This is a genomic window from Spiroplasma ixodetis, assembly GCF_059729505.1.
In genome coordinates this window covers 1-115,343 of the sequence record NZ_AP038353.1, presented here as the reverse complement: position 1 = coordinate 115,343, position 115,343 = coordinate 1, and the positions used below count along the sequence as shown (strand labels likewise).

146 protein-coding genes, 1 other RNA gene and 3 pseudogenes (1 of these 150 running past the window's edge) are annotated in these 115,343 nt (G+C 23.9%); 33 read left to right on the top strand and 117 right to left on the bottom strand.

Translation table 4 applies throughout. The features are described 5' to 3' along the window. The 10 genes from AC6I4F_RS00750 to AC6I4F_RS00705 all read right to left on the bottom strand — a co-directional run. Positions 1–293, bottom strand: the 5' portion of a protein-coding gene (locus AC6I4F_RS00750) for a hypothetical protein (RefSeq protein WP_497873929.1). It extends 181 nt beyond the left edge of the window; the window shows 293 of its 474 coding nt (coding positions 1–293); the start codon lies at positions 291–293; its stop codon lies beyond the left edge, outside the window. A 43-nt stretch (positions 294–336) separates the two neighbouring features. After that, entirely contained in the window at positions 337–678 is a 342-nt protein-coding gene (locus AC6I4F_RS00745) for a hypothetical protein (protein WP_497873928.1), read from the bottom strand. Positions 679–681: 3 nt separating this feature from the next. Next, positions 682–1,194 carry a hypothetical protein gene (locus AC6I4F_RS00740; protein WP_497873927.1) on the bottom strand — a complete coding sequence of 171 codons (513 nt, stop codon included), beginning with the start codon at positions 1,192–1,194 and terminating at the stop codon, positions 682–684. Between the two features lie 8 nt (positions 1,195–1,202). Further along, entirely contained in the window at positions 1,203–2,114 is a 912-nt protein-coding gene (locus AC6I4F_RS00735) for a hypothetical protein (RefSeq protein ID WP_497873926.1), read from the bottom strand. Positions 2,115–2,140: 26 nt separating this feature from the next. Beyond that, on the bottom strand, positions 2,141–2,962 hold the full coding sequence (locus AC6I4F_RS00730) for a hypothetical protein (RefSeq protein WP_497873925.1): 822 nt from the start codon (positions 2,960–2,962) through the stop codon (positions 2,141–2,143). Continuing rightward, positions 2,931–3,221 (bottom strand): hypothetical protein, encoded by a 291-nt coding sequence (locus AC6I4F_RS00725; RefSeq protein ID WP_497873924.1) that lies wholly within the window; start codon positions 3,219–3,221, stop codon positions 2,931–2,933. The genes AC6I4F_RS00730 and AC6I4F_RS00725 overlap by 32 nt, the downstream gene beginning before the upstream one ends. A 2-nt stretch (positions 3,222–3,223) precedes the next feature. After that, entirely contained in the window at positions 3,224–3,553 is a 330-nt protein-coding gene (locus tag AC6I4F_RS00720) for a hypothetical protein (RefSeq protein ID WP_497873923.1), read from the bottom strand. Between the two features lie 53 nt (positions 3,554–3,606). Continuing rightward, entirely contained in the window at positions 3,607–3,993 is a 387-nt protein-coding gene (locus AC6I4F_RS00715) for a hypothetical protein (RefSeq protein WP_497873922.1), read from the bottom strand. A gap of 383 nt (positions 3,994–4,376) precedes the next feature. Further along, positions 4,377–4,811 carry a hypothetical protein gene (locus tag AC6I4F_RS00710; RefSeq protein WP_497873921.1) on the bottom strand — a complete coding sequence of 145 codons (435 nt, stop codon included), beginning with the start codon at positions 4,809–4,811 and terminating at the stop codon, positions 4,377–4,379. A gap of 11 nt (positions 4,812–4,822) precedes the next feature. Beyond that, positions 4,823–5,350, bottom strand: a complete 528-nt coding sequence (locus tag AC6I4F_RS00705) for a hypothetical protein (RefSeq protein ID WP_497873920.1) — start codon at positions 5,348–5,350, stop codon at positions 4,823–4,825. Between the two features lie 169 nt (positions 5,351–5,519). On the opposite strand from AC6I4F_RS00705, the gene AC6I4F_RS00700 reads away from it, so the two are divergent. Beyond that, positions 5,520–6,176 carry a UPF0236 family transposase-like protein gene (locus AC6I4F_RS00700; protein ID WP_497873919.1) on the top strand — a complete coding sequence of 219 codons (657 nt, stop codon included), beginning with the start codon at positions 5,520–5,522 and terminating at the stop codon, positions 6,174–6,176. Between the two features lie 693 nt (positions 6,177–6,869). On the opposite strand, the gene AC6I4F_RS00695 is transcribed toward AC6I4F_RS00700, so the two are convergent. From AC6I4F_RS00695 to AC6I4F_RS00675, 5 genes are all read right to left on the bottom strand, one after another. After that, a complete protein-coding gene (locus tag AC6I4F_RS00695) occupies positions 6,870–7,277 on the bottom strand; it encodes a UPF0236 family transposase-like protein (protein ID WP_497873918.1) in 408 nt (135 codons plus the stop codon). A 222-nt stretch (positions 7,278–7,499) separates the two neighbouring features. Further along, positions 7,500–8,057 carry an IS1595 family transposase gene (locus tag AC6I4F_RS00690; protein WP_497873917.1) on the bottom strand — a complete coding sequence of 186 codons (558 nt, stop codon included), beginning with the start codon at positions 8,055–8,057 and terminating at the stop codon, positions 7,500–7,502. After that, complete coding sequence (locus AC6I4F_RS00685) at positions 7,990–8,322, bottom strand: hypothetical protein (protein WP_497873916.1); 333 nt, start codon at positions 8,320–8,322, stop codon at positions 7,990–7,992. Before AC6I4F_RS00685 ends, AC6I4F_RS00690 begins: the two co-directional genes overlap by 68 nt. A 126-nt stretch (positions 8,323–8,448) precedes the next feature. After that, positions 8,449–9,297, bottom strand: a complete 849-nt coding sequence (locus tag AC6I4F_RS00680) for a hypothetical protein (protein ID WP_497873915.1) — start codon at positions 9,295–9,297, stop codon at positions 8,449–8,451. A 184-nt stretch (positions 9,298–9,481) separates the two neighbouring features. Beyond that, on the bottom strand, positions 9,482–10,438 hold the full coding sequence (locus AC6I4F_RS00675) for a hypothetical protein (RefSeq protein WP_497873914.1): 957 nt from the start codon (positions 10,436–10,438) through the stop codon (positions 9,482–9,484). Between the two features lie 307 nt (positions 10,439–10,745). Between AC6I4F_RS00675 and AC6I4F_RS00670 the strand changes: the two genes are divergently transcribed. The 10 genes and pseudogenes from AC6I4F_RS00670 to AC6I4F_RS00625 all read left to right on the top strand — a co-directional run bounded on the left by AC6I4F_RS00670 (position 10,746) and on the right by AC6I4F_RS00625 (position 16,827). Beyond that, a complete protein-coding gene (locus AC6I4F_RS00670) occupies positions 10,746–11,057 on the top strand; it encodes an HU family DNA-binding protein (RefSeq protein WP_497873913.1) in 312 nt (103 codons plus the stop codon). Between the two features lie 30 nt (positions 11,058–11,087). Further along, positions 11,088–12,101 (top strand): alpha/beta hydrolase, encoded by a 1,014-nt coding sequence (locus tag AC6I4F_RS00665; RefSeq protein ID WP_497873912.1) that lies wholly within the window; start codon positions 11,088–11,090, stop codon positions 12,099–12,101. Positions 12,102–12,171: 70 nt separating this feature from the next. After that, entirely contained in the window at positions 12,172–12,402 is a 231-nt protein-coding gene (locus AC6I4F_RS00660) for a hypothetical protein (protein WP_497873911.1), read from the top strand. Next, on the top strand, positions 12,338–13,387 hold the full coding sequence (locus tag AC6I4F_RS00655) for an FAD-dependent oxidoreductase (protein WP_497873910.1): 1,050 nt from the start codon (positions 12,338–12,340) through the stop codon (positions 13,385–13,387). Before AC6I4F_RS00660 ends, AC6I4F_RS00655 begins: the two co-directional genes overlap by 65 nt. 33 nt (positions 13,388–13,420) lie before the next feature. Next, on the top strand, positions 13,421–13,708 hold the full coding sequence (locus tag AC6I4F_RS00650; RefSeq protein WP_497873909.1) for a hypothetical protein: 288 nt from the start codon (positions 13,421–13,423) through the stop codon (positions 13,706–13,708). Positions 13,709–13,717: 9 nt separating this feature from the next. Then, a pseudogene (locus tag AC6I4F_RS00645) lies at positions 13,718–14,899 on the top strand (cation:dicarboxylate symporter family transporter). Between the two features lie 37 nt (positions 14,900–14,936). Further along, on the top strand, positions 14,937–15,104 hold the full coding sequence (locus tag AC6I4F_RS00640) for a hypothetical protein (RefSeq protein ID WP_497873908.1): 168 nt from the start codon (positions 14,937–14,939) through the stop codon (positions 15,102–15,104). A 577-nt stretch (positions 15,105–15,681) separates the two neighbouring features. After that, positions 15,682–15,849, top strand: coding sequence for a hypothetical protein (locus AC6I4F_RS00635; protein ID WP_497873907.1), 168 nt, complete (start codon positions 15,682–15,684; stop codon positions 15,847–15,849). Between the two features lie 195 nt (positions 15,850–16,044). Continuing rightward, the gene (locus AC6I4F_RS00630) at positions 16,045–16,443 is read left to right on the top strand and encodes a hypothetical protein (protein ID WP_497873906.1); all 399 of its coding nucleotides are present in this window, start codon (positions 16,045–16,047) and stop codon (positions 16,441–16,443) included. A gap of 258 nt (positions 16,444–16,701) precedes the next feature. Continuing rightward, a complete protein-coding gene (locus AC6I4F_RS00625) occupies positions 16,702–16,827 on the top strand; it encodes a hypothetical protein (protein ID WP_497873905.1) in 126 nt (41 codons plus the stop codon). On the opposite strand, the gene AC6I4F_RS00620 is transcribed toward AC6I4F_RS00625, so the two are convergent. Genes AC6I4F_RS00620 through AC6I4F_RS00600 form a run of 5 tightly spaced genes read right to left on the bottom strand, consistent with a single transcriptional unit; the run spans position 16,805 to position 22,195 of the window. Then, positions 16,805–17,938 carry an IS1595 family transposase gene (locus tag AC6I4F_RS00620; protein WP_497873904.1) on the bottom strand — a complete coding sequence of 378 codons (1,134 nt, stop codon included), beginning with the start codon at positions 17,936–17,938 and terminating at the stop codon, positions 16,805–16,807. The two genes, AC6I4F_RS00625 and AC6I4F_RS00620, sit on opposite strands and share 23 nt — an antisense overlap. Before the next feature lie 20 nt (positions 17,939–17,958). After that, on the bottom strand, positions 17,959–20,616 hold the full coding sequence (locus tag AC6I4F_RS00615) for a cation-translocating P-type ATPase (RefSeq protein ID WP_497873903.1): 2,658 nt from the start codon (positions 20,614–20,616) through the stop codon (positions 17,959–17,961). 24 nt (positions 20,617–20,640) lie between these two features. Next, entirely contained in the window at positions 20,641–20,817 is a 177-nt protein-coding gene (locus AC6I4F_RS00610; protein ID WP_497873902.1) for a hypothetical protein, read from the bottom strand. 57 nt (positions 20,818–20,874) lie between these two features. Further along, a complete protein-coding gene (locus AC6I4F_RS00605; RefSeq protein WP_497873901.1) occupies positions 20,875–21,516 on the bottom strand; it encodes an aldo/keto reductase in 642 nt (213 codons plus the stop codon). Between the two features lie 31 nt (positions 21,517–21,547). After that, the gene (locus tag AC6I4F_RS00600) at positions 21,548–22,195 is read right to left on the bottom strand and encodes an NAD(P)-dependent oxidoreductase (RefSeq protein ID WP_497873900.1); all 648 of its coding nucleotides are present in this window, start codon (positions 22,193–22,195) and stop codon (positions 21,548–21,550) included. 403 nt (positions 22,196–22,598) lie between these two features. Between AC6I4F_RS00600 and AC6I4F_RS00595 the strand changes: the two genes are divergently transcribed. The 5 genes from AC6I4F_RS00595 to AC6I4F_RS00575 all read left to right on the top strand — a co-directional run bounded on the left by AC6I4F_RS00595 (position 22,599) and on the right by AC6I4F_RS00575 (position 24,167). Beyond that, positions 22,599–22,835: a hypothetical protein gene (locus AC6I4F_RS00595; RefSeq protein ID WP_497873899.1), complete on the top strand. Its 237-nt coding sequence runs from the start codon at positions 22,599–22,601 to the stop codon at positions 22,833–22,835. A gap of 185 nt (positions 22,836–23,020) precedes the next feature. Next, positions 23,021–23,239 (top strand): hypothetical protein, encoded by a 219-nt coding sequence (locus AC6I4F_RS00590; protein ID WP_497873898.1) that lies wholly within the window; start codon positions 23,021–23,023, stop codon positions 23,237–23,239. A 44-nt stretch (positions 23,240–23,283) separates the two neighbouring features. Then, a complete protein-coding gene (locus AC6I4F_RS00585) occupies positions 23,284–23,445 on the top strand; it encodes a hypothetical protein (protein ID WP_497873897.1) in 162 nt (53 codons plus the stop codon). Beyond that, positions 23,367–23,534, top strand: a complete 168-nt coding sequence (locus AC6I4F_RS00580; RefSeq protein ID WP_497873529.1) for a hypothetical protein — start codon at positions 23,367–23,369, stop codon at positions 23,532–23,534. Before AC6I4F_RS00585 ends, AC6I4F_RS00580 begins: the two co-directional genes overlap by 79 nt. Positions 23,535–23,606: 72 nt before the next feature. Next, positions 23,607–24,167, top strand: coding sequence for an IS1595 family transposase (locus AC6I4F_RS00575; protein ID WP_497873896.1), 561 nt, complete (start codon positions 23,607–23,609; stop codon positions 24,165–24,167). A gap of 16 nt (positions 24,168–24,183) precedes the next feature. On the opposite strand, the gene AC6I4F_RS00570 is transcribed toward AC6I4F_RS00575, so the two are convergent. From AC6I4F_RS00570 to AC6I4F_RS00530, 9 genes are all read right to left on the bottom strand, one after another. Next, positions 24,184–24,615 (bottom strand): hypothetical protein, encoded by a 432-nt coding sequence (locus tag AC6I4F_RS00570; protein ID WP_497874803.1) that lies wholly within the window; start codon positions 24,613–24,615, stop codon positions 24,184–24,186. 266 nt (positions 24,616–24,881) lie between these two features. Further along, positions 24,882–25,988, bottom strand: a complete 1,107-nt coding sequence (locus tag AC6I4F_RS00565) for an IS1595 family transposase (protein WP_497873894.1) — start codon at positions 25,986–25,988, stop codon at positions 24,882–24,884. After that, a complete protein-coding gene (locus AC6I4F_RS00560; protein ID WP_497873893.1) occupies positions 25,954–26,601 on the bottom strand; it encodes a nitroreductase family protein in 648 nt (215 codons plus the stop codon). The genes AC6I4F_RS00565 and AC6I4F_RS00560 overlap by 35 nt, the downstream gene beginning before the upstream one ends. Positions 26,602–26,703: 102 nt before the next feature. Continuing rightward, complete coding sequence (gene tuf / locus AC6I4F_RS00555; protein ID WP_497873892.1) at positions 26,704–27,960, bottom strand: elongation factor Tu; 1,257 nt, start codon at positions 27,958–27,960, stop codon at positions 26,704–26,706. 103 nt (positions 27,961–28,063) lie between these two features. Continuing rightward, positions 28,064–30,166, bottom strand: coding sequence for an elongation factor G (gene fusA / locus AC6I4F_RS00550; protein WP_497873891.1), 2,103 nt, complete (start codon positions 30,164–30,166; stop codon positions 28,064–28,066). A gap of 15 nt (positions 30,167–30,181) precedes the next feature. Then, complete coding sequence (rpsG, locus tag AC6I4F_RS00545) at positions 30,182–30,649, bottom strand: 30S ribosomal protein S7 (RefSeq protein WP_497873890.1); 468 nt, start codon at positions 30,647–30,649, stop codon at positions 30,182–30,184. 14 nt (positions 30,650–30,663) lie between these two features. Continuing rightward, positions 30,664–31,083, bottom strand: a complete 420-nt coding sequence (gene rpsL, locus AC6I4F_RS00540; RefSeq protein WP_353306234.1) for a 30S ribosomal protein S12 — start codon at positions 31,081–31,083, stop codon at positions 30,664–30,666. A 186-nt stretch (positions 31,084–31,269) separates the two neighbouring features. Continuing rightward, on the bottom strand, positions 31,270–31,446 hold the full coding sequence (locus AC6I4F_RS00535) for a hypothetical protein (RefSeq protein WP_497873889.1): 177 nt from the start codon (positions 31,444–31,446) through the stop codon (positions 31,270–31,272). Beyond that, entirely contained in the window at positions 31,418–31,615 is a 198-nt protein-coding gene (locus tag AC6I4F_RS00530) for a hypothetical protein (RefSeq protein WP_497873888.1), read from the bottom strand. Before AC6I4F_RS00530 ends, AC6I4F_RS00535 begins: the two co-directional genes overlap by 29 nt. A 282-nt stretch (positions 31,616–31,897) precedes the next feature. On the opposite strand from AC6I4F_RS00530, the gene AC6I4F_RS00525 reads away from it, so the two are divergent. Beyond that, positions 31,898–32,179, top strand: coding sequence for an HU family DNA-binding protein (locus AC6I4F_RS00525; RefSeq protein ID WP_497874802.1), 282 nt, complete (start codon positions 31,898–31,900; stop codon positions 32,177–32,179). Positions 32,180–32,330: 151 nt separating this feature from the next. Here AC6I4F_RS00525 and AC6I4F_RS00520 read toward each other — a convergent pair whose 3' ends face one another. From AC6I4F_RS00520 to rplK, 11 genes are all read right to left on the bottom strand, one after another. Beyond that, the gene (locus AC6I4F_RS00520) at positions 32,331–33,950 is read right to left on the bottom strand and encodes an MATE family efflux transporter (RefSeq protein ID WP_497873886.1); all 1,620 of its coding nucleotides are present in this window, start codon (positions 33,948–33,950) and stop codon (positions 32,331–32,333) included. Positions 33,951–34,169: 219 nt separating this feature from the next. Beyond that, positions 34,170–34,991 (bottom strand): IS1595 family transposase, encoded by an 822-nt coding sequence (locus AC6I4F_RS00515; protein WP_497873885.1) that lies wholly within the window; start codon positions 34,989–34,991, stop codon positions 34,170–34,172. Positions 34,992–35,202: 211 nt separating this feature from the next. Continuing rightward, complete coding sequence (locus AC6I4F_RS00510; RefSeq protein ID WP_497873884.1) at positions 35,203–35,760, bottom strand: IS1595 family transposase; 558 nt, start codon at positions 35,758–35,760, stop codon at positions 35,203–35,205. Beyond that, on the bottom strand, positions 35,693–36,025 hold the full coding sequence (locus AC6I4F_RS00505) for a transposase (RefSeq protein WP_497873883.1): 333 nt from the start codon (positions 36,023–36,025) through the stop codon (positions 35,693–35,695). Before AC6I4F_RS00505 ends, AC6I4F_RS00510 begins: the two co-directional genes overlap by 68 nt. A 46-nt stretch (positions 36,026–36,071) precedes the next feature. Then, positions 36,072–36,269, bottom strand: a complete 198-nt coding sequence (locus AC6I4F_RS00500) for a hypothetical protein (RefSeq protein ID WP_497873882.1) — start codon at positions 36,267–36,269, stop codon at positions 36,072–36,074. Between the two features lie 442 nt (positions 36,270–36,711). Continuing rightward, the gene (locus tag AC6I4F_RS00495) at positions 36,712–37,794 is read right to left on the bottom strand and encodes a hypothetical protein (RefSeq protein ID WP_497873881.1); all 1,083 of its coding nucleotides are present in this window, start codon (positions 37,792–37,794) and stop codon (positions 36,712–36,714) included. After that, positions 37,794–38,570 carry an alkaline phosphatase family protein gene (locus tag AC6I4F_RS00490; RefSeq protein ID WP_497873880.1) on the bottom strand — a complete coding sequence of 259 codons (777 nt, stop codon included), beginning with the start codon at positions 38,568–38,570 and terminating at the stop codon, positions 37,794–37,796. Before AC6I4F_RS00490 ends, AC6I4F_RS00495 begins: the two co-directional genes overlap by 1 nt. Before the next feature lie 282 nt (positions 38,571–38,852). Next, a complete protein-coding gene (locus AC6I4F_RS00485) occupies positions 38,853–39,218 on the bottom strand; it encodes a hypothetical protein (RefSeq protein WP_497873879.1) in 366 nt (121 codons plus the stop codon). Between the two features lie 19 nt (positions 39,219–39,237). Beyond that, entirely contained in the window at positions 39,238–39,618 is a 381-nt protein-coding gene (locus tag AC6I4F_RS00480) for a hypothetical protein (protein WP_497873878.1), read from the bottom strand. A gap of 178 nt (positions 39,619–39,796) precedes the next feature. After that, positions 39,797–40,477 (bottom strand): 50S ribosomal protein L1, encoded by a 681-nt coding sequence (gene rplA / locus AC6I4F_RS00475; RefSeq protein WP_497873877.1) that lies wholly within the window; start codon positions 40,475–40,477, stop codon positions 39,797–39,799. A gap of 1 nt (position 40,478) precedes the next feature. Continuing rightward, positions 40,479–40,925, bottom strand: a complete 447-nt coding sequence (rplK, locus tag AC6I4F_RS00470) for a 50S ribosomal protein L11 (RefSeq protein ID WP_497873876.1) — start codon at positions 40,923–40,925, stop codon at positions 40,479–40,481. A gap of 152 nt (positions 40,926–41,077) precedes the next feature. On the opposite strand from rplK, the gene AC6I4F_RS00465 reads away from it, so the two are divergent. Together AC6I4F_RS00465 and AC6I4F_RS00460 are read left to right on the top strand one after the other, a co-directional pair. Next, positions 41,078–41,449 (top strand): transposase, encoded by a 372-nt coding sequence (locus tag AC6I4F_RS00465; protein ID WP_497873875.1) that lies wholly within the window; start codon positions 41,078–41,080, stop codon positions 41,447–41,449. After that, positions 41,382–41,939, top strand: a complete 558-nt coding sequence (locus tag AC6I4F_RS00460) for an IS1595 family transposase (protein WP_497873874.1) — start codon at positions 41,382–41,384, stop codon at positions 41,937–41,939. Before AC6I4F_RS00465 ends, AC6I4F_RS00460 begins: the two co-directional genes overlap by 68 nt. A 119-nt stretch (positions 41,940–42,058) precedes the next feature. Here the strand turns inward: AC6I4F_RS00460 and nusG are convergent, their stop codons facing one another. The 18 genes from nusG to AC6I4F_RS00370 form a co-directional block, all read right to left on the bottom strand. Beyond that, positions 42,059–42,691 carry a transcription termination/antitermination protein NusG gene (gene nusG / locus AC6I4F_RS00455; protein ID WP_497873873.1) on the bottom strand — a complete coding sequence of 211 codons (633 nt, stop codon included), beginning with the start codon at positions 42,689–42,691 and terminating at the stop codon, positions 42,059–42,061. A 19-nt stretch (positions 42,692–42,710) separates the two neighbouring features. After that, complete coding sequence (gene secE, locus AC6I4F_RS00450) at positions 42,711–43,142, bottom strand: preprotein translocase subunit SecE (protein WP_174481440.1); 432 nt, start codon at positions 43,140–43,142, stop codon at positions 42,711–42,713. Positions 43,143–43,153: 11 nt separating this feature from the next. Beyond that, on the bottom strand, positions 43,154–43,303 hold the full coding sequence (gene rpmG / locus AC6I4F_RS00445; RefSeq protein ID WP_286641767.1) for a 50S ribosomal protein L33: 150 nt from the start codon (positions 43,301–43,303) through the stop codon (positions 43,154–43,156). A 357-nt stretch (positions 43,304–43,660) separates the two neighbouring features. Continuing rightward, complete coding sequence (locus tag AC6I4F_RS00440; protein WP_497873872.1) at positions 43,661–44,596, bottom strand: hypothetical protein; 936 nt, start codon at positions 44,594–44,596, stop codon at positions 43,661–43,663. Positions 44,597–44,650: 54 nt separating this feature from the next. Beyond that, a complete protein-coding gene (locus tag AC6I4F_RS00435) occupies positions 44,651–45,112 on the bottom strand; it encodes a hypothetical protein (RefSeq protein ID WP_497873871.1) in 462 nt (153 codons plus the stop codon). A gap of 168 nt (positions 45,113–45,280) precedes the next feature. Then, positions 45,281–45,556 (bottom strand): hypothetical protein, encoded by a 276-nt coding sequence (locus tag AC6I4F_RS00430; RefSeq protein WP_497873870.1) that lies wholly within the window; start codon positions 45,554–45,556, stop codon positions 45,281–45,283. A 207-nt stretch (positions 45,557–45,763) separates the two neighbouring features. After that, positions 45,764–46,585, bottom strand: coding sequence for an IS1595 family transposase (locus tag AC6I4F_RS00425; protein ID WP_497873869.1), 822 nt, complete (start codon positions 46,583–46,585; stop codon positions 45,764–45,766). Continuing rightward, positions 46,525–47,109 carry a hypothetical protein gene (locus AC6I4F_RS00420; RefSeq protein ID WP_497873868.1) on the bottom strand — a complete coding sequence of 195 codons (585 nt, stop codon included), beginning with the start codon at positions 47,107–47,109 and terminating at the stop codon, positions 46,525–46,527. Before AC6I4F_RS00420 ends, AC6I4F_RS00425 begins: the two co-directional genes overlap by 61 nt. 81 nt (positions 47,110–47,190) lie before the next feature. Beyond that, positions 47,191–47,670 (bottom strand): hypothetical protein, encoded by a 480-nt coding sequence (locus tag AC6I4F_RS00415; protein WP_497873867.1) that lies wholly within the window; start codon positions 47,668–47,670, stop codon positions 47,191–47,193. A 358-nt stretch (positions 47,671–48,028) separates the two neighbouring features. Continuing rightward, a complete protein-coding gene (locus AC6I4F_RS00410) occupies positions 48,029–48,850 on the bottom strand; it encodes an IS1595 family transposase (protein ID WP_497873866.1) in 822 nt (273 codons plus the stop codon). Further along, entirely contained in the window at positions 48,790–49,152 is a 363-nt protein-coding gene (locus tag AC6I4F_RS00405; RefSeq protein WP_497873865.1) for a hypothetical protein, read from the bottom strand. Before AC6I4F_RS00405 ends, AC6I4F_RS00410 begins: the two co-directional genes overlap by 61 nt. A gap of 597 nt (positions 49,153–49,749) precedes the next feature. After that, positions 49,750–49,902 carry a hypothetical protein gene (locus AC6I4F_RS00400; protein WP_497873864.1) on the bottom strand — a complete coding sequence of 51 codons (153 nt, stop codon included), beginning with the start codon at positions 49,900–49,902 and terminating at the stop codon, positions 49,750–49,752. A 107-nt stretch (positions 49,903–50,009) separates the two neighbouring features. Next, complete coding sequence (locus AC6I4F_RS00395) at positions 50,010–50,156, bottom strand: hypothetical protein (protein ID WP_497873863.1); 147 nt, start codon at positions 50,154–50,156, stop codon at positions 50,010–50,012. 36 nt (positions 50,157–50,192) lie between these two features. Continuing rightward, entirely contained in the window at positions 50,193–50,576 is a 384-nt protein-coding gene (locus tag AC6I4F_RS00390; protein WP_497873862.1) for a hypothetical protein, read from the bottom strand. A gap of 164 nt (positions 50,577–50,740) precedes the next feature. Continuing rightward, positions 50,741–50,893: an ankyrin repeat domain-containing protein gene (locus AC6I4F_RS00385; RefSeq protein WP_497874633.1), complete on the bottom strand. Its 153-nt coding sequence runs from the start codon at positions 50,891–50,893 to the stop codon at positions 50,741–50,743. 838 nt (positions 50,894–51,731) lie between these two features. Further along, positions 51,732–52,472: a 23S rRNA (guanosine(2251)-2'-O)-methyltransferase RlmB gene (rlmB, locus tag AC6I4F_RS00380; RefSeq protein WP_497873861.1), complete on the bottom strand. Its 741-nt coding sequence runs from the start codon at positions 52,470–52,472 to the stop codon at positions 51,732–51,734. Positions 52,473–52,484: 12 nt separating this feature from the next. Then, the gene (cysS, locus tag AC6I4F_RS00375; protein WP_497873860.1) at positions 52,485–53,816 is read right to left on the bottom strand and encodes a cysteine--tRNA ligase; all 1,332 of its coding nucleotides are present in this window, start codon (positions 53,814–53,816) and stop codon (positions 52,485–52,487) included. 184 nt (positions 53,817–54,000) lie between these two features. Continuing rightward, positions 54,001–54,324: a hypothetical protein gene (locus tag AC6I4F_RS00370; protein ID WP_497873859.1), complete on the bottom strand. Its 324-nt coding sequence runs from the start codon at positions 54,322–54,324 to the stop codon at positions 54,001–54,003. A gap of 353 nt (positions 54,325–54,677) precedes the next feature. On the opposite strand from AC6I4F_RS00370, the pseudogene AC6I4F_RS00365 reads away from it, so the two are divergent. Then, positions 54,678–55,800, top strand: a pseudogene (locus AC6I4F_RS00365) (IS3 family transposase). On the opposite strand, the gene AC6I4F_RS00360 reads toward AC6I4F_RS00365, so the two are convergent. The 10 genes from AC6I4F_RS00360 to AC6I4F_RS00315 all read right to left on the bottom strand — a co-directional run bounded on the left by AC6I4F_RS00360 (position 55,781) and on the right by AC6I4F_RS00315 (position 66,058). After that, positions 55,781–56,248: a hypothetical protein gene (locus AC6I4F_RS00360; protein WP_497873858.1), complete on the bottom strand. Its 468-nt coding sequence runs from the start codon at positions 56,246–56,248 to the stop codon at positions 55,781–55,783. The pseudogene AC6I4F_RS00365 and the gene AC6I4F_RS00360 overlap by 20 nt on opposite strands. 166 nt (positions 56,249–56,414) lie before the next feature. Further along, positions 56,415–57,125 (bottom strand): ECF transporter S component family protein, encoded by a 711-nt coding sequence (locus AC6I4F_RS00355; RefSeq protein WP_497873857.1) that lies wholly within the window; start codon positions 57,123–57,125, stop codon positions 56,415–56,417. Then, the gene (locus AC6I4F_RS00350; protein WP_497873856.1) at positions 57,126–58,250 is read right to left on the bottom strand and encodes a Mur ligase family protein; all 1,125 of its coding nucleotides are present in this window, start codon (positions 58,248–58,250) and stop codon (positions 57,126–57,128) included. It abuts the gene before it with no gap. A gap of 18 nt (positions 58,251–58,268) precedes the next feature. Further along, a complete protein-coding gene (locus tag AC6I4F_RS00345; RefSeq protein ID WP_497873855.1) occupies positions 58,269–59,216 on the bottom strand; it encodes a hypothetical protein in 948 nt (315 codons plus the stop codon). Positions 59,217–59,326: 110 nt separating this feature from the next. Then, positions 59,327–59,998, bottom strand: a complete 672-nt coding sequence (locus AC6I4F_RS00340) for a uracil-DNA glycosylase (RefSeq protein WP_497873854.1) — start codon at positions 59,996–59,998, stop codon at positions 59,327–59,329. 12 nt (positions 59,999–60,010) lie between these two features. Continuing rightward, entirely contained in the window at positions 60,011–60,484 is a 474-nt protein-coding gene (locus tag AC6I4F_RS00335) for a 23S rRNA (pseudouridine(1915)-N(3))-methyltransferase RlmH (RefSeq protein WP_497873853.1), read from the bottom strand. Then, positions 60,484–61,296: a hypothetical protein gene (locus AC6I4F_RS00330; RefSeq protein WP_497873852.1), complete on the bottom strand. Its 813-nt coding sequence runs from the start codon at positions 61,294–61,296 to the stop codon at positions 60,484–60,486. Before AC6I4F_RS00330 ends, AC6I4F_RS00335 begins: the two co-directional genes overlap by 1 nt. Before the next feature lie 406 nt (positions 61,297–61,702). Then, positions 61,703–61,864, bottom strand: a complete 162-nt coding sequence (locus AC6I4F_RS00325) for an ankyrin repeat domain-containing protein (protein ID WP_497873851.1) — start codon at positions 61,862–61,864, stop codon at positions 61,703–61,705. A gap of 116 nt (positions 61,865–61,980) precedes the next feature. Beyond that, positions 61,981–64,215: a hypothetical protein gene (locus AC6I4F_RS00320; protein ID WP_497873850.1), complete on the bottom strand. Its 2,235-nt coding sequence runs from the start codon at positions 64,213–64,215 to the stop codon at positions 61,981–61,983. A gap of 223 nt (positions 64,216–64,438) precedes the next feature. Next, positions 64,439–66,058 (bottom strand): lysine--tRNA ligase, encoded by a 1,620-nt coding sequence (locus AC6I4F_RS00315; protein ID WP_497873849.1) that lies wholly within the window; start codon positions 66,056–66,058, stop codon positions 64,439–64,441. A gap of 596 nt (positions 66,059–66,654) precedes the next feature. Between AC6I4F_RS00315 and AC6I4F_RS00310 the strand changes: the two genes are divergently transcribed. From AC6I4F_RS00310 to AC6I4F_RS00270, 9 genes are all read left to right on the top strand, one after another. Then, the gene (locus AC6I4F_RS00310; protein ID WP_497873848.1) at positions 66,655–67,515 is read left to right on the top strand and encodes an IS1595 family transposase; all 861 of its coding nucleotides are present in this window, start codon (positions 66,655–66,657) and stop codon (positions 67,513–67,515) included. Between the two features lie 680 nt (positions 67,516–68,195). Then, entirely contained in the window at positions 68,196–68,648 is a 453-nt protein-coding gene (locus AC6I4F_RS00305; protein WP_497873847.1) for a hypothetical protein, read from the top strand. Between the two features lie 281 nt (positions 68,649–68,929). Next, positions 68,930–69,112, top strand: a complete 183-nt coding sequence (locus AC6I4F_RS00300) for a hypothetical protein (protein ID WP_497873846.1) — start codon at positions 68,930–68,932, stop codon at positions 69,110–69,112. A gap of 229 nt (positions 69,113–69,341) precedes the next feature. Beyond that, positions 69,342–69,512: a hypothetical protein gene (locus AC6I4F_RS00295; RefSeq protein ID WP_497873845.1), complete on the top strand. Its 171-nt coding sequence runs from the start codon at positions 69,342–69,344 to the stop codon at positions 69,510–69,512. Between the two features lie 66 nt (positions 69,513–69,578). Beyond that, complete coding sequence (locus tag AC6I4F_RS00290; RefSeq protein ID WP_497874632.1) at positions 69,579–70,265, top strand: ERF family protein; 687 nt, start codon at positions 69,579–69,581, stop codon at positions 70,263–70,265. Then, entirely contained in the window at positions 70,258–70,746 is a 489-nt protein-coding gene (locus AC6I4F_RS00285) for a hypothetical protein (protein WP_497873844.1), read from the top strand. Before AC6I4F_RS00290 ends, AC6I4F_RS00285 begins: the two co-directional genes overlap by 8 nt. Before the next feature lie 127 nt (positions 70,747–70,873). Then, positions 70,874–71,065 (top strand): hypothetical protein, encoded by a 192-nt coding sequence (locus AC6I4F_RS00280; protein ID WP_497873843.1) that lies wholly within the window; start codon positions 70,874–70,876, stop codon positions 71,063–71,065. Positions 71,066–71,190: 125 nt separating this feature from the next. Then, positions 71,191–71,523, top strand: coding sequence for a hypothetical protein (locus AC6I4F_RS00275; protein WP_497873842.1), 333 nt, complete (start codon positions 71,191–71,193; stop codon positions 71,521–71,523). Between the two features lie 168 nt (positions 71,524–71,691). Continuing rightward, positions 71,692–73,623, top strand: a complete 1,932-nt coding sequence (locus AC6I4F_RS00270) for a hypothetical protein (protein WP_497873841.1) — start codon at positions 71,692–71,694, stop codon at positions 73,621–73,623. A gap of 418 nt (positions 73,624–74,041) precedes the next feature. Here AC6I4F_RS00270 and AC6I4F_RS00265 read toward each other — a convergent pair whose 3' ends face one another. The 14 genes from AC6I4F_RS00265 to AC6I4F_RS00200 all read right to left on the bottom strand — a co-directional run bounded on the left by AC6I4F_RS00265 (position 74,042) and on the right by AC6I4F_RS00200 (position 81,543). Next, on the bottom strand, positions 74,042–75,697 hold the full coding sequence (locus AC6I4F_RS00265; protein ID WP_497873840.1) for a hypothetical protein: 1,656 nt from the start codon (positions 75,695–75,697) through the stop codon (positions 74,042–74,044). Between the two features lie 129 nt (positions 75,698–75,826). Then, positions 75,827–75,979: a hypothetical protein gene (locus AC6I4F_RS00260; protein WP_497873839.1), complete on the bottom strand. Its 153-nt coding sequence runs from the start codon at positions 75,977–75,979 to the stop codon at positions 75,827–75,829. 17 nt (positions 75,980–75,996) lie between these two features. Further along, positions 75,997–76,215 carry a hypothetical protein gene (locus tag AC6I4F_RS00255; protein WP_497873838.1) on the bottom strand — a complete coding sequence of 73 codons (219 nt, stop codon included), beginning with the start codon at positions 76,213–76,215 and terminating at the stop codon, positions 75,997–75,999. Next, on the bottom strand, positions 76,199–76,681 hold the full coding sequence (locus AC6I4F_RS00250; protein ID WP_497873837.1) for a hypothetical protein: 483 nt from the start codon (positions 76,679–76,681) through the stop codon (positions 76,199–76,201). The genes AC6I4F_RS00255 and AC6I4F_RS00250 overlap by 17 nt, the downstream gene beginning before the upstream one ends. Further along, entirely contained in the window at positions 76,662–76,808 is a 147-nt protein-coding gene (locus AC6I4F_RS00245) for a hypothetical protein (protein WP_497873836.1), read from the bottom strand. The genes AC6I4F_RS00250 and AC6I4F_RS00245 overlap by 20 nt, the downstream gene beginning before the upstream one ends. 33 nt (positions 76,809–76,841) lie before the next feature. Continuing rightward, entirely contained in the window at positions 76,842–77,852 is a 1,011-nt protein-coding gene (locus AC6I4F_RS00240; RefSeq protein ID WP_497873835.1) for a hypothetical protein, read from the bottom strand. Positions 77,853–78,008: 156 nt separating this feature from the next. Continuing rightward, on the bottom strand, positions 78,009–78,185 hold the full coding sequence (locus AC6I4F_RS00235) for a hypothetical protein (protein WP_497873834.1): 177 nt from the start codon (positions 78,183–78,185) through the stop codon (positions 78,009–78,011). Then, entirely contained in the window at positions 78,185–78,607 is a 423-nt protein-coding gene (locus AC6I4F_RS00230; protein ID WP_497873833.1) for a hypothetical protein, read from the bottom strand. Before AC6I4F_RS00230 ends, AC6I4F_RS00235 begins: the two co-directional genes overlap by 1 nt. A gap of 62 nt (positions 78,608–78,669) precedes the next feature. Next, positions 78,670–78,882, bottom strand: a complete 213-nt coding sequence (locus AC6I4F_RS00225; protein WP_497873832.1) for a hypothetical protein — start codon at positions 78,880–78,882, stop codon at positions 78,670–78,672. 212 nt (positions 78,883–79,094) lie between these two features. Next, positions 79,095–79,475: a hypothetical protein gene (locus AC6I4F_RS00220; protein ID WP_497873831.1), complete on the bottom strand. Its 381-nt coding sequence runs from the start codon at positions 79,473–79,475 to the stop codon at positions 79,095–79,097. A gap of 4 nt (positions 79,476–79,479) precedes the next feature. Next, a complete protein-coding gene (locus AC6I4F_RS00215; RefSeq protein ID WP_497873576.1) occupies positions 79,480–79,605 on the bottom strand; it encodes a hypothetical protein in 126 nt (41 codons plus the stop codon). 291 nt (positions 79,606–79,896) lie between these two features. After that, complete coding sequence (locus tag AC6I4F_RS00210; RefSeq protein WP_497874801.1) at positions 79,897–80,817, bottom strand: hypothetical protein; 921 nt, start codon at positions 80,815–80,817, stop codon at positions 79,897–79,899. Positions 80,818–80,916: 99 nt separating this feature from the next. Continuing rightward, entirely contained in the window at positions 80,917–81,213 is a 297-nt protein-coding gene (locus AC6I4F_RS00205; protein WP_497873829.1) for a hypothetical protein, read from the bottom strand. 72 nt (positions 81,214–81,285) lie between these two features. Continuing rightward, complete coding sequence (locus AC6I4F_RS00200; RefSeq protein ID WP_497873828.1) at positions 81,286–81,543, bottom strand: hypothetical protein; 258 nt, start codon at positions 81,541–81,543, stop codon at positions 81,286–81,288. Positions 81,544–81,647: 104 nt separating this feature from the next. On the opposite strand from AC6I4F_RS00200, the pseudogene AC6I4F_RS00195 reads away from it, so the two are divergent. Then, a pseudogene (locus tag AC6I4F_RS00195) lies at positions 81,648–82,887 on the top strand (IS256 family transposase). On the opposite strand, the gene AC6I4F_RS00190 reads toward AC6I4F_RS00195, so the two are convergent. From AC6I4F_RS00190 to AC6I4F_RS00165, 6 genes are all read right to left on the bottom strand, one after another. After that, positions 82,874–83,119, bottom strand: coding sequence for a hypothetical protein (locus AC6I4F_RS00190; protein WP_497873827.1), 246 nt, complete (start codon positions 83,117–83,119; stop codon positions 82,874–82,876). The pseudogene AC6I4F_RS00195 and the gene AC6I4F_RS00190 sit on opposite strands and share 14 nt — an antisense overlap. After that, entirely contained in the window at positions 83,120–83,749 is a 630-nt protein-coding gene (locus tag AC6I4F_RS00185) for a hypothetical protein (protein WP_497873826.1), read from the bottom strand. Between the two features lie 422 nt (positions 83,750–84,171). After that, complete coding sequence (locus AC6I4F_RS00180) at positions 84,172–84,774, bottom strand: hypothetical protein (RefSeq protein WP_497873825.1); 603 nt, start codon at positions 84,772–84,774, stop codon at positions 84,172–84,174. Beyond that, the gene (locus AC6I4F_RS00175) at positions 84,740–85,030 is read right to left on the bottom strand and encodes a hypothetical protein (protein WP_497873824.1); all 291 of its coding nucleotides are present in this window, start codon (positions 85,028–85,030) and stop codon (positions 84,740–84,742) included. The genes AC6I4F_RS00180 and AC6I4F_RS00175 overlap by 35 nt, the downstream gene beginning before the upstream one ends. A 2-nt stretch (positions 85,031–85,032) precedes the next feature. Continuing rightward, positions 85,033–85,566 carry a hypothetical protein gene (locus AC6I4F_RS00170; protein ID WP_497873823.1) on the bottom strand — a complete coding sequence of 178 codons (534 nt, stop codon included), beginning with the start codon at positions 85,564–85,566 and terminating at the stop codon, positions 85,033–85,035. Positions 85,567–85,611: 45 nt separating this feature from the next. Continuing rightward, positions 85,612–85,881 carry a hypothetical protein gene (locus AC6I4F_RS00165; RefSeq protein ID WP_497873822.1) on the bottom strand — a complete coding sequence of 90 codons (270 nt, stop codon included), beginning with the start codon at positions 85,879–85,881 and terminating at the stop codon, positions 85,612–85,614. Between the two features lie 557 nt (positions 85,882–86,438). Between AC6I4F_RS00165 and AC6I4F_RS00160 the strand changes: the two genes are divergently transcribed. Next, a complete protein-coding gene (locus AC6I4F_RS00160) occupies positions 86,439–86,726 on the top strand; it encodes a transposase (protein ID WP_497873821.1) in 288 nt (95 codons plus the stop codon). Here AC6I4F_RS00160 and AC6I4F_RS00155 read toward each other — a convergent pair. Both AC6I4F_RS00155 and AC6I4F_RS00150 read right to left on the bottom strand, forming a co-directional pair. Next, positions 86,704–87,306: a hypothetical protein gene (locus AC6I4F_RS00155; protein ID WP_497873820.1), complete on the bottom strand. Its 603-nt coding sequence runs from the start codon at positions 87,304–87,306 to the stop codon at positions 86,704–86,706. The genes AC6I4F_RS00160 and AC6I4F_RS00155 overlap by 23 nt on opposite strands. Before the next feature lie 709 nt (positions 87,307–88,015). Next, positions 88,016–88,303 carry a hypothetical protein gene (locus AC6I4F_RS00150; protein ID WP_497873819.1) on the bottom strand — a complete coding sequence of 96 codons (288 nt, stop codon included), beginning with the start codon at positions 88,301–88,303 and terminating at the stop codon, positions 88,016–88,018. Between the two features lie 205 nt (positions 88,304–88,508). Here AC6I4F_RS00150 and AC6I4F_RS00145 point away from each other — a divergent pair, with 205 nt between their 5' ends. Beyond that, positions 88,509–88,742: a hypothetical protein gene (locus tag AC6I4F_RS00145; protein WP_497873818.1), complete on the top strand. Its 234-nt coding sequence runs from the start codon at positions 88,509–88,511 to the stop codon at positions 88,740–88,742. 242 nt (positions 88,743–88,984) lie between these two features. After that, positions 88,985–89,650: an Mbov_0401 family ICE element transposase-like protein gene (locus tag AC6I4F_RS00140; RefSeq protein ID WP_497873817.1), complete on the top strand. Its 666-nt coding sequence runs from the start codon at positions 88,985–88,987 to the stop codon at positions 89,648–89,650. A gap of 110 nt (positions 89,651–89,760) precedes the next feature. Here the strand turns inward: AC6I4F_RS00140 and AC6I4F_RS00135 are convergent, their stop codons facing one another. The 27 genes from AC6I4F_RS00135 to dnaA form a co-directional block, all read right to left on the bottom strand. Further along, positions 89,761–90,999, bottom strand: a complete 1,239-nt coding sequence (locus tag AC6I4F_RS00135; protein WP_497873816.1) for an IS256 family transposase — start codon at positions 90,997–90,999, stop codon at positions 89,761–89,763. A 227-nt stretch (positions 91,000–91,226) separates the two neighbouring features. Next, entirely contained in the window at positions 91,227–92,240 is a 1,014-nt protein-coding gene (locus AC6I4F_RS00130; RefSeq protein WP_497873815.1) for an ABC transporter ATP-binding protein, read from the bottom strand. Positions 92,241–92,413: 173 nt separating this feature from the next. Continuing rightward, positions 92,414–93,379 (bottom strand): FtsX-like permease family protein, encoded by a 966-nt coding sequence (locus AC6I4F_RS00125; protein WP_497873814.1) that lies wholly within the window; start codon positions 93,377–93,379, stop codon positions 92,414–92,416. Continuing rightward, positions 93,330–94,148: a hypothetical protein gene (locus AC6I4F_RS00120; RefSeq protein ID WP_497873813.1), complete on the bottom strand. Its 819-nt coding sequence runs from the start codon at positions 94,146–94,148 to the stop codon at positions 93,330–93,332. The genes AC6I4F_RS00125 and AC6I4F_RS00120 overlap by 50 nt, the downstream gene beginning before the upstream one ends. 207 nt (positions 94,149–94,355) lie before the next feature. After that, complete coding sequence (locus AC6I4F_RS00115) at positions 94,356–94,712, bottom strand: hypothetical protein (protein ID WP_497873812.1); 357 nt, start codon at positions 94,710–94,712, stop codon at positions 94,356–94,358. Positions 94,713–95,009: 297 nt separating this feature from the next. After that, positions 95,010–95,351: a hypothetical protein gene (locus tag AC6I4F_RS00110; protein ID WP_497873811.1), complete on the bottom strand. Its 342-nt coding sequence runs from the start codon at positions 95,349–95,351 to the stop codon at positions 95,010–95,012. Beyond that, on the bottom strand, positions 95,302–95,565 hold the full coding sequence (locus AC6I4F_RS00105; RefSeq protein WP_497873810.1) for a hypothetical protein: 264 nt from the start codon (positions 95,563–95,565) through the stop codon (positions 95,302–95,304). Before AC6I4F_RS00105 ends, AC6I4F_RS00110 begins: the two co-directional genes overlap by 50 nt. Positions 95,566–95,702: 137 nt before the next feature. Continuing rightward, entirely contained in the window at positions 95,703–96,281 is a 579-nt protein-coding gene (hpt, locus tag AC6I4F_RS00100) for a hypoxanthine phosphoribosyltransferase (protein WP_497873809.1), read from the bottom strand. Positions 96,282–96,405: 124 nt separating this feature from the next. Continuing rightward, a complete protein-coding gene (gene ftsH / locus AC6I4F_RS00095) occupies positions 96,406–98,427 on the bottom strand; it encodes an ATP-dependent zinc metalloprotease FtsH (RefSeq protein ID WP_497873808.1) in 2,022 nt (673 codons plus the stop codon). A 37-nt stretch (positions 98,428–98,464) separates the two neighbouring features. Next, the gene (gene tilS / locus AC6I4F_RS00090) at positions 98,465–99,754 is read right to left on the bottom strand and encodes a tRNA lysidine(34) synthetase TilS (protein WP_497873807.1); all 1,290 of its coding nucleotides are present in this window, start codon (positions 99,752–99,754) and stop codon (positions 98,465–98,467) included. A gap of 32 nt (positions 99,755–99,786) precedes the next feature. Then, positions 99,787–100,515 carry a tRNA1(Val) (adenine(37)-N6)-methyltransferase gene (locus AC6I4F_RS00085; RefSeq protein WP_497873806.1) on the bottom strand — a complete coding sequence of 243 codons (729 nt, stop codon included), beginning with the start codon at positions 100,513–100,515 and terminating at the stop codon, positions 99,787–99,789. 3 nt (positions 100,516–100,518) lie between these two features. After that, positions 100,519–101,484: a DNA polymerase III delta subunit-related protein gene (locus tag AC6I4F_RS00080; protein ID WP_497873805.1), complete on the bottom strand. Its 966-nt coding sequence runs from the start codon at positions 101,482–101,484 to the stop codon at positions 100,519–100,521. Further along, complete coding sequence (gene tmk / locus AC6I4F_RS00075) at positions 101,471–102,145, bottom strand: dTMP kinase (protein ID WP_497873804.1); 675 nt, start codon at positions 102,143–102,145, stop codon at positions 101,471–101,473. The genes AC6I4F_RS00080 and tmk overlap by 14 nt, the downstream gene beginning before the upstream one ends. Before the next feature lie 38 nt (positions 102,146–102,183). After that, positions 102,184–102,453, bottom strand: coding sequence for a YbaB/EbfC family nucleoid-associated protein (locus AC6I4F_RS00070; RefSeq protein WP_497873803.1), 270 nt, complete (start codon positions 102,451–102,453; stop codon positions 102,184–102,186). 20 nt (positions 102,454–102,473) lie between these two features. Then, positions 102,474–104,240 (bottom strand): DNA polymerase III subunit gamma/tau, encoded by a 1,767-nt coding sequence (gene dnaX, locus AC6I4F_RS00065; protein WP_497873802.1) that lies wholly within the window; start codon positions 104,238–104,240, stop codon positions 102,474–102,476. A 58-nt stretch (positions 104,241–104,298) separates the two neighbouring features. Then, positions 104,299–104,751 carry a nucleoside deaminase gene (locus AC6I4F_RS00060; protein ID WP_497873801.1) on the bottom strand — a complete coding sequence of 151 codons (453 nt, stop codon included), beginning with the start codon at positions 104,749–104,751 and terminating at the stop codon, positions 104,299–104,301. A 25-nt stretch (positions 104,752–104,776) separates the two neighbouring features. Further along, positions 104,777–104,871: signal recognition particle sRNA small type (ffs, locus tag AC6I4F_RS00055), an RNA gene on the bottom strand. A gap of 69 nt (positions 104,872–104,940) precedes the next feature. After that, entirely contained in the window at positions 104,941–106,206 is a 1,266-nt protein-coding gene (gene serS / locus AC6I4F_RS00050; protein WP_497873800.1) for a serine--tRNA ligase, read from the bottom strand. Positions 106,207–106,222: 16 nt separating this feature from the next. Beyond that, positions 106,223–108,712 (bottom strand): DNA topoisomerase (ATP-hydrolyzing) subunit A, encoded by a 2,490-nt coding sequence (gyrA, locus tag AC6I4F_RS00045; protein ID WP_497873799.1) that lies wholly within the window; start codon positions 108,710–108,712, stop codon positions 106,223–106,225. Positions 108,713–108,743: 31 nt separating this feature from the next. Continuing rightward, a complete protein-coding gene (gene gyrB / locus AC6I4F_RS00040) occupies positions 108,744–110,666 on the bottom strand; it encodes a DNA topoisomerase (ATP-hydrolyzing) subunit B (RefSeq protein ID WP_497874702.1) in 1,923 nt (640 codons plus the stop codon). 296 nt (positions 110,667–110,962) lie between these two features. Beyond that, a complete protein-coding gene (locus tag AC6I4F_RS00035) occupies positions 110,963–111,397 on the bottom strand; it encodes a transposase (protein ID WP_497874701.1) in 435 nt (144 codons plus the stop codon). Beyond that, positions 111,379–111,735 carry a hypothetical protein gene (locus AC6I4F_RS00030; protein WP_497873798.1) on the bottom strand — a complete coding sequence of 119 codons (357 nt, stop codon included), beginning with the start codon at positions 111,733–111,735 and terminating at the stop codon, positions 111,379–111,381. The genes AC6I4F_RS00035 and AC6I4F_RS00030 overlap by 19 nt, the downstream gene beginning before the upstream one ends. Positions 111,736–111,753: 18 nt before the next feature. Next, a complete protein-coding gene (locus AC6I4F_RS00025; protein WP_497873768.1) occupies positions 111,754–111,885 on the bottom strand; it encodes a hypothetical protein in 132 nt (43 codons plus the stop codon). A gap of 80 nt (positions 111,886–111,965) precedes the next feature. After that, entirely contained in the window at positions 111,966–112,511 is a 546-nt protein-coding gene (locus tag AC6I4F_RS00020) for an SGNH/GDSL hydrolase family protein (RefSeq protein WP_497873797.1), read from the bottom strand. Positions 112,512–112,919: 408 nt separating this feature from the next. Next, positions 112,920–113,333: a DNA polymerase III subunit beta family protein gene (locus AC6I4F_RS00015; RefSeq protein WP_497873796.1), complete on the bottom strand. Its 414-nt coding sequence runs from the start codon at positions 113,331–113,333 to the stop codon at positions 112,920–112,922. Next, positions 113,318–113,758: a hypothetical protein gene (locus tag AC6I4F_RS00010; RefSeq protein WP_497873795.1), complete on the bottom strand. Its 441-nt coding sequence runs from the start codon at positions 113,756–113,758 to the stop codon at positions 113,318–113,320. The genes AC6I4F_RS00015 and AC6I4F_RS00010 overlap by 16 nt, the downstream gene beginning before the upstream one ends. A 185-nt stretch (positions 113,759–113,943) precedes the next feature. Continuing rightward, on the bottom strand, positions 113,944–115,323 hold the full coding sequence (gene dnaA / locus AC6I4F_RS00005; protein WP_497873794.1) for a chromosomal replication initiator protein DnaA: 1,380 nt from the start codon (positions 115,321–115,323) through the stop codon (positions 113,944–113,946). Positions 115,324–115,343 lie beyond the last annotated feature (20 nt).

The window sequence follows — 115,343 nt, the reverse complement described above, 5'->3', positions numbered from 1 at the left end:
TGACTAATACTTGCTTGTCCTCTTAAATAATTAACATCTTTTGTTAATAAAAAATTAACATAATATGCAGTTGCAGTTTGTATTTCATCAGTAAAATCTGTAGATGTAATTTCTGGTCATTTAGGTGAAATAGTAAAACCACTTAAATAATCAATATTATTACTTGCTATTGAAATTGCTTTAAATATTTCACTATCTGGTGTTGTTATTTCATCAAATTCTAATTTATTAAAACCATTTCAAGATTTAAATTCTTGTATTGTTATAAACATTAATGGGTCTTTAATAGCCATAATAATTTACTCCTTAATGTAAAATAAAGGGTATTTAAACCCTTTAAATTTTAAATTTAGTTGCTTTTTTCTTATCTTTTTCACTAAGTTCTTTATTTTTAGATTTTTGTGCTAATACAAAATTATCTACTTGTTCTTTATCAACATTAAAACTATCAAGTAATTTAGCAACTGATGTTGTTTCTAATTGTAATTGAGAATTTATTTGTTTAATATTTTCAATAATAAATTCAATTTCTTTATCTCTTTTTAATTCTTTTGCTAAATTTGATTGTTTTGATTTTTTAATAAATTTTGATAATAAAAGTAAAACAATAGTAACTATTACTCCACTCGCTAATGCTCCACTTAATACTGCGGATATTAATTCTTTTGATAAATTCATTTTTTATTCCTCTAATTGTATTTTATTTGAATGTTGTTTACATAATTGACATTCTTTTTTATGTTTTTTAATTTGTTTATATTGATATATTAAATATGGACTTGTAATAATAATGGGTATAGTTATTAATACATATTTAATTAATTTTCCATAATTACCTAATTTAGTTATAAGATTTAATCCAATATGACCAAACATAGGAAATAAAGTTAATATTAAATGGTCAGGTCAAGTAAAATTATATTGACTTATATAACTTCCAATTCCCATTTCTATTGGTATTTTAGGTATTAATCAAGGTGTACTAGTAAAAAATATAGTTATTAATAAACCAATAATATGACTAGTTATTTTTAAAATATTTGATATTAAAATTTTAATTTTATCAATATGAGTACTATTTTTATTAAATCAAATTTTATTTAATCTTTTATATTCTTTATTATCTTTTGATATTGGATTAATAGTATTTCATATACCAATTGGTTTAATTGGTTTTGTTAACTCTATATCCATATAATCACCTACTTTCATGTTTTATAAAAATTAGAATTTCTTTTAATTTTTATATATTTATTTGTATGTAAAGAATTTTTTAATAATTGCTTTCTTTCATATCTTCATTGATTACTTCCTATTTCATTTTTAGATAAAGTTTTATATTCTTTTAATTTAAAAAAACCTTTTTCTAATCTATTAATAAAATTCATAGTTTTTTGTACATTAATATTATTTGGATAAATTACTTTAGTATCTTGTGAACCATAATATTTACCTATTTTTGCTAATTCACTTTTAACATATTTTCTTAATTGAATTGGTAATCATTTTCTATTTCAAAATTTTCAAAATATTGTTCCTGAACCACTACCATTTTTACCTTTAGCTTGTGTCATTAATATTCATATTTCTTTTGGAAATGCTGGATAAGTATAAGGACCATATCATATTTGTCTTTTATAATTATCACTTTGAAATAATGCTGTTAATGTTCCAATTTTTGAATTTTTATTATCAATAGTAAATTTTACTATTTTAAATCATGAACTTGATAATACTTCTCATGCATTTTCTGGAATTTCTTCTTCGTTTTCTTTAAATAAATTATCAACTTTATTTACATAATTTTTAACAGTTTTAATTTCTGTTGGTATAATTGATTTTTTAATACTATTTATTGGATTTTTAAATTTATTAATTTCATTTTGTAATAATGATAATTCAGTTGGTTTTAATACACTTATTAATTTTTTAAGTATATTTGGATTTGCAAATGAATAAGGTTGATGTATTTCTTTTTCACTAACATTTTCACTTTCAAATATTGCTTTTAATGATTGATTTTTATAATAAGTTCTTAAAATATTTATTAATGCTAATTTAATATAATTACTTGCTAAAGCATAATAAATAAATTCAATAATTAAAGGTAACATTATAATCTGTTAATAGGTACTATAGTTTATTTATAAGGATTATTAGAATCAAAAATAATATTACTACTACCCATACTTAAATTATCAATACTTTCATTTGAACCATAATTTTGTCTTTGTCTTTCATATTCTTGTTCAGTATTATTAATTAAATTAGCATGTTCATTACTAAATGTAGTTTCTTGCATTTCAGTATTAATATGATTAGTTTCCGTAGGTAATAAATTATGAATAATTTCAGTTGCTCCTGCTACTATTGTCGGAATAGCATAAGCATTATTAAAATCATTATTTATTCCCATAGCAACTCCACTACTTATTAATGCTCCGCCAGTAATCATATTGGCAATTTTTGTAACATTTTCAAATCTATTAGGTATTAATTCAGTAAATCCTGCAATTAAATTAGCAATACCATAACTATTTAAAGATAAATATGTATCTCAATCCATTAAATTATTATAATTATCATTTAAATTTTCAAATAATATTAATGATTCTGTTGGTCATGGTGGAGTTTCTGTAGTTGTTGTATTTGGAGTAATAGGATTGATTTTTTCAGTAAATTTACTATAATTTGCTAAACCAATTGTTCCTAATCCTAATAATATTTTTTTAGAACTATTTAATAATTTAGTTTTAGTACTAGGCATTTGATTTAAATTTCAAATATCAATTCCTAATTTTTTACTAAATAATAAAGCATTAATACTTCCTAATACTGGATTACCTATTAATTGCCCATAATAAGCACTTGTACCAATCATTGATGATAAAGAACTTATTCCGGTTCTTATTAATTTTATTAATGTATAATTATTCAATTGTGTATTCTCAACATTTGGCATTATTATTTTCTCCTTTTAATAATTGATTAGATTTTTGTTTTATTTCAATTAATACTCTACATTTACAATTAATATTATCTCCAACTAATAATGCTGTATTTGCATGAACATTACTTAATACAAAATAATAATTTCTTAAATTAGGATATTCATCTAATAAAATTGCTCTTAAATCATTACTATCAGTTATATCTTTTGGATTTGGTGAATTAATAATAATTTTTGTTTTATTATTTACATAATTATAAATATATTCCATAATTATTTATTCTCTTTTTCTTTTTTAATTTCTGGTTCTTTTAACTGATTATTTTTGATTATTTCTGGTTTAGTTTTAATGTCTTTTTTAGGAATTACTATTGTTGTAGATTTAATATCATTTATAATTTCTTTTTTTACTTCTTCTTTAATTTCTTTTTTATTTTGTAATTTTTCATTTTCTTTTTTTAAATTTGTTATTTTTTCTAATAATTTTTGATTTTCTAAATTAATATTATTTTCTTCTTTTATTAATTTTAATCTACTACCATTTTTTTCATATTTTAATGTTATAGAACCTATATATAAATTATCATTAACTTTAGCAGTCATTGTAGCATTAGTTTCAGTAATATTACTATAATCAGCATGTCCTATTGTATAACCTATATTTTTTTATTAACTGCATTATCTAATTCAGGAGTTGTTGGTTTTGTTCCTGCAATAGTAATTTTTCCTAAATCTAAATAAAAAATTAAATTTTCTAAATCAATTTTTGTATCATCAAAATCTGCTAATTTATAAGTAGCATTTGTTTTTTGTTCTGATGTATCTTTTGTATATTCTTTATTTTGTGCTTCTGTTATTTCTGCTACTGTAGGCATATTAGCTTGAATAATATATTGTAAATGACCTCTAATCATTGTTGGAAGAGCATATAATGCTTTACCAATTCATTTTAAATTACCAGTATTATTATCAAGCATTTGTCTAATACTTTGAAATGAACTTGTCATTGCTACTGCATTTTTATGAATAAATCCTGCTAACATTTTTCTTAAATCAAATGTTTTTTGTAAATGTAATCCTGTTTCAGTACCATGTTTAAATTCTTGTTCTAAATAAAAACTTTTAAATAAATCAGTACCAAAAATACTATCTTTATATAATTTACCTGTTGTAATAGTATCAGCAGCAATTGAACTATAATTTAATTTTTGAAATACTTTAGTAAATTGTAAATAACTATTAAATCCAATACCTGCTAATATATCTGTTGAATTAACTCCAACTTCAGTATTAGTTATTTTTTGAATTAATCTATTATTTCTTTCTCCTATTGTATAAAATGCTTAATATGCAGTATCTTGATTTAAATTTAATAAATTAATAGGTAATACTTGTGATTTTGAAATACAATAATCTTTAATACCAGTTAAAATATTGCTTCTAAACAATATAAATAACCTTTTATCATACTTGAACTTCATTCTGCTAATAATGTTGGTCTTACATTTGGGTCACTTGATAAAAATCTTTCCATATCAAAATATTCAACTGCTCAATTAATAGTTAATTTTTGGTCAAGTATTACTGTTGTTGTTTTTGCACTTGTTCATTGTCTTGTAATACCAGTTACAGGGTCATAATCACTACCTCAAACAATACGTTCAGCAATTCTATAAATTGCCATTCCTACACCATTTAAAGTTTCAATTTGTTGAGCAACTGCACTTGTTCTAAAATACATTGTTGTATTTTCATTATTTAATACACCACGAACTTGTGCTTCAATTACACTTAAAATTGCTTTTTCACTGTCAGAATTTCCACCAGTAATTAAATCCTTTGGTATTTGTGGCAAAGCCATATTTATTCTCCTTACTTAGGAATATCAGAGAATGCTTTTTTTGTATATTCTAATATTTCATTTTTATCTATTAAACATTTAGTTTTTGCTTTAGTATCTAAATTAACTTTTTGATTTGTATTACAAATATTATCTAAATTTAATAAATCTAAAGTATTAAAATATTTTATTTCTTCTTTAGGTTTTTCTACTTCTTTTTTTATTATTTCTGTATTTGAAATATTAGATTTATTATTAAAAATCTCTATATATTCTTGTTTAATTTTTTCTAATGCTTCAGTTTTTGAAATATCTTTATAATCATTTAATAATGATTTAGCAATTTTAATTTGTTTATCATTTAAACCATTAAATAATTCTTTTTCTTGATATTCATTTACTTTTGCTTCATATTCTTTTATTTTTGTTTCATATTCACTTAATTTAGGTTCAATATCTTTTTTACTTTCAGCATATACTACATTTCTATGTTGTTTTAGTAAACTTTCAACATCATCTAAACTATAATTCTCTTTTTTATCAAAAGTAAAATTACTCATACTTTTAATCTCCCTTTATTAAATTTTATTATATTAATAGGTCACTTTTATATATGTTATTTAACATATTCACTTTATGTAATTATATCATTTTACATTTATAATATTTCAATACTTTTTTTATAAAGTTATTATAATCAAATCATAAATTAAGAAGGAGATTATTATTATGAATTTTCTTATTAATGAACTTAATTATGATGAACTTGATATTACAATTAAAAATAATGGTATTAATTATGTAACAAATATATGACAAGGATATGATGATTTTTGATATCAAAATATATATGATAAAAGTAAACATAAGTATGTTAAAACTGCTCCAAGAAGTCCAAATACTAAATATGGTAAAGTAAATGATTTTTATCGTAGATGTTATTTAATATTAGAAACTAATGAATATTATTATCCTTTAGATGATTATATAAAAATTAAAAAAAGAAAAAGAACACTTACAAGTTTAGAACATACAATAATAAAAAATTCAGGTAATGGTAAAAGACAATCTGATGTACAAGATACTATCAAAAATAGTGATTTTTCAAAAACATATATTAATAATGTAATGAAAAATGCAATAATAAATGTTGAAGAAATAAAAGAGAAAAAAGTATTATTACCAACTGAAAAATTATTTATAAATATGGATGATTGTTTTATATCTTCATTATTTAATAATAAAAAACAAAAAAATCGTATTCTTACAATTAGTGCAAATAAAGGTAAAGATTTAGAAAAATCTACTAAAAGTAGAAATGTTTTAAAAGATAAAAAAATTACTTATATGAAAACTAAAAATGGTCAAAGAATTAAAAGACAATAATTAATTGATAAAATTTATGAATTTCTTGATTTACAATATATTTATAGTAAAATTAGTTTAGTATTTATTGGTAATGGTGCACCTTGAATTAAAACTACTGCTAAAAAAGAAAATATTCCTTATGTAATTGATAGACATCATGCATTTAAATCACTTAAAAATAGAAAAGTAGATAATAAAAAATTAACAAATGCATATGATTTATTTGTTAATGGTGAATATTATCAATTATTAGATTTTTTAAAAGAAAATAAAGTTGATGAGCAAATATATAAATATTTTAAAAATAATAAAGATGGTGTTATAAATCAAAAAGAAAATTGAAATCAAGGAGTTTTTGCTGAAAGTGATGTATCACATTTAGTTAAATCTTTAAAAGGATATGGTGCTAAGATTTTTAATGATAAAGTAATTAATAATATTCTTATAATTAATTCAGCAAGAATTAATAAATTAAATCTTTTACTTTAATATTTTAAAAATTAATAAATCTAAACCTAAATAGTTAGGAATTTTTGTTTTATAAAAGTTAATAAAATTTATATTAAGACTTGACATTAACCCTAAATAGAGTTATAATTTAAGTAACAATTAATAATTTATTTTGTCTTTTATTTAAAGAAAATTAAATTATAACCATTAACTTTACTCACCCCCTTTTCAAATAAATTCATTGCGTTTTGATAGTGTAATTTAGCAATTTGATTTTTTTCTTCCTGACATTATACCAAGAAATAAAACATGAAAAGCATGGAATTTATCTAAAATAAATTTAGCATTTAAAATTGTAGCAGAAGTTTTAATTCATTTTGCACTATCTCCACAAACTAATAAATTTGCTTGGTCAAAATTTTCAAAATATAAATTACCATATTTTTCAATTAATTTGGCAGTTTTTTCAGCACCAATTTCTGTTTTTGATACTCTTATTTTGCATACTGCTCTTTTATTAATTAATCTTCCATTTTTCTTTTTACCAGTACAAAATATTATTAATCTCATAGAACATTTTTTACAATTTTTAGTATTCTGTTTTTCATTAAACTTAAATTTTCTATGACCATCATCAAACTTTATATATAAAGTTTGATTTGGTTGCAATAATATTTTAGGGATATTTGCTTTTGGTAATTCAAATTTTTGATATGTTCTACAAACTGTACTAGTACCTATTAAATCTTCAATAAAAGTATTACAAACATCACGATATTTTTTATCATCAGCAAAATATTTTAAAGGCTTTTATCCCTTTATGTACTATTTTTAAATTTTATCACATAAATGGAGATAAAAGCCTATCTAGGAAATTATCCCCACATGTATCTAAATCAAACACAAAATTATAGTTTCAAAACTAGGTATCTTATTGAATTTATATGCAGCTTCATTTGCATATAAATGAATATTATGTTTTAAAACTTTTATGTGTGTTCGGAAAGTTCATCGGATGTGTTTTCATGCAGATTCAATCTGGTTTGTGTTTACACCTGTTGATGACACATACCCAACTTCATGATTTACGATTTCATGTTTGTGATAGAAGTTTTTGAAACTTCCATATCCCTTCCAATAATCCGTAAATAGACAACACCCAGTAGAAATGTGTTTCAATGCAAATCATAAAAGATTTTTCTCATCTGCTTTTTTCAATACTTTCACAATTATTTTGTTGCTGGTTTTATCATAAACTCCAACAATCAAGGTTTTATTCAACAAGGAAGATCCTTGTTTTTTAAAACCTACATGTGAAAGATAAATTTCATCCATCTGTGCTGTGCCATCATCAATGAACCCTGCATCTTTATTCCAAATTCTAGTTATGATTTCATGACACCATTTTTCAAACTGTTTTATATGTCACACCCAATTCCCTTGCAACATCTATTGATAGTATACCATGCTTTGTGTTTATTCATCTAAAGATGAGATAAAACCAAGATGTCAAAGGTGTTTGTGACTTGTGAAAAATGGTGTCATGAAGAATAATAAATGTTTGATGATATTTCAAACATCTTATTCTTCTCAAATCAGAAACATTCAAACTAGAAGAAGCACACCTGGTACATTTCATTACTTTCAACTTCGCTATATATTTCAAACAATCGTTTTCATTTTGAAATATGCTATTGAATTCATTTCAATTCATTTTTTCCTCCACACTAGTACATGTGGGGATAATTTCCTTATTAAATTTCTTTCCTTATTAATTTTAAATTCCAGATAATTAAATTATCTGGAAAATATGCATTATTTATAAGTTTAAAACTTTTGATTATATATTATTTGTAAATGCTATCTTTTGTTCAGAAAGTACTAGACCAACTGATACTTCTTGGTTTATTGATTCAACATCTGCTATTTGTAATACATTATTAGAATTTCATATCAAACAATCTGAATTTATTGAATTTAATGTTATATCTAAAATATTAGATATTTTTTTTACCATTTTATATACAAAATCATTTTCTTTAAGACATTCACTAGTTTGTTGAGATTCATAATCACTTATTTTTATATTTTGCTGTTTTTTATTTAAATCAAGAAATTCATTAAATTCAAAAAATAAATGTTTTAACTCTTGTAATTGATCTTTTTGTTGATAAATTTTTTCATATAATAAATCTAAATTTTTAATATAATTTTTAATATTATTATTTTGTACTCTAACTTTTATAAACATAAATTTATAATCTTTTTTATTTTTTTGTTCAAAATTATTAACTATTTTTTTACATATTTTTTGATTTAAATTATATTTTTTTTGATAATCATACATTAATGGAATAAACTTTTTAGGAATTTTAATTAATGTTGTAAAATCAATTAAAAACAAAAGATTTTGCGAACTATCATTTTCATTAGTACATAATAAAGCAAATTTTTTGTTTTCATTAAAAAGAAAATTCTTTTTACTGTTTTTTGCCATTTTATTTTGTAATTTTTTAAAAATCATTTGTTCTTCTTCATTACAATCTTCAAATAATAGTAATGGATTAAAATAAAGATTTTTTGCTATTTTTTGATTCTTACCTTCATTTAAACTATCATCTTTAATAAAAATTAGATAAGAATATGGACCTTTATATTCTTGTAAAAAATTATAATAATTAAGAGTCATTTTTACTATTGATCCTGATTCTAATTTTAATTCTTCAAAATCAAATAATTTGCATTTACCATTATTTTCATTATTGATATCAATAGTGATATCACTAGAAGTTGATGGTTGTAATTCTTGTTGAGCATTACTTTCTTTATAGTTATTAAACTGTTTTATACTTTTTAAAAGTTCACCAGATTTATTATTTAGTAATAATGATAAACTTAAAATCTTCTTTTATTTTTTCATGAAAAGTTTTAAATTCATTAAATAAATTAATAATATCATTACTCTTTTTGGTTATATTCAATTTATTTTCAGTAAAACAACTATTCATTTTATTATTAATTTCACTTAATTTATTCCTTATTTCTTTTATATTTTTTTCAATTTTATCTTTAATTTTTTTTATATCAATTTCTAACTTTAATTGTTCTTGCGTTAATACTATTATTTCTTTTTCTTGGCTTTTAATACTAATTTCATTTTCTGAAATTTCTTTTTTTCAATTTGAAATTTCTGTTTCTAAAATATGAACTCTTTCTTTTGCATTTTTAACTTTATTATTATAATCGATTCATAATGCATCTCAATGCTTTTGTATGTTTGCATCACTTGAATTAACTTCAATTAAAGCTGATACTACTTCAACATATTTTATTTTTGTTCTCATAGTAGCTTGGAAATCTTCAATATTTTTTTGAGTTTCTTGAAAAGTATCTTTATCTATCTTTGTGCTTTTTTCTTTAAACTCTTCTTTATCTTTTTGCAAAGCTTTAATTTCTTTTCTTATTTTTTTTAATTCTTTTTGATCTTTTGCTATTTTTTCATCCAATGTTTGATTTCTAAGTTGATTATTAGTCCTACTTTTTGTTAAATCTTCAATATTACTTTTTAAGTTTTTTAAATCATCTTCTTTATAAGATAAATCTTTTTCATATTTACTATTTTCTAATTCTTCTTCTGATAAAATATCTTGATATCTTTGTTTATAATTACGTTGTTCCTCAACACTTTCATTTATGAAAAATGTGAATTCTTTTTTAAAAATTTCTAAATTTTCTTTAAATTTTCTAATCTTATTTTCAATATCACCTATTGAAACATTTGTTGTCGCTATCTCTAGAATAATTTTAAACCTCTCTTTCTTTTCTTTCAAAAATAAAAAACCACTTGCTTTAAAACTAAAGCAAGTGGTTTTTTATTTTTGTAATTACATTTTATAGAAATTATAATTATAGTTAAGGAATATACTTACTTATACTATTGAATATAATAAAGAAATTTTTATCTTTGATTCTTATTATTTTTAATGTTAAAATTATTCAAATTAAATATGTAAAATGCTTTTTATATATAAAATTATTAATAAGCAAAGTACGAAAAATTTATAGATTACATTTTATAAATAAAATAATATAAAATAATATTAGAAGGATATGAGCAAACAGATAGGGTTGATTTTTATGAACGCAAAAGAATTAATTGCAAGAGTATCAGATAAAACTAAATTTAATATTCAAGATATTGAAATAGTTTTTAATTGTGTAATTGAAGAAATTAAAAATATTAACCAACTAGGTAGAGTAATTACTATTCCTAATTTTGGTACTTTTAAAATCAAAAAAGTAAAACCCTGTTTACGACGAAATAGTAAAAATAATGGACAACACGTAGTTAGCAAATACAAATATATTAAATTTATACCTTATAAAAAATACAAGAAATATATTCGTTGTAAACCAAAACCAACAATATTAAATAACATCGACTATTAAAGTGTATGACCTAAAATGTGAGGAAAACTAATGAAACAAAGTAGTATTAATAGAATAAAATTAAGACAAAAAGTTAATATAAATTCAATTGAAATGTTTAAAGCATGCTTGCAATATAATTCTCAATTTCAACCGAAAGTTAAAATTGAATTAGCAAAATGGCCAATGTATTTTGCATATTGAGAATACCTAGAAAAACATGAAAATATAATTCCTTTTTCAATTAAAACATCAATTGACAATTTAACATTATACGGTAATCTTTTAAAAAGTCCCCTTAAAAATGAAAATAATAATAAAACAATAATTTTATTACACGGAATAACTAATACAAAATTTTGAATATTTAAACAAGCTTTCATTTTTTTAAGTGCTGGCTACAACGTTATTTGATATGATGCTCGTAACCATGGTGAAAGTGATGCATCACCAACAACTTTTGGTTTAAAAGAATCACAAGATTTACAAGACATTATTGAATACTGTTGTAAAACATATAAACAAGAAACTACTGCTTTAGGATTATATGGTTTTTCATTAGGTGGCGCAACAGTAGTAATGTGAAGCAATTTATATGCAAAACATAAAATTAATCAAAAAGTAAAATTCATTATTTCTGATTGTACATTTAGTCGCTTAGATCGTACGTATAGTGAAAAACTATACAATTATGCTTTCTTACCTACTAATTTAATGCTGAAATTAAGTCGTAAAAAAGCACAAAAAACATTTGGTGTCGATGGTTTACAAGAAATACAACCAATTAAATATTTAAAACTAATACCTGATATGCCAATATTATTTCTTCATGGTCAAAATGATCACTTTATTAACTACACTAATGCTAATGAATTATTTCAAGAAAAAATTCGATATGAAATACCAAAAAAAAGTTCATTATACAATATCCTTGATGCTAACCACGGTCAAAGTTTTTTAATTGGTGATTTAGACCACACAGTTGTTAATGAATATAATTTAGTAACTGATAAAGGTATTAGTGACACTACTTTAGAATTTGTTCAAAAATGAATCAATACTTAAGATAAACACTATTAATTGATATTTTTATTAAAAAAATATTATAATTAATGAGAGTGGAGCGATGATAAAAATGAAAATTAAAGTTATTATTATTGGTGCTGACGCGACTGGGATGGGAGTTGCTAGTAAATTATTACGTAGTGAAAAAAATAGTGATAAAAATTTTGATATCCATGTTTATCAAGAAAAAAACTATATTTCACTTGATGCTTGTGGTATTTCTTATTATATTGCTAATGAATTTAAAGATAAAAAAACTTTTAAATGATCGTACAAAAAAAGATTTTTCAGAAAAAACTAATAATAAAAATAAAATTAAAATTCATTTAAATCAAAATGTTATTAAAGTCGATACAGCAAAACAAGAAATTCATGTCAAAAAAACAACAAACGATAAAACTAAAGCAAAAGTTGTATCTTATCATGCCTTAGTTATTGCAACAGGAGCCAAACCAAAAATTCCGCCACCTTTTAGTCATGGTATTTTGCCACATAATGTTTATAATGTTTTTACTAAAGATGCCACTATTTTACTAAACTATCAAGTTGAAGAACTAATGATGACTCATAATAATGTTAATGATTTGCGTTTAAGAAGTGTAAGTGATAAAAAAAATGGAAAAACAATAACTTGTGACTTAGTAATACTAGCAGTTGGTTTTGAACCAAATACGAATTTTTTACAAAATAGCAATATTGAATTAAATAAAAATAAAGCAATTATTATTAACGAATTCTGTCAAATTCCTTCTAAAGAAAATGTTACAAAAAATTTTTCAAATATGTATAGTGGTGGTGATTGTGCACAAATATATAGTCAATTTGATAAATCATCAATATATGTTCCCTTGGCAACTAATGCTAATAAAATGGCACGTATTATTGCTGATAATATTAAAAACCCAGAACATAAATATCCAGGAACTTTAGGATCAAGTATTTTACGTGTTGGTAATTTAGAAATAACAAAAACTGGTAGTTTTGATACGATTTATAAAAATAAAATTGGTAGTGTTTATATTAAAGATTATGATCTACCAAGATACTTAAAACAATCTCGTCCTTTATACTTGAAACTATTTTATGATAAAACAAATTTACAATTACTGGAAGCACAAATGGCAGGCTATAATCATGCCACATTAAGAATTAATGCTCTTGCTACTGCCATTTGAAATAAAATGGACATCCGTGATTTACAAAATTTATATTTAGTTTATTCACCTCTTTTTGCTCGTACTAGTGATATTATTCATATAGCAAGTAGAAAAGTAACATCGTCATAACCTATAAAAAATAAAAAGAATGAGGTAGCAACTATGACAACTCTTAGTAATGACAATATTAACTTATTAAGAGACTTTGTTGGTATTTCACACTGACAAAGTCTAATCGGGATAATTGTCTTTTTTAGTATTATCCTAGCACTTTCTATTTTTATTAAAAAAACTAAACCTAAATTTCCAATTCGTATTTTTACTGGAATGAGATTAGGACTAATTTTTGGTATTACTATCCAAGCTATTACTGGTTTTAATAGTCATAACATTACTTATCCTAACTTACCTGGAACACCAATAAAACCTAATCCTGACTATATACCCTAAGTTGCAGAAATTGTACACTGAATTGAATTATTAAAAACTATTTTTATTATTGGTATTACTACGTTAACTATTCCATTAGTATTTTTAGCTATTGCTAGAATTACTAGTAAAAAAAATAGTAACTCAAAAACAATAACTAAAGTTTCAGGAGTTGGTATTACTATTTTATTAATAAATGTGGCTACTGCTTTTACTATTGCCTTTGGACTAGGAATTGCTTTTAAAATTGGCCAAGGTTTTAATTTAACTGATGGTGGTAGTTACGATAAAACTACTGCCAAAACAATTCCCGAAATTATCATTAGTTACGTTCCTAGCAGCTTAATTGGTGTTTTTACTCAAACATTAATTATTCCAATCATTGTCCTTGGTGCTTTAATTGGATTTGCAATTAAAAAACTAACTAAGCATAATGAAGAACGAATGGACAAAGCAAGCAGCACTTTAGAAACAATGTGAAAAATTATTATTTCAATATTAATGATGTTTATTAAAATTATGCCATTTGCTGTTATGAGTATGCTAGCAATAGCAATTATTAATTAACCAATTGTTGCAATTGCTAATATTGGCATTATTATTGGAGTCGCTTATTTAGCACTACTTATTACTTTCTTATGACATTTATTATCATTATATTTATTTGGTATTAATCCTTATCGTTGATTATTAAAAGCACAGAAACCAATTATTGCTGGTTTTACAACTCAGTCTTCTAATGCCGCTTTACCAATTGCTATGAATACCTTAAAAGAAGATTTAAAAGTGAAAGAAGAGGGTAGTGATACAGTAATGGCGCTTTCAACAACAATAGGTTTAAGTGGCTGTGCTGGAGTGCAAGCTGGTATTATTTTATCTTTCTTATGATTTAGTGTTATCTTTCCTGGTAATTTCCCCAACTGAACAATTGCTATTTTATTTATTAATGGCTTAATTGTAACATTAGTTGCTTCATTAGTAATTGTGGGAGTACCAGGAACTGCTGCTGCTGTAACAGTTGGTGATTTAGGTGGTCTTGGTTTTGGTAGCTATTATGATTCTGTTTATGGTATTATTGGTGCTTTAGATGGTTTATTTGATATGGGCAGAACTGCAGTTAATATTTATGGTGGTTTACAAGCTACTGTTATTGCTTCTCGCAATCAAGAATTAATTGAAGATGAAAAAATTTTATTAAAAAAACCATTTTAGGGGTTTACACATTTTAACAAAGAAAGTTGGAGCCAAATTGTTAATTAGATCTGAAAAAAATGATAAGATTCAAGCATTAAAAAAAGATAGTAAAGTTAAAATTGAAGCATTAAAAAAAGTAAAAAATAGTGAGAATGATATTAAATTTTTAAAAGAGCAGTTAAAAAAAGATATTAAAACAATTAAAAGTGGTAAAGATATCTAATTTCCAATTATTATCTAAATAAATTTTTAGTAATCTATTTCATAAAGATATCACAAAACTAAATATATAGTAGAAATTAAGTAAGGAAAATAACTAATTTTTTGATATGGACTAATAAAAATTAATTGATGCGCTAATACATTTCTACCTTCAATAATACCTTTCATTAAAGGACTCTTATCAAATCTTAATGTATAATCATTATCATTTGATTAAAATCATTTTTTTCTTTATACATACCTTCTAATTGACTTAGTAAGATATTCATTTTTTTGAATTTTCTTTAAACTATCTGTAACATTTGCAATTGCCTGCTGTTTATCTGATGTTACTGGTTTAGTTTTCTCTGCAAAATAATTTTGCATATAAATATCTGAAATATTTGTTTGTTTAGTTATATCAATAATTATTGAACTTTGATAACTTTTATCATTAAAACTACTAATTATTTTTACACTTATTTTAGAAATTTTTTGTCATTCTTATTTATTGCCGTGAATAATATTATATAATGGTATTTAAGTTTTATTTTATATAATTTATATGAAGGTAAATGAATTTAAAGGAGAAAAATAAAATGAAAAATTTATTAAAATTATTATCAATTTTAGCAATATCAACACCAATACCATTAACTGTAGTTGCTTGCGATACACCAGACTCAAAAAAAGATACAAAAATTGATATTTCAACAAAAATTCCTAATAATATAAATTTAGGTACATTAAAATTTAAAAAAATATAAAATCTGAATTTTTAAATAAATTACAAGCAAAATTAGTAGCAATGTCAGGTTTAAAAACTATTACAAGTGATGACTATGATGTTTATATAAAAATTTAGGAAAAATATTTTTACTTTAAAGATTTATACTTTATTGATATTTTTAAACCAAATGATTTTTTAACTTTAAATTTAAATATTAAAATTGTTGCTAAAAATGGAGCCAAATTTAAAGAAAAAAAATAATATTACAATTAGTTATTGCTTATTACAATGATGAACTGATTTAAACGAAATTACTAATATTGATAGTCCAAGTCAAATTGAGGCTATTTACCCAAATGCTGTTACAAAAGAAGAAATAGAAAATGCATTAGATTCAATCATCAATAATTCTGTACAAAAAATATGTTATGGCGATATTGTCATCAAAAACCTTGATTATGTATATGATATAGATGAAGATTGTATTAATAGAATTACTACTATTGATTTATTAATTACTAGTAAGATAGTCAAAGTTAAAATTACTGCTCAATGAAATTCAATTGATTTTGTTGGAATGACTAATTTAATATCTGTCACTTTACCAAAAACTATTAAAATTATTAACTAATGTAAATTTTAAATCAAACATGAAAGAAGTCTATTGAAAATACACAAAATTTAATAACATATAGTTGCTATCCAATATATAATTTTAACCCATTACTTTTATGCCAAAGTAAATGGGTTAATTGTTTAAAAATGGTAATTAAAATAGAAGAAATTAAACAACATATTTAGTTTAATTTCAAAAATAAAATTTCCATTATATTAGAGTGTTTTATAATTAAATTATAAAATAAAATCAAATTTTTTTTCAAAAACTATTATGCTGTTAATAAAAAAGGCTTTTATCCCTTTATGTACTATTTTTAAATTTTATCACATAAATGCTGAGAAAAGCCTATCTAGGAAATTATCCCCGCATGTATCTAAATCAAACACAAAATTATAGTTTCAAAACTAGGTATCTTATTGAATTTATATGCAGTTTCTTTTGCATATAAATGAATATTGTGTTTTGAAAGTTTTATGTGTGTTCGAAAAGTTCATCGGATGTGTTTTCATGCAGATTCAATCTGGTTTGTGTTTACACCTGTTGATGACACATACCCAACTTCATTATTTACGATTTCATGTTTGTGATAGAAGTTTTTGAAACTTCCATATTCTTTCCAAGAATCCGTAAATAGACAACACCCAATAGAAATGTGTTTCAATGCAAATCATAAAAGGTTTTTCTCATCTGCTTTTTTCAATACTTTAACAATTAGTTTGTTGCTGGTTTTCTCATAAACTCCAACAATCAAGGTTTTATTCAACAAGGATCTTCCTTGTTTTTTAAAACCTACATGTGAAAGATACATTTCATTCATCTGTGCTGTGCCATCATCAATGAACCCTGCATCTTGATTCCAAATTCTAGTTCTGATTTCATGATTCATTCTTCAAGCTGTTTTATATGTCACACCCAATTCCCTTGCAACATCTGTTGATGGAATTCCATGTTTGGTGTTTATTCATCTAAAGATGAGATAAAACCAAGATGTCAAAGGTGTTTGTGACTTGTGAAAAATGGTGTCATGAAGAATACTAAATGTTTGATGACATTTCAAACATCTTATTCTTCTCAAATCAGAAACATTCAAACTAGAAGAAGCACACCTGATACATTTCATTACTTTCAACTTCGCTATATATTTCAAACAATCGTTTTCATTTTGAAATATGCTATTGAATTCATTTCAATTCATTTTTTCCTCCACACTAGTACATGCGGGGATAATTTTCATTAAAAAATCAGGAGTTGCAACAAATTCAAAATCATTGTATTTAGTATAACATTTAAATAATGAATTAACATAATTATTTCGTTTTTTCATTTCTAATTCTCATTTACATAAAAGTAAATTAAAATAGTTACGTTCCAAGTCTAAAAATGGTTGCATTGCCATATTTGTATTTTTTTTATTTAAACAATGATCATACATTAGTAGTTCTTTACGCAATGCAGTTAAACTCATATCTGGTGTATAACTAAATAATTCATACGGAATAATTATCATTATTAATTTTCCATTCTATATTATTTAACTTTTACTTTATTTTGTTCTTTTTTAATTAATTTATTAACTAAAAGTCTAATTCCTTTATACACTTCTAATAATCACATTGGTATTGCTGATAAAGCAATACAAAGTAATCAATCAACTGCCCGAAAACCAGCAACAATACCAAAAGCATTGCTAACAACAGGTGTAAAAATAATAAAAGTATTAATAGCAAAAGCACTAATCGCCGCAACTCAAATATATTTATTTTTTCAAGTAATCTTATTAAAAATACTTGTATTAGCACCTGAAACAAAAGAAAATACATAAAAAACAGGAGCATTAGTCATTATAACAAAAACAAAACCTTCACTATCATTTTCACGTAAAATTTGAGTTAAAAAATGAAAAGCTAATAGTAATAAGGTACTTAATATTATACTAACAATACCAATAAATCCTCAACTACCAGTAAGAATTCTATCATTCCGTTTCGTTGGTATTCTAAGCATTAAATCAGGGTTATTAGGTCCCATTGACATTGGAATTGCAATAACAGATTCAACAATTAAATTAATTCATAAAATTTGAATTGGTTGCAATAATTCATTTCATCCAAAAATAGCACCAATAACAATTGAAAATACTTGGGCCATATTAGTAATTAAAATAAAAATAACAATTCTTTTAATTTTACTGTAAATATTGCGTCCTTCTTCAATAGCATCAACAATAGTAGCGAAATTATCATCAGTTAATACTATTTGTGAAGATTCTTTAGCAACATCGGTTCCCGTAATACCCATCGCTACTCCAATATCTGCCGCTTTTAAACTAGGAGCATCATTAACACCATCACCAGTCATCGAAACAATCTTATTATGACTCTGTAATGCTTTAACAATCTTAACTTTATGTTCAGGAGAAACACGAGCAAAAACTCGATATTGATTAATATTAGCATTAAATGATTCTTCTGGAATATCATCAATCGTATTACCACTAAGTGCTTGTGTTTTATTTTCAATCAAACCTAATTCTTGACCAATAGCAACAGCAGTATTTAAATGATCACCAGTAATCATAATTGTATCAATACCTGCTTTTTTAGTTTTAACTAAAGAATCTTTAACTTCGTTTCTTGGTGGATCAATCATTCCAACTAATCCTAAAAAAGTTAATTTACTTTCAATTTCACTAATATTACTATAATCTTTCGTATTATTAACAGTTTTATAACTTGCTCCCAAAACACGTAATGCTGAATTTGACATTTCTTCCATACTTGCAATTATTTCTTTTTTAATTTGTGCAGTTAATACTACCCTTTCGTTATTAATAAGCGCATGAGTACAAATATTAATCATATTATCAACAGCACCTTTAACAAAAACATAAGTTTCTTTATCATATTCATTAATTGTTGACATTAATTTACGATTGGAATCAAAAGGTATTTCATGAACTCGAGTATGTTTATCACTAAGTGCCTTTGTTGGAAACTTTAATGTTTCTGATCAATTAATAAGTGCTGCTTCCGTTGGATCACCAATAGTTTTATTTTTACTAACTTCACTATTATTACATAATACTAAACAATCTAAAAATAATTGTTCTTGCTTAGTTTTCTTTTTAAAGTCATTACTATCATTAACTGATTTTGTTAAATAATATTTTTTAACAGTCATTTTATTTTGTGTTAAAGTTCCGGTTTTATCAGAACAAATAATATCAACTTGACCTAATGTTTCAACAGCAGGTAAATGTTTAACAATAGCATGTTTTTTTGCCATTCTTGAACTTCCCAGTGATAATGAAACGGTAACAATAACTTGCAAACCTTCAGGTATTACTGCTATTGTTAAAGCAATTCCAAAAATTAAAGCATTAATAGCAGGTACTTTAATTAATAAAAATTGTAATAAAAACATAGCTAAACCTAATAATAAAGCAAAAACCGAAATTATTCTAATTAAAAAAGACATTTGTCGCGTTAATGGTGATTTAGGTTCTTTTTCTTTTTGTAATAACTTAGTTATTTTTCCAATTTCAGAAGTTTTTGCTGTTGCATAAACTAAACCAAGACCACTACCTGTAGCAATAGAAGTAGACATAAAAGCAAGATTAGTTCTTTCACTAATTGATAATTTTTCTTCAGTTAATGCTTCAGTAGTTTTACTAATTAAGGTTGATTCACCAGTTAAAAGTGATTCATTAGTACGTAAATTATAAGACTGAATAATACGCAGATCAGCAGGTACAAACATTCCTGCATCTAAATAAACCAAATCACCTACCACTAAATCTTTAGCATCAATATCGTATTTATTACCATTACGAATTACTACTGCTTGTGAAGAAACTAATTTATTTAAAGGATCCAAAGAAGCTGCAGCTTTTACTTCTTGATAAGTAGCCAAAGTAGCATCAACAATTACAATTAAAAAAACAACTAATGCTTCTTGTCATTGACCAATAACAGTAGCAATAATTGCTAATGCAATTAATACTAAAACAAATAGTTCAATAAAATGTGCTAAAACTATTTTTCAAATTGGTTTTTTTTTCGTAACTGGTAATTGATTAGGTCCTGTTTCTATTAACAATTGAGCTGCGGCTTCTTCAGTTAAACCTGTAACAAAATTAGTATTTAATTTTTTTGCTAATTCCTTAGTTGAATCATTTCAAATCACAATTATTTAACCCCCTTTTTAAATTTAATCCATCATAATTCTTTTTCAAAATTTTTTATCATTAGATTGTGGCCCTAAAGCAGTTTTTGGTAATTTTTGAATTTTTAACATCTCTTCTTCTGTTAGTTGAAAAAACCCAATATCGGGATTACTAATAATTCGCTCTGGATTAGTTGATTTAGGAATAACTACTTGACCCAATTGTCAAACTCATCTTAAAGCAATGTGACTAGTAGTAACCTTGTATTTATTTGCTAATTATTGTAATAATGGTATTTCATCTGCTCTACCACCTAGCATTGTTCTTCATGAAGTAACAGCAATATTATTCTCGTAACAAAAATCTATTGTGTTTTTTTGATTAAAACCAGAATGTGTTTCAATTTTATTAATTGCTGATTTTATTTTTATTTTTTTAAAAAAATCTTTCAATTGTGAACTATTAAAATTTGAAACACCAATTGCCCTAACTTTACCATATTCATAAAATTCTTCTAATGCTCTTCAACATTCAAAACTTTGTTTAGTTGGTCAATGAATTAAACATAAATCTAAATAATCTAGTTTTAAACGAGTCAGGATACCACGCAAAGCATCTTTAGTAAGTTCATATTCATCATTGTCATTTCAAATTTTAGAAGTAATAAATAAATCTTCCCTTTTAACTTCTGGATTTTCTGCTAAAAAATCTTTAATTGCATTACCAATTATCTCCTCTTTTTTATAATATTCTGCAGTATCAATATGACGATAACCATTTTGCAAAGCACAAATTACTGAATTATAAATAGATTTACTATCAACCATTAAATATGTACCTAATCCAAATTGAGGAATTTTGACACCATTATTTAAAGTTATCGTTTTTTGTAAAATTTGTTCTTTTGTAAGTTTTAACATTTGTCTAATATCCTTTCAAACAAAATATTAATTATAACCCGCTGTAAAACCTTTTTTTAATAAATTTTTGTTCTTTAATCTGATTAATAATAGCAAATGCAGCATCACCATAACTAATTTCACTTTTTCCTTCTTTATTAACAATTAAGTGATTGTTACCAATTTTAAATTTGCCTAAAGTTGGTAATTCTGGGTCATAGTATAAAGAAGGGCTAAAATATGTTCAATTAATGTCAATGCTACGATAAGTAACTAATGCTTGAACTTGTTGTTGTGCATGCTCTTTTCATGCTTCAGGAAATGCAATTGTTTCTACTAATATTTCATTCTTATCATTTAACAAACTACCAACACCACCAACAATTAATAACCTTTTAATATTTTGACATTCATGCATGATAGTAATTAAGTTTTTAGCAACTTGCTGATGAATATTTTGGGGATTATCAATAGTAGGGCCGTAAGCACTAATTAAAATATCAACATGATTAACAACCGCTTTAATACTACTTTTATTAGTAAGATCAGCTTTTTTAATGGTCAATCGATTATCATTATTAAGAATTGGCATTTTAATAGGATTTCTAGTAATGGCAACAACTTGATATCCCTGTTTTAAAGCTTCTTTAGTTAAGGCAAGTCCTGATTTTCCTGATGCTCCAATAATTCCAATTTTCATAGTTAGTACTCCTTTTTCAAACTTAATTTTAACGAAGAGTCAACAATATACTATAGTAATTATAACATAAGTACACCTTATATTAGGTATTAGTTTGGGTGTTAGTAAATCATAAAATTATGATTTTAATTTATAATATTGCTACTTTTACTTATAATTTTACAATTATATATAATAATTTAATTACAAAAATATTTTTAAAAAAGATAAAAAAATGATATTATTAATAATAATTTATTAAATGTTCATTACTAATATAGATATTTTTATCTATATTAGTTTTTTTAATTTTATTAAATTATTTTAAAAAAAATAAAGATAAATATTGAAATTTAAAATTTACTATATGTTTATTTTTAAAATAAAGTCTTTATTCAAAAAACAAAAAGATGAAGGAGAAAATATGTTATTTAAAGAAAATACAGAAAATTCAAATGTTACATTTTGTATTAAAAATCCTACTGTAAAATATGAATTTCAATTACATCAAGATAATAACCCATTAGAAATTGAAACACTAGAAAAAGTAACAGTAACTTGTCATCGCGGTGATTATATTATTACAGGAGTTATTGGTGAACATTGAGTTGTTAACCAAAAAAAATTAAAACTACTTATATTCCGGTTATTAATAATATAAGTAAGGGGGAAGCTTGAGCAAATCCCGATTCTAAAATAAAAATAGTTAATCTTAATAAAGATAACAAAAGCAGAGAATTATCACTACCTTGGGGTCCAAATGGTACTAAAAAAGAAGTAAAATATACTAAAGAAGATGTTTTAATTTGAGATAAAGATGGATATTGATATCTTTGCAAAAAATCAGTGTTTGAAAATACTTATTTAATTAGTCAATCTAAAACAGAACTTGAAGAACAATTTCAAAATTTACTTAAATTAACAAATAATAATGATAATTTAGAAACTCAAGATGTAAGTTCAAATAGTGAAACAAGATTGAATGTTAATGAAATTAATAATTTAATGCCTTTATCAACAAATACAACAATATATAATTCACAAATACCAAAAAATTTAAACTAAAAAAATAAAATGTAATAAAAAATATTAATTATTTAAATTAATATTTGGAAATTATCCCCGCATGTACTAGTGTGGAGGAAAAAATGAATTGAAATGAATTCAATAGCATATTTCAAAATGAAAACGATTGTTTGAAATATATAGCGAAGTTGAAAGTAATGAAATGATCAGGTGTGCTTCTTCTAGTTTGAATGTTTCTGATTTAAGAAGAATAAGATGTTTGAAATGTCATCAAACATTTAGTATTCTTCATGACACCATTTTTCACAAGTCACAAACATCTTTTCCATCTTAGTTTTATTTCATCTTTAGATGAATAAACACAAAGCATGGTATACCATCAACAGATGTTGCAAGGGAATTGGGTGTGACATATAAAACAGCTTGAAGAATGAATCATGAAATCAGAACTAGAATTTGGAATCAAGATGCAGGGTTCATTGATGATGGCACAGCACAGATGGATGAAATGTATCTTTCAAATGTAGGTTTTAAAAAACAAGGAAGATCCTTGGTGAATAAAACCTTGATTGTTGGAGTTTATGAGAAAACCAGCAACAAACTAATTGTGAAAGTATTGAAAAAAGCAGATGAGAAAAACCTTTTATGATTTGCATTGAAACACATTTCTACTGGGTGTTGTTTGTTTACGGATTCTTGGAAGGGATATGGAAGTTTCAAAAACTTCTATCACAAACATGAAATCGTAAATCATGAAGTTGGGTATGTGTCATCAACAGGTGTAAACACAAACCAGATTGAATCTGCATGAAAACACATCCGACGAACTTTTCGAACACACATAAAAGTTTCAAAACATAATATTCATTTATATGCAAAAGAAGCTGCATATAAATTCAATAAGATACCTAGTTTTGAAACTATAATTTTGTGTTTGATTTATATACATGTGGGGATAATTTCCTAGATAGGCTTTTATTTTCTTAATATTTATCACAAAAAGTATAAAGTAATGATAAGATTGCAGCGCCAATTAAAACATCATTTTGATTATGATTTGCTACTTGCGTAGTAAAACTAGGTAATAAACAAATATTATTAAAAAAATATTGATCAATAATACTTCCAATATTATTATTTGTTAATGAAAATCGTTCTTTTAATATTTTACAATAATCATTATTATTTTTAATTAGTATTGAAGTTTTTTTAGTAGCACCAACATCAAGATGTAAACCTTTTTTATATAAAGGTAAATTTAAAAATTGATCATTATTTCAAATATCATATAAATCAAAAATTTTATGTTTTTGAAAAAAATAACTAACTTTATTTTTGAATTTACTTTCATCATTATGATAACTCAAATAGTTTTTTAACATTAATATTTCAGTTCTGGCACCAAGTAAAATCAAAGATTTAATGTTATATTTTAATAACTTATTAGTTTAAAATTTAAAAAACTGTTGTTGATGTTTAACAAGTTTTAAATCTTCATTTAAAATATTTGGTTGTGGAATAACAGTTTTAACGAATAAATGTAACTTTTTATTTTGGAAATTACTAACACTTAAATCTTTTTTTTATTAATAATTAAGGCTTTTATCTCTTTATATACTATTTTTAAATTTTATCACATAAATGGAGATAAAAGCCTATCTACGGACTTCTCCTCACATTTTTAAATCAAACATAGCATTACAGTTTCAAAACTAGGTATCTTGTTGAATTTATATGCAGCCTCTTTAGCATATAAATGAACATGATGTTTTGCAACTTTGATATTTGTTTTAAATGCTCTTCTTATATGTTTTCAAACTGATTCAATTTGGTTGGTATTTACACCATTTTTTGAAACATAGCCATCTTGATGGTTAACTGTTTCATGGTTAGTAAAAACTGATTTAAAATCGCAATATCCTTTTCAAGAATCAGTATATACAAGACATTTTGAAGAAATGTGGTTTCTTGCAAAATGCAAAAGATTTTTACTCTTTGCGTTTTTCAATACTTTTACAATTAAATTATTGGTTGTTTTTTGATAAATTCCAATAATCAAGGTTTTATTCAACAAGGATCTTCCTTGTTTTTTAAAAACCATATGTGAAAGATACATTTCATCAATTTGTACTGTACCTTCAACAATAAATTGAGGTTCTTGTTTTGCAATACGTGTTCTGATTTCATGACCCATTCTTCAGGCATTTTTCAAAGTCACTCCCAATTCCCTTGCAACATCTGTTGATGGTATACCATGCTTTGTGTTTATTCATCTAAAGATGAAATAAAACCAAGATGTCAAAGGTGTTTGTGACTTGTGAAAAATAGTGTCATGAAGAATACTAAATGTTTGATGACATTTCAAACATCTTATTCTTTTTAAATCAGAAGTATTCAAATTAAAACTAAAACACCTGATACATTTGTTTTCTTTCAAATTTGCTATATATGCAAGACATTGCTGTTCAGTTTGAAAAGCATTGATGAATTCATTTCAATTCATTTTTTCCTCCACACTAGTACATGTGGGGAGAAGTCCGATAATTAATAATGCAATTGAAAAATTTTTTTCAAAATCATGAGCATACGAATTGTTCTTTTTTTTATGTAATAAATTACGAAAAGTCTCAAAATCAAAAATAAGAATTGGATATTCAATCTTATCTAAAAATTTACCAATAAAATTAATATTTAATTCAATATCTAAGTTATTTATTTTTAATTTTTCCATTGCAATACATTTTCTAATACATTTATTTGATAAGCGTACTGATTTCACTAACTTCATTTTTAATAATTTTAGTTTTTGATGGATAACCATAACCAGCAGAAACTAAAATTGTAACATGATACTTATTAGGTTCAATAATCTTATTTGATTCTAAGTAAGTTAATAATTGTTGTTCATTAAAACCACCTAATACAACATTATCAATTTCATGAGCAGTTAATAATAATAAAAGGTTTTGTAATAAAATAAAAGTTTGACATTGTGCCCAATGATTTATTTGTGTTTTTTTGTCATGATCAAAGAAATTATTAAATGTAGATTTATAAATTTCGTATTGTGGTTTTGTTAAATTACGTCTTTTCATAACAGTATCAACAAATCATTGATTACTAGTATTGAAATTTTCACCACTATAACTTAATAAAATAAATAAATGTGAACAAGCACTAACTTGTTGTTGATTATTTATGATTGGTTGCAATTGTGCTTTAATTTTAGAAGTACTAATAACTAAAATTTTTCATGGTTCTAAACCATATGAAGATGGGGTATGACGCACATAGTTAAGAATATCGTTAATTTTACTATCACTAATAACTTTACTAGGATCATAATTACGAATTGATTTACGATTTAAAATTAGACTTTCCAGTTCTTTAACATAAGGCATTGATTTGTCATCTCTTTTCTATAAATTAATTTTACTACTAAAATATTTTTAATCAAAAATCTTTATTCTCAAAAGAGAATAAAGATTTTTGATTTAATGTGATTATTCAATAACCTCAGTAACTTGTCCGGCTCCAATAGTTCTTCCGCCTTCACGGATTGAGAATTGAGTACCTTTCTCAAGGGCAACTGGGTGAATTAATTCAACAGTAATAGTAACGTTATCACCTGGCATAATTAATTCCGATTTTTCACCTTTATTAATAAAGTTTCCCATACTTCCTGTAACATCAGTTGTACGGAAATAAAATTGTGGTCGATATCCCGGATTAAATGAAGTATGACGTCCACCTTCTTCTTTAGTTAGAATATAAACTTCACCTTTAAATTTAGTATGTGGAGTAACTGATCCTGGTTTAGCAATAACTTGTCCACGTTGAATATCTTCACGTTTAACTCCACGTAATAATACTCCAACGTTATCACCAGCTTGTGCTTCATCTAATAATTTTCTGAACATTTCAATACCAGTAACAACAACTTTTTTAAGACCTTTGTTAATACCAATAATATCAATTTCATCATTAACTTTTAAAGTTCCACGTTCAATTCTTCCAGTAGCTACTGTTCCACGTCCAGTAATAGTGAAAACATCTTCAACAGCTAATAATACTGGTTTATCAACTTCTCTTTTTGGTGTTGGGATTCATTCATCCATTGCTGTTAATAATTCTTTAATTTTTGCTTCTCATTCTTTTTTACCATCTAATGCCCCTCTTGCAGAACCACGAATAATTGGTGTATCATCACCTTCAAATTCATACTTAGTTAGTAATTCACGAATTTCTATTTCAACAAGTTCTAATACGTCATCGTCTACACTTTCCATATCACACTTATTTAAGAATACAACAATTTTTTTAACTCCAACTTGACGTGCCAATAGAATGTGTTCACGTGTTTGTGGCATTGGACCATCAGTTGCAGAAACAACTAACACTGAACCATCCATTTGAGCTGCACCTGTAATCATATTTTTAATGTAGTCAGCGTGACCTGGACAGTCAACGTGTGCATAGTGACGAGTTGGTGTTTCATATTCAACGTGAGCTGTATTAATAGTAATACCACGTGCTTTTTCTTCTGGAGCAGCATCGATAGAAGCATAGTCCTTAAACATACCTTTATATCCATCTGCTTCATGTTTTGAACAATAACTAGTAATTGCAGCAGTTAATGTTGTTTTTCCGTGGTCAACGTGACCAATTGTTCCAACATTAACGTGCGGTTTTGTACGTTCAAATTTTTGTTTTGGGCCTGTTGATACAGGCTTTGATTTTTTTACTTCTTTTTCTGCCATTTTTGTTTCCTCCTTGGAAATAATTAATACTTATTTTTATTTAATTAAATTAAACACTAAGATAATTTTAAAGTAAAGTTATTATACTTTCAATTAAATTATTTTATTTTTTAGTAATTCTTCCTTTTTGATATTTACCAGCAACTGCTTCAGCAACTGATTTTGGTGCTTCTTCATAGTGTGAAAAAGACATTGTATATGTTCCGCGTCCTTGGGTCATTGAACGTAATTGAGTAGCATAACCAAACATTTCAGATAAAGGCACTTTAGCTTTAACAACTTTACTATTACCACGCATTTCATCTGCTTCGATAGTACCTCTTTTACCAGAAATTTTACCAACAATAGAACCATAATATTCATCTGGAATAATAACTTCAACATTCATAATTGGTTCTAATAATACTGGTTTTAATAAATCTTTATTATATTGTAAAGATTTAGAAGCTGCAATATTAAAAGCACGTTCTGAAGAGTCAACAGGGTGGAATGAACCATCATATAATGTTGCTTTAACGTCAATAACTGGATATCCTGCAATTAAACCATTAGCTAATGATTCAATTAATCCTTCTTGTACTGGTTTAATGTATTCACGTGGCACTTTACCACCAACAATTTTATCAACAAACTCGAATCCTTTATCTGGATTTGGTTCAAATTTAATAATAACATGTCCATATTGGCCGCGACCACCTGATTGATGAATATATTTACCCTCAGCGCGCTCACAAACTGCTTTAATTGTTTCACGATAAGCAACTTGTGGATTTCCAATGTTAGTTGCTACTTTAAATTCACGTTTTAAACGATCAGTTAAGATGTCTAAATGCAGTTCTCCCATTCCTGAAATAATTGTCTGTCCTGTTTCTTTGTCTGATGAAACACGGAATGTTGGATCTTCTTCTGCAAGTTTTTGTAAACCTAAACTCATTTTTTCTTGATCAGCTTTTGTTTTAGGTTCAAGCGCTAATGAAATAACTGGTTCTGGAAATACCATTTTTTCTAAAATAACTTCATGTTTTTCATCACATAATGTATCACCAGTAGTTGTATCTTTTAAACCAACAATAGCAGCAATGTCACCAGCATAAACCTTTTTAATTTCGGAACGACTATTGGCATGCATTTGTAAAATTCGACCAACACGCTCTTTTTTTTCTTTAGTTGAGTTTAATACATAACTACCAGATTCTAATGTTCCCGAATATACTCTAAAAAAAGTTAATCTTCCAACAAAAGGGTCAGTCATGATCTTAAATGCTAACGCTGAGAAAGGTTTTTCATCACTAGAATGAAGTTCTACTTCTTTTGATGAAACAGGTAATATTCCTTTAATTGCAGGTACATCTAATGGTGAAGGCAAGTAATCAATAACTGCATCTAACATTAATTTAACACCTTTATTTTTAAAGGCACTACCACATAATACTGGGAAAAACTCAGCAGCAATTGTTGCTTTACGAATTACTGTCTTAATTTCAGCAACAGTTACTTCTCCTTCAGCATATTTCATAAAGAAATCCTCATCAAAGTGAGAAAGTGCTTCTAATAATTCCTCACGTCTACTTGCAATAACATCTTTAAGTTCTTCAGGAATTGCAATTTCTTTATAATCCTCATTTGGTTTACCATCAAAATGGTATGCTTTCATCTCAATTATATCAATAATTCCATCAAAAGCATCTTCTGCGCCAATTGGTCATTGAATTGAATGAGCATTAGCACCAAGACGATCTTTTAATGTTTGAATTGAATGAGCAAAGTCAGCCCCAATTTTATCCATTTTATTTGCAAAAACAATTCTTGGTACATTATACCTAGTTGCTTGATTTCAAACAGTTTCGGTTTGTGGTTCAACTCCAGTTTGCGCGTCTAATACGGCAACTGCTCCGTCTAAAACTCTTAATGACCGTTCAACTTCAACAGTAAAATCAACGTGACCCGGAGTATCAATAATATTTATTCGATTATTTCTTCAAACAGCAGTTGTTGCAGCTGAAGTAATAGTAATACCACGTTCTTGTTCTTGTTCCATTCAGTCCATAGTTGCGGCACCTTCATGTACTTCACCAATTTTATGAATTTTACCAGTATGATATAAAACTCTTTCTGTTGTTGTAGTTTTACCGGCATCAATATGAGCCATAATTCCAATATTTCTAGTATTTGCTAGTGAATATTCTCGACCTGATTTTTCTGCCATTTTCTCTCTCCTTTATTATCATTTATAGTGAGCAAAGGCTTTATTAGCTTCAGCCATACGATGAATTTCATCACGTTTTTTAATTGATGAACCATTACCAGTAGCAGCATCCATAATCTCAGCTGCAAGTTTATCTTGCATACTATTACCATATCTTGCTTGTGAATAAGAAACTAATCAACGAATTGCTAAAGTTATCTTACGAGTAGCACTAACTTCAATAGGAACTTGATAGTTTGCACCACCAATTCTTCGAGTTTTAATTTCTAATTGTGGTGTAATATTAGCAATTGCCTTTTCAAATACTTCTAATGGTACTTGTTGGGTTTTTTCTCCAACAATTTTAAAAGAATTATAAACAATTTTTTGAGCTACACTTTTTTTACCATCAATCATAATGGCGTTAATTAATTGAGTAACAATTTTTGAATAATAAATTGGATCAGCAACTAATTCTCTTTTAATAGCTTGATTTTTACGCATTTAGTTTTACCTCCTTATTTCTTATCTTTTGGTTTTTTAGTTCCGTATTTAGAACGAGCTTGATTACGATTTACTACTCCGGCAGTATCAGAATACCCACGAATAACATGGTATCTAACTCCAGGTAAGTCTTTAACTCTTCCACCACGGATTCCAACAATAGCATGTTCTTGCAAATTATGACCTTCTCCAGAAATATAAGCAGTAACTTCCATACCGTTAGTTAAACGAGCACGAACAATTTTTCTTAAAGCTGAGTTAGGTTTTTTTGGTGTTCTTGTAGTAACTACAAGTGCTACACCTTTTTTTTGCGGACTGCTAATTGAAGAAGTTGTTTTTGTTAATGAATTATATGAAACATTTAACGCTGGTGATTTAGATTTGTATTTTTTATCTGTACGTCCTTTACGTAATAGTTGGTTCATTGTTGGCATTAATCGTTAGCCTCCTTTATGATTTTAAAGAATTAATTATATACACAATTCCTAGTGTATCAAAATTTAGTCCAATAAGTATAATACCAGTTTTTAATAGTAATAGTCAAATAAATTTTGAAAAATAATTAGAAAAAAATGACACAATTTAAATTGTGTCATTTTAAAATAATATATATTAATTATTTATGCAATAGTATCTGTAAATGTAAATGTTCCTGAAATTTTATCACCTTGTGCTGTAACTGTAAATTTAACTTCACCAGCAACTTGTTTATCTTCTTTTTTCTTATCATTAGTTAAAGTAAAATCAGTACCTACACTAACATCTAATTTAGTTGTTTTTTTTAATCGCTGCTGCAACTGCATCAGTAATCTCTTTATTAGTATTTAATTCATCAAAAGTTTTTTCACTATCTACTGCTGTTTTAAGATCATCAACTTTAACATCTTTAATATCTTGCTTAGCAACTTGGTCACCACAAGCTACAACTGAAGTAGTAGCTACTGTTGTTAGACTTAATGCACCCATAAGTCTTAATAAATTTTTCATTTGCATATCTTAGTACCTCCGAAATAGTTATTTACTTATTTTTTTAATTTTAACATACAAGAAAATTAATGTAAAGATTTTTTAACTTTGCACTTATTAATTAACATATAAATTTATATATTCAAATCTTATTTTTTTACTAGTCTTTAATTTTCATTAAATAAGGTTTTTTTAAAAAATATTATATAATAATAAGTATCATTTAAGCCATGTTTTTATAGCATACTTATGGTAATTGGTGAAGAAAGGGTTGAAAATTTTATGCAAAAAAGTCAGATAGCACGAGCTGTACAAAAAAAATTAGAATTATCAGAAAAAGAATACAAAGAAGTGTTAGAATTTATCTTAGATAAAATTGCTACTGCTTTAATTAAAGGAGAAAAAGTAACACTACGTAGCTTTGGAACTTTTACTATTAAATACCGCAAAGCTCGACCGGGAGTAAATCCACAAAATTCAGAACCGATGGCTATTCCTAGAAAGCGAGTAGTTAAATTTAATTCTTGTAAAGCATTAAAAAAGAGAGTTAATGAAGGTAAATAAATATTTTATTTTAGGAATGACTTCAATCAAATATAGATTGTATATTCATTCCTTTTAATTTGTAAAATTAACAACCTTTTTTAATCTTAAATAATTAAAAAAAATACTCTGTTTTAAATGAGTATTTTTTTATTTTCTTCATATATTAATATTAAGATATATTTTTATTAAGTACTTTTTTTTCTGTTAAATTAGATATTTGCGTTTTTTTATCTTTAGTTGTATGAATAAATGGTTTAGATTTTCAAAATGTATAAATTAAAAATGGTAATAATATAAAAGCAGCAAATAAATCAATAAAGCCAAGAAATAAATAAAAATAAAAACCATTATGAGAAACATGTGCAACATAATATCCTAAACTTAAACAAACAATTGGCATTATAATTGTTCGTTGTAAACTAGCAAATAATGACAATTTACCACGATTAATTGATTGATAGAAAATAACAGCAACATAATGTAGTGTAGCTAATGGATAAAAAGCAAACTGCATAATAATATAAACTTTAAAAAATCTTGCCATTTCTAAATCTACGCCAAAGAAATGCATCATATATTGCCCCGCTATTACTACTAATAATACTGAAGCAATTAGCAACAATAAAAGTAATAAAGTTAAACGTCACATCAATTGTCAAACACGACTAAAGTCCTTTGAACCATAAACATAGCCAATTAATGTTCTCGCTCCCTGCGTAATTCCAATAATAGGTGCATTAATTAAAATTAACCAAGGCATAATACCACCATATAATTGAACAAAAACCGGAATACCAGTACTTCCTCCACCATGATAGTCTGGAGGTGGCAATGTATTTAAAATTTTAGTAGTAACCATTGCTAAAATACTTTGGGCAATATTTTGTAATAAAGAAGTTGCACCAATTAATAAAATGCCCGTTACTATTACTCATTTAAGTTTTAAGTGTGCTACTTTAAATCTTAAATTATCGGCACTATATCAAATAATACCTATTGAAAATAAATTAATGATTGCTCAAGCAATAATAGTTGCATATGCAGTGCCTTCCATTCCTAATTTACCAGGAATAACAAAAATAAAATCTAAAGATATATTTACTAAACAAGCCGCAACATTAATTAAAATTGTTCATAACATCATTCCTTCACTACGTAATAATGAAACTAAAAAATAAGCAAAAAAAAGTAATGGTGTAGCAAGAATTAAAATTTGCGAAAATCTAACTGCTTCTTTAATTATTATTTCCCTAATTATTGGATTACTTCCGGCATCACTTCCAACTTGAAATTCAATAATACTATGACAACTAAAATACATAATGATCATAAGAACAATAGAAACTAAAAAAGATAATAAAAATCCATTTCCTAAATATTCTGACATTTGTTCTCGTTTATTTTGACCATATGCAATCGAAAACTTAATACCTGTTCCAGTTGCAACCATTAAAGCAAAGGAAACCATAATTGAAGAAGGAACAGCAGCATAAGCAGTAGCAATATTAATAATTTTTAATGCTTGTTCAGCAGTTATCATTATTCCTGAATTTTGATAATTATTATAACGATCAATAATACTTTGTCCACCTCATTGTGTAGCAATTCATTTATCAAAAATTTGATAAGTAGAAAAAATAATTACAGCAATTAAAGGTGGTGTGACCATAATAAAGATTGCTTTTCATGGATTTGCCGTGCTAAAAATAGCTTGTATTTTCAACTTTTTTATTGAATTTCTTTCTGTTCGTTTATTGAGAGTAACTTTAGCAAGATTTTCTTTTTCCATAATATTATCCTTTCTAACAAAATTAATCTAATTAATATTATATTTTATAAAAGCTCATAACTAAAATATCTATTGCTGTCACAAATAAAAAACATGTTTAGTATTTTAAAAAATGTTAGAAGAAAAAAATTAAAAGGCTTTTCTCCCTTTATATACTATTTTTAAATTTTATCACATAAATGGAGATAAAAGCCTATCTACGGACTTCTCCTCACATTTTTAAATCAAACATAGCATTACAGTTTCAAAACTAGATATCTTGTTGAATTTATATGCAGCCTCTTTAGCATATAAATGAACATGATGTTTTGCAACTTTGATATGTGTTTTAAATGCTCTTCTTATATGTTTTCAAACTGATTCAATTTGGTTGGTATTTACACCATTTTTTGAAACATAGCCATCTTGATGGTTAACTGTTTCATGGTTAGTAAAAACTGATTTAAAATCGCAATATCCTTTTCAAGAATCAGTATATACAAGACATTTTAAAGAAATGTGGTTTCTTGCAAACTGCAAAAGATTTTTACTCTTTGCGTTTTTCAATACTTTTACAATTAAATTATTGGTTGTTTTTTGATAAATTCCAATAATCAAGGTTTTATTCACCAAGGATCTTCCTTGTTGAATAAAACCTACATGTGAAAGATACATTTCATCCATCTGTGCTGTGCCATCATTAATGAACCCTGCATCTTGATTCCAAATTCTAGTTCTTATTTCATGACCCATTCTTCAAGTTGTTTTATATGTCACACCCAATTCCCTTGCAACATCTGTTGATGGTATACCATGCTTTGTGTTTATTCATCTAAAGATGAGATAAAACCAAGATGTCAAAGGTGTTTGTGACTTGTGAAAAATGGTGTCATGAAGAATACTAAATGTTTGATGACATTTCAAACATCTAATTCTTTTTAAATCAGAAGTATTCAAATTAAAACTAAAACACATAATATATTTGTTTTCTTTCAAATTTGCTATATATGCAAGACATTGCTGTTCAGTTTGAAAAGCATTGATGAATTCATTCAGTGTCATTGTTTCCTCCACAAGTACATGTGGGGAGAAGTCCGAATTAAAATATAAATTTTTATAAAAAATATAATTACATTATAACCTAATAATAAATAAATATTTAAAAATAATCTCTTTAATTTATTTTTAGGCTTTTATCCCTTTATGTACTATTTTAAAATTTATCACATAAATGGAGATAAAAGCCTATTTAGGAAATTATCCCCACATGTATCTAAATCAAACACAAAATTATAGTTTCAAAACTAGGTATCTTATTGAATTTATATGCAGCTTCTTTTGCATATAAATGAATATTGTGTTTTGAAACTTTTATGTGTGTTCGAAAAGTTCGTCGGATGTGTTTTCATGCAGATTCAATCTGGTTTGTGTTTACACCTGTTGATGACACATACCCAACTTCATGATTTACGATTTCATGTTTGTGATAGAAGTTTTTGAAACTTCCATATCCCTTCCAATAATCCGTAAATAGACAACACCCAGTAGAAATGTGTTTCAATGCAAATCATAAAAGATTTTTCTCATCTGCTTTTTTCAATACTTTCACAATTATTTTGTTGCTGGTTTTATCATAAACTCCAACAATCAAGGTTTTATTCAACAAGGAAGATCCTTGTTTTTTAAAACCTACATGTGAAAGATAAATTTCATCCATCTGTGCTGTGCCATCATCAATGAACCCTGCATCTTTATTCCAAATTCTAGTTCTGATTTCATGACACCATTTTTCAAGCTGTTTTATATGTCACACCCAATTCCCTTGCAACATCTATTGATAGTATACCATGCTTTGTGTTTATTCATCTAAAGATAAGATAAAACCAAGATGTCAAAGGTGTTTGTGACTTGTGAAAAATAGTGTCATGAATAATACTAAATGTTTGATGACATTTCAAACATCTTATTCTTCTCAAATCAGAAACATTCAAACTAGAAGAAGCACACCTGGTACATTTCATTACTTTCAACTTCGCTATATATTTCAAACAATCGTTTTCATTTTGAAATATGCTATTGAATTCATTTCAATTCATTTTTTCCTCCACACTAGTACATGTGGGGATAATTTCCTATTTTTATTTAAAAATTATCATTAATTCCAATTGAAAAAACAATTGGTATTTTATTAGTTTTTCACTTAGTTCCTGTATGAAAATCAGGAGTAATAATAACATAAACCGTACCAACTTGTTGATAATAGTTATTAATTACATGTTTAGCAAATTTATCACTAAAATAGTGAATAGTAAAATTACCAGTTAAAGGACCACTCTTCAATTGATTAGAAGTATTAATAACATTCTTATTAATTTGTTAATATGTTAAATTAGGATTAACAATAATTGGATCCATTCCTGATAAATCCTTAATTGTGTTTAAATCAGAACGCTTATCTGTTAAAGTTACTTTCAAAATGTCTGTTGTTCCTGCTCAATAATGATCATTAACATCTGCTGTAATTTTAACTTAAATATCACCAGCAACCTGTTCTTCATCATCTGCTGCTACTTTTCCTTCTTCATCACTAAAATAATTAACAGTAAAAACAACTGCTAACTTATTTTTTCAAATAAAGATGGTTGATTATAAAATGAGGAAAATCGCTAATAATTAAAAGATAATAATTATTTTATTATAAGAGAAAAAGATTAATTATAATAATTTAATGAATAATTGCTTTCTTTTTTTTCTATAGCAAATACTTTAAATTTAAATATTTTTACATACTGTCTTGATAAAAAGCAAAAAAGAAAATTAAAATTGACATCTTAAAAAATGAGTAAATTATAGTAACAAAAAAATTATTATTTACAAATTCCACTGCTCTTCTAGCAACATTTAATCCAAATATTAAGCGTAATAATAAACCTGTCATAAATTCAACACTAATTACTTTATTAAAAGCAATATGGAAAAATAAAATAAAAGTAGTACCATGAAATAAAAAGAATAAAATTTTATTATAATTAATATTTAACATAATAAAAGGAATAAATAAAAATAAAACTTGCAAAATTTCCATAATATCTCAATAAATTAAAGGAAAATAAAATATCATTCGACAACTAATAATAACAATAAATAAAGAAAAACTAAGTAATGAATAAAACACATTATCTTTTATCTTTTCTCAATTTATTCATCACTGAAAATTAAGACCAACTAAAAAAGCTAATAACCCAGGTATCATTTGTAAAAATCCACCCTCACGAAATGATACATAAAATAAATCTCAATTAAAGTTATCATATCAATATAACTTACTAGTAAGTTGCAAGTTAATACTAAATATTAAAACTATTATTAAAAAAATACTAGTAATAACTAAAGTTATTATTTTAACAATATTTCAACTTTTATTACTTAAAGAAAAATGGTTAGTAACAACTTTCACTAATGTGCTACCACCAATAATAATTCATATCATTCATTTACCATAATCAAAAAATAATAATTTAAATCATAATCCTATCATATAACCTGTTGTTACATATCCTTCTTTAAAAGCAAAAAAATCTAAATACATAAAACTTGTAATTAAAGATAAAATCATAATAACTAGTATTAATTTACTATAGTCTTTTCAACTAAAATTATTATTGGCACTTAAAAAACCAAATGATATCAATATAACAAATAACATTGGTGAGCAAAAATAAGCATTAAAAGCATGTAAACTACCACCAATATTTAAAGTAACATTTTGTACATTATTTCAAACAATAAAAATAGTAGCAAGCACAATAAGTAATCTAATGCCATTATTTCGAAAGTTAATTTGTTTAAAATTGATAATATCCATTACTTAAACTCCTCACTATGATCATACATATTTGTCATATCAAAAAAAGGTGTTAAAATTGGCTGACCATCTCAAATTATTGGTCGTGAATTAATATCTAATAATCAAGCAATAGTAGTTGGAATATCATAAATTTTAATTTTATCTGGAATAATTCCGTATTTTGGAATAAAATTTCCTGCAAAAAGCAAAGGAATTTTTTGTTCAGCATCAGAATAATGACCATTATATTGTGAAACACCTCCATGATCAGAACTAATAATTAATAAGGTATCTTCTCACATTTCTAAATCTTTTAAATTTTCAATAATACCTCCAATATATTTATCAGTCTGACTAATTGCTTGATAATATTCTTCACTATTTCATTCACGTGAATGACCTGCTAAATCAGGATTAACATAATAAAAAAATGAAAATAAAGGTTTATTAATTAATACATTTTTCGTATTTTCAAAATTTTGTTTATCATTTTCTGTTGGGCAATAATTACCATTATTACTAATTAAAGTTTTTATATTTTCTTGCCCTTTGGGCTGAAAATTAGCAATCATTTCACCTTCACTAGCATAACCAAATAATTTTTTTGAAGGACCATACTTATCAATAATAGAACTAAAAATACTTATTTGATCAGCTTTTACTTCAGCATGAACAGTATGATGAACATTCCACAAATCTTGATCAACAACACCATGCTTAATAGGATCTGTAGCAAACATAACACTTGCTCAATTTGCAGCAGAAGAAGTTGGTAAAACATAACTTGCTTCCAATGTATACGCACCATAACTACATGTTTAGGTTTTTTTGCTTTAGGAACAAATTGATTAGTTGGTTCATTTGTTAAATAATCGTTACTATGTGGTACATAATTTAAAATTGGATCGCGATAACTATCGTAACTAATATTTCTCGTAATCCAAACTACTACTCACACAATATTTATTAGTAAAAAAACAATTATTTTTTTAGAATTAAACATCATAATACACCCTTTTTAATGAAATAATGATTATTAAATTTTACTATAAATAAATTTATGAATTAATTATATATTAAATTCTTGACTTTCATCATCCTCTAACTAATAAACTAACTCCAAGAACAAAACATATTGGTACAATAATGATTAAAAAAATAATTGCAAAATAAACTTGTTCAAAAGGATGAGAAACATAAGTATTTTTAGCCGCTTCTATATCTAGTTGAACTCAATTATAAAACAAATTAATAATACCATAGTGTTTTAAACTTCAAAAACCGTTACCAAGAAAATTATTATAGTGATCATTAAAAATAACTGTTCCAAATAGTATTAAACTAATTATTAGAAAAAACAAAGTTAAAATACATAAGAATAATCCTAGTTTTTGCTTTCAATCCCAAGATGAAACTTTTTTATATTGTACATTTTTATTCATATTTAACACTTACTAAACACTAAGAATATAATCAACGTTTAAAATAACCCAATATTAAAGATAAAACACTAACACCAAGAAAGATAGCAGTTAAAATTACTGTAAATACAATTCCGACAACTACTTGCGCAAGAGGATAAGTTAAAAGTTTATCACTAGTAGCATCTGTTCACATTTGATCATAGCCAGCTTTGCTTAAAAAACTATCAAGTCCTCATACAGAAATAGCATGAAAGCCATTTCCGGCATATTGTGAACTTCCTCCACTTGGGGATTTAAAATTGGCTGTTGCAATTAAAATTAGTCCTAATGCTAAACAGAGCAAACTAATTACCAGTGAGGCAAAGCCAATTTTTATTCCTCAATTTTGTTTCTTAAAAAGATTTATAAGATTTTTCATTAAGGTTTCTCCTTTACTACCTAATTATTTTATTGTTTTACCAAAATAATGTATTAATTGGTATTATCACAATAAATAAATTATAGCGTAAAATTTTTTTAAATATTAAAAAAATTATGAATAAAAACATAAAAAAATCATTAGTAAAAGTACTAATGATTTTTTCTATATTATTATATTATTCTTCAATTAATACTTTAATACCAGGGCCCATTGCTGTAGTAATACTTATATTTTTAATATAAGCACCCTTAACTGCTGCGGGTTTAACTTTTCTTAAAGTGTTAAGAATTGCTAAATAATTATCTTTTAACCCTTCTTGTGCAAATGATACTTTACCAATAATAACATGAATATTACCTTGTTTATCAACACGATATTCAACTTTACCTTTACGAATATCAGCTATTGCTTTTTGAACATCCATTGTTACTGTTCCTAGTTTTGCTGTAGGCATTAACCCTTTTGGTCCTAATACTCTACCAATTTTTCCTAATTCACCCATCATTTCGGGTGTTGCAATAATAACATCAAAATCAAATCAACCTTTTTGAATTTTTTCAATCATTTCTTTACCACCAACAAAATCAGTTTGACTTTCCATTGCCTCTTTTTGTTTAGTAGTAGTTATTACTAAAACACGTTGTGTTTTTCCGGTCCCTGCTGGTAAAACAATAGAACCACGTAACATTTGATCAGCATGTCTTGGATCAACATTTAAACGAAATGCTGCTTCAACTGTTGCATCAAATTTTAATGATGAAGTTTGTTTAGCTAATTCTAAAGCACGATCAATTGGATAAACTTTAGTGTTATCAACTAATTTTGCAACTGCAAGATATCTTTTACTTCTATTCACATTAAACACCTTGCTTTCCATCTTCAACAGTAATACCCATATTCTTGGCTGTTCCTGCAACAATTTTAATTGCATCTTCTAAAGAATAAGCATTTAAATCAGGTAATTTAATTTGAGCAATTTCTGTGATTTGAGCAATAGTAAGTGTTCCTACTTTTGTTAATTTAGCATTTGATGAACCTTTTTCAAGTTTCAATGTTCTTTTTAAAAGAAATGTTGTTGGTGCAGTTTTTATTTTAAAGTCAAAAGTTTTATCTTTATATGCTGTAATAAAAACTGGAATTGGAACTGGATTAACATCATCTTTTTGATCTTTGGTTTTATCGTTAAATTCTCTACAAAAACGTGGCATATCAATACCGAATGATGCTAAACTAGCACCTGGTTTGGCACTACCAGCTGGTAATTGAATAATACCTTCACGATTAATATTTTTTTTATATGCCATGAGCAACTCCTCCTAAATGGATTCTCACTGTGGTCCAAACGAATAAATCTTCCACAAGTTTAAACATAATTAAAGTACTATTTATATATATAAATAGTACTTTACAAATAATAACATCATTATAATTAGTAGTCAAATATATTTTAATTTTATTGGAAATTATCCCCACATGTACTAGTGTGGAGGAAAAAATGAATTGAAATGAATTCAATAGCATATTTCAAAATGAAAACGATTGTTTGAAATATATAGCGAAGTTGAAAGTAATGAAATGTACCAGGTGTGCTTCTTCTAGTTTGAATGTTTCTGATTTGAGAAGAATAAGATGTTTGAAATATCATCAAACATTTATTATTCTTCATGACACCATTTTTCACAAGTCACAAACACCTTTGACATCTTGGTTTTATCTCATCTTTAGATGAATAAACACAAAGCATGGTATACTATCAATAGATGTTGCAAGGGAATTGGGTGTGACATATAAAACAGTTTGAAAAATGGTGTCATGAAATCATAACTAGAATTTGGAATAAAGATGCAGGGTTCATTGATGATGGCACAGCACAGATGGATGAAATTTATCTTTCACATGTAGGTTTTAAAAAACAAGGATCTTCCTTGTTGAATAAAACCTTGATTGTTGGAGTTTATGATAAAACCAGCAACAAAATAATTGTGAAAGTATTGAAAAAAGCAGATGAGAAAAATCTTTTATGATTTGCATTGAAACACATTTCTACTGGGTGTTGTCTATTTACGGATTATTGGAAGGGATATGGAAGTTTCAAAAACTTCTATCACAAACATGAAATCGTAAATCATGAAGTTGGGTATGTGTCATCAACAGGTGTAAACACAAACCAGATTGAATCTGCATGAAAACACATCCGACGAACTTTTCGAACACACATAAAAGTTTCAAAACACAATATTCATTTATATGCAAAAGAAGCTGCATATAAATTCAATAAGATACCTAGTTTTGAAACTATAATTTTGTGTTTGATTTAGATACATGTGGGGATAATTTCCTAGATAGGCTTTTATCTTCATTTATGTGATAAAATTTAAAAATAGTACATAAAGGGATAAAAGCCATTTTATTTTACATAAAAATTAAATAATTTAAACTAAACTTTAATTTTTTTACAACTATCATATTCTACTTTAATTTCGGTTTGACGACCAAACATATCAACAGAAACTGTTGCAACACCCTTATCTTCATCTAATTTAATAACTTGTCCTTCTCGGCCTTGTAAAGCACCAGAAGTAATATGAACAAAATCATTTAACTCAAAATCACGAATATTTTTTTTTGTCTCTTTAACTTTAGGTTGTGATGAATTTTTAGAATTACGATATAACATTTCATTAACTTCTTTAGTAGAAAGCGGAGTCGGTGGTACACCTTTACCACTAGAACCAATAAAACCATTAATCCCTGTTGTATTACGAATATCATATCAAGTATCTTCGGTTAAAATCATATGAATAAAAATATAACCAGGAAAAATATTTTTTTCAGTTATTTTTTTATCTTTATCTGGTATTGCTTCTTTAACAACCCTAACTTGAAAAATATTATCTTTTAAATTTAATTTTTTTTCAATTTTATTTTTCAAATCAGCAGCAACTTTATCTTCATGACCTTTGTTACAATTAACAATATATCATTGTGCTTGCTCAATTCTATGTTTATGTGTTTCTTTTAATGATGTAGTTTTCACTAAAGGGGTTTCTTTTTTTATTATTTCGCTCATTTTTTGGCATCTCCATTTTTTACATTATTTTTAATAAAGGTAATACAAATAGTAATAACTGCTCAATTCCATAAAAGAATAGTGCTAAAACAGCAATAAATAATACTGTTGTAATAAATTTATTATTTAATTGTTTTCTTGGTGTTCAACGAGTTCTTCTGATTTCTCTTGATAAGTATAAGAAAAAATATTTATGATAAGTTCTCGCTTCTTTTTTATAATAAAAACGTTCTTCAGGCGTACGATTTTTACGTTCTTTTTCTCAAATTTCGCTAATATTAACCTTTTTATTTTTATCGGCTGTTCGTGGATCAAAACTTGGTTTTCCTTCAGAAGTTCTTTTTGTTCTTAAAGGTTTAATTTTACGTAAAATATTAAATTTACTTTTTAAAAGAGCCAATTTTTCAGGATTAATTTTTGGTTTTTCTTTTGATTTGTCTTCTGCACTCATGAAAATTTCTCCTAACGTGATTCTTTATGTAAAGTATGTTTTTGACAATGTTCACAATATTTTTTTAGTTCCATACGCTCTTTATATTTAATCTTATTTTTGTATGTATGATAATTACGATTTAAACACACAGTACAAATTAAAATTATTTTTTTGTTCATTAAATTCACCTAGAAAATTTAACCATTTTTAATTATATTATTATTTAAAATAAGTGTCAATTTTAAAATATTTTTATTTTAAAAACAAAGTTAAATTTTTAATCTTTCTTTAAAATTTATCATTTCTAAAATAATTGTACAAGAAAAAATAAAATAATAAATAAAAAATAATTTTAATTAACTATTAATACTTCCTAAAAGTGGTTGTCTTTCATTGGGTTCTATGATAACTTCTGACATATCATTATTTGCATTTGTAACAAATTCCGGCTCAAACTCATAATCAGGAATTTTTAACTTTATTCTTTCTTGTTGACTATTATCTTCAATCTCTGTTACTAATTCTACCTTTTTATTTTAGGGAGTATAATTATCTATTCATTCTTTAAACATTGTTAATGTTGGTCTTCAATCTTTTATTTTTCCGAGTTTAACAAAACTAGGAATTGTTTTATCTGAATGTCTCATTTCGAATTTATCTCAATTATTTTTTTCTAAATACTCATATATTTCCTTTAAATCTTTATTATTCAAAATACCTTTATATAAAGAAAAACTTTTTGTAATGTGTTTTTTTCTTTCATTAATAATTTTAATAATAATTTCTTCTTTACTATTTGAAGTATTAGATTTACTCATTGTAGAAAAATATGTATGAATAACATCCATCATTGCTGAAATTGACATTAAATTTCCTCCCACAATATTACCATTTGTAAAATTAATGCCTGCAGTTGCAAAAGTAGTAAGTGATTTTAAGTATTCAATAGTTTTTGTTACTTTTTGAATTTTATATAAATCAAAACCTGATATTCCACTAATCACTTTAACTAATCCATTTGTACCAGTAAATAATTTATTTAATGCAATAGAAATCATTTCTGGAGTTAATTCATTACTTACAGCATCTTCTGTTAATTGTTCAGCAATTTCAGAATAAAGTCTTTCATTATTTGGTGGTAAAGTAGGAAAAGTGGGTAAATTTGGCTCGGTAGTTGTACTACCACCAGTTTCATTTAAATTATACGCTTGTCAAATAACTCAACCACCAAATGCAGCATATAATATATCAGCTACTCCACTTTTAATTAATTGGTAACGTTTTTCAATATTACTATCCCTAGTAACAGACTTAAGTCCTGCTATTGTTAGTAGAACTACTGTTGTCGTATTACTTCAATTTTGTGCACTTAATGCTCCTGCTCTAACTGGACCATGAAGATTATTCAACGCTTTTTGTACTTCTTTTCATGTTTCTTCTTTATTTATTTTTATTTTATTTATTCCTTTCATAGTTAAAGTAGTTTTAAATTAAATTTTTAATTTTATTGATAAGATGATACATAATTATTCATTAATAATATTACTAATCGTTCACTTACTAATATTTATTGAGAAAGATGGTCCAATATCAAAAGCACGAGATATAGAACTACTTCTAAGTTGTTGATATATAGTGTTTTCATCATGTCACATAAATATATAAATAACTAATCCTTGTGATTTATGACCTGCAGGTGGCTGATTTACTACTCGTCAAACTGGTAATTGATTATCTTTGTCTTGAATTTTTTTGGTATTAAAGTTTAGTTCATTACTTTTAATTGTTGTTGTATTATCCATAACACTATAAGTTATACTGTCTGTCGAATTAGCAAAAATTGTTGGATATAAAAACATAAAATTATTTCATGAATCAGCATAATCACTTCATTTTAAAAGCGTAGTTATTTCTGGATTATAATCTATTAGTTTTCCTCCATCTTTTGGAAAACTATGACTTAATGTTAAATTATTATTAGTATCCAAATTTTTGCTATCATATTGTAAATATCCAACGATAATAATGTTACCAGTACTGTCAACTAAATATCTAATACTTATCTTTTTACTATTATTTTGAATTGAAAAATTATTAATAACAGATTCTAAATTTGGACTATCAATTATATTATTCTAAATATTTTCAGAAATTTTTTATGCAGTGCTCTCATTATTTTTTAAACTACTTTTAGTAATAAATTGTTTAACAAAGTCAAGACAAATTCCCCTACTATTTTTTGAATGAGATTGAGCAATATAATATAATACCAATGTTTCACTTAAATTATCATAGTTCTTAATTGCATAAATAATACCTTTTGTTCCAGTTAATGATATATGAGTATTAGCACCACCAAATTCACGAATAAAAGCAAAATTACTTTTAGACTTTTTATTTGAAATATAAGCTGTTATTGATATTTTGCTCAAGTTTTGTTTTTGAAAAATTTGCAAATCATTAGTACTTATTAATTGTTCTTATTTATAATTAATAGCAGCAATTTCTTTATCAAACTCATTAATAACATCTTTATTTATCTTTTCAGGGTTATAAGTTAATTTAAAATTCTCAATATAAATATCTTTTACATAAGGTTCTAAACTTGGATTATCAATGGAAATTATCCCCGCATGTATCTAAATCAAACACAAAATTATAGTTTCAAAACTAGGTATCTTATTGAATTTATATGCAGCTTCTTTTGCATATAAATGAATATTGTGTTTTGAAACTTTTATGTGTGTTCGGAAAGTTCGTCGGATGTGTTTTCATGCAGATTCAATCTGGTTTGTGTTTACACCTGTTGATGACACATACCCAACTTCATGATTTACGATTTCATGTTTATGATAGAAGTTTTTGAAACTTCCATATCCCTTCCAAGAATCCGTAAATAGACAAAACCCAGTAGAAATGTGTTTCAATGCAAATCATAAAAGGTTTTTCTCATCTGATTTTTTCAATACTTTCACAATTAGTTTGTTGCTGGTTTTCTCATAAACTCCAACAATCAAGGTTTTATTCAGCAAGGATCTTCCTTGTTTTTTAAAACCTACATATGAAAGATAAATTTCATCCATCTGTGCTGTGCCATCATCAATGAACCCTGCATCTTGATTCCAAATTCTAGTTCTGATTTCATGACTCATTCTTCAAACTGTTTTATATGTCACACCCAATTCCCTTGCAACATCTGTTGATGGTATACCATGCTTTGTGTTTATTCATCTAAAGATGAAATAAAACCAAGATGTCAAAGGTGTTTGTGACTTGTGAAAAATGGTGTCATGAAGAATACTAAATGTTTGATGACATTTCAAACATCTTATTCTTCTCAAATCAGAAACATTCAAACTAGAAGAAGCACACCTGATACATTTCATTACTTTCAACTTCGCTATATATTTCAAACAATCGTTTTCATTTTGAAATATGCTATTGAATTCATTTCAATTCATTTTTTCCTCCAAACTAGTACATGTGGGGATAATTTCCTAGATAGGCTTTTATCTCCATTTATGTGATAAAATTTAAAAATAGTACATAAAGGGATAAAAGCCTTATTATTTTTAATATTAACGTCCAAGGATTGAAGCATTTTATATTCTTTATCATCATCATATTTAATAATGATACCAATGTTTTTTAAATGATGATATTTATCATTTTGTTCAAAAAAACTAACAAGTTCAATATTATTTATCTTTTTTATGATATCAAAATTAATTGTCTTTTGAAAATTAATTTGATAGTTATCGCCATCAATATTAATTCCTATATTCATTTCTAAATTAATGTCATTAGTAGGAGAAAAATTATTAATATCATTAATAACTTCTTGAAATAATAGTGAAATAAGTGAAATAGAATTATCTTTAAAAGTAATTGGATATATTACACCACTAGGAAGAACATTTGGATATAATTCAATAGAATTTAAATCTTTAACATTAAAATTGTTATTTTTAAAAGTTTTTTTCATTTGGTTCTTTATTTTGACATTGAATATTTATTGAAAACTCGATAGTATCTTGCAATTGATTTTTACCAACAATTGTTACTATTATAGATTTTGGTTTTTGATAATTTCCAGTAATCCATTACTAGTAATAATATAATCTTGATCATTAAAATCTTGATGTCATTTTTGCTTACCAAACTCATTTATTTTTTTACTAACAAGGAAAGCAATATGATTATCAATATCCACTTTGCTAACATTAGTATTATCTTCAATGGTTATTAATTGATTAATTACACTTTCATCATTTTCCAATACTGTTTTAATAACAGATAATGATTTTTCTTTATTAATTTCTTCTAAAAATTTCTCTTCAATAATTTTATTAACTTGAGATTCTATTTCATTTTTAGTTCCTTTTGTAGCATCTGACATTACTACTGTTTGTGATGGAATTGTAATTCTATTGTCTAAATCAAAAATATTAAATTTTTCCGGAATAACATCATTTTCAAAACTAAAATTGAAATTTAAGTCACAAGGAAACAAACCATAATTACTACCAAATTGATTAACACTCATTTCAATTTTAAACTGTTTTATTTTTTCTTTATAAGATGGTATTTTTATTGAAAAATTATTTTTAAGTGCATTTTCATCATTAATTTTAATATTAATAGTTGTATTTACTGGTAAATGTAAAAAAAATTATTAGGAATATTTATTTTATTTGTTTGTAACACATTATCAATCTTTTTTAATAAATTACTAAGATAAAAATTTTTTAGTTTTTTATCAGTAGATATTAAACTAATATTATTTAATTTATCCTTGTAATCTATCAAATTATTTTTGGCTTTTATCCCTTTATGTACTATTTTTAAATTTTATCACATAAATGGAGATAAAACCCTATCTAGGAAATTATCACCACATGTATCTAAATCAAACACAAAATTATAGTTTCAAAACTAGGTATCTTATTGAATTTATATGCAGCTTCATTTGCATATAAATGAATATTGTGTTTTGAAACTTTTATGTGTGTTCGAAAAGTTCGTGGGATGTGTTTTCATGCAGATTCAATCTGGTTTGTGTTTACACCTGTTGATGACACATACCCAACTTCATGATTTACGATTTCATGTTTGTGATAGAAGTTTTTGAAACTTCCATATCCCTTCCAATAATCCGTAAATAGACAACACCCAGTAGAAATGTGTTTCAATGCAAATCATAAAAGGTTTTTCTCATCTGCTTTTTTCAATACTTTCACAATTAGTTTGTTGCTGGTTTTCTCATAAACTCCAACAATCAAGGTTTTATTCAGCAAGGATCTTCCTTGTTTTTTAAAACCTACATGTGAAAGATACATTTCATCCATCTGTGCTGTGCCATCATCAATGAACCCTGCATCTTGATTCCAAATTCTAGTTCTGATTTCATGACTCATTCTTCAAACTGTTTTATATGTCACACCCAATTCCATTGCAACATCTGTTGATGGTATAACATGATTTGTGTTTATTCATCTAAAGATGAGATAAAACCAAGATGTCAAAGGTGTTTGTGACTTGTGAAAAATGGTGTCATGAAGAATACTAAATGTTTGATGACATTTCAAACATCTTATTCTTCTCAAATCAGAAACATTCAAACTAGAAGAAGCACACCTGATACATTTCATTACTTTCAACTTCGCTATATATTTCAAACAATCGTTTTCATTTTGAAATATGCTATTGAATTCATTTCAATTCATTTTTTCCTCCACACTAGTACATGTGGTGATAATTTTCTTGTTTTTTTATTTGTTGGACAATTATTCTTATAATAATCTTCTCAAGTTTTATCTTGATTAGGATTTCAGTTGTTGGAATTATTATTATTTATGGCACTATTTCATTGATTATTTGCAATTATTGAAATCATAGTAGTAATAATTAAAACAACCACAACAAATAACAAAGAAAAAATTTTAAATCAATGTTTTTTTTCTTGCTTAAAATTAGGTTTTTGCTTATAATTTGATTTTTCATTTTGATTAATGCCAATTTTATACATTATTTCCACCACCAAAAATCGATAATAAAACACAAAAAAAACTTTATAATGATTAAAAAATCACTACAAAGCAACAGCTAAATTATATAAATAATAAATATAAAAATAAAACTTATAAATTAATTTTTAATTTTAAAATTAAAAAAATAAAATTAAAATATAAATTTTATTGTTGTCTTAATTCTATCATAGTAATTTTTATTAAATATATTTTTTGTAACTATTTTTTAATTTTAATTTTACTCGTGTTCAAGCATTATCAACTTGCTTATAGCTTAAATTTAATTTTTTCATAATTTGATGAACATTATATCCTCTTCGCTTTAATTTTAAAACTTCATTTTCATTAGTAGTAAAATTTGCAATACTAATAACTTATTCCAAAAATGAAGTATATTCACAATCATTTTTTTGATATAAATAATCATTATATTTTAAGGCACAATTAATAATTTTATGATTATTATTTAAAAAACAAGAAAATGTAGGTAAATACTCCTCATTTTACTTCATAATATAAAAAATTTTGAAATGACTTGTTTTTTCTTTCTTGAAATTTAAAAATTGCCTTTAAAAAAATAAAATAAAAAGTTGATTTTAAATTATTTGTTTCCAAAGGAATAGCAAAAAACTTTTTAATAATATTTCGTAAAAAAAATCATTTTTCAATTCATATTTTTTATATAAAAAATTAAAAGCAAATTCATTGTTTTCAATACAATACAAATAAATCAATTCATTATCATTCATAATTAAATCCTCCTAAATATTTCAAATAACAAACTAATTATGAATTACTGATCAACTAATTATTTAAATTTATGATATATTAGTATTAAATTTTGAAATTCTTAATATTACATATTTAATCCATAATCACCTTTAATAGTTCTTTGACTCACTATTGATGATGAATCTAACAAATTTATCTTATCTTTAAAGATTTCTACTTCTGTTTGTGGTATGTAATACTTAAATATTTCTCTTCTAGTTTCATTAGCCACTTTGTCAATTTCCTGTTCTTGATTTTGATTTAAATTTTATGATAAACTAAAAAAATCTTTTAAAAACATTTTATTTTCAATAGTTAACTGATCATAATTTTTAATTGTCAAAGCAATTTCTTTTTGTAATAGTAAACAAGCGTGATTTCATGCTGAATTTCCTGAGTTATCTTTATAATCAACATCAATTGGTCATTTATTAATTAAATAAGTTACTAATTTTTGTAAATCATTTATTACCGCTATATGTAGTAATGAATAATTTAGTTCATCAAATACTAAACTATTAATAACTTCATTTTGTCAAAAAATTTCAATATTTGAATTATTTTTTTCATTTAATTTTTTAATTTCATTTTGCAAATATTCTAATGAATCTATTACTGATTCTTCTTTTTCTAATCAATTATCATCATCCACTTTATAATATAGATTATTTTTTTATAACAATTTCCTTTAAAAATCATTATTTCATTTTTAAATTTTAGAAATTCTTTAAATGTTTTTATTATTAAATTTTTATTTTTAATAGAGCAAGTTAAAGCAGTAAAACCACCTTGATTTTTATGATAAACATGAGCTTTTTATAATAATAAAATATTAAAAATTTCAATTCTTCCATTTTCAGCAGCTAACATTAAAGACGTATTACCATCTTGAACTTCATAATTAACAGCAGCACCACTTGCCAATAAAACTTTAAGTGCTTCCAAATCACCAACTTCAACTGTTTCAATTAACAGTTAATTTACTAGTTGCATACTATTCACATTTTCTTTTCAAAAAATAAAAATCACTTATTTTTTAAAAATATATCATAAAAATAATTATTTTTGTAATTTTTTGACATTACATATTTGATTAATTTAAAGAATAATAAACTACTTATGTTATTATCAACTTTATGTTAATAGTTACTTTAACAAATAAATTTTATAATAATATATAATATTTATAAAACTTAATAATAAGTTTTTTTAACTCATTACTTTCATAAAAAGTAAATGATTTTTTTTATTTTTAAAGGAAAATGTGAAACAGATGTATTTAAATATTTTAAAAAACTTATTTAAACGTAGAAAAAATCATTATTTAAGTAATAACAGTACAGATATTGAAAATAACGAGTTTTTTTCTTCTACAATGAAAAAAAATGTTATCAAAATTAAAAAAATTAAATGAATAAAAAGATAAAGAATTAGAAAAATTAACTAATGAAAATAATAACACTCCCAAAATAATATTACTTTCTTCAAATATTTTAGAACTAAGATCAAAAATTTGAACTTTGGAAGAAATGTTAGAAAAGAAAATAACAACAAAAATAGAACAACTAGAAAAAAGTAAAAAAACAAATGTATTAATAATAAAATAAATAAGATAAATTCTGACTATACAAATATTAAAAACAATTGTAAAGAATTAGAAAACCATTTAATTGATCAAATAAATATATGCAAAAATTTAAAAGAAAAAAAATGAAAATATTCAGAACCAAATCTAATAAATAAAGAAAAAACATTTACACCTAAAATATAAAATTATCTTTTTAAAAAAAATATAGGTTCTTAAAATTTACGATAATTTTAACGTTTCAACGTAAATATAGTTTGCAATAATACCACAAGCAACGCTAGCATTAAATGATTCTATTTTTGGACTTATTGGTATTTGAACAATATAATCGGTATGTTTTAATAACTTTGGACTTATCCCTTCACCTTCATTACCAATAATTAATGCTAAGTTGCTACTACAATCAATAGTAAAATAATTAATTGCTTTTGCTGTTTTAGCAGCAGCCAAAATTCAAAATTTATATTTTTCTTGTAAATTATTAATTGCGGAAGTTAAATTATTAACTTGACAAACTGGAATAATACTTAGAGAACCGGCTGCAGCCTTTGCAACTGCACCATTTATTTCAGATTGATTACGATTTAAAACAATTACACCATCAAAGTCATTACCCGCTGCAATTCTTAACATTGAACCAAAATTATGTGGATCAGAAATACGATCTAAAATTAAAATTCTTAAAAATTTAGATGTTGAATCAATATTAATTAATTTATCAAAAGAAAAATATTGATAGTCTTTAACATTAGCAGCAATATTTTGATGTTTAGTAGTACCTAATAAATTATTCATTGCTTGTAAACTAATAATTTCATAAGGAATATTTACACTTTTTAAATCTTTTTTCAATTCTTGGTACTTATCTTGAACTAAAAAAACTTTTTGAATTTTTATTAATGATGATGTTGATAATGCAGCAATAATAGGGTGATAACCATAAATATATTGTAATGCCATAATTTTGCTCCTTTAAATAATATTCAAATCTTTTAATTCTTGACGAATTTTATCAGCTTCTTGGTATTGTTTTTCCTTTTTTAGTTGTTCTCATATTTTAATTTTATTTTTAATTTTTTCAGAATAATTACCAACTTTAAAATCAAATCCTAATATTTTTAAAGCAAAAATAAAAGTATAAAAAATTTCTTGAAATTCTTCATTAAAATTTTTTTTAATAAGTGCTTCATTTAATTTTTTAATCATATTTTCAATTAAAGTAATATTATTAGTTGTATCAATATTATTTGATAAATTTTTAATAATTTGTTGATAATAAATTGAATGATGATTATTATTACATATTATATTGTTAATAAATATTTGATATGTTCATTGTTTTAAAACATTTTCATATTTTTTTGTTGACACTAATCCATTTTCAATTGTTTCTTTATTAAAATCAATTGGTTGTTGATGATCACGATTTAATATTAAATATCGCAATACATTTGGATGATATTGCTGACAAAATTCTTTAACCAAAATAAAATTATTTAAAGATTTTGACATTTTTTCATTAGCAATATTAACATGACCATTATGTCATCAAATATTTGACATTTTTTTATTATTAGTTGCAACAAATTGAGCTCGTTCATTTTCATGATGAGGAAATTTTAAATCAACACCACCACCATGTAAATCAATAGTTTGACCATTAAATAAATCCTCAACAAAACAAGCACACTCAGTATGTCAACCAGGTCTTCCTTTCCCTCACGGACTATTTCAACTAATACCTATTGTTGTTGATTTTCACAAAGCAAAATCTAGATTATTTTCTTTAGCAACTAAATTTTTAATTCTAAAATTTGGAATTAAATCTTCAATATTTTTATGTGCCAAACTTCCATAATCTTTTAACTTATTAACTTTAAAATAAACATCACCAGCAGTAACATATGCATAATCTTTAATAATTAATTTATTAATAAATTCAATAATCTTTGAAATATATTCACTTACTTTTGGTAATTTTGTAGGAGAAATAATATTTAATTTTTCTAAGTCTTCATAATATGCTAACGTATATTTTTCAGTAACTTGTTGTTCTGTTATTTTTAAATCCGCAGCTTTCTTAATAATTTTATCATCAATATCAGTAATATTATGAACATAATTTATTTTATAATTTTGATCAATTAATAAACGATGTAAAACATCAAAAACAAGTACACCACGAATATTGCCAACATGAATATAGTTATAAACAGTAGGACCACATAAATACATATTAACTTGCTTTTTATTAGGGGCAAGCAATTGCAATCTTTGTGAAAAACTATCATAAATTTTAATCATTTAATTAACCCTTCTTAATAAAGTTTAGTTTTCATATACTCTATTATACTGTAAAGAATATCAATCTGTAACAAAATAATTTTTTAAATTTAAAATTCTCTTTAACAAAGAGAATCATTAATAATTAAAAAAGTATTAATTATTTGAAATTTCATAATTTTTGATAGATATCATTTTTATTTTTTTATTTTTTTTCAGTTATATATAAATTTCTTTTATTAGTAGAAGTTATTGTTCCTATATAAATAGTATCATTAATATTTGTTAAACTTCAAACTGCATTATTAGTATTCTCTCAACCAAGCATCAATCCAAAACTTTTATCAGCTTTACTTTTATATATTTTTCCTTCACCATTATTATTTTTTATTCCTACATAAAGTGTACTATCAACATTTGTTAAACTTCAAATTGCACCATTATCTTGTTTTCAATTACTCATTAATTCAAATTTGCCATCACTATTACTTTTATATAAATTTCCTTTACCAAAAATTGATGTCCCCACATAAAGCACACCATTAATATTTGTTAGAGCATGAACTTCACCATTAGTATCTTCTCAATTAGAAACTTTTTTAAAATTAGTATTAGTAATAGTACAAGATAAAGTAACTTCATTTTTATAGTTACCTTTACCATTAATAATAATTTCTGTATTACTAATAATTTGTTTAATATAAAAGTCATCTTCAGTTAGAACAATTGCTTTATTATTTTTGTCTTTAATAATTTTTAAAATTTCAGATTTATTTGGTTTATCTAATTGACCAATATAAATAATATGGATGGGTTACACTTTATTGGACACTAATTACGTAGACAAGTGAACAAATTAGTTAAAAGAAAGGAGTTATAATTATGGCCAATATTAACTCATATTCAGATGAATTTAAAAAACAAATAGTAATTTTATATCAAAGTGGTAAGTCAGTGTCTTGTCTTGCTAAAGAGTACAATGTTACAAGAGCAGCTACTTATAATTGAATTAAGCAATTTACTAATTCAGGCAGTTTTAAAACCAAAGATAACCGTTCTGTTGAAGAAAATGAATTAATTAAATTAAGAAAAGAATTAAAACAATTAAGAATGGAAAATGATATTTTAAAGCAAGCAGCACTAATAATAGGCAGAAAATAGAAATTATTATCAAAAATAAACTTAAATATAAAATTCGTACAATGTGTCGTTTTTTAAAAATCTCTAAATCAACATATTATTTTAATTTCAAGAAAAAAAATAAAAATTCAAAATAATATTCATGATGAAACTGTTATTAGTGCTTTTAAAGAAAATAAAGAAACTTATGGAACAAGAAGATTAAAAGTTGTTCTAAAAGAAAAAAAATTAATTTATCAAGACGAAAAATTAAAAAAATTATGAATAAACATAATTTAATATCAAAATACACTAAATTATCATACAAAAATTATCATAATAAAGTCAATGATAGTCAAATTACTAATCTTGTTAATAGAGACTTTAATAATAGACTTAAAAATGAAGTTATTGTTAGTGATTTAACTTATGTTCAAGTTAATGGTAAATGAAACTATATTTGCTTATTAATCGACCTGTACAATCGCGAAATTATTGAACATAGTGTAGTACTAAAAAAGATGCATCATTAGTATATCAAGCATTTATGTGCTCAAATCGTTGTTTAAAAAATATTCAAATATTTCATAGCGATTGCGGTAATGAATTTAATAACAAAACTATTGATAAAATTTTATTAGCCTTCAATATTACCCGCTCTTTAAGCAAAAAAAGTTGTCCTTATGATAACGCTGTTGCTGAAGCAACTTTCAAAACTTTCAAAACAGAGTTTAATAATGATAAAAATTTTACATCATTAATCCAATTAAAATTAGAATTATTTGATTATATCAATTGATACAACAACATAAAAATCCACAGCACTCTAAACTACTTAACCCCCATAAAACACCAAGCACAAATGTCTACCAAAAAACAGTCCTAAAAAAAGTTGCTATTCCAATACCTAATTCCTTTTCGGTAATAATCATATTTAAATCAGTTCTTGTATCTGTAATTTCTATATTTACATTTATAGTTTTTTCACCAGTAAAGTTTTGTGAGTTTTCTTTAGCACTTACTTTAGTATTTAATATCTCTTGTACAATATCACTTTCTTGTAAAGAGCTACCATCATATTTAGTAATATCAACATCACTTATTTCTAAATTGCTAAATCCTGATTGTAACTTTAATTGAGAAATCAATACTATTTTAAAATCATTAACTTTATCAATAGAATCAATTTTTATACTAACATTAGCTGTTGTAGTTAAACTATTTAAATAAGTTTTTCTAACCGGTGCAATCCTTTCTCCACCACAAGTGACGACACTTATACTTGTTACTCTAATTAAAGTCACTATTGCTAGGCTACTTAGTAATTTCTTCATATATCTTTACCACCTAATCTTTAATATTTTAATATACTCATTTTACATGATTTCTATATCAATAAAAATAAACATGCTATTAATTTAATATGTTCTCAATAAAAAGATAATTTTAAAAATGTTACAAAAAATATCAGAAATTTTAATTAAATAATTATTTTTTTGTTTATTCTTCAGGTACTCTATTATATTGTAAAGATTCCGGATCTGTAGCAAAATAATATTTTTTAAATTGATTTTCTAAATTTAAAGTTTTCTTTAATGCAGAATAACAAGTAACAATTAAAAAAACATTAACCGTTAAATCAATAGGATATTTTATAACTCTTAATGGAAAATACATTAATCATAAAGGTGGTAATCCAGGAAATAATATTTTTAATGCAATAGGATCAGTACCAGTAATAATTAATGAAGTAATAGCATAAGCAATTGGCAAATATCAATAAAATGTCTTTTTACTATAATAAATTTTACTAAAATTTAATACTAAATAGTAAGGTAATATACATAATAAAATACTAGTAAAAGTAAAAAATAAACATGGTGGTGCATCACCAGTACTAAATAATAAACCTAAAAAATCACTGGCAATACCACTAAGAAAACCTAATATTCCACCACAAAAGAAACCTATTAAAACTAATATAAAATTACCCAATTTAATTTCAAAATATTTAGAAAATGATAAACTTTTTAACATTAAAGCACCTGTTGTATTTAAAGAAACAACTAATGCTAACATTATTCCACTTAAGCAAATAAATTTTATTTGCTTTATCTTTTTTTGATTATCTTTATAATCAAAAACTGTGATCAATAAAAAAATAATTAAAATTAACACTCCACCAATTATATTCAATAACAATACATTCATTTAATTACCACCTTTTTGTATCATAATTATTTTCTTTGTTCTTAAATAATTATAAACATCTGCTAAAAAATAACAAGAACCCGTAATTAAAATTATTTTATGAGGGCTACATTTAATCATTTTTTGATAATCAAAAAATTCACCAGTAATACTATTTAAATTACTATTACTACAAATAATAATATTATCTGAGACTTTTTTTAAACAACTAATTAATTTTTGTGGATATTTATTTTTTAAACAAGAAAATATAATTTGTTGAGGAATAATTTTATTAATTTTTAGCGTTTTAATTAATGATTTAATACCATCAATATTATGAGCAGCATCAAAATAAATAGTTTTATCATTAATTTGATATTTCTCAAATCGTAATCTAATATTAGTATCATTAATGATTTTTAAAGCTTGTTTAATATTAATTTCTAAAAATGTTTTTGAAATTACTGTTAAAACTAATTCTTTATTTTCTTGATAGTATGGTTGATTGATTAATCTTAGAGAATATATAGGTTTATAACCTTCCATATTGATTTGCTTTTTTAATTTATTATTTAAATTACCTGAAATAAAAAGATTTTTTGTCGTTGGTTTTACTATTCTCAATTTTTGATGTAATATTTCAGATGTAGTTTTACCAAGTCTATCTTGATGATCTTTACCAATTGAAGTGATAATAGCATATGTTGCATCAATGATATTTGTAGGATCAATTTTTCCACCAATCCCAACTTCAATTATTGCTCATTGCACATTTTGTTCTTGAAAATAAATTAATGCAATTAAAGTTAAAATACCAAAAAAACCTAATTGATAATATTCAATATCATCAAAAATCAAGTCTCTAATACGAACTAAATCTTGATTACTAATCATTCTATCATTAACAATAATTCGTTCATTAACAAACTCAATATGGGGAGAAGTAAACATACCAATTTTTTGTTTTAAGGTTTGTGATAATATAGCAAAAATTAAACGCGATACTGAACTTTTACCGTTTGTTCCAGTTACATGAATATACTTAATATTATTGTTTAAATACTTTGGAGTAATAATTTTTAATTTTTTTAAACAATCTTTATTTGAATATTTAGATATTTTTTTAAAAAATTTTTCATTCATATTTTTAAAATCCTTTATTTAATAATTATTATTATCAATATTAATTAAAGGATTAACAGTTCTTCAAGTCACATAAATTATAATTGAATTAATTATAATTTTAAGAGGCGCTTGCACAATTCTCATAATTGCTGTCACTCCATAATCCTTGGCATTAGGATCAAATAAAGTCATATCAGCATAGGAGGCTATAAGCACTGTTGTTACATACTCGGCTACTACCGCTAATAAAATAATTGGTAAAATTTCTTTAATTCTATAAATTTCTTTTTTCAATAAATAATAAAATAAAACACTATAAATACTTAATAGGCCAATAATGCCACCACCACCCATAATACTAGCCAGAACATATTTATTAACAATAATTCCTGACATAGAATATGATGATTGCTTACCTGAAATAACAATATACATGCCACCACCAGCAAAGAAAATAATAAAAAAATTAATTAAAGCAAAAATAACTCATGGATAATCTTTTAGTTTTACTTTAAATATTCCAGCAATTCCTGCCAAAAAACCAGTGAAAATAATACAAAACATATAATAAATGCTAATATATGAAGGAACAAATAACATTACTAAAATATCTGTTACTGCAGCACAAATAATACCTATAATTGGACCAAACATATAACCGGTTATTTTAATCATTAAACCCTCAAAAACAATTCTAATTGGTGGTAATACTGTAATGGGTATCGTAATAGAAACAATAATAGTTGCCACAACTGATACCGAAGATAACATTGTTATATAAGCAATATTTTTAGTAGTAAAACGAACACCTTTATATTTATCTTTACGAAATCATTTTCAAAAACTATTCATTAAAATATATGCTAACATTATGCTACTTAAAGTAATAATTAAATAAATAGCTGTAAATCTACTAAATAAATTTAAGGTATTTAAATCATATCGTTGAGAAAATATGTGATTAAATATTAAATTATTGGGCATTTAAATAACCACCATTCCCGAAATATTATTTAAAACTATATTAATTTTAACAAATATATCATAATATTGTTTGCTTAAATACATATAATAAAATTAGTATTTTTTTATTTTTATCACTTAATGGGAGTTTTATTTTTTGAAATCAATCAATTATTAGTTTTGCTAAATGGTCTTGAATTAAAAAAACCATTATAAGCACTTAAAGGTGAAGGATGTGCACTCTCAATAATAAAATGTTTTTCTGTGTCAATTAACATTTTTTTATTTCTTGCATTTTTACCTCATAAAATAAAAACAAGATTAGTACAGTTTAAATTTAAAAATGATAAAACATGATCAGTAAAAGTTACTCATTGATATTGTAAATGACTATTAGGTTGACTTTGTCTAACAGTTAAAGTTGTATTTAAAAGCAAAACTCCCTGTTTAGCTCAAGTTGTTAAATTACCATCATTATCTTTTTCAATATTTAAATCATTTTTTAGTTCTTGAAAAATGTTTTTTAAACTTGGTGGTAATGGAGTATTTGTTTTAACACTAAATGCTAAGCCATGAGCTTGATTTGGCTGATGATAAGGATCTTGACCTAATATTATTACTTTAACCTTTGATAAAGGAGTTATTTTAAAAACTTGAAATATTTCTTCTCATTGAGGATAACAAAGATAAGTCTGATATTCTTTTTTAATATCTTCTAATAATTTAGTAAAATATTTTTTTTTATATTCTTCTTGAAAAAATTCTAATCATGAGGAATCAACAAATAAAGTTTTATTATACATTTCTTTCACCTACTACTTATGATAACTTTGATTATTAAGTATTTGTAATGAACGATATATTTGCTCTAATAAAACAACATAACATAATTGATGAGGTAATGTTATTTTACCAAAGGAAATATTAATTAAATTAATATTGTCTTTTAATATTTGTGCGACACCATTACTACCACCAATAATAAAACCAATTTTACCTTGTTGATAAATTTGATTTTTATTAATCATCTGTGATAATTGTTCGCTACTTATTAATTGTCCTGATAAATCTAATAAAAATCATTGATAATCATTATTCTTTGATATGTATTCAGCAATTTTATTAGTTTCAATTTTAATATTACTAGGAATTGAATTTAATTTAGACTCGATAATATTTTTTGTTTCAATATTATTTCGTTTTTTAATTCGTTCTAAATAATCTTTGGCAGCTGATTTTCAATATGTTTGTGACAACTGACCAATACAAACAATTTTAATATTTATCATTATGATTCTGAAAAAGTCATGTTATTTATTCTTTCATGAACCACTTTATCTGGGTTACGAAAATCAACATCACCCAAAACTTTATCAATAGTATTTGGATTAATAACAACTATTTCTTTTTTATTTTTATCAACTCATAAACTAAAAATTACATCAATTTGAATATTAAAATTAATTTTAAAAGTCTTATTCATTTTTGAATCTTTCATTATAAAGAATAAGTGAATTCAACCTTTTTTAATAATGGTTTTATTTTTATCATCTTTAAAGTCAGTAATTTTTGGTGAAACAATACTAGTTTTAGCAACTTTTGAAGGATTTTCTGCTTCTGTTGCTGTTTCATATGTAACATATCAATAACCATAATATTGCTGTTTAGATATATCATTATCAGTTAAACCAAAAACTAAAAAACTTCCATTTGCATCTTTACAACTAAATGGTTCATTCATTACTTTATTTGGATCATTATTAACATTATAATTAATACTCTCATAATTACCTGATTTATATTGATCACTATTATAAAAATCCCTAGCAGCATCTGTAACTTCTAATGCATTACGATCAATTCTAATTTTGTCTGCTGCTAGTTGCATAAATGCAGTAAGTGGTTTATATAAAAGTTTAGTATCATATTCATAGTATTTATTATAAACATAATCAACTAACGGATCACCATCTTTGTTTGATGGCTCGTTTTTAAAATTTGTTTCAATGTTTGAACCATCTCCAGTACCACAAGCCACAATAGTACTCACAGAAGAAGAAAGTAAACTAAGTGTTGAAAATAAAGTGATTAATTTACGCATTTGATTGTTATTCTCCTTAAACTAAATAATAATTAAATATTCACTAAGAATTGTAACTTATTTTTTTATAAAAAGCAAAAGGAAATTCATATAGGTAAAAATACATTTTTTAAAATTAAAATATTAATGTTTATTTTAATATTTTAATAAAATTATTATTATCATAAAAGGAATTAAATTTTTATCGTTGATAATTGCTTTTGCAAATATATTTCATCTTTAAAAAATCAGATTTATTAATTTTTTGTTGAAATTTCATTGCTTCTTCATATGTTGGTAATTTGTCTTTATTTTATTCTAAAATTTCTTCATCTAAAATATCGTTAGTATTTTTCATTAAAAAAATTAAAGACTTCCAAATGATTATTTCAAACAACTAACATTAAAGCATTATATCCATATTCATTTACTTGATAAAGATTTCATTATTATCTATTAAATACTTGACTATCTCTAAATCATTATTTTTGATAGTTAACATCAAAATAGTGAAACCATCTTTAATTACATAATTTATACTAACACCATTCCTAACTAATAATTTAACTTTTTCTAAGTTATTATTCATAATGGCTTGTATTATTTTTTAATTTTTCTTATTAATAAATACTCTTTTTTCCTAATTTATTTTTTTCTCTTTCTGTAAATTAAACTTGATACAATAATAAATTTAATCTTATTAGTTTAAATTGTATTTAATATTTCTGCTTTTGTTTCCAAAGGTAATTGAGATTCTATTAAGCCCGTATTCTCTCATTTTTGTTTGCTTGCATTTTTTGATTCTTCTGATAAAGGTTGCTGTAACTCTGGAATTTCAGTACTTATTAATTTTCATAATTCATTTAAAGATGTTAATTTTATTTCTTCTTCATTTAATTTATTTTTAATTTTTTGTTCTTCTTTTTTTAAATTTTTTTTATTTAAACTATTTTTTAAATTATCACAATTTTCAGTATTTTTTTTAATTTCCATTGCAAAAAAATCTCTAATATTTTCCAATGTTGTAGATAAATATTTTACTTCATCTTCATGTAATTCCTTTATTGAAATTAATTTTTTTTCTAAATAATTTATTTGAAATTCTAGTTTTTCAATGGTTTTATTTTGTTCTTCAATTTTTTGATATTGTCAACTAGGTTTCTCATTTTCTTGATTTATTTCGGTTTGGATTTCAATACTTACTAGTTTTGATTGATTAATTGTTCTTAAAGACTCCTGAATTTTTTCCTTTTTTTCTCTAATTGCAATTTCTATTATTTCTTTTTCTTTTAATTTAAAATTAATTTCTAAAGTTGTGAAATCATCTTTAAATTCATTTTCTATTATTTCTTTTTCTTCTCTTATGTTTTCTAAATTATTTTGAATGTTAAAATTTTCATTAAATTTTTTAATGCTGACAGCATTTTCTTCTCAATAATTTTCAATAATCTTAATAAATTCTATATTTTCTAATTTATTAACTTCTTTTAAGAAATTAATAAATATTTTTTGATCTTTACTAATATTTTTAATTCATTTTTCTTTTATTTTTTTAAGTTCAAACATCATCGTATGTTTATTTTGCTTAAAAAAATCCTCAATTTTATTAATTTTATCCTCAATTTTTTTTATTTTTTTATCATTAATACTTAACTCAGTATCATGTCTTGTAATATTATCTTGTAACTCCGCAATATAATCATTCTTTTTCTTAATATCACTATTCTTTTTTTTAATCACTACATCTATTTCTTTTAAATATTGTTTTTTTCCTTTTTTATCATCTGAAATATTTGGAATAAATATTTGATTTTCAGTATTATTTTTATTTTCTTCTAAATCTTGCAAGTAAGTAATTTTTTTAATTTTTATATTTTTCTTTCGTTTTTCTAAATTTTCAATTTGCTTTCTTTTTTCTGCTATCTCTTTCTGATGCATTCTAATTTGTTCTTTTTTTTCTTCTAATTCTTTTTTAAATAATTCTATACTTTCTTTCGCTTTATCTTTAGTTTTAATAATTTCTTCTTGTTCACTTATTAATTCTTTTTCTCGATCATTATATTTTTCAAATATATCATTGTATATTCTTTCCTCATTTTTAATAATTTTTTTAATATATCGGTTAAATATGTCATCTATTAATTCAAAGAAAAATACAAAATTTTTATCAAATTTACTTTTTAAATCTTTATCTTCATTTAAAATTAATTTATATTCATCTCCACTTTTCATTCTAAATGCTCAAAAAGATAAAATTAATTGAGTCATAACTTCTTCTTTAAAAAGATTTTCAAAAATTTTCTCTTTTTTATTTTCTAATTCCTCATTTTTTTGATATAGCGTACGAATTTCTTTATCAATTTTTATTTTTAATTCTCGTGTTTTTTTTAAAAACTCTTTTTTATTTTCAAAAATATTTAAATTTATTGTTTTTAAAAAAATAATATCATTACTTATTGTTTCACTTAAAAAATTAAAAAGATTAAAATAATCTGTAATTTCAGTAAACTCAGTACTATTTTTACTACCCTTATTAATTTTATTTTGTTCAATTAATGTTTTATTTTTCTCCAAGAATAATAATTCTTCATTTTGTTCTTTAATTTTACTATCAATTTCTATTAAAAAATAATCTAATTGTCTAATTAATTTTAAATTTTCTTTTTTTTCTCAAAAATAAGAAAAAAAAATATATTTTAAATCATTTCTTAATTCTTTAATTAATTTATCTAAATCAGTTTTTTTATTTTCTTTTAATTGAGTTAATGGTGCTGATGTACTTGGGTTTTCAAAATCAGTATCTTCTGAATTAGAAAAAAAGTTATCTTTTTCATTGTATTCTTTAAAAAAATTCTTAAAAGTTTCAACAACTTCGTCTAAATTTTCATCAGTTAAAGGATAATTTCTAAATTTTTTTATTAATTCATTAAATCAAGGCATAAATCTTATTCTCCTAAATTTTATTTATAAAATAAAAAAACCAATTGTTTTATTTAAAAACAATTGGTTTGAAAACTTATATTTTTCAATCTTTTGTGTTAATAACAATAAAACGCTCCTTATTCTAAAGAACTATCTTGATTATAACTAATTAATTTATCTTTTTTTTGAAAAAAGATAAATTACTATTATATGTTTATATAATAAAAATTTATCACAAAAATTATTTTTCAGTTCTAGGTTTCATATGCGGAAATAATAATACATCTTTAATACTATTTTGGCCAGTTATTAACATGACCAAACGATCAATACCAATTCCCAATCCACCTGTTGGTGGCATACCATACTCCAATGCTTCAACAAAGTCTAAATCCATAGTTGCTGCTTCATCATTACCGCTATTTTTTTCTTTTACTTGCTCTTCAAAACGATTATATTGTTGCAAAGAATCATTTAGTTCCGAATAAGCATTTGCATATTCTCTACCAGCAATAAATAATTCAAAACGATCAGTAAACTCTTTACTATTTTTATTTAATTTAGCAAGTAGTGAAATTTCAATTGGATAATCAAAAATAAAAGTAGGTTGAATTAAAGTTTCTTCAACAAAAGATTCAAAAAATAAATTAATAATATGACCAGTACTATTATAATGATCTGGAATATGAAGTTTATAACTTTTTGCAAGTTTTAATATAAGTTTAAATGTTTTGTTTTTTTCAATATTTCTAATATTATCATCTTCAATATTATGATATTTTAAAATCATATCACTAATTTCTTGAAAAATTTTAGTAAACTCTTCATCTTTGATCATAGCTTTTTTAATTGAATCAATCATACTAATTTTTGTTCATGATTTTTCAAAATTTAATATATTTTCATCATATTCTAATATTAATTTATTATGCACTATATTAATTAAATGTTTTATACAAGACTCTGTTAAATCCATCATATATTTCATATCTTGATAGGCAACATAAATTTCAATAGTTGTAAATTCTGGATTATGTTTTTTACTCATACCTTCATTACGAAATAATCTACCAATTTCATAAACTTTTTCAAAACCACCAACTATTAATTTTTTTAAATGTAATTCAGTAGCAATCCGTAAATATAAATCGGTTTTTAATGTATTATGATGAGTGATAAAAGGTTTAGCAGCAGCACCACCATATACTTCTTGTAAAATAGGTGTTTCAACTTCTAAATAACCTTTATTATTTAAAAAACTTCTTAATTCATTAATAATTTGTGTACGTTGTAAAAATGTCTTTTTAGTTTCTTGATTAATAATTAAATCTACATATCTTCGTCGATAACGTTCTTCAATATCTGTTAAACCATGAAATTTATCTGGTAAAGGTCTAAGTGCTTTTGATAACATTACAATATCATAGATTTGAACTGTTAGTTCTCCTTTATTGGTTTTCATAACCTTACCTTTAATACCAAAAAAATCGCCTAAATCTGCATATTCTGCAAATCATTCAAATTTTTTTTGATTAATATATTCTGGTTTTAAATAAATTTGAAATTTACCTGTTTGATCTTGCAAATGAGCAAAAATTGAACCCTTTCCCATTTCTCTTTTTGTCATTAATCTACCCGCCATTTTAATTTGATGATTAGGTAAATTAGCAACAAATTTTGCTAACTCTTCTTTATTTTTATTTCTAAATTCACTATTTAAAGTTTCACAATTATAATTTCTTTCTCAATTACGCCCATAAATATCATAATTTTGTTTATATAAATCTTGTATTTTTTGATATCTTAATGCTTCTTGCTCTGTCAAAATACGTCCATTAATTTCAAGTTTAGTTTCTTTCATTGTTTTCATCCTTTGTATTTAAAATAAGTATTTAAAATAAAAAAATTAAATTAAATAAGATTGTTTAGGTTTATACATAATGATATCAATTTTCAATACCAAATTCTACTGTCAACAATTAATTTTAAATTTTATAATAAAGCCCTTATATTTATAATAAGGGTTAAAATTTAATTTAAATATTTCTACTAATAGATATCTATAAAAATTAAAGACAATTTACCTTCTAAATATTAATTTTGTATAAAACATGTTTTGCTAAAATGTTACTTTTATTTATTTTTGGATGATAAAATTTTTTTATTTTTTTCATACCTATTCGTTTCATTACATTTTCTGATTTAATATTTAATATACTAGTAAAACTATAAATTTCAGTCAATTTTAAATTTTTTTTGCATATTTTAAACATTCTTTAGCTGCTTCTGTTGCTATTCCTTGACCTCAAACACTTTTTTTAAAACGCCAACCAATTTCAATGCATGGTCTCTAAAATCATCAAGGAAATCAAATTCGCTAAAGCCAATAAAGCCAATAAATTTATTGTCTTTTTTAAATTCAACAGCATAAAAACCAAATCCATTATTATTTAAATTATGGAAATTATCCCCGCATGTACTAGTGTGGAGGAAAAAATGAATTGAAATGAATTCAATAGCATATTTCAAAATGAAAACGATTGTTTGAAATATATAGCGAAGTTGAAAGTAATGAAATTTATCAGGTGTGCTTCTTCTAGTTTGAATGTTTCTGATTTAAGAAAAATAAGATGTTTGAAATGTCATCAAACATTTAGTATTCTTCATGACACCATTTTTCACAAGTCACAAACACCTTTGACATCTTGGTTTTATCTCATCTTTAGATGAATAAACACCAAACATGGAATTCCATCAACAGATGTTGCAAGGGAATTGGGTGTGACATATAAAACAGCTTGAAGAATGAATCATGAAATCAGAACTAGAATTTGGAATCAAGATGCAGGGTTCATTGATGATGGCACAGCACAGATGAATGAAATGTATCTTTCACATGTAGGTTTTATTCAACAAGGAAGATCCTTGTTGAATAAAACCTTGATTGTTGGAGTTTATGAGAAAATCAGCAACAAACTAATTGTGAAAGTATTGAAAAAAGCAGATGAGAAAAACCTTTTATGATTTGCATTGAAACACATTTCTACTGGGTGTTGTCTATTTACGGATTCTTGGAAAGAATATGGAAGTTTCAAAAACTTCTATCACAAACATGAAATCGTAAATAATGAAGTTAGGTATGTGTCATCAACAGGTGTAAACACAAACCAGATTGAATCTGCATGAAAACACATCCGACGAACTTTTCGAACACACATAAAAGTTTCAAAACACAATATTCATTTATATGCAAAAGAAACTGCATATAAATTCAAAAAGATACCTAGTTTTGAAACTATAATTTTGTGTTTGATTTAGATACATGTGGGGATAATTTCCTAGATAGGCTTTTATCTCCGTTTATGTGATAAAATTTAAAAATAGTACATAAAGGGATAAAAGCCAAAATTATTTTTAATTTTCGAAAAATATTTTTCTGTATCATCTTTTGATAATGTACTAGAAAAATATTTCATGACATCTTTATCAGAATTTAATAAAAAAAGTTCATCTAAATCACTATCTTCTCAATATCTAATTTTTAATCTAGGGGTTTCAAAAAATATCATTTTTTTACTCCTTTATTATGATATTTTTTCTATTAACAATTTTTTAGTTTATTTAATAGGGCGTATCAAGTTAATGGTTAGATTTAATAAGAACTTAAATGAGAGATAACACTCTCATTTTTTAATTGTTAAACAATTATAATTAATTATTTTATTAAACCAGCACTTTATTAAAGTAATTAATTATTACATAACTAAATAAAAAAATTATTTAGACTATTGTGCTGGAATATTACAATAGTAATTTTTGTGTTGCTCTTTTACAATTTGATATTTTTTTGGTTCCCTTCCCCTAGAACCCCTAACCTCCAAGGCTTTGCTACTTACAGTAGCAAAGCCTTACGTATAGTAGATAAGTAGTTAGTAGTATATAAGCCTTTTTTATCACTGTAGGTGATAAAAAAGGCTTATAAATAGAAAGGATACGTAATGATTAATGTTAATTTAGATATTAAAAATAAAATTAAAGAAACAACTAAAGGTATGTTATTAGAAATTGGTGAATATGAAACATGATTTCCTATTAAAGATACTATTATTGATGAAAAAAATAAAAAAATAGCATTAAAAATAATTGAAGATTTTTATTATAAATTAGGTAAAAAATTAATTACAAAAGATATTGAAAGTGTTAAAGGTAGTGATATTTTAAAATATATTAAAAATATTCCAAATATTACTAGAAATGAAAATGAATTAATATCTTGTGAATTTTATGAACAATATAATGGTTATTATATTTTTAAAAATGATAAAAATCAAGAATTTTTTAAATATAACATTACATGAGAACAAGGCATGAAAAGTTTTAAAATAAATAATCCATATAACGATAATGATTTAGCAATAAATTATATTGTTATGCCAATGAAAGATATATAAACTCATAATAATAAAATATTTTATTTAAAGTATTAAAGGAAATTAATATGTTATTAAATGTTGAAAAAATAGAATTAATTAAAAATTTATGTAATGAAAAATTACTTAAAAATCAAAAATATATTGAAATAGATGAAATATTAAAAATTATAGAAAGGGATTAATAATTATGGAATGTAGATAATATAGAATTAAAGGTTCATGTGATATTTGTCATAAAAATTAATCATATGGAAATAGAACTTGTAATAAATGTTTTTATAAATTAATTGGTAAAAATAATGAAATGTAATATTCATAATGAAAAATATATATGATTTAGTGAATTAGAAAATACATATTATTGTAATAAATGTATAAATAACATGATTGAAGAAGATATGTATTTAACATCAAATAATTGAGATTACTTATATGAATATTATATTAATGAATTACAATTAGAAAATTTTAAAGGAGTGTAAAAATGAATCAATTAGAATTACAAAATGCAATGAAATTAATAGAAAAATTTGAATAATTACAAGAAGAATTTAATAGTAAATATGAAGATTTAGAAATTAACATTAATGTTGATGGTGATTTAAAAATTAGTTGTGATTATTTTAATTATAAAAATGTAAATCAATTAGAACAAGTAATTATTGATTATAAAAGAATTATTAAAGGTTAAAGAGAAAGTAGTGAATAAATATGGTAGCAGCACCTAAAAAGAAACCAGAAGATTTAATGATTAAGCAAATTATTATTCATTTAAGATTTACTGAAAAAGATTATAAAAAATTAAAAGAAATTTGTGAAGAAAAAAATATGAAAATTAATGGATTTATAAGAAGTTTAATTAAAAAAGCAATAAATAAATAAATAAATAAATAAATAGAAAGAGTGATTATAATGAATAATTTATATAAAAAAATACTTAAATTATAGTTAGAAATTGGTAGTACACCTAAAAATGGTTTTAATAAATTTGGAAATTATAAATATTGATTATTAAGTGATATTTTTAATAAATTTAAATTATTATGTAAAGAATTAAATATTGTTATTACACATGAATATATATTAACAACAGATAGAAAAATAAATTATTTAGATACTAAAGAAGTAGAAATAACTTATTTTAAAAGATATACAATTATAGATTTAGATAATGATAAAGAATTAAAATATTTTGATATACTTGCTTGTGCTAAAAATACAGATATAGCAAAAGCAAAAGGTAGTGCAGAAACTTATGCTTATAGATATTTTTTAATGAATTTACTTTTATTAAGTGAAGATGAACTTGACCCAGATAATGATAATGTTAATTTAATTACAAATAATAATAAACAACAAAGTTATAGTAATAATATAAAAGTGTCTAATGAAAAATGAGAACCAAGTGAAAAACAATTAGATTATTTTGAAAAATATATGATTACAAATACAGTTTTATTTGATGAATGTATAAGAGAAGATATGGAAAGATTAAATCCAAGTAATAATAAAGATTTTTTAATATTAATGGGTGAAAATTATTTAAAAGTATTATTTGATAAATTTAAAGAAATTCGTGAAATATTTAAGAATTTAAAAAATAATAATAAAAGTGAATATAGAAATTATGAATAATTATTTACTTTCAATTGACCCATCAATAAAAAATACTGGATTTACATTATGAGAAAATAAAAAACCAATATGAATAAATAGTTATAGTTTTAAAAATTATAATTATGATTGAGAAAAAATACAAAAACAAATAAGTTATTTAATTGATATGAATAAATATGATTTATTAATGGAACGTGGTACTTTTCATTCAAAAAATGGTATTGGTTATGAAACTCAAGAACATTTACGTGAATTTATTGCAGGAACATTTAATAAATTATTAACAAAAGATATGTTAATAAGTCCAAGTGAATGAAAGAAATGATATGAACATTATGACCCACCAATTTTTTGATTAAGACCTTGAGATAAAGAATTAAGTATATATGTTGCTGAAGAAATTATTAAAGAAAATAAATGAAATATAACAGTTAATAATCATGATGAAACAGATAGTTTATTAATTGGTTGATATTATTTAAATAAGGAGAATAAATAATGGAATTAAAATTTGATATGGATATTTTTACAAAAAATGCAATTATTGAATAATCAGAAAATTTAAAAAAATTAAAACAATTAAACATATCAATTAATTTATGTAATTGTAAAAAGGATAATAATTAATGCAAAAACAAAAAAAAGAAAAAGTATTACTTAAATGTATTGTTAAAGATTGTAATAGTAAAGTATTAGTTATTTTAAAAACTTTAGATATAGAAAGTAGTATAGAACAATTTTTTAATATGTGTTTTTTTCAGAAAAAACAATTTAAAAATAAAGTTAAAGAAATAAAAGAATATTATAAAAAAGTTTAAACAAGTATAAAAAAAATAATGGTGTAGAATAAAATTATAAAACTTAATATAAGTTTTTAACTCATTACTTTATTTTAAAGTATATGAGCTTTTTTTTAAAATAAAGAGAAAAGAGGTATAAAATTATGAAATATTTTAATCCAAGTTATTGATTTAAATTATGATTATTAACTGCACCATTATTTAATGATAAAACACAAGGTATTAATGCTAAGTCAATTGATAATAAAAAGATTAAAGATTGAGCTAACAACAATACCACTAGTTTAGAATCAATAAATGAATTAAACAGTTTTACAAATATAAGTAATTATCAAGTATATAATTTAAATGAAACAAATCAAAATATTAATCCAATTTATCAAACAGATTTAGAAACAAGTAAACATAAACATCGACATAAAAAAAGAAAAAGAATTAAAAAACAAGTTACACCAAATCCAAGACCATCTAAATAAATTTTTAAATTAAATGAAAAATTAATTATTAATGAAAATAATCGAATAGAATATCAAACTAGTTTTCAAACTATTATTAATGAATTAGTTGATAGAGGAGTATTAACAAGAATTAGAGATCTAAATGTATTAGTTAATGCTGATTTTATTTTTGAAGATAATACTATTTTGGCTTTAAATCCTGAATCAAATTATGGTTATTTTAGATTACCAGTTGCAATTCGATGACAACAAAATACACAAAGTATTGAAAATAATTTAGAATTAGTTTTAAGAACAGATAATTTATATCTTCAAGGATTTATAGTTAATAATAATTATTATCATTTTGATTTTAGAAATATCAATATGAATATGCAACCACAAGCTGTTAGAGATGGTTCAATTCCTCTTTTAGAACGAATTGAAGGAATACAAAATAATACAGTGTTAAATGGAATTAGTCCAGATTACAGGGATATGATACGTGAAAACGATGAAAATATTTATTGAAGTAATATTTTTGGTTCTTTTTTTCAATTGATAAATCGTATGAATTATAATTTTAATGAGCAAGGAATTTTGATAGAAGGTGCTTTAGGGAATTTAGCTAGATCTTTGGGTGATGTAATTTTAGTTACTGCAGAATCATTAAGATTTTGATCACTTCATACTCATATTATTCAACAATTAGTTAATAATAATCAATATATTACTTTAGGACGTAATAATCGCAATCCTATTTACAATACATTAGTTAATTGAAGTGAAGAATCTCGTACTCAATCTCTTATAATAGATTTACTTTCAACTCCAAATGATAGAAGACCTAATCCAAATTCAAATCAAGAATCAAGAAATATATTGACTGAATTTGGCTATTTAAGAAGAAGAGACGATGAAAATTTTGTAAATTTCTTATCAAGAATATTAATTTTGCCAATAAATCAACTTACAAATATTCTGGCACATAGCAATATTAGAATTATATTATCTTATTTTATTAAACCAAATTTAAATAATTGTAATAGAAGACAAGCAAGACAAATAACAAATAATAATTATTGACATGAAAAATTTTGTGATTTAAAACCACAAATTGATAAAATTCAAGGAAAAATAACTACAATAAAAATTTTAGATGAAAAAGTTGGTGGTAAAGGTTTAAATTTAAAAGCAGGAGATATTTATATTGGTACAGATAATGGAGTATATTTAATTCATGGAGAAAGAATTGATAAAATTGAAGAATTAAACTTTCCGGTAGAAAATATTATATTAGATAATAATGGAAACGCTTATGTAACAAATAATATGGGAATAATTTACACTTTTACTAAATATTATGGTTTTGATAATAGATGAGGTATTAGAAAAACGGGAACTATCAATACTGGAAATAAAGTAAATATTATCAAATGTATGAATGAAGAACCTGATGAAGGTAGTCATATTGTTAAAGGAGCATTGTATATTGGTACTGAAAACGGTGTTTATTTTATAAATAGTGATAAAGTGTATAATGATAATCCATATACTGAAAGATTTGATAATTTAAATTTTCCAATAAAAGATATAATTTTAGACCACAAAGGTAGTGCTTACGTTATTAACAATGCAAGAAAACTATTTCGTTTAAATTTGTTTGGATGAGGTCACACAAAAATTGATAAAGATAATTTTAAAGTAAATATTGTAAAAGTAGTAAATCATACTGATGATAAAGATCATGTAGTTAACAAAGCAATATATATTGGTACTGAAAATGGTGTTTATTTTGTAAATGGTGATCAAGTATTTAAAGATAACCCAGATATTAGTAGATTTGATAATCTAAATTTTCCAATAGTTAATATTGAACTTGATGGTCATGGTAGTGCTTTTGTAACAAATAATATAGGTGAAAAATATCATTTACATTTCATAGGATGAAGTAATGATAAAGTAGAAAAGAATAGAAAGAAAAGAGAAATATCTGTTATAGATGATTTAGAAGAAAACAATGAATTACAAAACACATTAAAATGAAACAAAAATATTACCAATTTTATTAATCATGAACAACATTTACCAATTGATAATAAAACAAATTTTGTTACAAATAATGTAACAAGTTTATAAAAATATAAATAAAAAAAGTTACCTATATGGTAACTTTTTAATTAGGTGCCAACCTAATCATATACAGAATGAATTATACTTACTTAAGTAAGTACTTTTATATTATACATTATTTAAGATTGTGGAAAAATATTATTTTATATTTTTCCTGAAAAAGAATTTACAATAATATTAAAATAAGGAGAACCATTTTTAGAAACATTAATATTAGAATTTTTAATAACAGTATTAGATAATTTATCTTTTATTTCTTTTTCTGTAGAGTTTTCATTAAGTTTATATACATTTAAAATTTGTTTTAAATTACTATTATTATTTACAAAAAAATTGTATCTTTTTTATTTTCAATGCTTTGTGCAACAATATAATAATCAATTTTAGATTGCATATAAGTATTTTCAATACTATATAAATTATATTAATTTCTATTAATTTCTAATCCTATTTTACCGTTACCTCAGTATCCAGCATATAATCCTTGATGATATCCTTGATATGTTATTTTATTATCTTCATAATGTTTTAACTTTAATGGTTGATTGTATATTGCTAATTCTTTTAATTCTCTTGAAAAAACAAAAGTTTGAGATTTAGATGGGTTAAAGTTTTCTGTTGTAGAACAACTACTTAATTCAAGATTAAATCATTCTTCTGTTTCATATTCATAACTTAAATATACATCTATGCTTTTATAATATCTCTTTAAATCATTAAAAGTATTAATTAATAATGTAGGGTCTAAATAATCTTTAAAATTAATATTTATTTCTAATGGTTTGATTTTAGGAAGTATATTTTCTACTCATGAATTATAATCTCATATTAATTTATCTTGTGTATGAGTAAATATAACTGTTTGTGGTATATTAACTTCTATACTTGGATTTTTTGGAATTATTACAATTTGTTTTGCTATATTTTGAGGACTTGGTGGTAATATTTTTGCTGGATAACTAAAAGTAGTTTCTTCACTTTCTGAATATTCATCATGATTTAATTTATACAAAGTTGTTCAATTAAAAGCATTACCAGTTAAATAAACCATATTATTATAACGAAATTGTGCAACTGCTATTTCATTATAATCACCTTGATAAGTAAAAGGATTATCACTATAAAATGTATGTCTTTCTTCACCTTGATGTAATGATTGAGTTACAATTGTATCAATAATATAAGCATAATTTGAACCATCAATTACACTATTACTTGTAGGATTTCATTGACATTCAGTATCTTCATTTGTAAATGGTGAAGCAATATCTAAAAACTCAGTATCTTCTGCTAAAATATAAACTTTATTATTTTTATTTTGTGATAAATCAACTGTTGATATTTGTTCTTTTGCTTCTAATTTATGACCAGTAGTAGGGTCTCATGGATATACTGATACTCTATCACTTAATTTCGTTGTCATAGCGGTTGTTGAAACATTTGCACCTAATAATTTACCAATAGTAAAATCATTATCATTTGTAAATGCATTTAAAGGAATTAATCCACCATTACCAATAATACTTTCTAAATTACTTGTAAAAAATGCACTCATAAAACCATTAAAACATAACATTTTTTTATATTGTTGAACATTTTGAGTAATAACTCAACTACTTAAAATACCTAATGTTAAAGCATTTAATAATTTACCAATTAAAGGAATATCACTTAAAGCAAATGGTAATCATTGATTACTATCATAAGGCATTTGAATTAAAAGACTAAATACAACTGAATTAAAATTCAATATAGCAGACATATATTTTTGACTTATTTTACTATAATCTACAGTTGGACTTCCTATAATTAAATGAGTATTTGGGTCTTTATATTTAAAATTACTACTCATATCTACATTATAATTACCAGAGATATTATTTATATTTCACTCTGAATCTCAAAAGAATTTATCATTACCAATTGCTGTTCCATTACTTTTTGTTGCTTTATCTTTATCAAAAGAAAGCATACCTTTAAAATCTTTTGTTACAAATAAATTATCTTGAAAATTTAATGAAGTTTTTAATCATTCTTTAAAATCTTTAAAATTTGTAAATCCAGTAGGTTTTGCATCCATAATATTATAAAATGTAGTTTCTGGATGACTACTTGTTGTTATTTTATCATTTATACCAGCAAGTAAACCACCATTATTTTTAATATCAGTTGTAGATTTTTCATTATTACCAGCAATAAATAATCTTCTTTAAGCAAATACTTTACTTTCAAATATTTCTTCAGTTCATTGTTGAATAGGTTCTTGTCCTTGAATTATTGGTCTTCCATAATAATAACAACTTGATAATAATTCTAATTCATATGATTGTCTATGACTATATCTTACTCCAATATCACGCATTAAAGTACGATTTAAGGTTACTTTTCCTTCTTGAATAGTAGGAAAAGCATAACTACTACCCTACTTGCATATTGTACAAAATCAATTGTATTTTGACCACTTGCAACTACTCTATCATTTAAACTACTAAAAGTTAATACTTGCATACTAAATGCACCATTATAAGTACTATAATAATTTGTTACATTTGAAATATATAATAATTGTCTATCTTGATTTTTATCAACTATTACCACCAATATTTTCATTTTCATCATTAAATACAACAAAAAATTGTAAATAATCATCAATTGTAATATGTTCTTCAAACATTACTAAAGTATATTGTCTTTTAGTTTGAACTGTTTTAAATATTTGATTATTTGGTAAATTACTAAAATCAACACCACTTGTATCATCAATTAAATAAGCATTTCAATAATCACCTATTTTATATTGTTTTGTATAATATCGGTCTTGACCAGTAACTTTATGTGTTTCTTCATTAATTTTACCTTTATTTTTTTGATATATTTTTGTACTATTTTTTCAAATACATACAACTGGAGTATTACCAGTTAATATTAATTCATATTGACCAAAATCACTTATTTTACTATTAATTGGTTTATAACCAGTTTCAGTTAAAGGAATTGCACCATTATTTATAACAAATGGAAATATTTTTCAATGACTTTGTCTTTTAATTAATATTTGTTGCATCTTTAATCTCATGTGAGCGTGTTTCATTAATTGTATTTGTTGATGTCTGTTCATTATTATTACCTCCTAAATCTTTATTTAATTTTTGATTTTCATTAATAATATCTTCTGATTTATTTTCAGCCATAAGTTGGTCAATATTATCATATTCACCAATTGCTTAAATTATTGTCATTGTGCCATTATTTAATCTTGAATTAATAATTTGGTCTTGTACTGTTTGGTCAGTCATAGCAATTGGAATAAATTTAAAACTATAAGGTCTTTCTCCAATACCATTTCATAAATTTTCACTAATAAGTAATAAATAAAATATACGATAAAAATAAGCACTATAAAATGCTATTTTTATTTCTGTAGTTTCCATATCATATTTATTATTAAACATACTTTGTGTTTTATTAGTATAAACATCATTACCATGTTCATCATAATCATAACCAGCACCATTAAATATTGCTTTAGCAGTACCATTATAATCTAATCAATATTCATTAAATTTAGGGTCACCTTGAATAATTTGCATACCGCCATTACCATTTTTATCATATCCAGCACTACCAACATTAACAAACATATCTTTTTTAGGATTTTCTGCAATATTACCATTTTCTTGCATTTCTTTAACTGTTTCATTATCTAATGCAGCAAATAAAGTAGTAACGTTTAATTCTCTTTCTAATCTTTTTTGTCTAATTACACGATTTAAATCTCAAATAAAATCTCATACTGGTGTACAATCTGGATAAGCATTTAAAGTAGTTGCATTACCATATAAATTTATTATTGGTAAATTTGTTATTTCAAAAATAGGTATATAATTAAATGGATTTTTAATTTCATAAATTTTTAATGGAATAATATTTGGTTTTAATTTTGTTATTGTAGAACCTAAAATAATATCTTTATATGTTTCATATTTAACTTTTCCATTTTGTATTGTTACTCATGTTAAAGTTGCACTATCTGCTTGTTCATTAATAAAATAAAATTCTGATGCTTGTTCTTGTTCATTATATTTAGCAACTCTACCACAAAAACTATTAGGTAATATTTTAAGTGATTTACTATTATCTTCATTAACTATAATCATAACAAATACTTTACCCATTAAACTATTTTGTAAACCAAATTTATAAAATTTTTCTAATCATTTATCTTTTAAATTCATTTCATTTAAATAATCTAATATTTCTTTTCTACTTGAATTAAATAAAAAAACCTTTACCTAATCATAATTTAGTTGATTTTTGAGCAATAATCATAGGTATATCAATATATCAATTACTTTTATCACAACTTAAATATTCCATTGTATTTATCATAATTAATCACCATTAAATTTATTTTTATTAATTAATAATTTATTATTAATACCATTAATTAATCATTTCATTTCATGCATTAAAGCATACATATCACTATCTCAAGTATCATCATGTAAATCTAACATTTTAGGAGTATTATTATTACTATCTAATTTCTTTTTATCTAATCATTGCATTAAACTATATTGTCTTTTAGTAGACATTTTTCTCAATTAAAACTAATAATATTTTTAAGCATACAAATTGTTGTAAAATCAATTCTATCATTTAAATATAAAATTGATTTATCTACTGCTATAAATTTTAATCATGTTATATTACGTTTTTTAACTCAACTTTTTAAAACATCAATAAATACTAATCCACCATTACCATAATCAACATAACAAATAAAACCAAATAACATTGCTATATAACGTTTACTTTCATTTAAATAATAATTAATAATATCATTTGCTAAAGTATCAGTATCTTTATATTGCATAGTAACATTACTATGATAAAATTCACTTTCTTTATGCGCTCTTCTACTATTTTCATTTTCACCAATAAATCATAAACTTCCAGCAGTAGGATGACCACTTGAACTTGTTGCCATACCAATATCTAATCCACCAGTTAATCTTTCTACTTGAAAATCTAATTTAGTATTTACTTTATCTAAATATCTTGCAAATATAGCACCTTGTAAAACACTAGGTACACCATAATATCAACTTTGTGCTTTATAGGGTCTAATACTTTTAATTCTTCTAAATCATTAATCATATCTAATGTTAAATTATGAGCATTTACTTTTCAATTTGAATAATGAAATAATTTAAATATATTATTATCAAATACTGAATTAATTTGTTCATTATTAGTTTTCATAATTTCTAAATTAAAAGGTACTATTTTATTAATATATTCAATAAAATATTGATAAATATTATCTGGATTACAACTTCTAATTTTAATTATTTTTTTAGCATTACCTAATGCAAATGTAATTGCTTGAAATTCAGCTTGACTAAATTCATTTGCTTCTTCACATCATTCAATTGCTAAATCAAAACCTTTTATTTCACTTCTAGAAATCCCTTTTAAAGGTATTCTATATTACTATTACTATATACACCCATAACTCTAATAAATGATTTTGAACCTTTAAAACGAAAATCTGCTTGTTTATTTGGATATTTTAGACTAAAATCTTTATAATCATTTAATCCAATTGTTATTAAAGCATTATATATTTCTTTAACTAAATCATTAATATCTTTATTTAATTTTCTAAAACAATATATAGCAATTGATTTATTATTTTTAATTGAAATAGCAAATAATATTGCTAATTCTTCAGCAATACTATATGTTTTACTTGAATATCTACTTCCACTTAAATTATATTCACTATGAGTAAAATCACTTTTATTTAATAATCAATAACTAATTTCATGTAAATAAGTAAATTCTTTATTCATAATATTATTCCTGTAATTCTTCTAATTTTAAAAGTTGACCATATCTTATAGGGTCACTAACAATAGCGATTGTATCCTTCTTCATTTGTAAAGAAAGCATTATTCTACCATTAATATTATCTCAATCCAAAGTTTGAACCTCAGTATTTAACTCACCATATAAAAATTCTTTACAAATAAAAGCAAATTTTTTAATACTTGTTTGACTTTCAAAATTATAATAAATTTTATATTTAGTATTTGTTTTAAAAATATATTTAATGTGATTTATATTAACTTTTGTTCAAACTTCTTTTCATTGTGGAATAGTTGGAATTGGTTGTATTTTATTATCAACATATCTTTTATTTACAGCATCTTGTGGTTGTGTAGGGTCTCCTATATCAACAATTCTAGTATTATTTGAAGTAATAATTCTTTTTTATTTAGGTTGAATAATATTAGGAGAATTAGGGTCCATTATTCATAATGATTCACCACTACCACCATTAGCACTAATAATATCATCATCAATAGTAATATTTTTACCTGCTGTTAATTTATTTTGTTTAATAGTATCTAAATATCAACATTCTTCATCTATTTTTCTATCAACATATTCTTTAGTACTAGCATCACTTAAAAATGTAGAAGTTCCAACATCAATTATTCTTTTACCATTAACATCAATACCTTTATCATCTTTTGGTTTAATAAAATTAGGATTATCTTTATCAACTTCTCATAATGAATTATCAATATCTGTTTTAATAACAGTAGTATCAATATTAACTATTGGTCTTAATAAATTTTGTGGATGACTAATAGTAATTTTAGTTCTAAAATCTAATGATTTTATATTATTATATGGTATATATGCATTTAATGGACTATCTTCACCACAATTTGAAATAAATTTATTAAATCAATTATTTTTTTGTGGTTCTATATCTTTTAATTTAAAACCTTTAATATTTGGATATTCTTTAATTTTTCTTAAACAATTAAATACTTCTGGTGGTATAAAATAAGGGTCATCTGGATTAGTTTCACTATAAGTTAATCCATCTTGACTAATTGAACCTTGACCACGTAAATAATCTACATCTTTAGTTAATAAAAATCTAACATAATGAGTAGTTGCTGTTTGAATATTATCAGTAAAATCAGTTGGTGTTATTTCTGGTCATTTTTTTGAAATAGTAAAACCACTTAAATAATCAATATTACTACTTGCTACAGATATTGCAAATCAAATTTCATTATCTGGAGTAGTAACTTTATCAAATAATAAATCATTAAAATATTTAGATGATTTAAATTCTTGAACTGTTATAAATAAAATTGGGTCTTTAATAGCCATAATAATTTACTACTTAATGTAAAATAAAGGGTATTTAAAGGGTTTAAATACCCTTTAAATTTTAAATTTAGTTGATTTTTGTTTATCTTTTTCAGTTAATTATTTCTTTTTAGATTTTTGTAATAAAACAAAATTATCTACTTGTTCTTTATCTACATTAAAACTATCAAGTAATTTTGCAGTTGATGTAGTTTCTAATTGTAAATGAGTATTTAATTGTTTAATATTTTCTGTAATAAATTCTAATTCTTTATTACGTTTTAATTCTTTTGCTAAATTTGATTGTTTTGATTTTTTAATTGATTTGCCAAATAATAGAAATGCTAAAGTAATACATATTCCGCTAGCAACTGCTCCTACTATTACTGCTGATATTAATTCTATTGAAAAATTCATTTTTTATTCCTCAAATTGGATTTTATTTGAATGTTGTTTACATAAATGACATTCTTTTTTATGTTTTTTAATTTATTTATATTGATATATTAAATAAGGACTTGTAATAATAATTGGTATAGTTATTAATAAATATTTAATTAATTTTCCATAATTACCTAATTTAGTTACTAAATTTAATCCAATATGACCAAACATAGGAAATAAAGTTAATATTAAATGGTCTGGTCAAGTAAAATTATATTGATTAGTATAATTACCTATTCCCAGTGATATTGGTATTTTAGTTATTAATCAAGGTGTTATTGTAAAAAATAATTTTATTAACATACCAATAATAGGTAATGTTTAGTAATCTGTGTAACTTACAAAAATAACTATGTTTAATTAATTCTAGTAAATAAAATTAAATAACTAGAAATAGTGAGTTACGTATGTCTAAAAAACAAAATATTAATAATAATGATCCAATATCAAAAGCAGTAGATTTATTATTAGAAAATACTGAGGATTTAACAACCGTATTTAAAGAGGGAGGTTTATATAAAGAATTAACAAAAAGATTAGTTGAAAAAATGTTGAATTCTGAAATGCAAAATTATTTAGGATATGAAAAAAATCAACATAATAATAGTGATAATGCTCGCAATGGTATAAATTCAAAAAAATTAATAACCCAACAAGGTAAAATTGAGATTAATGTAACACGAGATCGTAATAGTAATTTTGAGCCAGTAATAGTTGCAAAAAGACAAAGAAGATTTGATGGTTTTGATCAACAAGTTCTTTCATTATATGTCAAAGGCATGACTTTATCAGATATTATAATGCAGTTACAAGAGTTATATCATGGTGCTGATATTAGTGAAAGTGTTATTAGTCAAATTACTGATGATGTTATTGATGATGTTAAAGCATGACAAAATCGGCCATTAGAAAGTGTTTATCAGATTGTTTATTTTGATTGTATAGTAGTTAAAGTACGACAAGATAAACGCATTATTAACAAATCAGTTTATATAGCATTAGGAGTTGATTTAGAAGGTAAAAAAGATTTTTTAGGTTTATGAATTAGTGAAAATGAAGGTTCTAAGTTTTGATTATCTAATTTCACAAAAATGAAAAATCGAGGCTTAAATGATATTCTTATTGCTTGTAGTGACAATTTAACAGGAATGTCAGAAGCAATACAATCAGTTTATCCTAAAACCGAACATCAATTATGCATAGTTCATCAAATTAGAAATAGTTTAAAATATGTTTCATACAAACATAGAAAATCACTAGTTACAGATTTAAAACCAATTTATAGTGCATGTAGTGAAGAACAAGCAATGCAAGATTTAGAAACTTTTGAAAGTAAATGAAATAAACAATATCCTCAAATTGCTAAATCGTGATATAAAAATTGAGATAATTTAATGGTTTTTATTAGTTATCATGCAGAAATCAAAAGAGTGATTTATACAACAAATGCTATTGAATCTGTTAATAGTCAATTACGAAAAGTTATTAGAAATAAAAAAGTTTTTCCAAATGATATGGCAGTTTTTAAAATATTTTACTTAGCAATTGAAAATATAACAAAAAAAATGAACAATGCTCATTCAAAATTGAAATACAGCAATTGCTCATTTTATGATAAAATTTGAAGATAGAATTAATATAAACTAGTAACTTTGTAAAACAAAGATACACAGATTATTAAAAAGCCTCCTTTAATATGACTAGTTATTTTTAAAATATTTGATATTAAAATTTTTATTTTATCTATATGAGTACTATTTTTATTAAATCAAATTTTATTTAATCTTTTATATTCTTTATTATCTTTACTTAATGGATTAATAGTATTTCATATACCAATTGGTTTAATTGGTGTATCTAATTCAATAATAATTACCACCTACTTTCATGTTTTATAGAAATTAGAATTTCTTTTAATTTTTATATATTTATTTGTATGTAAAGATTTTTTTAATAATTGTTTTCTTTCATATCTTCATTGATTACTTCCTATTTCATTTTTAGATAAAGTTTTATATTCTTTTAATTTAAAAAATTCCTTTTCTAATCTATTAATAAAATTCATAGTTTTTTGTACATTAATATTATTTGGATAAATTACACTAGTATCTTGTGAACCATAATATTTACCTTTTTTTGCTAATTCACTTTTAACATATTTTCTTAATTCACTTGGTAATCATTTTCTATTTCAAAATTTTCAAAATATAGTTCCAGCACCAGTACCATTTTTACCTTTTGCTTGTGTCATTAATATTCATATTTCTTGTGGAAATGCTGGATAAGTATAAGGACCATATCATATTTGTTTTTTATCATTATCACTTTGAAATAATGTTGTTAAAGTTCCAATTTTTAAATTTTTATTATCAACAATAAATCTTCCTTTTTTAAATCATGAACTTGATAATACTTCTCATTCATTATCTGGTATTTCTTCTTCATTTTCTTTAAATAAATTATTAAATTTATTTACATAATTTTTAACTGTTCTAATTTCTGTTGGCATAATAGATTTTTTAAAACTATTTATTGGATTTTTAAATTTATTAATTTCATGTTGAAGTATACTTAATTCACTTGGTTTTAATATACTTATTAATTTTTTAAGTATATTTGGATTTAAAAATGAATAAGGTTGATGTATTTCATTTTCATTAACATTTTCACTATCAAATACTGATTTTAATGATTGATTTTTATAATAATTTTTTAAAGCATTTATTAATGCTAATTTAATATCATTACTTGCTAATGCATAATATATTCATTAAATAATTAAAGGAAACATTATAAACTCATATGATTATAATCTCAAGTTAATGAACCATTATCATCATTTAATGGTACTTCGCTCATATTATCACTACCATATTGACTATTTGTTTCACTATTAATTGAAAATCTATTATCATTGATTAACTGTGCTGTTTAATTTGTAAAACTTTTTTCTTGCATTTCTACATCAAATTTTCTTTCCATAGGTAATAAATTATGAATAATTTCACTTGCACCAGCAACAATAGTTGGAATGGCATAAGCATTATTAAAATCATTATTAATACCCATAGCAACTCCAGAAGATATTAAACAACCACCAGTTGCCATATTTGCTATTTTACGTATAGTTTCAAATCTATTTGGAATTAATTCTAGAATTCCATTAATAAGATTTGAAATACCATAAGTATTTAAACTAATATAAGTATCTCAATCCATAAAAGATTGTTTATCATTATTACTAAATAATAAATCTGGTGGAAAAGGGTCTACTGTTGTTGTAGTAATTGGATTTTCTGTTGGATTGGGATTAATAGAAGAGTTAGTAAATTTACTATAATTTGCTAAACCAATTGTTCCTAAACCTAATAATATTTTTTTAGAACTATTAATTGAACCTAATACTGGATTTGCAATTACTTGCCCATAATAAGCACTTGTACCTATCATTGCACAAATTGGACTTATACCGGCTCTAATTAATTTTAATAAAGTATAGTTATTCAATGGTGTAGTCTCAGCATGTTGTGGCATTTTTAATTTCTCCTTTTAATAATTGATTAGTTTTTTTAATTTGAATTCTAACTGTTCCTTGACAATGAATATTATCTCCAACACATATAGCAAAATTATCATGTACATTACTTACTATAAAATAATCATTTCTTAATTTAGGATATTCATCTAATAAAATTGCTCTAATATCATTACTTGTAGTTAAATCTTCTGGTTTAGGTGAATAAATAATAATATGTGCTTTTTCATCAAAATATTTATAAATATATTCCATAATTATTTTTTAGTAAATTCTAATTTTACTGTTCCATAATAATCATTTTTATTACCAGAAATAGTAGCACTTGTTGATGTAATATTATTAAATGTTGCTTTACCTTTTTCATAACCATTATTACCAATATTTACTATTACAGTTTCTAATTCATCATTAGTAGGAGTAGTGCCTGCCATAGTAATTTTTCCTAAATTTTTATAATAAATTACATCTTGTAAATTTAAAATATTCATATTATCATAATCAGTACTTTGATATGTTGCATTAATATTAGTTGCATCAACTTTATAATTTTTTGCTCTCGATTCTTTAATTTCATATATTTTAGGCATTTTTTCTTGAATTATATACATTAAATTAGGTCTTATTGCTGCTGGTAATGAATATAATGCTTTACCAATAATACGAATATTATCTGTAGCATTATCTAATTTATTTCTTACTTTTGTAAACGAAATAGGAATACCTCACATATAGCGGTTATAAACTACTCCAAATAAATCTAATAATTTATAATCTTTTTCTAAATGCATACCAGAAACAGTATCATGAATAAAATCTTGTTCTAAATAAAAACTTTAATAAAATTCCATTCCCATAATTTGATTTGTATATCTTTTACCAGTTGCTAAAGTATTTGCTACAATTTGTCCATAATTTAATAATGTAAATGCTTTTGCTAAATTAAAACTACTATCGATACCACAAGCACCAGTTAAATCTGCTTTATTAATACCAACTGTAATATCATCTACTTTTTTAATTAATTTATTATTTTTTTCTCCAATTGTATAATAAGAATTTAATGCTTGTTCTTTAGTCATATTATTTAAGGAAATTATCCCCAAATGTACTAGTGTGGAGGAAAAAATGAATTGAAATGAATTCAATAGCATATTTCAAAATGAAAACGATTGTTTGAAATATATAGCGAAGTTGAAAGTAATGAAATGTATCAGGTGTGCTTCTTCTAGTTTGAATGTTTCTGATTTGAGAAGAATAAGATGTTTGAAATGTCATCAAACATTTAGTATTCTTCATGACACCATTTTTCACAAGTCACAAACACCTTTGACATCTTGGTTTTATCTCATCTTTAGATGAATAAACACCAAACATGGAATTCCATCAACAGATGTTGCAAGGGAATTGGGTGTGACATATAAAACAGCTTGAAGAATGAGTCATGAAATCAGAACTAGAATTTGGAATCAAGATGCAGGGTTCATTGATGATGGCACAGCACAGATGAATGAAATGTATCTTTCACATGTAGGTTTTAAAAAACAAGGAAGATCCTTGTTGAATAAAACCTTGATTGTTGGAGTTTATGAGAAAACCAGCAACAAACTAATTGTGAAAGTATTGAAAAAAAGCAGATGAGAAAAAACTTTTATGATTTGCATTGAAACACATTTCTACTGGGTGTTGTCTGTTTACGGATTCTTGGAAGGGATATGGAAGTTTCAAAAACTTCTATCACAAACATGAAATCGTAAATCATGAAGTTGGGTATGTGTCATCAACAGGTGTAAACACAAACCAGATTGAATCTGCATGAAAACACATCCGACGAACTTTCCGAACACACATAAAAGTTTCAAAACACAATATTCATTTATATGCAAAAGAATCTGCATATAAATTCAATAAGATACCTAGTTTTGAAACTATAATTTTGTGTTTGATTTAGATACATGTGGGGATAATTTCCTAGATAGGCTTTTATCTCCATTTATGTGATAAAATTTAAAAATAGTACATAAAGGGATAAAAGCCTTATTTAACTTTAAAGGTAATACTAATGATTTAGCAATTGCATAATCTTTTGTACCTTGTAAAAATATTAATTCAAAATTTTCTCTTAAATTTCTCATAAATGAACTTGTTCAATTTGAAACAATTTGTGTTGCTACATTTGCTGGTGAAGTCATAAATCTTTCAATATCAAATTCTGGAATATTAAAATAAATTGTTAATTCTTTATCAATAATTAATGTTGTTGTTTTAACTATTCCTTTTTGTCTTTTAGTACCAGTAAATTCATCTCATATTGAACCTCATAATACACGAACAGTTGCTCTATAAATTGCCATTGCTACACCACTAATATTTGCTATTTGGTCAGCAGTAACAGTATTTCTCATAAATAAAGTACTTAATTCAGCAGTTAATTCACCACGAACTTGTGCTTCAAGTACACTTAAAACAGGATTTTCAGTAGGAGAATTACCACCAATAATAAATGCTTTAGGTATTTGTGGAATTGCCATTTTATCCTCTTTCTATTTAATAGATTGAAATGCATTTCCTCTTGCTAAATTTACAAATTTTTCTAATTCATTAACATCAGTAATACCTGTAGTTTTTGCTTTTTCATTTAATTTCCTTTCTAATTCTTCTGGATTAATACTATTTGTATGTAAATCTAAAAGAGTTTTAGGATTAAAATCATTTGAATTAAGTTTATTTTCTTGTTTAATAGGTTCTATTTTATCAATTAAAAAATCTTTATAATCTTCATTTATTTTATTAAATGCTTCTTGTTTAGATAAAGATTTATAATTATCAATACTAATTAAATTTTTAATTAAATTTACTTTTTTAGTATCTTTAATATTAAAAAATAATTGTTGCTCTTCAAAACTATTAATTTTATTTTCATATTCTTTTATTTTTGTTTCATATTCACTTAATTTAGGTTCTAATTCTTTTTTAAGAAATTCATCTTTTGCTTGAGCATATACAACATTTCTTTGTTGTTTTAAAGTTTCTTGTAATTATTCAAAAGTATAAGTTTCTTTTTTTTCTTTAACTTCAAAATTAGACATAAAAATACTCCCTTTTTTAATAATCGCTTTTTTGATAATCCCTTGTAACTTATGTTAAAAATAACATAATCGCTTTATTATATTATATCATTTTTATCGTTTAAAATAAAGGAAAAAAACCTATATTTATTATAGGTTTTTAATCATTATTTTATATTTTTCTTGGTTCACAAAGATTAATAATTATATTACTTTTTGAGTTATTTTCTTCTAAATTATTTTGTAAATCATCAAATTCTTCTGGATGACATTTTCTTAAATATTCTCATTGATATTTTGGGTCTTTCATAGCATTTCGTAATAAATAATTAGCATTTTTTTGACATGCTTTATCATAATCTTTCAAGAAATTTTGTTGTCATTTTGTCTGGTAGCGTCGGCAATCAAATATATATTTTCTATCAATTCCTAATGCTAAATTTAAACCAGTTTTTGTCATTCTTGTTGGAACATTTTTATTATCTCTAAAATATTCATTTATCTTTTCTTTATAATTTCCTAATTATTTTCTTTTTGCTGGCATATTATCATCTTATTTTAAAACATATATATTTAATTATATAATTTTACAATTATCATATTTCCAAACTTTATTTCTAAAATTACTATAATCAAAATCATAAATTAAGAAAGGAAATAATATTATGAATTTTCTTAACAATGAACTTAATTATGATGAACTTGATAATCAAATTAAAAATAATGGTTTAAATTATTTTACAAATCTATTAAAAGCATATGATGATTTTTGACATCAAAATATATATGATAAAACTAAGCATAAATATGTTAAAACTGCTCCAAGAAGTCCAAATACTCAATATGGTAAAATAAATAATTTTTATCGTAGATGTTATTTAATATTAGAAACTAATTAATATTATTATCCTTTAGATGATTATATAAAAATTAAAAAAAGAAAAAGAACACTTACAAGTTTAGAGCATACAATAATAAAAAATTCAGGCAATGGTAAAAGACAATCTGATGTACAAGATACTATAAAAAATACTAATTTTTCTAAAACATATATGACTAATTTAATAAAAAATGCAGTAATAGGTATTGAAGAAATAAAAGAAAAAAAGTAGTTTTACCAAATGAAAAATTATTTGTAAATATGGATGATTGTTTTATAAGTTCTTTATTTGATAATAAAAAACAAAAAAATCGTATTCGTACAATTAGTGCAAATAAAGGTAAAGATTTAGAAAAATCTACTAAAAGTAGAAATGTTTTAAAAGATAAAAAAATTACTTATATGAAAACTAAAAATAGTCAAAGAATTAAAAGACAAGAATTAATTGATAAAATTTATGAATTTCTTGATTTACAATATATTTATTCTAAAAGTAGTTTAGTATTTATTGGTGATGGTGCGCCTTGAATTAAAACTACTGCTAAAAATGAAAATATTCCTTATGTAATTGATAGACATCATGCATTTAAAGCACTTAAAAAAGGATTTATTATTAATAGAAAAGTAAATAATAAAAAATTAACAAATGCATATGAATTATTTGTTAATGGTGAATATTATCAATTATTAGATTTTTTAAAAGAAAATAAAGTTGATGAGCAAATATATAAATATTTTAAAAATAATAAAGAAGGAGTTATAAATCAAAAAGAAAATTGAAATCAAGGAGTTTGTGCTGAAAGCGATGTATCACATTTAGTTAAATCTTTAAAAGGATATGGTGCTAAAATTTATAATGATAAAGTACTTGATAATATGCTTATAATTAATTCAGCAAGAATTAATAAATTAAATCTTTTACTTTAATATTTTAAAAATTAATAAATTTAAACCTAAATAGTTAGGAATTTTTAGTTTAGATAATTGTAAAATAAGAGGCTTTTTAATAATCTGTGTATATTTGTTTTACAAATTTACTAGTTTAGATTAATTCTATCTTCAAATTTTATCATAAAATGAGCAATTGCTGTATTTCAATTTTGAATGAGCATTGTTCATTTTTTTGTTATATTTTCAATTGCTAAGTAAAATATTTTGAAAACTACCATATCATTTGGAAAAACTTTTTTATTTCTAATAACTTTTCGTAATTGACTATTAACAGATTCAATAGCATTTGTTGTATAAATCACTCTTTTGATTTCTGCAGGATAACTAATAAAAACCATTAAATTATCTCAATTTTTATATCACGATTTAGCAATTTGAGGATATTGTTTATTTCATTTACTTTCAAAAGTTTCTAAAACTTGCATTGCTTCTTCTTCACTACATGCACTATAAATTGGTTTTAAATCTGTAACTAGTGATTTTTTATGTTTGTATGAAACATATTTTAAACTATTTCTAATTTGATGAACTATGCATAATTGATGTTCGGTTTTAGGATAAACTGATTGTATTGCTTCTGACATTCCTGTTAAATTGTCACTACAAGCAATAAGAATATCATTTAAGCCTCGATTTTTCATTTTTGTGAAATTAGATAATCAAAACTTAGAACCTTCATTTTCACTAATTAATAAACCTAAAAAATCTTTTTTACCTTCTAAAGCAACTCCTAATGCTATATAAACTGATTTGTTAATAATGCGTTTATCTTGTCGTACTTTAACTACTATACAATCAAAATAAACAATCGGATAAACACTTTCTAATGGCCGATTTTGTCATGCTTTAACATCATCAATAACATCATCAGTAATTTGAATAATAACACTTTCACTAATATCAGCACCATGATATAACTCTTGTAACTGCATTCTAATATCTGATAAAGTCATGCCTTTGGCATATAATGAAAGAACTTGTTGATCAAAACCATCAAATATTCTTTGTCTTTTTGCAACTATTACTGGCTCAAAATTACTATTACGATCTCGTGGTACATTAATCTCAATTTTACCTTGTTGGGTTATTAATTTTTTTGAATTTATACCATTGCGAGCATTATCACTATTATTATGTTCATTTTTTTCATATCCTAAATAATTTTGCATTTCAGAATTCAACATTTTTTCAACTAATCTTTTTGTTAATTCTTTATATAAACCTCCCTCTTTAAATACGGTTGTTAAATCTTCATTATTTTCTAATAATAAATCTACTGCTTTTGATATTGGATCATTATTATTAATATTTTGTTTTTTAGACATACGTAACTCACTCTTTCTAGTTATTTAATTTTATTTACTAGAATTAATTAAACATAGTTATTTTTGTAAGTTACACAGATTACTAAACATTACCTAAAATTAATAACTTAAAACACTTTATTATAAATGTAAAAAGGTATATAATATAACAAACAATTAATAATTTAATGTTGTCTTTTATTTAAAGAAAATTAAATTATAACTATTAACTTTACTCAACCTTAATATTAACTTCAATTTATTTCACTTGGTTTCATTGGTTTTTCATTATTCTTTACACTAATAATTTTACCATTTTTAACATTAATAACAGTATTTGCAACATATTGGAAGTTAGGATTATGAGTAACCATAATAATTGATGTTTTATATTCTCGATTAACATCCAATAAAATCTCTAATACCTTACGCCCCATTTCCTCATCAAGTGCTCCTGTTGGCTCATCACAAAATAAAATTGTCGGATTTTTTGCTAGTGCTCTACCGATTGATACTCTTTGTTGTTGTCCACCTGATAATTGACTTGGAAATTTATTCATATGTTCATCCATTTCAATAACTTTAAAAATATCATCAATACTCATATTTTTATTTTTAGCAAGGTTTTCGCCAACTTCAGCATTTTCACGAGCAGTTAAGTTAGTTAATAAATTGTATTGTTGAAAAATAAAACCAACATTATCTCGTCTAAATTTAGTTAAATGACTATCTTTTAATAAAGATAAATTGTATCCCGCCACAAAAACATCACCAGTATTAGCTTTATTCAATCCCGAAATAATATTTAATAATGTTGTCTTACCACTTCCTGATGGTCCTAAGATAACAACAAAATCACCTAATTTAATTTTTAAATTAACTCTTTTTAATACTTCATATTCTAAGTCTCCAGTTAAGTAAGATTTTTTAACATCAAATAATTCAATAACATTAGTTTGAGTATCAGGAGTATTATTAGTCATTGATATAATTTTACCTGCTAAAATTTCTTTTGAATGAGTTTTTGTTAATTTTTTAATTGCTTTTTGATTATCTTTAAAAGCTTGCAATTTGGCTTTATTAACTTCTATTTCTTCCTTTGATTCTGGTTTATCATGAGATTTATGAGTTACTGGTGGTATTGCACCTTCATTTTTAGATACTGACTTCTTTGTAAAAATAGATTCTAACTTAGTTTTAGTTACTTGTTTACTTCCAATGTCTTTATCATCTTTTTTAATTTCCTTATTATCTTTTTTCATAATCATTTCTCCTTTTTAATTCCATGCTTTTATAAATAACACACTCATTTTATCAATTACTTTACCTTATTTATATAGAAATGCTTAAAAAATATTTTAACTTCCTTGTAATAAAGCTGTTACTGGTTTGTATTTAATTAAATATAACCCAACAGCATAGCCAATAACCATTATTAAAATACCATTCCAAAGCAAGATAAAATTGTAACTAGATTAGCAGCCAAATTAAAAACAACGCCTGCTTTAGTTGCAATAATTAAAGTAATAATATTCCACACAACATAAGAAATAATAGTACCTAAAATAAAAGCAACCAATAAAGTAATAATATAGGAGCCAATAATCAATCTGTTAATTTCATTTACACGATAACCCAAAGATTTCATCATTGCAATAATTAATAAATTATTATCTAAAATCATATTAACGATAATTACCAATACAAAAGCTACAGCAAATAATATTAAAATTTTTGTAATATTTATAATTGTTCTAATTCCATCAAATATTTCAACTAATAATCTTTTAAATAAATCATTAATAAAATACCTTTTATTAATAGGTTCTAAATTTTTTGCTAATATTTGTTCTTTAGTATATTCTGCAGATGGTTGCAAAATATTTATATAATTTAATGGAAAAATATTGCTCTCTTTAGATAATCAATGATTAAAAGAATCTGATATTGGTTTTGGATCTTCTGACGGGGAAGGTTTTATTAATCCAATAGATGTTCGTAAATCATCAAGATTAATATAAACATTCGAATTGTCTAAATTATTTTCAATAATTCCTTTAACTTGATAAATTACTGGAATTGTATAATTATATCAACTTGCTAACATTAAAAAGTGATCATCAATTTTATAATCATTTAAAATTGATAATGTTTTTGAAATAACTGCTGGTAAAATATAAGCTGTAGTTGTTATATTTTGTCTTTGATTATCAGTATAAGTAACTTTTTGTGCTTGTAAATTATGAGAATTATTAAAAATAGGATCAATATCACGATTTTTTGCTTCTTTAAAGTTAAATCAATTTTTTCAAACTAAATCTTGATATGGATCATTATAAAGTCCTGTTGCTTTATTTTTTTTTTGCGAGCATGCGACCTTGATTATGTTCTTTTCGTTCATTAGGAGGTCTTAAATTTATTTCAATAGTTGGATAATACTTATTATTATAAATATTTAAACCTAAACTAATACCAGGCAACGGGTTTATTTCTGGATTAACACCTTTATTTGTTGAAATATAATTAAATATTTGATGAATATTTTGACAAATAATTTCCATTAATGGTTCAGGTATTATCTTTTTTGGATTAATAAAATCTTCACAATCAGATTTGGTCTTAGTTTTTTGATAAAGGATATTAATTTCTTCACTATTCATAAAATAATTTTTAAAGTTATTATTAATAATAATACTTTCAATTTTTTTAGCTTTATTATCATTATCAATATGAAAATCATCAGCTATTCATTGATGATATTTATTAGTACCAGTTTCTTTATCTTTCGCAATATCTTTTTCTGAAACTCAATCAAAAACATGCTTATCAATTTTTAAATCAGAATCATTACTATATGTATACATTGATGAAGTTGATGTATTTAATTTAACATCTTTATTGTAATATCCATATAAATTATTTATTTTATTATCAAATAAATCAGTAGCTGAACTTTGAAATAGTAATAAAAAACTAACAAAAATAAAAGTAAAAAATACTAAAAATAGTTTTCCAACCGATTTTAGAGTGAAAGCAATTGCCAAACGTTTTTTAAATGGTCAATAGCGAAAGGGATATTTTAAAACTGAAATTAGTTTAGAACTTGAATTACTTGGTCTATCATAAATTAATAATAATGGACTAACGCGTAATTTTGTTTCCGATTGCATATAACTAATTACTATAAAAATAATAGGAATAATTATTAAACTTACAATAAATACTATCCAACTAAAAAATAGTATTGGTAATGGCATAAAAAACCCAATGTTATTTAACGAATTAAATCATATTTGTAACCCTAGACCAATACCTAAACCAATAATAATAGAAATGAATGTTATCAAAAATATAAAAATTACAAAACTAATAGCAATTTAAAAATTACTATAACCAAGGGCTTTTAATAATCCTATCTGTGGTTTTTGTAAATCAATTTCTTTTCTAACATATGACATAATGATAAAAATAATAACTAATAATACTACAAGAGTAATTGCTGTAAACATTATATTTTTCATTTTAAAGCTCTCTAGAATTTGTCCTGATCGAATATCTTCGCTATCAATACTAATAATTGAACCAAAACTAAAACTAAAAGTTTTAATTAAAAGTTCTTCTAACTTACTAACAAAATAGTTATCGTTATTGTTAACTTTTAATAAAAATATATTATTTAAATTAGTTCTAAATGTAGAATCTTTTATTAAATTATTAAACCATTGATTTGACATATAAACAGGACTTGTATTTTCAGATGTCGGATTAGGATTTGTTGCAGTACGACTACCAGTAATTCCCCAATAAGCATAACCAAAGCCAACAAATTTTAACTTTTCAACTTTATCAATAACTGTTATATAATGATTTAATTTAATATTATTAATACGTGCAAATTCAGGATTGATTACTATTTCTAATGGATTAATAGGCTTAATACCTTCGGAAATATAAACTTCATTAATATTATTTCTTTTTGGAGCAAAATCAAAAGATTCACTTTTTTCTGAAGTATAAAATCCATTTTCTAATTAATAATAAATTTTTTTAAGAGAACTAACGTTTTCGTAATTAAAAGTTTTAAAAAATGATTTAGCAAGTTCATAATGTTGCAAATTATAAATTTCATCATTTTTAACTTCGTTTTCTAAAATATCATTAAATAATATTCCTTGATAACTTAATCCTCAATTTAACAAATAATTTTCAAAATCTTTATTAATATCTACTCCCGAAGGAAGGATAGGAAAACTATTATTTCTAAGATTATTTTCTTTAATTTCATCTATCTGTTGATCAATTTCTCGTTCTTGTGGATGATCTTTAAATTGTTTTTTTGATAATTGTTTGGATTCTTGATGTTGCAGTAGCATTATCTTTATAATTATTTAATAATTGTAAATTAATACGATAGTCATATTTACCACTATTGTTTAATACTGTATAAAAACCTGATTCAACTCTTGATGCTGTACTATAAAGTGCAGAAAGAGTAGAAATTACAATAACTAATAGTATTATAATACCTAAATATTGTAATAATCTTTTCTTGATTACTCTTAAAACATTAACAAAAAAATTGCTCATTATAACTCCAATATTCTTATACAACTTAAAAACTGCTAATAGTATTATTTTATTATGATAAAATAATACTAATTATATTTTAACTATATTAAAAAATAAAAATTTTAATATTATTATTAAATTCTAAACTTATTTACTTAACTACTTTTTTTACGTTTTTCTAAAATTGCAATTTTATTAAGATCAGCAATACCAACATAAGGTAAGTTTCTCAATTTTTCATCATAATCAAGACCATATCCCACTAAAAAATGATCAGGAACTTCAAAGCCATATCAATCAGCTTCAATTTTAGCAACTCTTTTAGATTTCTTATCTAATAGAGTAATTATTTTTACCGATTTTGCTCCAAGTTCTTGTAAATGATCACGAATTTTAAATAACGAATTACCTGAATCAATAATATCTTCAACAATTAATAAATCACGACCCTTAACATTATTAATAACATTCATTCTTATTTTTGGTTTATTTACCGCTTTTGTTTGTCCTAAATATGACTCTACATACATAAAATCAACCAAACAATCAATCTTAAGGTTTAACATAAATTGTGATAAAAAAGGTAAACATCCTCTTAATATACCTAATAAAATAATGGGCTCTTTATTATCTTTATAATAACTATTAACTGATTTTGCAAGTTCAATAATTTTATTATTAATTACATCAGTACTTAATAATATTTTTTCTACTAATTCATGTTTTTCCAACATTGTTTTTTCTCCTTATTTCTTTTTATATTATATTTACCAAATAAAAAAAGAAAATAAAACAAAACTTACACATTATCGAAAATATTAAAATAGTAAGTTTTGTTTTTTTATTATAATAATTTAATTATTTATTCTTAGGAACAACTGATATTGTATCATCATCAGTCCCTGAATTATTATCTTCCTTTTTATCATTTGATTCATTATCCTCTTTGGAAGAATTTTTACTATTTTTTTGCATTTCTTTTTGCATTTCTATTACTTCAATTGGTAATTTATTATATTTATCAATATATTCTATTTGTTCAGCAGTAATTGTTTCTAAAGTCATTAATGACTTAGCAATTAATTCTAATGTATCTTTATGTTTTTTAATTGTTGCTACTGCTTCAATATAACAAACATCTAATAATTTTTTAATTTCTCCATCAATTTTAGATGCAATATCATCAGAAAACTTATTTGCTGCAAAAGGTGAATACTCATTACGTGGATTTTCAAATTGAACTAATCCTAATTCAGATGACATTCCATATTCAGTTATCATTTTTCTGGCAATATTTGTTGCTTTTTCTAAATCATCATGAGCACCAGTAGTAATATTTGCATTACCAAACATAATTTCTTCTGAAGCGCGACCACCTAAATAACCAGTAATAGTTGCTCTTAAATGTACTTTTGAATAAAACATAGTATCTTCTTTAGGAGTCATAATAGTATATCCACCTGCTTGTCCACGTGGTATTATTGTAACTTTTTGAACTTTAGAAGCATATTCTAGTTTTAAACCAATAAGAGCATGTCCAGCTTCGTGATATGATACTATTTTTTTATCCATATCAGTAATTACTCTTGAAGTTTTAGCAGGTCCACCAACAACTCTATCAATAGCTTCATCAATTTCTACTAAACCAATAACTGTTTTATTATGACGAACAGTTAACAACGTTGCTTCATTTAATACATTTTCTAATTGTGCACCACTAAATCCTGGCGTTCTCTCTGCTATTCTTTGAAAATTAACTTTTGGCGAAATATTTTTATTACGAGCATGTAATCGTAAAATTGCTTCACGTTCTTTAATATCAGGTCAACTTAAAGAAATTTGACGATCAAATCTACCTGGACGTAATAACGCTTCATCAAGTACATCAGCACGGTTAGTAGCAGCCATAATAATAACTCCCAAGTTAGTTTCAAATCCATCCATTTCAACTAATAATTGGTTTAAAGTTTGTTCATTAGTTGCAGTTGAAGCTGAGGCACGTTTTCTTCCTACTGCATCAATTTCATCAATAAAAATAATACAAGGAGCACTTTTTTTAGCAGTAGTAAACATTTCTCTAATTCTTGAAGCTCCAACTCCAACAAAAACTTCTTCAAATTCAGAACCAGAAATTGAAAAGAAAGGAACACCTGCTTCACCAGCAACTGCTTTTGCTAATAAAGTCTTACCAGTACCAGGCGGTCCTACAAGAAGAACTCCTTTTGGCACTCTTGCACCCATTTGTGCATATTTTTGTGGAAACTTTAAAAAATGAACAACTTCTTCTAATTCCAATTTTTCTTCTTTAATACCAGCAACATCAGTAAATCTAGTATCTGATGTTCTAATCTTAGCACGACTTTTTCCCATTGAAAAAGGACTCATGCCACCACCGGCACCCATTTTATTCATTTTAGAAAATAATCAAAATGAACCACCAACTAATACTAATATTGGAAACATACTAATTAAAAATGTTTTTCAAAAGGGAACTAATTCACTAATAATTTTGGGATTAATATCAAAGCCTTTACCATCTTTATCTTTTCTGAATAATTTTTCAATAACATCATGATAAAAACCACCTGTAGCAGTTCCAGAAACTGTCGCTTCAAATCTTTTTACCTTACCATTAATTCCTAAAAAACCTGTAATATAAGTATTATGATCAAAAAATTGAACTTGTACTCCATCAATTTTACTAACAGTGTCACTACTATTGCCAGGGAGTTTACCATATCTAAGTAGTGTTTCTAATTGAAATTGATTTAAAGTTAAAGCATTACCTCTTAAAAAATATCACAATAAAATTCCAACAAATACTAAAAAAGCAACGAATAGCGCAACAATCATTCAATTAATTTTAATTCGCGTTTGCATTATTTTTTCACCTACGTTTAATTTCTAATTTATTTTCTTAAATAATACCATAATATTTTAGCACATACAAATTAGGTTTCTCACTAATATTGTTTTTATTTACTGATAATTTTGGAATTGCCACTACTTTTCCGCTTGAATTTATGATTACTGGTCATATAAGACGTTCACGATATGGAATTTTATTATCAATAAATAAACGATTAATTTTTTTTGTACCAAATGGTGTCTCAATTTCTTCTTCACCATTATTAGTTCTAATTGTTAATGGAAAATCTGATTTATTAATATATAAAGTTTGAAATTCACCACCTGTTGGTTCAGTTTTAGAAATAGTAATTTCCTTAAAATTATAGTTATTTATTTTAGAAATTTTATAACTAAATTGTTTTGGTTCATTTTTTTCACTAATATATGCAAAATTATATTCTTTAATAACTCAAGTATTTTCAGAAATACAAATAGTAATATTTGGTTTACTAGATTTAGTTAAAACTCTAACTATTTCTTTAATTTTAGCCTTTTTTAAAGATAAAACTAATTTTTCATCATATTGGCTTAAAAATTCATAGATAATCATTTGTTGTAATTTAAATTCATATTTTTTAAACTCATTAATAGCAAGCACATCATCATTAATAATAGTATTATAAATTACTTCAAGTTCATCTTTCAGTAATTCTTGTTCACTATTTAATTCTTTAATTTCACTTAACATTAAATTAATATCAAAATCAGTAAGTTTATTAATTTGTTGTTGTCTAATTCGATTTCTTTCATAAATAATTAATTCATTTGTTTCATCAAATCCATATTTAATATGATACAAAGTTAAATAGTCAATAATATCTTCTTTTTTTAATTCTAACATTGGACGATAAACCGATAAAGATTTATATGTTGTTTTAAATTTTAATCCATAATAAGAAACTATTGCCTTGCGTTGTTTTTGAATAATATATGTTTCAAGTAAATCGTAAATATGATGTGCTACAACAAGATTATAAACTTGATATTTTTGAGCAATTTCATTAAAAAAATCATATCTAAGTACACGTGCTTGACTTTGAAAATTTTGTTTTTTATTGTATTCCTCTTCTTTAATATTTTTTACTTCTAAAGTTATTTTATTATTTGTACAATATTCTCGAACAATTTGCTCATCAACATTACTACTTCAACGTTTATGATAATTAACATGACAAACAATAATTTTAAACTCATTACGTACTAAATTATCTAATAAAAACATACTATCTGGACCACCTGATACAGCTAATAAGTAAGTTATTTTTTTATTAAGTTTATTTAATCAATTAATATTCATTTTAAACACCTAACCTTACACTTATATTAAGATTATTTATATCACTTTGCTATTTCATTAATATAAGTATTATTTTCATTATGACAAATCAATGGTGGCAAAACAATCATCCCTTCTTTCGCTAAAAATCCTGCTTCAATTAAAAAAACATTGGCAGCCTGATTAATTTTAGGATAAACTATTTGTAATTTTTTAGGTGTAATTTGATATTTTTTTAATAAAAGTAATGTTTCATTTATTCTTTCTACACTATTTATCATAACCAATCGCCCTTTGTCTTTTAATAATTTACTTGCACTAGCAATAATCTCCTCTAAATTAATATATACTTCATGTCTTGCTGGAATTTTTAAAGGTTGTGCTTTTACTTTGCTTTTATCTCATAAAGGAAAAAAAGGTGGATTGCATACAATTAAATCAACTTTTTCTTTTTCTCTTTGAGCATAAATTTTTATGTCTTCATGAACAATGACAATTCTTTTTTCTAAATCATTAAGTTTTATATTTTCTAAGGCAAGTTCAACAGCTGGCTCTTGAATTTCAATACCAATTACTTTTCCTTGAAATTTTGCCGATAAAATTATTGGAATAACAGCATTATTAGTTCCAAAATCAATTATTGTTTTAGTACTAGGTTTTATTTTAATAAAATTACTTAATAAAATAGTATCTAAAGAAACACAAAACATATCTTTTCTTTGAATAAGTTTAATTTTTTTATCATCTTGATTTAAAATTAAATTTTTTTTTGTACTTTCCATAATTTAATTATTACTTACCTTAATAAGAAAAGAATTTATTAATAAATTTAAGTTAACATTAAATTTTAATTTGGTAATTGTAAATGAAATTTGTTCTAAAATATAGGCTATATTTTTTAAATTACTATTTTTTCATAAATTAACTAAACTTTCAATAAAAAAATTATTAAAATCATAATTTTTAAATAAAAGAAAAGTTAATTTATTAAAAACTACTAAATTAAAAAATCTAAAAAAGTAAATAATTTCTTCTTTTAAACTAACTATTTTTTTATTCAAAAGTTGATTATTAACCTTTTTATCATTATCATTAATAATAAATTGTTTAATAATTTCAATATATTTTTTTAATTTAAGTTTACTACTTTCGTTTGTCAAAAAAATAGTATTTGAAAATATTTTTAATATTAATAATTGTTCATCATCATAATTGTTACTAACAAATATATCATTTTCTTTTGAACAATTTATCAATTGACAACGAGATTTAATAGTAGGGAGTATTTGATTAATATTAGTGGTAGTAAAAATTACATAAATATTTTTAGATAATTCTTCTAAAGTTTTAAGCATAACATTTAAAGCTGAAATTGAAGAAAATTCAATTTGATTTATTAAATAAATTTTATTAGTATCTTTTTCTAAATTAGTTTTAGAAAAATCATTAATAATTTCTAAAACAATATTTTTATTCATAATATTATTTTTACTAAAATCAAATTTTTTAAAATCAAAATAACTATTAGTTTTAATTTTAAAACAATTTTGACACATATTTTCTTCAGTACATTTTTTTAATTGATTATTATTTTTACAAATAATTTTTTTTATTAACTTATTACTAACATTTATATTTAATATTTTATTTTTCGAATACAATAAAATTACCTGTGGAATATTTTCCATTGCAAAAATAGAAAAATTTTCTGATTCTTCATTTTCAAATAAAATTACATTATTTTCCTTCATTAGATCCTCTAATTTTAATTTTTTTTTCTTTAAAACCTTTTTCTTCAACTAAATTTATGATTAGTTCATAAACACTATTAAAAACTTTTTTTTCTGATAAATTAGCATTTATTGTATGAACGCGATTTGGATTACTAATAGCAATTTTTTTATAACCATTATATACTTTTTGATGAAATTCTAATTTTTCTTCATCTAATCTATTTAATTTTTCACCTTTTCTTAATAAAATTCGTTGTAAACCTGTTTCTGGTTTAATATCAAATAAAACTGTCAAATCAGGTTGATAATCTTCAAAAATAAGTTTTTGAATAAGATTTATTTTATCAATATCTAAATTTCTAGCATAACCCTGATATGCTAAAGTTGAGTCAGAAAAACGATCAGAAATAATGATTTTATTACTGTTTTTATTTGGCAGAATTTTTTCAATTAAATGTTGTCTTCTAGCTGCAATATAAAGCAAAACTTCTGTTCATGGATCCATTAATGTATTTTCTTTATTTAAAATAACTTGTCTTATCTGTTCAGAAATTTCGCTACCACCTGGTTCTCTCGTAATAATAACATCAAAACCATCTTGTTTTAATTGTTCTTTAATCATTTTTAAAACTGTAGTTTTACCTGCACCTTCTGGCCCTTCAAAGGTAATAAATAACATTTTTCTACCTCTTTCTATACTAAAATTACTAAAATCTTCTAAAACTTACCAGTAATATTTTTTTCTTTTTCATCTATTTGTTTTAATGCTTTATTTAGTTCTGTTTGTAACATATCATTAATACTTGAATAATCATTCTCTGCTTCTTTTAATAATCCTTCAATATTAATTGAAACTAGTTTACGTCCACCTGTTATAATAATTTTAACCAAACCATCAATATCAGAAAAAGTAAATTCTTCTTTTTTAAATTTTGTTAACTTTCCTTGAATTGCTTGTGCTTGTGCTAACATTCTTTTCATATCCATATTTTTTTCACCTCATATTTTTATATTTCTTCAATTTCGGTAAATATTTTTTTAATAAAATTTAAAGTCGGATCTCTATCTATGTTGGTAAATGACTCAATTATAGGTTTTGATATTACAATATCTACTGGTTTTGGTAATATTTTTTTTGTTAGTAACTCTTGATATTTTTTTCTTGTTTCCTGTCATTGATTTTTATCAAGGGCATAAATCATATATTCATTTTCTAATAAAATATTTAAAAATTCTCTATGTTCTTTACTTAAAAAACTTTGATTTATTAAATCAGATTGAATAATGTTTTTGGTAATAATAATAATGCCATTAGTAGATGCTGCCACAATAATAGTATTTATATAAACTTTAGTTATGTTTCTAAATTTATTATCATTAATAAATTTAGAAATATTTTTTCACTTTTCACTAACTTCTTTTCTAATATTTTTATCAGCTTGTAAAATTAAATTAATGGCTTTATCAATTATCTCATCATTTTTTAAATTTTTCACAGTTGGTACATCAAAAATTTCTTTTTCTTTAATATTAGTATTTTCTTCTTTTACTAAAATTGAAGTTAATTCTTCATTATTTTTATCTATTTCGCTTTTTTTTAAAATTTTTGTTATTTCATCTTTACTATTTAAATTTATACTTTTATTTTCTATATTCATAATAGATATTTTTGCTTTTTCTAAATAATTTAATGAATATTTATTCTCAAAATTTTTAATTAAATTTAATATTTTTAGTATTAATATTGGTTTTAAATCATCAACATCTTCTTGAATTAAAATTTCATTAAATGAATTCAAAATTAAAAGTAAATCAGATTTTACTACTTCAGAAAAAATATTTACTTGTTGAATATTTATCATTTTAAGTAATTCTGTTTTTTTAGTAATAGCATAAATTAATATTTCTTCAAGAATGTAAATAAAATCAATAATATTTTTTTTATATTGAATAGTATATTCATCAAATAATATTAATTGTTTTATTACTTGCTCAATATTACAATTAAATGTATTAATTAAAAATAATATTTTATTTTTTGTTGATAAAACAAAAAATATTTTTTCAACATTTTTAAGTGTTATATTATTACCGTAATTAAATGTTTTTTCTAAATAATTTAAACCATCACGTAAAGAACCTTCGCTCAATATTGCTAATTCCTCTACTGCTTCAACCTCAAAATTAATTTTTTCTTTTGTTAAAACATCAATAAAATGTTTTTTAGTTTCATTTATATTAATTTTTTTAAATTCAAATCATAAACAACGCGAAATTATAGTTGGAATTACTTTATATGGTTCTGTTGTTGCTAAAATAAAAATAATATGTTGTGGTGGTTCTTCTAAGGTTTTTAATAATGCGTTAAAAGCAGAAGTTGTTAACATGTGAACTTCATCAATAATATAAACTTTATATTTAAAATTCATCGGTAATAAGTTAATATTATCCCTAATACTTCTTATTTGATCAACACCATTATTGGAAGCACCATCAATTTCTAAAATATCAATACAATTATTTGAACTAATGTTTATACAATTTTCACAAGTATTACATGCATCTCCGTCAATGTTATTTTGACAATTAATTGCTTTAGCAAATATTTTAGCCGTTGATGTTTTTCCTGTACCTTTTGAGCCTGAAAATAAATAAGCATGATTAAAACTATTATTTAAAATAGAATTTTTTAATATTGTTACAATATTATCCTGACTAATTATTTCTGAAAAAGAATTTGGTCGGTACTTTCTATAAAAAGATTTATGTTTCATTTAAATCACCTATATTTATCCTAACAATTTTTTATAAAATTTGTTATAAAAACAATTATTATAAATTACGAATTTCTCCAAAAAAACTTTGTAAAATTTCTTTACTATCTAAGTTTAAAGAATAAGTATATTCACTACGATGATTAAATCTTTTATCTAATGTTAAATTATAGAGTGATTCAACACATCCAAACTTACTATCTTTTAAAGCAAAAACAATATGTTTTATTCTTGTTTGTAACAAAGCACCTACACACATTAAACATGGTTCTAATGTTGTATAAATAGTACAATTTAACAAACGTCAATTATTAATTTTTTTACATGCTTTTTTTATTGCAATAATTTCAGCATGTTGAGTTGGATCTTTGTCTTTTTCCTTTTTGTTAAATCCTCTACCAATAATATTATCATTTTCATCAACAATAATTGCACCAATTGGAACATCACCATTAATAGCAGCTTTTTTAGCAAGCTTTAAGGCAATTTCCATGTAATTTTGTTTTTTCATTTAAAGAAACCTCTTTTTTTATTTTTCAAAATAAAACCACCGCACACAATCCTAATCCTTATGGCTGATACCTTTCGGTCCTGACCCGGTTCGAATGTAATTGTTGCAGTGGCATTATTAATTATAACAATTTTTTTATAAAAAATACATTTTTTTTAATTTATAATGTTTCACGTGAAACATTATAAATTAAATAGTTTTTAAATTATTCATATAAGGTTGTAAAACAATAGGTATATTTACAACATTATCTTCTTCAACATAAAAATTTTCTAAAATTGCTGCAACAACTCGATCAATAGCTAATCCTGATCCATTTAGTGTATGTGGAACTACTTTCTTATTATCTTGACTAACTCTAGTTTCCATTCTTCTTGCTTGAAAATCTTCACAATTAATACATGAAGAAACCTCACGATAACACATTTGAGAAGGTAATCATAATTCTAAATCATAAGTTTTAGCAGCACTAAAACCAATATCACCACTACATAAATTAATAACTCTATAAGGAATATCTAATTTTTGTAAAATTAATTCAGCATTTTTAGTTAACTCTTCAAGGGCATCATAAGATTTTTCAGGATCAACAATTTGAACTAATTCTACTTTATTAAATTGATGTAACCTAATTATTCCTCTTGTATCTCTACCAGCAGAACCAACTTCTGAACGAAAACATGGTGTATAAGCACACATTTTTATTGGTAATTTAGAAAAATTAATAATTTCATTGCGATAAATATTTGTTAAAGGAACTTCTGCTGTTGGAATTAAATACTGTTCATTATTTAATTGAAATAAATCATCTTTAAATTTAGGAAGTTGCCCTGTACCAAATAAGTTTTCTTTATTAATAATTAATGGTGGTAAAAATTCAGAATAACCATTTTTTAAATGAGAATCAATCATAAAATTCATTAATGCTCTAACTAATAAAGCACCTTTATTTTTATATATAATAAATCTAGTACCACTTAATTTAGTTGCTTTTGAAAAATCAATTATATTTAATTTTTCAGCAATTTCTCAGTGTGGTTTACTATTTTTTTTAATAATTTTCCCTCATTTTCTAACTTCTTGATTATTAGTTTCATCGTTTCCTTGTGGAACTGAAAAATGTGGTATATTAGGAATTACTAATTGTAATTCATATATTTTATCTTCTAAATCTACAATTTTTAAATTATTTTTTATAATTTTTTCTTTTAAAATAATCATATCATCTTTAATTTTTTTTATTTGATCATTTTTTTTATTTTTTAATAATTCACCAATTTGTTTAGATTGCTTATTTCTTGTTTCTTCTAATTTTTGATTTTTTGTTTTTAAAGTTCTTATTTCTAAATCTAAATTAAAAATTTTATTTATTTCATTTTTATAACTTTGGCCCCTTGTTTCTATTTTATTAATAGTTTTTTCCAAATTATTACGTATTTTTTCTATATCAATCATTTTAGCACCTCTTAAATTAATCAATAAAAATAGTTTTTTCTTTAGTGATTGGGATTGTTACAATTGAAGAAATTGCATCTTCTTCTGTTTTAAATCTAATTAATTTAACACCTATAGTATTTCTACTTGTAGTTCTTATATCTTCTAAAGAAAATCTAATAACTGTACCTTTTAAAGTCATAATTAATAAATCATTGCTATTATTAGTGTTATTTATTGAATTTATACCAATTAATTTTCCTGTTTTTTGAGCTAATTTCATTGAAATTACACCCTTACCACCACGATTTGCTAAACGATATTCTTCAAATAGTGATATTTTTCCATAACCTTTCTCACTAATAGAGACAACTAAATAACCATCTTTATTAGAACACATCCCAATTACATGAGTACCTTTTGTATCTATTCCTTTTACTCCGCTAGCTATTCTTGACATTACTCTAACTTGATTTTCATTGATTCTAACTGCTCGTCCATTAGCCACAGCAATAATTATTTCATTATTACCTGTAGTTTTCAGCACATCTACTAATTGATCATTTGAACGCAATTTAATAGCTATTTTACCATTTTGGTAAATAGATTTAAATTGATCTAAAGTTGAACGTTTAATAATTCCTTTTTTAGTAACAAAAAATAAATTAGCATTTATATCATAATCTTCTGATATAGCAATTATTGTTTTAATAGTCTCATTTTTTTCTGTTGCTATTAAATTAACAATTGGTGTTCCTTTAGCCGTTCTTGAATAATTTGGTACCTTATGAGCACGAATTCGATAAACTTTCCCTTTATTACTAAATATTAACAAATCAGAATGAGTTGAAGTAATTAAAACTTTATCAATATCATCAGTATTAATATCATTGCCACCAGCACCTTTAACACCAACTCCACCACGATGTTGAGTTCTATATGTGTCTAAAGGTAAACGTTTAATATAACCACTTTTTGAAAGAGTTATAACCACTTGTTCTTCTTTAATTAAAGCTTCATCAATAATTTCACCTTCATAATTTTCAATAATTTCAGTTCTTCTATCATCACCATAATTTTCTTTAATTGTTGTTAACTGAGAAATCATTAATTCTATTTGCTTAGAAGGTTCATTAATTAAAGTTCTTAATCGAATAATTTCTTCATTAATAAATGATAATTCATTATTTAATTTTTCTTGTTCTAAATCTGTTAAACGTTGCAGTTTCATTTCTAAAATTGCTTTAGCTTGTTTTTCAGAAAATTCAAATTTATTCTGTAAATTAGTTAATGCTTCTTCTGTTTTCTTTGATTCCTTAATTATTTTAATAATTTCATCAATATTTTGTAATGCTTTAACAAGACCAAAAATAATATGATACTGATGTTCATATTTTTTTAATTCAAAATTAGACTTATTAAGAATAATTTTAATTTGATGTTCAATATAAATTTCAATCATTTCTTTTAAATTCATTACTTTGGGTTGTTTATTATGTAATGCTAATAAATTTATTGTGAATGTTGTTTGTAATGAAGTAAATTTATATAGTTGATTTAAAATAAGTTCAGCATAATCAATATTTTTAATTTCTAATACTAATCTTATTCCTTCACGATTAGATTCATCTCGCAAATCAGTTATATAATTTACTTTTTTTTCTTGAACTGCTTTAACTATATTATTTATTAAATTAGTTTTATTAGTTTGATAAGGTATTTCTTCAACAATAATTGCAGGTTTATCATTTGATAATTTTTCAACTTTAGTTTTACTACGAACTGTTATTGTTGATCTTCCGTTTAAATAAGCATTTTTAAATGAATTTACACCTAAAATCATTGCACCTGTAGGAAAGTCAGGTCCTTTAACAATATCTAATATTTCCATAATATCACAATCAGGATTTTGAGCTACAAAAATAATTGCATCAACTATTTCTCTTAAGTTATGTGGTGGAATACTTGTTGCCATTCCAACAGCAATACCTGTTGTTCCATTAACTAATAAATTAGGAAAATAAGCTGGTAAAACACTAGGTTCTTTTTCAGCACCATCATAATTTTCAACAAAAGTAACTGTATTTTTATTTAAATCTTTAACCAACTCTCCTGCCATTTTACTCATTCTAACTTCAGTATATCTCATAGCAGCAGCACTATCACCATCAATTGAACCAAAATTACCTTGGCCATCAGCTAAAGGATAACGATAATTAAATTCTTGTGCCATTCTTACCATTGTTTCATAAACTGCAATATCACCATGAGGATGAAATTTTCCAATACATTCTCCAACAATACGTGCTGCTTTTTTATAAGGTTTATCATATGTCATACCTAAAATTGCTAAAGAATATAAAATTCGACGATGTACTGGTTTCAATCCATCTCTTGCATCTGGTAAAGCTCTTGAAACAATAACTGACATTGAATATTCTAAAAAACTAGTTCTCATTTCATCAGATATATTACGAACATATTTATTAGAAATAAATGTTTCATTTTTTTTAGTTATTTCACTCATATATAAACTCCTAATTTTATTTTATTAACTTTTAAGCATCAATGTTTTTTACATATTTAGCATTTTCTTGAATAAATTCTTTTCGTGGAAATACATCTTTCCCCATCAATATTGAAAAAGTTTCATCTGCTTCTGAAGCATCATCAATACTTACTTGTAATAAAATTCTATGTTGTGGATCCATAGTTGTTTCTCATAGTTGTGTGGCATTCATTTCTCCTAAACCTTTATAACGTTGAATGTTAAAATTAGTTCCATTAAAATTATCTTTAATTTCTTGCAATTCTTGATCATTATATGCATATTTAACAAATTTACCACTATAAAATTTGTATAAAGGAGGCTGAGCTATATATATATAACCAGCATCAATTAAAGGACGCATGTAACGATAAAAAAATGTTAATAATAATGTTTTAATATGTGAACCATCAACATCAGCATCAGTCATAATAATAATTTTATGATAACGTAATTTAGTAATATTAAATTCTTTACCAACACCACAGCCAAAGGAAATAATAAGATTATTTATTTCTTCGTCAGAAAAAACTTTTAAAAGTCGTGCTTTTTCAACATTAATTATTTTTCCTCTTAATGGTAAAATTGCTTGAATTTCTCTACTTCTTCCCAACTTTGCAGTTCCACCAGCTGACTCACCTTCGACAATAAAAACTTCTGTTTTAGTTGGAACTTTAGAAGAACAATCTGCTAATTTACCTGGTAAATTAGAAAATTGTAAAGGATTTTTTCTCGAAGTCATAATATTCTCACGTGCTTTTTTAGATGCTAAACGTGCACTTACTGATAAAATAACTTTGTTAATAATAATTTTTGCTTCAGAAGGATTTTCCAATAAAAATTTATTAATTATTTTTCCAGTTACATTAGAAACAATTTTTCTAACTTCAGAATTACCAAGTTTTGTTTTAGTTTGCCCTTCATATTGTGGATTAGGATGTTGAACTGAAATAATTGCTAAAATTCCTTCTTTAACATCATCAGCAGTAAATGTTTCATCATTATTTTTTAAAAGATTATTTTTTTTCGCATAAGAATTCAATTCTCTTGTTAATGCTAAACGAAAACCATCTTCATGTGTTCCACCTTCAGGTGTATTAATATTATTACAAAATGAAAATATTTGAGTTTCTTCACTTTCATTATATTGAAAAGCTATTTCTGTGTTTATACCATTTATTTCAAAATCTCCATAAATAATTTCATGTTTTAAAGGTTCAAATTTATTATTTAAAAAGGCAACATATTCTTTAATGCCCCCTTCATAACAAAAAGTTTCTTCTTTATTTTCGCGTTCATCAATAACTTGAATAGTTAAACCTTTATTTAAAAAAGCAAGTTGTCTTAACCTTGTTTTAATTATTATAAAACTAAAATTTACAGTTTCAGTAAAAATACTTTCATCAGGTTTAAATAAAACAGTTGTTCCTTTTTTATCACTTTGTCCAATAATTGCCAATGGTAATTCTGGTTTACCACCTTCAATATATTTTTGAAAAAAAATATTACCATCACGGGAAATAGTAACTTCCAAATACTTACTTAAAGCATTTACTACTGAAGCACCAACACCATGTAAACCACCTGATACTTTATAAGAACCATTATCAAATTTTCCACCAGCATGTAATGTAGTAAAAACCGTTTCTACTGTTGAAATATTAGTCTTTGGATGTATATCAGTAGGAATACCTCGACCATTATCTTTTACTAATATTTCATTATTTTTAGTAATAGTTACAGAAATTTTTGTACAAAAACCAGCAATAACTTCATCAACAGCATTATCAACTATTTCTCAAACTAAGTGATGTAATCCTCTTTCTGCAGTGGAACCAATATACATTCCAGGTCGTTTTCTAACTGCTTCTAGTCCTTCTAAAACTTGAATTGAGTTAGCATTATAATCATTTGGAGTCCTTGTGCTCACTATTTTCACTCTCTTTCATCATTAAATGTTTTCATTATTAAATTAATGAAAACATTTAAAATTTCAAAAATAAATTCAAAAAAAGATTTTTTATTTTTTAAAATAAGCATATTATTTTACATTTTATGTATAAATTATACATTTTTTTTGATTTAAAACAACATAATTTTTTTAAAAGAAAAATTAAAAAATTTTTATTCAAAAAATAATAAAGGCTTTTATACCTTTATGTACTATTTTTAAATTTTATCACATAAATGGAGATAAAAGCCTATCTAGGAAATTATCTCCACATGTATCTAAATCAAACACAAAATTATAGTTTCAAAACTAGGTATCTTATTGAATTTATATGCAGCTTCTTTTGCATATAAATGAATATTGTGTTTTGAAACTTTTATGTGTGTTCGGAAAGTTCGTCGGATGTGTTTTCATGCAGATTCAATCTGGTTTGTGTTTACACCTGTTGATGACACATACCCAACTTCATGATTTACGATTTCATGTTTGTGATAGAAGTTTTTGAAACTTCCATATCCCTTCCAAGAATCCATAAATAGACAACACCCAGTAGAAATGTGTTTCAATGCAAATCATAAAAGGTTTTTCTCATCTGCTTTTTTCAATACTTTCACAATTAGTTTGTTGCTGGTTTTCTCATAAACTCCAACAATCAAGGTTTTAAAAAACAAGGATCTTCCTTGTTTTTTAAAACCTACATGTGAAAGATACATTTCATTCATCTGTGCTGTGCCATCATCAATGAACCCTGCATCTTGATTCCAAATTCTAGTTCTGATTTCATGATTCATTCTTCAAGCTGTTTTATATGTCACACCCAATTCCCTTGCAACATCTGTTGATGGTATACCATACTATTTGCCATTTGTTGATGAAATCACATACCTGGATGAAATTCATCAAAATAAAAATATTTATTTAAATTACTTTCATTAACTCCAGAATTAAAAACTGGTTTATAATAATATTTTGTTTCTTTAGACATCATTTTACAAATTGTAGCACTAGTTTCAACAATTCCATCTGGAATTTTATTTTTAAAATTATTCATATCAGTTGCTAATTCTCTTTAAAGAAAAAAAGGTGTAATAATATTTTTATAAATTACTTTCATTTCTAATATCATTTTCTTTCATTGTTTTTGATATTCAATACATGTTTTACGTGCTATTTGTATTTTTTGTTGATTATTATGTAACATCTTTTTAATTTTTGGTGTTAATGTTAAGTCAGGAACATCACTAATAATAATTTTATTTGCACCATTTTTAATTAATAATTTTATTGCTTTTTTTCTTCATTTATTACATTATTAATTTTACTGTTAATAATAATAGGATCTGTTTTATTCATTAAATTACCAATATCATTAGCTCCCATTTCTATTCAAATAACATCTTTTTTTTGTAAAGAATGTTGTAATAACAACATTTGTGTTTGATGAGACAAATCAAAAGTTTTAATAATATCTAAATTATTATCACTGCTATTAGCAACTTCTCCTCCATAAGCATAATTATTACCCAAACTTTGAAATGTTTTACCATTGATGTTAAATAATCACCCAGGTTTAAAATTAATATTTAATTTTTCAGCAATTAATTGTGAAGCTACTTTATTACTACTTCAACAATTATTATAATATGGTTTATCTAATTGAAAATGTTTAAATTTACTATTATTATTTTCTAAATATTGATTTTGTGCAAATGTTCCTGCACCAGTATCTGATAAACTATCCCCTAAAACATAAAATTCACTAATAGTATCTTGCTTATTTTTACAAGCAATTATATTTAAATTAGTAAAAATTAAAATAGTAAACATACTTAACAATTGTAATTTTTACTTCATTATTTTTTACCTTTTCTTAGTTTATTAATTAAAAATAACTATTTTATTTAGTTATATCATATTATTTTTCTCCAATTGGTAAAACTAGTTGTAATAACCCAGTTTCTTCTTTACTATCAATAATTGTATAATTTTTTGGTCAAGAAATTTTTAAATTTACTTTTTTACATTTATTAAACGATTTTAAAGCATTAATAATTAATTTTGAATTAAAAACTACTTTTATTTCTTTTTTTAAACTTTTAGATTTTATAATATGAAATTTTTAAAATTGTTCAATTACTTCACCTATACTATCATTATTAGATAAACAATTAATTTTAAAATCATTTTTTTCTACATTGATTCAAAATTGAATCATAGGTGAAGTATCTTTTTTTGCTAAAATTCTCTAACGTTATTAATTTCAATAATATTTTTTTCTTTTTCTATAATATTTTTAATAATATCATCCGTATTTGGATAAGTACCCTCAATCATTCGTGTTTGAAATAAAAAAATTTCAATTTCAATAATTAAATTATAATCATTTTCAAAATAAAAATTTATATTTGAATTTAAATCACTAGTAATTTTATCAATTTCATTTAATAAATGAACTGGAATATTAAACTCTTTATTATTAAATTCTAATTTTTCTTCAAAAGAAAATCACTTTTTTGCTAAACAATATCCATCAGTTGCTGTAACAAATAACTTTTGATCATTAAATTTAAAATTAATTCCACTTAATGATTGTTTATTATTGTTTGTATTTGTTGCAAAATCAATTTGTTCATTTATATTTTGTAACAAACTTTTATTAAAAGATACTTTATTTTAATATTTTTGTTAAAGTTGATTTTTGGAAATTTTTCAATTGTCATTGTACTTAATTTAAAGATAAAATCTTTATAATCATTTTTAAAATTACTAATGATTAAATTATTAATTTTAAGTTCAAATAAAATTCATTCATCTTCTAGTTTACTAAAATTATCTATGATATTTTTAGTATTAATTAATAATGAACCGATGTTTAATATTTTTAAATATTTTTCATTATTAATTAGTTCATATTTTAATGATAAATTACCATTAGATGCAGTTAAAATTATTTTTTCTTTTTCAACTTCTAATAAAAAACAAGATAATTCTTCATAAGTATTATTAGAAATTGTTATTTTTATTATTTTTTTTATTATTTTGAATAATATAGAACTTTTGATTTCAATTTTCATAAATATCTCCCATTTTTAAACATTAATAATTATATATATATATATATATATATAATTATTAATTATTATTTATTTAATTATTAATAATATTATGATGTGGATTAATGTGAATAACTAATTTTAACTTATAAAATAAAAAAAAATAACAATCTTATATGTTAATAATTTATGATTAAAATAGTGGATTAATTGTGTTTTAAACATTCACGTGATAATCTTTCAATATTTTTTTTAAATTCATAATTAGTTTCAATATTTTTTTTAATTTTGTTATAAGCATTCATTACTGTTGTATGATCTTTACCTCCAAATTCAGAACCAATTTTTGTATATGATTCATTTAAAAGTGTTTTTATTAAATACATTGCTACATGGCGTGCTATTGTTATTGTTTTAACTCTAGAAGTACTAATCAATAATTTGATTGGAATATTATAATATTCAGATACAATTGTTTTAATTTTTTTAATAGTTAGTTTTTCTTTTAATGAAGTATTTGATGTTTTAAAAGCTTTCATAACGTCTTCAAGCACTATTAAATGATTAGGCTTTATATATAAAATGCTGTAAAAAATTAATCTATTTAATGCTCCTTCTAATTTTCTAACATCACTATTAAAATTTAAAGCAATAAAACTTAAAGATTCTTCAGTAAAAATGCTTGGATCATAATTTAAAGACTTAATTTTTTCTTTTAAAATAATTAATGAAGTTTCAAAATCTGGTGAATCAATACCAACACTTAAACCACTTTGAAATCTTGAAACATTTCTTTCTTCAAAACCATATAAATCATCAGGATGTTTATCTGATGTAATAACAATTTGTTTTTGTTTGTTAACAAAGCTATTAAATATATGAAAAAATATTTCATTTGTTTTACTACGATTAGCTAAAAATTGAATATCATCAACGAGAAGAACATCGTATTGATTAAATGAATCTTTAAATTTTTCAATATCATTAATATTTTGTTTAATAATTTCTGGTACCATACGGCCAAATTCTTCAGAAGATAAGTAAAGTACTTTTTTTTGATTATTATATTTTGTTAATATTTCATTTTCAATAGCATGAAGTAAATGTGTTTTTCCTAATCCAGAATTACCATAGATAAATAAGGGATTTCAATACCTACCAAGTTCTATGGTAATTGAAAATGCTGCTTGATAAGCATCGTTATTTGATTCTCCTTTAACAAAGTTATTAAATTGAAATTGTTTTTTAATTTGTTGCAATTTATTAAATTCAACAAAATCTTTTTCTACATATATTTTTTGTTTTTTTGCTTCATTGAGTTCTAAAAATTCAATTTGAAGATTTTGTTGAATAATTCTTTCTAAAATTTCTTTAACTTTAAATGTTATATTTTTAGTTAAAATTTCTTTTGCGAATAGTGAATCAACAATAATTAAACATTTATTTTCAAAAATATCATAAATATAAGTGTTTTTAATATAGTTATTAAAAACACTTGGATCAATCATTTCATCATATTGAAGAAAATTTCTAACTTTATTTCAAATGTTTTTAAAGTTTTCTCGTTTATTATCAGTGTTATTCATTTTAAAAACCTCTTTAATTA